Origin of the sequence: Sulfurospirillum deleyianum DSM 6946 (assembly GCF_000024885.1) — a bacterium.
GTDB lineage: Bacteria > Campylobacterota > Campylobacteria > Campylobacterales > Sulfurospirillaceae > Sulfurospirillum > Sulfurospirillum deleyianum.
Genome location: NC_013512.1, coordinates 1,440,710 through 1,556,052, shown reverse-complemented (window position 1 = coordinate 1,556,052; position 115,343 = coordinate 1,440,710). Strand labels below are relative to the sequence as shown.

Genomic DNA, 115,343 nt, shown 5'->3' with positions numbered 1-115,343 from the left:
GATTGCAGGGTTGATGGTTGCCATATCAACAATTTTTGGAGCACAGCCCATGAAAAATAATAGGCTTAGGAGCATCAAGATGTATTTCATAAAAATCCTTTGCTTTTGTATGCTCAAAGTCTAGTAGTCGATGTTTTAAATAAACCTTAGGTACAATAAAAGTAGATAAAAGAAGAAGGAAATACAATGGTATTTGAAAAATTAGGCTTAAGCGAGCCCATTAGGGATGCGGTGCGTGAGTTAGGATATACCAAACCTACACCCGTACAAAACAAGGTGATTCCTTTGGTACTTGAGGGTAAAGATGTCATGGCAACGGCGCAAACGGGAACGGGAAAAACGGCGGCGTATGCGCTTCCATTGCTTCATATCTTAAATAAAAAAACACAAAAATCAACGACTTCCAAAGTGGTACGAGCGCTGATTTTGGTTCCAACCAGAGAGTTGGCTTCGCAAGTGGGTGCGAGTGTGCAAGCGTATGGCAAAAATGTACCGCTTAGCAGTGCGGCGATTTATGGTGGTGTGAAGTTTACCCCACAAGCCAAAAAGTTGGATAAAGGTATTGATATTTTGATTGCAACGCCTGGAAGACTTTTGGAGCATGTGAAGCTTGGCAATGTGGATTTGTCTCGTGTTGAAATTGTTGTTTTTGATGAAGCTGATAGAATCTTAGATATGGGTTTTTGGGATGAAGTGCAAACGCTTTTGGGACTTTTCCCTAAAAAACGCCAAACGCTACTTTTTTCTGTGGGACTTTCAAAATCGGTCAAACGTCTCTCTGAAGTCAGCTTGAAAAAGCCTGTCACGGTGGCTATTAATAATCAAGGTGATTTTGCAAAAAAAGTAGAACAAACGCTTTATCTTGTTGATAAAGAACGCAAATGCGAATTGCTCTCTTTTATGATAGGCACCCATAATTGGCATCAAGTGTTAGTCTTTACCAAAACCAAACAGAGTGCGGATGAGGTTGGGGAGTATTTGAATGCGAGTGGTTTAAAAACGCTGGTTTTGCACGGCGATAAAGCGCACTCCAAACGTACGCAAGCTATTCATGCGTTTAAAGAAAATGCTATTCGAGTGCTTGTTGCAACGGATATTGCTTCTCGTGGGCTTGATATCGAAGATTTGCCTTATGTTATTAACTATGAATTACCAGGTGATGCAGAAGATTATACACACCGAGCAGGACGAACAGGGCGTGCGGGAAAAGAAGGAAGAGCTATTTCGCTTGTTGCGCAAGAAGAAAAAAATAAATTTAAAGAGATTGAAAAGATTTTAAAATATACGATTAAAACCGAGTTTTATCCTGGTTTTGAAACCAAAGAGTGGGTTGAAAAAGAGGCAAAAAAACATACGATTCAAGCTAAAATTGATCGTGAAAAAGCCAATAAACGTCCTAACGGGCTTCGTAAAAAACGAGAAGAGATTAAAGCGAATAAAGCTAAGAAAGCCGCTAAAACGTGTGGCATTGGCGCTAAAAATTGTAAAGTTAAATAGACTTCTTGCAAAACTCATTTTGCAAGAATAAAAAGCACCAAAGGTGCGTGGGCATTCCGTCTAGGAAAACCCAGTGTTAACGTAGCCTTTAGAGCTTTGCTTTAAAGGCGTGTCAAGAGTTCTGTAAGAACTCTAATATAATAAAAAAAGGATACGTATATGATGGTTGAAATGCAAAAACTGCACTATTTTAAAGATTTTATTGAGCAAGAAGAAAATCCTCTGGGAAAAAATCTTTATGTGATGATTTTAGCGGTGGAAGCGTATTATGAGTTTGTAGCAGAAGTTCTGATTCCAGGGACGTCTCGTAGTATGACACAGTTTAAATTGCTTGAAGAGTTGCGCTCACTTAAAACCATTAGTGAACAAGAGTTTGTTATTATGAATGAGACACGAAAGCTTAAAAATGATGTGACACACCGCCTTGATTATGAGATTAATGCGACCTATTTATTTGATTTTTGTAACAACTGTGGTGTTAAAGACAAAATCATTCCTGAAGATAAAAACGACCAACAAGAGCTAAATAGCGCACTTTTAGATGCTCTTTTGAAAAGCTATAAAGTGGTTGATTTGAAGCTCTACTCTAAAGTGCGCAAAGAGCTTGAAAAGGTTCATGGAGTAAAAGCGTGAAGTGGAAAGTGACAGCCAAACAGCATATCTCTAAAAACTGTTTGGTGTGTGGCATCGAAAATCCTTTTGGGTTGAAGACAAAATTTTACGAGTTGGAAAATAAAGAGGTTGTGGGCTATTTTACGGGGCATACCTATTTGCAAAGTTATCCCAATATCTTACACGGTGGCATCTCCGCAACGATTTTGGATGAGACGATTGGGAGAGCCATTATGGCGCATTATGGGCAAGAGAGTTTTGGTGTGACGATTGAGCTTAATTTAAAATACAAAAAGCCCGTTCCTTTGGATGTGGAGCTGAAAGTCGTTGGGCGCATCGTGAATGATAAAGGGCGCATTTTTGAAGGCACAGGTGAGCTGATACTTCCCAATGGCGAAGTTGCCGTCACTGCCTCAGGTCGCTATATGAAGCGCAATGTTTCGCAAATTGTTGAGAGTGATTTTATTGAAGATGAGTGGTTTGCCAGCGATGGTAAAGATAGAGACGAGATAGAACTCTAGGTGAATACAACATACAACATCCTTCAGCGTGTCTTTGGACACCATCATTTTAGAGCCAATCAAGAAGAAGCGGTCAATGCGATTTTAGCGCATAAAGATTTGATGATGATTTTACCCACGGGGGCTGGAAAGTCACTGTGTTATCAGCTTCCTTCCTTAGTGATGGAAGGTCTTAGCGTTGTCATTTCACCGCTTTTAGCCTTGATGCACGACCAAATCACCGCACTCTCTGCCTTTGGCATTAAAGCCTCTATGATTTCATCCATGCAATCACCCCAAGAAATCCAAGAGAGCATGCAAGCGTGCCGTAAGGGTGAGCTTAAACTCTTGTATGTTGCACCTGAACGCTTAAAGGGTGAGTCATTTTTACACTTTTTACAAACCCTTTGCATTAACTTTTTTGTCATTGATGAAGCGCATTGTGTGAGTGAGTGGGGGCATGAATTTAGAGAAGATTACCGACAACTCTTTCGCCTGAAACACTACTTTCCCAAAACACCCATTGCCGCATTTACAGCGACGGCGACAAAAATCGTGGAACATGACATCCTTCAGCAATTAAGTCTTATCAATCCTTTAATCATTCGTGCGAAAGTGGAGCGTGAGAATCTTACGATTAAAGCGGATTATCGCAATGGTAATGGACGTGAGCAACTTTTGAGCTTTTTGCGTGCGTTTCAAAACGAGAGTGGCATCATTTACACACTCACACGCAAAGAGACGGAGAGTTTAGCGCTCTTTTTACAAGGGTATAGCATGCGTGTACGTGCTTATCATGCAGGGCTTTGCACCGAAGAAAAAAACGAGACCTACCACGCTTTTTTAAACGATGAAATCGACGTGGTGGTTGCCACCGTGGCGTTTGGGATGGGCATTGATAAGAGCAATATTCGCTTTGTGGCACACATGTCATTGCCTAAAACCCTTGAAAATTATTACCAAGAAATCGGGCGTGCGGGACGTGATGGACTACCTTCTTCAACTTTACTGCTTTTTTCAGCGTCAGATATTGTGGAGCACAAACGTCGCATTGGTGAGCAACCCGCATCAGAGTACCAAAAAGTAGCCTATGAAAAGCTCGATGCCATCGCTAAATTTGCCACCTCTCAAGTCTGCCGCCATCAACAAATTGCAAGCTATTTTGACGATACGATTCTTACATGTAACACCCGTTGTGATAACTGCGTGGAGGGTGAAAAGCAGAGTGTGGACATCTCAAACGAGGCGTTAAAGCTTCTCTCTAGCGTGTACCGTACAGGACAGCGTTTTGGGTTACAATACGTCATTGATGTCTTAATGGGCGTAAGCAATGAAAAAATAGCACAAAACGGACATAAAAGCCTTTCGGTTTATGGCATTGGAAAAGAGCGAAGTAAGGCGCAGTGGCTGAGCATCGGCGATAGACTGATGGAGCTTGAAGCGCTAAAAGTGGGCGAATACCGTGTGGTGAGTCTCAGTGAATACGGCGCTCAGATAATCAAAGAGCGTTTAGCGGTAAGCATTCATGCGAAGCGTTTGGAAGAGCGCAAAAAAGTCTCTAAAAAATCAACGAAAGCACTAAGTGGTGCATTTGAACTCCCTATATTTGAGAAATTACGTGCTTTGCGTTTGGAAATTGCCAAAGAAAATGGCATACCGCCGTATGTGGTTTTTAGCGATAAAACCCTTAAAGAGATGGCAGAAAAACTCCCTGTGGATAAAGAAGCGATGCTCGATGTCAGTGGCGTAGGTGAGGTGAAGTTTGAACGATACGGTGAAGCCTTTTTAGCCTTGTGTCGCACACTCACTTAAGCTTTACATGTAAAAAAAAACGTGTATAATAGAGCATTACATGTAAAGGATAAACATGAGTGCTGGACAAAGTCGAAATAACATTCACAAAGGCGTTAAAGTTTTCATCGTTTTAAAAGAAGACCAAAAGAGCGGAAAGCTCACCGAGGGTGTGGTAAAAGATATTTTGACCAATTCCGCCAATCATCCGCATGGCATTAAAGTGCGACTTGAAAGCGGTGAAGTCGGGCGTGTGAAAGAGATTATTCTTTAGGAGGCGGGGTATGAGCGAACTTTTTGCAAGTGAGGCGTTTACCCTTTATGGCATACCACTTTTAATCTGTCTTGCACGCATTACCGATGTTAGTATTGGCACACTTCGCATTATTTTTGTCTCGAAAGGGCTTCGTCTCTGGGCGCCAATACTCGGCTTTTTTGAGGTGAGCATTTGGCTGATGGCGATTTCAAAAGTCATGGCAAATTTGACCAATCCTATTAACTACATCGCCTACGCTTTAGGCTTTTCTTTGGGCAATTACATTGGGATGTTCATTGAGAGTCGTTTGGCTTTGGGGATGGTGGTGATTCGAATTATTACCAAAAAAGATTCGCATCATTTGGTGAGCGCACTGCGTTCACTTCGTTACAGCGTGACGGTGACGGATGCAGAGGGAAACGCAGGTTCGGTCAATATTATTTTTACCGTCATCAAACGCTCCGACATCGAAAAAGTACGCTCTTTAATTGGCACGTACAACCCTCAAGCGGTTTACTCCATCGAAGATGTCCGCCATGCAAGTGACCCCACTTTTCCGATGGAAGAGAAAAAACACTCTTTATTTTCTACACTCTTTAGAGGAAATAGACGGTAAAAGAAGGTTACATGTAAGAAGATGCGAGATGTTTTTTAAAGATTTCAAGGCTTTCTTCAAATCCCTCTGCTTTAGCGCCAAAATATTCATTTTGAGCAAACTTCTCAATATCTGTGGATTCCCAAAGCTCTTCTTTCCAAAGTGCTCTATATTTTTTGGCATTTTCTAAAAGTTCAGTTTCTATGGAATGTGCCATGATGTGTTCAATAAACCCTTTTGACATTAGTTGGAGTGTTTCTACGTCTAACTTTTGTACATTTTCCCAAAGTTCAAACGTGTCGTAATGTCGATTTTCGACTAAATTTTCATAGTCATCACTAGGAATAATTTCAACAAAATCATCATCCTTGTACGTATTGCTGGCATAACCTTTGCATACGAGCACAAAAGGAAAATAAAACGTTGGATGGTCTAAAAGATATTTGATAATGAGCAGTGCATGTTCTCGAGAAATGGGCATAGATTATCCTATTAATTCGTAATTGCCACGGGCTGTAAATTTTAAAAAACCTTTGTCTCTTAAAACTTGCAGTTGCTGTGAAATTTTGAATTCGATGTTATTGTTTTTGGGGTATTTTGTTTGTAAATAAGGAATAAATGTCAATAGCTCTTGTCTTGTAAATTGCTTTTTATGGAGCTTTTCAATACACGCCATAATATCAAGAATCCACCCTTTTTGTTCACCATGAGATTCTTTTAAAAAGAGTGTTTTTGCCCATTTCTCTAAAATGGCATCTTTGCTTTGTATGGTTTGATTGTGTATGTAAAAAATTTTTCCACTCTCAGGTAAGGCACTCAGTAAAATATTGCATCCCACCCATCCTGCGCGTTTTGCATTGGGGGATAGGGGTTTACGCTTTTCAATGATTTCTGGGGTAAAAAAATGTTTTGGCATCACAACAAAATTATGAATTTGAAGGGTTTTTAGCTCATAGGTTAAAAAGAAAAAATTGGGGTTTTCTGAACTTTTAAGTCGTGCAATCATCGTATCGTAAGCGCCATCGGTTACTTTTTTACCTAAAGAGCCTTTTTTGCTTTTTAACTCAAATTGTTCTTTACATGTAAGACAATAAAAATCAGCCACAGGGCGATTATTTTCATAAGATTGGATGGGTGTGCCACAACTGGGGCAAAAAATATTTTTTTCTACCCAATTTTCAGTGAGAACACGGGCAATTTGGGAACTATTTTTATACTCTTGAATCAGTGAACGATTAAAGTGCAGATTCATATGTTATTTTTACCTTTGAAGGTCTTGCTAGAAAAGCAGATTTTACCGAAGTGCGTATGTTTTTCTACTTAAAATTTGTCTTCCACGCCCAAACTCTCTCCCATAAAAGCACGACACCCACAGCAACGATGCCATACTCAAACACACCAGCGACTTTTTGCGCCCAGAAGCTATGAAGCAGGGCTAAGGCTAAAGCGAGATAGACCGCTTTGTGGTACTTTGAAAACTTAGCAAAGAGCTTTTTAAAAGAAGTCAGTGCCATGAAAAGAAGGATGAAAAAAGCGATAACACCAACATAGATGAACGGCTTTTTAAGGCTTTTCTCAAAGAGGGTGACAAAGTCAAATTCACTGTCTAAAACGACAAAAACGCTTACATGTAAAAGGGCGTAAACAAAGCTTAAAAGCCCAATGGTTTTGCGGTAGCGGAGGAAGTTTTGCCCATAGACTCGTTTACATGTAGAAGGCACGAGTGAGAGCAAAAGCAGTACCATCGCCCCAACGCCTGTGGTGGTGTAGAGCATTTTAATCGGGTCGATGGCACTTTCAAGTTTGTAGTAAGCGTACCCCAAAGGAAGGAGGGCAATGAGCGTAAGAAACGTTTTCAAAAAAACTTCCTCAAGTCCATTCCCGCATACAGATGTCCCACCTCTTTCTCGTAGCCGTTAAAAGGCAAAGTGGCTTGTTTGGTGAGTTTTCCAAGTACTCGCTCTTTGGCTTGACTCCATCTGGGGTGATCAACGTTTGGATTGACATTGGCGTAGAAGCCGTACTCTTTTGAGTCCATCACTTGCCAGGTATTTTTAGGCTCTTCTTCCACGCACTCAATGAGGTCGATGGATTTGATGGATTTAAAGCCGTATTTCCACGGTACGACCAAACGAATCGGTGCGCCATTTTGTTTCGGAAGCGCTTTGCCGTACATTCCCACCGCAATGAAGGTGAGTGGATGACGTGCTTCATCCATGCGTAGCCCTTCCACGTAAGGATGTTGGATAGAGGCAAAAAGTCCTTTTTGTTGGTCGGGAAACATTGCAGGTTCATGACGAGTCGTAAACTTCACGTATTTGGCTTTGGCATTTGGCTCTAGGTAATCAAGCAATTTGTAGAGTGGAAATCCAATCCACGGAACGACCATCGACCAACCCTCGACACAGCGAAAACGATAAATGCGCTCTTCCAGTCCAAACTTAGCGATAAGATCATCCACTTCTAGCATCTGTTCGGTTTTAATTTCACCAAAAAAGCCCACATTCCACGGTTTGGTTTTCATGCTCTGAGCCATTTTGACAGGAGCGGTTTTATCGGTGGAAAATTCGTAAAAATTGACATAATTGCTCACCTGCTCAAAGGTATTAGGCGTGAGGTTTAAGGGGTTGGCATCTTTGGTAAAGGAGAGTTGAATTTCTTCTGGCATGGAGGCTAAAAGTTTGGAGAGTGCCGTGGTGCTTACCAGTGCTCCAGCTCCCAGTTTTAAAAAATGACGGCGTGCTTCAAAGAGAATTTCAGGGGTGATTTTCATGGCTTACTCCTTTGCAAAGTTGTTTTATTGTAACACAAAAGTCACAACAAAGCATGAACCTTTACATGTAAAACATTTAAAGGCTTGCGAGGCTTAAGAGAACGAGTAAAAGAATGGGTGGAGTGACGATAAGTCCAAATTTTGAGTACTCCCAAAAGCTAATTTTCACCCCCTTGTTTGCCATGACATGCAACCACAAAAGCGTGGCGAGTGAGCCAAAAGGGGTCATCTTCGGTCCTAAATTGCACCCGATAATATTGGCGTAGGCTAAGGCACTATTTTGGATGTCATGTAAGGCAATATCCATAATCATAACACTGGGGAGATTATTCATCACCGCACTTAAGAAAGCTGCGATAAATCCCGTCCCAACAATGGCGATAAGCTCTCCTTGTTGGTTAAGCGTTTGCAAAAGAGCGCTCAAATACTCCGTCAGTCCGGCGTTTTTTAACCCATACACCACAATGTAAAGCCCAATGCTAAACCACACCACTTGCCACGGAGCAGTTTTAATGGTCAGCCACGGTTTGGCGGCTTTAAAGTAGCTTGCGATGGCCAAAAAACTAAATGCCCCACCTAAGGCGATAAAGCTAATGGGCACGTGGTAAAATTCGCCCACAAAATAGCTTGCCATAAGCCCTGCGATAAAAATCCAACTCAGATAAAAAAGGGGTTTGCTTTTTAAGACATCATCGGGATTTTTAAGAAGCTCTGTGTTTACATGTAAAGGAATATCTTTGCGTAAAAAGAGCCATAAAATCGCAATGGAAACAATGGTGCTTGCGATATAAGGGGTCAACATAACGCTCACATAGGTCGCAAAACCAATGTTAAAGTAGTTTGCCGTCACAATGTTGGTAAGGTTTGAAAAGACAAAGGGGAGTGACGCACTATCGGAGATAAAGCCTCCTGCGAGTAAAAACGCCACAATCGTTTTGGCTTCTAACTTTAAAATGCGCATTTTAGCCAGTAAAATTGGGGTCAAAATAAGCACCGCTCCATCATTGGCAAAGAGTGCGGAGATGAGTGAGCCTAAAAGAAGCGCATAGACAAACATCAGATGTCCATTGCCATAGGAGAGCTTTGCCATTTTAATGGCGCACCACTCAAAAAAGCCTATTTCATCAAGGACTAAAGAGAGAATAATAATACCAATAAACGCCAACGTCGCATCCCAAACAATGTCTGTGACCACTAAAACATCCTCAAAACTGACCACGCCTAAAAGCAGAGCAAATCCTGCTCCTATCATAGCAGAAGTGCCGATTTTAAGTCCACGAGGTTGAATAATCACCAGCAAAAGGGTAGCGAGGAAAAGTGAAAAAGAGAGTATCATAGATTTTCGTTACACGCCAGTGGTTTGAGGGGCAAAGGGATGTCAAGATAACTCAGCTCTTCCAAACATTCCAAACGAAAGCGATCCAGTGGGGTACGAATGGCGTAGTATGCCCATTTTCCTCGTCTATTAACCCGTAAAAATCCCGCATCTTTGAGGATTTTAAGATGGCGGGAGATGCGTGATTGAATCATATTAAATGACGCTTCTATCTCACACACGCACACTTCGCCGTTGAGCTGAATAAAACGAAGAATCTGCAAACGAGTGGCATCGTTGAGCGCACCGATGGTTTGTAAAAAAATCTCCATGCGTTTTCCTTAAATTTTAGGAGAGTATAGCACAAAGTTTTATTCATATCAAGATATATTGATATGAAAAGCAAAAGGGCGGACGTGCTATAATTTTGGCAAAGGAGTGAAGATGGAGATTGTTAATTTTGAGCATATTTGTGTGGCATATGAAGATGAAAATGTGTTGCATGACATCAGCCTTAAGATAAAAGAGGGTGAACACACAGCGATTTTAGGGGCAAACGGCTCTGGAAAATCAACCCTGCTAAAACTCTTCTCCAACGACATTTACCCTCGTTACAGTGAGGTGATGAAAAAAGAGGTTTTTGGTAAAAGTGTTTGGGATATTTGGGAGCTGAAAAAAAATCTGGGGATTATTACCAATGATTTGCACTACCAATTTAGCGAAAGAGCGCCTGATTTGAATGGGTTTGAAGTAGCTCTCTCAGGTTTTTTTAGCAGTTTTCATCTCTACGAACACCAAGGTTTTTCGCCTTTACATGTAAAGAAAGCAGAAGAGGTTTTAGCCTCTTTGGAAATTTCGCATTTAAGGGATAAACGCATCTCAAGCATGAGCACAGGGGAGCTTAGGCGCTGCATCATCGCACGCTCTTTGGTGCATGAACCTAAAGCGATGATACTCGATGAGCCCACCGTGGGACTGGACATCAAAGCGCAAATAGAGTTTGTAAATTTACTGCAAAAAATCGCAAGAGAGCGTACGGTTATCTTGATTACGCATCATTTAGAAGAGGTCTTTGAAGCAATTTCTCATGTGGTACTTTTAAAAGAGGGACGCATTTACCAACAAGGGAAAAAAGAGGAGATGTTAAGCGATGAACATCTGAGTTTTACCTTTGGTGTGCCTTTACATGTAACGTGTGAAAATGGGCGTTATGTGATTGAAAGGGTCGATAAATGCTCCCAATAACTCACACAATGACCACTTCAAAAAAGCTGTTCGTTCTCAACAAACCTAAGGGTTATCTCGTTACACGTTCGGATGATCTTGGGCGGAAAACAGTGTATGATCTTTTGCCCGATTGGGCTTTTAATGAAGGATGGATGCCCATTGGACGGCTTGATTTAGACTCGAAGGGGCTTTTGTTATTTACCACCAACGGTCACATAAGCAACGCATTGACGACGCCTAAAAAGTGCACCAAAGTATATGAGATTTGGGTGCGAGGGCATGTGATGGATGAACATATCGCAGAGGCATTAAAAGGGGTTCAAACTTCACAAGGTTTATTGAAAGCACTGGAAGTGAAAAAGATAGGCATGGGCGGTGCCAAAACGAAACTAAGCGTTGTGATTGACGAGGGAAAAAATCGTCATATTCGTCGATTGTTTGGGGCACTCAAAGACCCAAAATTTGGCACACCTTTAAAAGTTTTAGAGCTAAACCGAATTAGCATTGGTGATTTTAAACTTGACATCGACATTGGCACATGGCGTTTTCTTTCAGAGGAAGAAGAGAAAATGCTTTTAGATAAACATTAAAAGAAAAGCCCTCTATTATGCAGAAAATCTAATAAATTTACATAATTTTATTTACAATTTGCTATAATTTACAAAAATAAAGGAGAAATTATGGCACAAGTAAACATCAATATTCGCATGGATGAAACGGTGAAAAAACAAGCTGAAGAGCTTTTTGGTGAGTTAGGGCTTAACATGACCACAGCGTTTAATATGTTTGTACGTCAAGCACTCAACCGTGGTGGCATTCCTTTTGAAGTGGTGCGTAAAGATGCGTTTTATAGCCCATACAATCAAGCAAAACTACGAGAGTCCATTGCCAGTACCGACAAAACGGTAAAAAGCCTTGATGCGTTAGAAAAGATGGCTCAATGAGTCAAAAAATCGTTTTTACGCAAATAGCATGGGACGAATATCTTTCATGGCAGAGTGAAGATAAAAAGACGCTAAAACGCATCAATCAACTCTTGTCAGACATCATGCGAAATGGCAACATGGGCATCGGCAAACCTGAGCGGCTAAGAGGCGATTTGTCAGAGTATTGGAGTCGTAGGATTGATGAAAAAAATCGCATTGTTTACCGCATTTTAGAAGAGACCATCGAGGTCGTACAATGTAAAACGCATTATGCGGATAAGTAGAAAGTTAAAAGTTGAGTCCTGCTATTCGTTATATTAAGTTTTAGTAGCTAAGAGTATTTCATTTCTCGTTTTGCAACTATTGCAACTAACATAGCTAACATATAGTATCCAGTAAATACTTCCATTGTAACAACAATATATGAGAACCAATGAGATGGTACAATTTCACCAAATCCTAGTGTTGTAAAGTTTGTTAAACTCATAAATAAGTATGTTGGAAAATCATCTTTTATTCCTTCTTTAAAAGTAAAAAAATTGCCAATGTGATTTAAAAAGTACATGGCAGTAGCATATCCGACAATAAAAATAACAGACCATAAAAAGACATAAAAAAACGATGTATAGTATTTGGTCATAACCAAATCAAAAAAAGAAGTTAATTTGCTTCTTTTTCGATTATTTATAACATAATAATTGTACCAATTGTAGTAATCATACAACTCTTTTGATTCTAATGTTGTACCTGGAAGTAATTCTAATTTTTGAAATAAAAATGCTTTTTTACCATACACTAGACTTTTAAGTAATGCAAATATATTAGGTTTTTTAAAAATGAGATTAATATTGTTCTGTTTATCTGTTGGAGAAATTAAGGAGCCTTGAAATAAACGTGAATTGTTTAAAATAATATTTTTAGCATATGTTGCATTTTGTAAATCAAGCCCTAGAATTAATGAGTTATGAATATGTAGAGTATGAAAAACAATATTTGAAAGGTCTGGACATATAAACATTGAAACTTGAATTGAGGCATTATCGAGAGATAAATTTTTAAGTTCTTCAAAATGATTTGCTGCCAATTTATGTAAAGGTATAAAGTCCAAATTTAGATAATCTTCTATAAGAGAATCTATTGTTATCAAATTTCCGTAAATAAATTTTTGATTAAGCATATAACTCAAAATTTCTTTGTGTAAGTAATGCCATTTTTTTAAATTATAACTGAGCTTTCGCACCTAATTCCAATAAAAGAATAGTCTAAAAAGGCTATTCTTTCGAGCGTTTAGAAGAGTGCCATCTCCATATTGACAAATGAAAAAAGTCTGTTAAAGCCCTATATTAGGCACTTTTAGCTATAATAAAAATAAAGAATATCATCCATGAATCTTCAAGAACAGATCCTATCGGCCATAAATACAACGCTTAAAAACCCCATATATCAAACACTGCAACTCTTAAACATCAAGAGTATTTTACACCGTGCTAACTTTGTAAAGAAAAGAGAAGGCGTAGCCCCCTATCTTGTTGTATTACACTTTGTCTATATGTTGGTGATGAATAAAAAGATATCTTCGTTTATGCACCAAAGCAATGAGAGTTTTAAAAAAGACACCTACTACAGACTTTTGCAAAATAGTAGCTACAACTGGAGAAAACTTCTCTCTTTAAGCACTTTAAAAATCATCAAGCTTTTGCATAAAGTCCAAGATGCTTCGTCAATAAAAGTCTTTATTATGGATGATACGGTTGAGGGTAAAACAGGTAAATATATAGAGGGGAGTCGTGATGGACTTTGGAGCAATAAAGAGAAGCGAACCATTAGAGGGATCAATGTTGTTTCTTTGAATTATAGTGATGGTTATTCAAATTTTATGATAGATTTTGCAATGAGCATGGGAAACTATGCCCGCGTTAAAGTTGAAGAGTTTAGTACAGAACTCGATATCCGTTGCAACGCTTACAAACGAAGAATGGAGATTATGGAGGGTAAGTCTAAGATAGCATTGGCTATGGTAAAAAGAGCTGTACACAGTGGTATATACGCTGATTACTTGCTGGTTGACAGTTGGTACTCTAAACCAGCCTTTATCCAAGAGATGAACGATTTGGGTCTAAAGGTCATTTCAAGAATTGCTAACAACACTAAGATTTGGAACTTTAATGACAAAGAAAAAACACTGAATGCCATGTATGAAAAACACAAAAAGCTTAAAAATGCCAAAGTGGGAACATATGGCAAGAAGATTCGCTTTAGCTATTTTTCAACCGTTGTTGAACATAAAAATGCAGGGAAACTCAAAATTGTTTTTATTAAAACCACCGACAATCTCATCCCTATTGTCTCCACCGATTTAGAACTCAATGATGAAGAGATTATTGAGATTTATAAACGACGATGGGATATAGAACAAGGCTATAAAGAGCTCAGAGAATACTTTGGGTTTGGACAAGAAGAAAATAGAATCTATGAAGCACTGATTGCTAGAATGACACTTTCATTCTTTGCTTACAATATTGTCAGCTACATCAATAGAATCAGCCATGAGCCAAAAACCATTGGTGGATTATTTAAAGATTTGGAGTGTGAACTCTACACGCTTTCTATTGCTATGCAAGCGTTTATTGAAATAATGGACAAAATAGCACAAATTGATGAGATTGTAAAGAACAATAAGGATTTTACCAGTATAATTGCTACACTACGAAGTGCAACTCAAGAATTGCTGGGATTTAGGTGCGAAAGATGAGTTATAAGTTAATCCATTAGATGACCAATTAAGCTGTTTACCATCAATATTTCGATGTTTTTTAATTTCTTCTATTAAAGCTAAGCCAACATCTGTTTCCCATCGTAAAACAATAGCTAATAGACCTTGTTCAGAGCTGTTATAAGAATAGTTGTCTTTATTTTGAAAATAAAATTCTGCTAATTTTTTTAAATCTATATCGCTATTATGAATAAAATAATGATAAATAAGGTCTTTAAATAAATCAAGCTGAGACTTATTATTGAAAGTGTCAAGAGTCGTTTGAATATGATATTTGTTCAATATTAATTTGAGTAATTTAAATCGACTTTCACCTTTATAATCAAAAATATCTCTTAGCATAATAAATTGCGCTCCTATAACATAACAAAAAAAATAAAAATAGAGACTAAACCAAATCTTGCAATGCGACTATTTTTTTCTCTAGCATTTCAAGCTCACTGCTACAAATATCAAATACAATTTCTGCATCAATCGCCACGTAGTGATGGGAAATAAAATCACGTGTTTTGATAATCTCACTCCAATAGGTCTCATCTGCTACTTCGAGCAAAAGCTCTTTTTCACGCTTTATCAGATTTTTAAGCGCTTCACCGATGGATTGAAGGCGCATAGCGATGGCATCAAGTTTTTCAAGCCCTGCATCGTTTTGTAAAAAATCATCACTAGAGTGAATAGTTTCAAAACGCTTTTTAACCAATGCCAAACTCTCCAAAATAAAGGCCAAAAGCTCTTTTGTGGTTGCTTTATCCATAGATAACTTCCTTTTGGATTTTTTCAAAAATGGCGCCTTGACTTTGTTTATGTTTGTGAAGTAGGTCAATTTTTCGTTGATACAATTTTTCAAGATAAACCCAAAGACCAGCGATATTTCGAAAGGTTTTGCGTTTAAATTCAACATAGATGTCAATGTCACTTTGTGTGGTTTGGGTATTGTTCGCAAAGCTTCCAAAAAGACCTATTTTCTCAACATCGTATGTTTTTTCTATAAATGCCTTATGCTCACGCAGTGTTGCTAAAATATCCTCTTTTTGAAGAATTGTTGAGCCAGAAGTTTGCATGATTTTTCTACCTTTATGTTATGCCTTAAAATCTAGCTTCATTTTACCAAAAAAGCCTATAATTTTCATTTTTCAGCTTTAGACTTTATGTTTACGAGAATGATGAAAATAAGCGCAAATTTCCCCATGTATTGGCAATTAAACTTTTTCACAACCCCATTTCGATAAAATCATCCCCATAAAATCTAAGAACGGCACGAAGGATAATCATGAGTACGATTAGTGGAAAAGTGTGGTGTTTTGGTGATAACATCGACACAGACTTAATCATTGCGGCACGTTATTTAAACACGTCTGACCCTAAAGAGTTGGCAAAACATGTCATGGAAGATGCTGACCCTGAGTTTGCGAAAAAAGTTGGGGAGGGTGATATCATTGTTGCGGGTGAAAATTTTGGCTGTGGTAGCAGTCGTGAACACGCTCCCATTGCGTTAAAAGCAGCAGGTGTGAGTGCTGTGGTGGCAAAAAGTTTTGCCCGTATCTTTTACCGCAATGCGTTTAACACGGGACTGCCTATTTTTGAGCTTCCTAATACTGAAGCGATTCAAGAGGGTGAGAGCATTGCTATTTCTATGGAGAGTGGCGAGATCACACATGGCTCAAAAACGTATAAATTTACGCCGATTCCTCCTTTTATGCAAGAGCTTTTAGATGCGGGTGGATTGATGAATTATGCACAAAAAGAGATGAAAAAATGAAAAAAATCTATAATATAGCGGTGATTCGTGGCGATGGCATTGGCCCTGAAATTGTCGATGAGGCGATTAAAGTATTGGACAGCGTGTGTGCAAAAGAGGATTTTGAACTGCGTTATGAAGACTACCTTATGGGTGGTGTGGCGTATGATTTTAAAGGCACACCACTTCCTGATGAGACCATTGAGGGGTGTTTGAAAAGCGATGCAGTGCTTTTTGGTGCGATTGGCGGTCAAAAATGGGATACTTTGCCTCGTGAGTTTCGCCCAGAAACGGGTCTTTTAAAACTTCGTAAAGCCTTAGGTTTATTTGCAAACCTCCGTCCAACGGCTGTGTTTGATGAGCTTTTAGATGCGAGTACACTTAAGCCTGAAGTGCTTAAAGGGGTTGATTTATTTGTCGTGCGAGAGCTAACGGGGGGCATTTACTTTGGTGAGCCTCGTGCCAATGATGGCTTCACGGGCTACAACACCATGATTTACACCAAACCTGAGATTGAGCGTATTGCCCGTGTGGCGTTTGACTCAGCCATGAAGCGTCGTCGTGAGGTCTGCTCTGTCGATAAAGCCAATGTTTTAGAAGTAAGCCAACTCTGGAGAGACACGGTCAATGAAATCGCCAAAGAGTACCCAGAAGTGACAGTAACTCACATGTATGTAGACAATGCAGCGATGCAGTTGGTACGAAACCCACGCCAATTTGACGTCATTTTAACGGGCAATATTTTTGGGGATATCTTAAGTGATGAGGCGAGTATGATTAGCGGTTCTATTGGATTGTTACCTTCAGCATCCATTGGTGGCAAAGTAGGCTTGTTTGAGCCGATTCATGGCTCAGCCCCTGATATCGCAGGACAAGGCATCGCCAATCCACTTGCTACCATTTTAAGTGCCTCTATGATGTTACGTTTTGCCCTAGGTGAGAGTAAAGCGGCGGATAGAATTGAGAGTGCCATTAAAAAGGTGCTTCAAGATGGCTATCGAACGAAAGATTTGGCGAACTATGGGGCGAAAGAGGTGTGTTCAACGACACAAATGGGTTCTATTATCGCTGATTATGTCAATAAACTATGAGAACACTGACTCTTGCTTCGATTTATGAACTTCAAGGTCTCAAAAATGAGGCTTTGGAGATTTATAAGGAGTTATTAATGGCAAATCCTGAGAATAAAGAGGCGAAAATTGCGATTAAGCGTCTCTCTGGGATTCGCAAAAAATACCTCGGTGTCGATGAAGAGATGAAAAAGTTTTTTTTAAATATGAATTCGGAAGTCGAATTTTTAGAATTTGAAAGGTGGTTGGTAAAGCTATGGAATTAAAAGAGATGATTTTATCGACTCTCAAAGAGCTTGAAGAGGTTGTGCCTAAGGAGGAATCCAAGGCACAAACCCTGCAACCGCCACGACAGGTGAATGCAGAAGCGTTTGAGCCTGAGATTATGCTAGAGGTTCACGAAGAGATTCATAAAGAGGCAGAGGTAAGGCTCTCTTTCGTGGATGAATCGAGCTGTGAAGAGCGGGAGAGACAGTTTTATCTCAATTTGCGTGAGCGTATTTTGGTTTTATTTGAGGGCTTCCAATCTCCAAACAATAAAAACATTGAAGCGAAAATTGATTTGACGCTCAACTTTTTAGAGTATCTTTTAGCCACGATTGATGAGCAGTTGGAGAAAGTGGACTCTTCTAAAAAATGAAACGCTATATCGACCTGCATGGGTCATTTCTCTCACAATTTGAAGAAGCAAAAACGTTTTTAGCGCCGTATACCAAACGTGCCTATTTGGTAGGGGGTAGCGTGAGAGATATTTGTGTGGATGAACCTTTACATGATTTGGATATTGAGGTGTATGACATTGCCCCTGAAACCTTTGATAACTTGATGCAACGCATTGGTGCGGTGGGGGTAGGTAAAAGTTTTTTTGTGTATAAATGGGGCAATATCGACTTCTCTTTGCCTCGTATTGAGCGCAAAAGTGGTGTGGGACACAATGCCTTTGAGGTTGAGGTATGTGAGGATGAAAAAGAGGCGTCTAAAAGGCGTGATTTTACGATCAATGCCATGATGCTCAATATCTTCACGTATGAACTGCTTGATTTTTGGGATGGGCAAAAGGCGATTTTGGATCGTTTGTTGGTCATTATTGATGAAGAAAAATTTAAAGAAGATAGCTTAAGAGTGCTTCGTGCGATGCAATTTAGTGCACGTTTAGGTTTTAAAATAGAGTCAAAAAGTTTGATGATTATGCGAGAGATTGCCTTGTCTGATTTAACAAAACCTCGTATTTTATGGGAGTTTGAAAAACTGTTTAATGCTTCTTATTTGCACTATGGATTATTTTACATGTACCAACTTGAGCTGTTTGAAAAATGTTTTACATGTAAAGTGGAAAATCATTTTTTTACGATTGCGCGCGAATTGCTACGATGTAAGCACAATTTTCAAGAGGAGTTTGCCTCTTACTATTTTGTTTACATCGTCGCCAATCGTTTACAACAAGACCCTATAAAATGGCTTAGTGCCCTTGATGCGCCCAATCATTACCGTCGTTTTTTTCGCAACCAGCCATTTGTGGAGGGCGAGATAAATGATAAAACCCTTTTACATGTAAGCCTTGATATACCTTTGTGCGAATGGTTAGGGCATTACAGGGAAGGTGTGAAAGAGCGTGCCATAGCGCTTGAGATTTGGGAGCAGCCTTTTGATGGGGGCATTAGCGTTCATGATGTGATGAATGAAGGATTTGAGGGACGCTCCATTGGAGATGAGTTACGAAAAAGACGTATAGCTAAAATTCAAGAATTATGTGAGGCAGAGTAAGTATGGATGTAAATAAAAATTATATTTTAAAAATTGATTGTTCTGATGAGAAAGGGTTGATTTATCGCATTGCGGATGTGGTGTTTAAATACCAGCTCAATATTATCAAAAACGATGAGTATGTGGATAGGGAAAATGGCAAGTTTTTTATGCGCGCGGAGTTAAACGGAGAGGCAGATTTGAATGCGTTTAAAGGCACCCTTCAGGCGATGCTTCCTGCCCGTTCTAACATTCATGTCGTTGAGGCACGCAAAAAAGATATTATTCTGATGGGTACCAAAGAGATACACTGTTTGGGTGATATTTTGCTCAAACACGATAGTGGCGATTTGAATGCGAACATCTTAGCGATTGTCTCAAACTACGAAGATTTAAAGGGGCTTAGCGATAAGTTCAATGTTCCTTTTCATTGTGTGAGTCATGAGGGATTAAACCGAGTTGAACATGAAGCAAAAGTTTTAGAGGTATTGGCTGGATACAGTGTGGATTATATTGTGCTTGCCAAATACATGCGTATTTTATCGAGCGAATTTGTAGGGCATTATGAAGAGAAGATGATTAATATTCACCACTCATTTTTGCCTGCGTTTATTGGTGCAAATCCTTATAAACAGGCGTATGAGAGAGGTGTGAAGATTATAGGGGCGACGGCGCACTTTGTCAATAACCATTTGGATGAAGGGCCTATTATTGCGCAAGATGTCATTCATGTCAATCATGAAATGAGCTGGAGAGATATGCAAAAAGCAGGGCGCAATGTGGAAAAAGTCGTTCTTTCCAATGCCCTTGATTTGGTGTTTGAAGAGCGCATTTTTGTGCACGATAATAAAACGATTATCTTTTGATTCTGACACGCTTTTTGGGCAAAGCCCAAAAAGCTACGTTGCACTAGGCGCTAAAGCTAGCCACTTTGTGGCAGAAAGAAGATCGTGATATGTTTTGTTCATTGGAGATGAGTTTATGTTTAACATTGTTTTAGTTCACCCTCAAATTCCTCAAAATACAGGAAGCATTGGTCGTATGTGTGTGAATGCGGATTGTAGTTTGCACATTGTCAAACCCACCATGTTTGAGATTAGCGATAAGACCGTTAAGCGAGCGGGGCTTGATTATTGGCATTTGCTGGATGTGCATGTGTATGAAAGTTTAGAGGATTTTTTAAAGATGCATGCCGATAAAGTAGAGCGTTTCTTTTTTGCCACAACCAAAACGAAAAAACCTTATTTTGAAGCCTCGTTTCAAGCAGGGGATTTTCTCTTTTTTGGAGGCGAATCCACAGGACTTCCGATGGAATTGATGCAGTTGAAATGGGAAAATGCCATTACCATACCCATGGGAAAAAATGGCAGAAGCCTCAATCAAGCTACCTCCGCTGGCATTATTCTCTACGATGCGATTCGTCAAAATTTTAGCGCATTTGCAATGGTATAAAGGAGCTTTAGGATGAAACGATTTTTTTCTTTTTTTATGATGGCTATTTTTCCTCTGTTTTTGAGTGCAGATATGGAGATTACTACGCAAGAGAGTGTCACACGTGTGCTGATTCCTGATTGTTTGCGTGGTGAATTATCGTTTGAAGAAGAGCATAAAAATAGTAACGTGATTAAAGAGCACCTCAATGCTTTGGTGGCGGAAGTCAAAGCGTTTGATAGTAACAACGAGCTGTGTCAAGGGGGTGGCTATCGCCTTTATCCTTCCTATACGTATCAAGATAACAAACAAATTTTTATGGGCTACAAGGGAAGTCTCTTCTTTTCGTGTGCGTTCAACTCCGTTGAGCAGTACAACACGCTGGTTGAAAGACTAGAAAAGGTAAAAGCGCCTAGCATCATCACTCATCAAGGGGCTTTGGCATGGGTTGTTAGTGGTGGGGTACAAGATGCTAACCGTTTGGCATTGCGCTCATCGTTATTAAAAGTAGCCAATGAACAAGCCCTCTCTTTTTCCAAAGAGACCCATCAAACCTGTGTGGTGAAAGAAGTGGCTTTTGAAAATACCACATCATCGCATCCTCTCTTAATGAGGGCAGCTCCAGCTGCTAAGTCTTTCTCATCTGTCCCGACACAAGCCCCTTTGGTGCATCATGAAACCTTGGTGCTGGGTGCAACCGTGCGTTATGCGTGTGCGCCACAAAAATAATCTTTTTAAAAAGTATATGGCTTGAAAATTCACGACATTTGTTTTATTGGAGCGGGGGCAAGTGCCTTAATGGCGGCTTCGCATCTGCAAGGAAGCGATGTTGCGCTTATTGATAGCAATACCAAAATGGGTGCAAAACTGCTTATCTCTGGTGGAGGTAAGTGTAACCTCACCAATCGTTATGCGAGTGAAGCGAATTATTTGGGAAATAGGGCGTTTATAAAGCCCATTTTAGAAGCGTTTGATGCCTCTGCAACGCTCAAGTTTGTTAAGGGAGAGCGTTTAAGTTTAGAAGAGCGTTCTCATGGGCAAATCTTTTGTGCCAACAGTGCCAAAGAGTTAGTCTCCATTTTTGGGCGATTAAGTGCTTTTTGCACCTTTTATCTCTCTACGACAGTTTTACATGTAAGAAAAGAAGAGCATTTTATCATTCACACCACAAAGGGTGAGATTCATGCCAAAAAGCTGGTGGTTGCTAGTGGCGGGCTTAGTTATGCAAGCATAGGGGCGAGTGATATTGGCTTTAAAATCGCAGAGCAGTTTGGGCACACAATCATCACTCCTGCGCCTGCACTGGTAGGCTTAACCCTTCAAAAAGAGCAGTTTTGGATGAAGGAACTCAGCGGTATTGCCTTGCCTGTTGCTTTACATGTAGAAGGTAAAACCTTTAGTGAAAACCTTCTTTTTGCGCACAAAGGCATTAGCGGTCCTTGTGTGCTGAGTGGCTCTTTGTATTGGAAAAAAGGGAACATTTGCATTGACTTTTTACCCCATATTTCTTCGATGGAAGCCTTATTTAAAACCCATGCCAAAAAGCAGATAACCACCGCACTAGGACTGCCAAAACGTTTTAGCAAAGCCTTTTTAGATGCGGTGCGTCTGGAAGATAAAGTGCTCTCAAAATTAAATGCCAATGAAAAAGAGCTTTTGACCTCACTCAAAGCCTACACCTTTTCACCTGCTGGAAATTTTGGCTATACCAAAGCTGAAGTCACAAGGGGTGGCATAAGTACGGATGAAATTGATGGTGCTTCGATGCAAAGTTTAAAATGCGAAGGGCTTTATTTTATTGGTGAAGTCTTAGATGTCACAGGCGAGCTTGGCGGTTTTAATTTTCAATGGGCGTTTGCCTCAGCAATGCGTTTTGCTAAGGCAGTATAAGGTTTAGTTAGCGTAAGCGCAACAATAGGTTGCTACGGTTTTTACATGTAAGGTAAAACTAGCGTTTGCAGGGACGTCAAAGGTGGCTTCTCCGTGAATCACCAAAGGCTCTGTTTGGTTAGGAAGCTCAACGCTGAGTTCTCCGCTTAAAAACTCCATGACTTCAGCTGCACCTGTGTTAAACGTATAATCACCTTCTTGCATCACACCTAGCGTTTTAGTCGTACCATCTTCACATTTTACGGTGTAGCTGACCACTTTGCCATCAAAATAGACATTGGCTTTTTTTGAAATGGTTGCGTTTTTAAATTCCATGATGTTCCTTTATGCTTTAAAAAATTGGAGCTATTATAATCACTTTGTGCTTGTAATTTCTTTGTTTGGACTCTTTTTGTATACTTTCGAAAATCTCAAAAGGATGAAGAATGAAAATTGCGGATTTAATCAGTGGCTATGAAAAATTTAAAGATACGAAGTTTAAAAAGTATGAAAATAAGTTTTTAGATTTGGTCAAAAACGGTCAAAATCCAAAAGTTTTATTTATTGCGTGTAGTGATTCAAGGGTGGATCCTTCTTTAATTACGCTTGCTGAACCTGGTGAACTGTTCGTTTTGCGAAACGTGGGAAATTTCGTTCCTCCTTTTGCCCCTGATGATGACTATCATGCTACGGCAGCAGGTATTGAGTATGCGGTTTCTGTACTTGAAGTGACCGATATCATCGTGTGTGGGCATTCGCATTGTGGGGCGATTGAGACGATGTACACAAAGATTACTGATATTAATCTCGTGCATGTTAAAAAGTGGCTAGAGTTAGGACTGGAAGCGAAAAACTATGTGACACAGAAGTTGATTTCGCAAAGCGTTTCGCATGAAGAACGCTTGGAATTAACCGAGAAAATTTCCCTGCTTTTTCAGTCTAAAAATCTTCTCACCTATCCAGATGTAGAGCGTCGTGTGAATGAGGGTGAGCTTTTTATTCGCTCATGGTATTATCGTTTGGATACGGGTGAATTGGAGTACTTTAACACCGAATCGGGTGAATTTGAGCCAATGTCTTCAATCAGTGAGTTTTAATGCGTTTTTTACTTCTTTTTGTTCCCTTTTTTCTCTTTGGATTGGAGTTTAAAGTCGCCACGTATAACATTGAAAATCTTTTTGATGCCACCAAAAATGGGAATGAATATAAAGAATACTCGCCCAACACCAAACACGGCTGGAATGAAGCGATGGTGGAGCGTAAAATCGCGCACATCGCACAGGTTATTGGCGATATAAATGCGGATGTGATTGCCCTTGCAGAGGTCGAAAATAAGGCGATTTTAGAGCGTTTAAACAACGCCTTAGGTGCTAAAAAGTACCCCTATCTCTTTTATCCCAAAAAGAAGGAGCGTGTCTCTATAGAATCCGCACTGCTTTCACGTTTTCCCATTGCTCAAACCGACTCTTTGTTTATGAAAGACCAGCCTAGAGGCATTCACCGCATTACGCTTAAGATAGAGCAAAATCTTTTAGATGTTTACATTAACCATTGGCCAGCGCATAAGGAAAAAGAGGATGAACGCCTTGTCTATGCGACAACTTTAAAAAATAGTTTGCTTAAAGAAAAGGACAAAGCCTTTATTTTGTTGGGGGATTTTAACTCACCGTATCAGGTGCAAAAAGAGGATTGGGGTTTAGGCTTTGTCACGGTTTTAGGCGTGGGCGATAAAAGTGCCCCTTTGTATAACACATGGTATGACCTGCCACAAAATGAGCGCTACTCGCACAGTTATGGCAAACAAAAAACCGCACTTGACCACATCGTCATTGCGCCAACGCTTTACGATGCCAAAGGCATAGAGTATAAAGCCAACTCTTTAAAACGGTTTGAAGCACCTTATATGCTGGATGTTAAGGGCAACCCCAAACGATGGCAAATCAGCGATAGAGGCAAAGGAAAGCATCTAGGAGAGGGGTATTCTGACCATTTTCCTGTGACTGCGATTTTCCATACGTTAAAAGATTAAGTCACAAAAATAACACTTTTTTAAGTCCTTTATTTTTATAGTTCTCCCTTATAACTAACATAAAAGGTGAGAATGATGGTGTGTGCTGAAAAATTGCAACGTTTGGTGATGGCTGGGGTACTTTTGGTGGCGATGTATCTTATGAGTATTGGCTCAATTTATGGAACGGTGTTACTTAGTTTTGTGATTGGCATGATTGTGCTATGGGCGATTACCGATTTTTGTCCTTCCATTTGGTTGTTTGCTAAACTCTTTGGAACGTGCAAATCAAGCCGTTAGAGGCTTTTTGCCTTTACATGTAAAAGGACGATTTAACCAACTTTGCGTTACAATCGACTCAAATTATTTACATGTAAAGGTTGATCATGGTCAAACCCCTTTTGATAGAAATTGGTGTTGAAGAACTCCCTGCAATTCCCTTTTTAAAAGAACTTCCTACCATCGAAAAACAATGGCTTGATATTTTAGAAAAAAATGCTTTGGCGTGTGCGTTTGAGTTTTATTATACACCTCGTCGTTTGGTGCTTTGGCACGAGTCTTTCCCGACTGAACAAGGAGAAAAAGAGGAGGAGTTTTTTGGAGCGCCACTCAGTGTTGCCCTTAAAGATGGCGCACCCACTCCTGCGGCTTTAGGATTTGCGAAAAAATGCGGTGTAGAATTTAGCGAAATTGCTACGGCGATGAAAGATGGCAAAGAGGTTTTGTACTACAAGCGAACCATTGCACCTCAAAGTTCTAAACCACTGCTTAAAGAGATGATCGAGCAGTTTATTAAGGGGCTGAATTTTGGAAAGTCCATGCGTTGGGGCTTTTTGGAAGAGAGTTTTATTCGCCCGATTCGCTGGTTTGGTTGTATGTTAGGAGATGAGCATGTGCCGTTTTCCTTGTTTGGTGTCGAGTCCACACCCTTTTCATACCCACACCGTACCATCTCGTATGAGCCTTTTGCGTATATGTTTGCGGGCGATTATTTTGAGCGTTTGGCTGAACGTGGCGTGGTGCTTTACCCTTCCAAACGTGAAGAGATCATTTTAAATGCATTTAAAGCGATTGAGGCAAAAGAGGGTGTGAGCATTGAGATTGATGCTGAGCTTTTGGCAGAAGTTGTGGCGATTACGGAGTATCCAACGGCGTTAATCGGAAGTTTTGAAGAGCGTTTTTTACGTCTGCCTCCTGAGGTGATTATTACCTCCATGAAAGAGAACCAACGCTATTTTCCTGTCTTTAAAGAGGGCAAACTGACCAATCGTTTTATTGTGGTCTCTAACGCCATTAGCGATGATTATGATTTGATTGTCAAAGGAAATGAAAAAGTGCTTCGTGCCCGTCTGTCTGACGCCATTTTCTTCTTAGATAACGACTTGAAAAAAGGGCTTTGCTATGAGGGGCTTAAAGATATTACCTATTTGGATGGGTTAGGCTCTTTGATGGATAAAACGAAGCGTGAAAAAGCCATAGCGCTCTATTTAAGTGCGCAATACCAAGAGAGACTCTTAGCAGAGCATAGCCGTTTAAATCCCCAGAGCCTAAACGCACTGATGGAAAAATCGGTCTTGTATGCTAAAAGCGATTTGCTCAGCGAAATGGTTTATGAATTTACCGAACTTCAAGGCTTAATGGGTTACTACTACGCTAAAGAAGCGGGTGAGGATGAACTTTTCGCCCTTGCACTTAAAGAGCAGTACCTTCCAAATTCTGAGGAAAGTGCGCTTCCTAGTACGCTTTTTAGCGCTATTGTCGCTTTGGCGTATAAGCTTGATTCACTTATTGCGCTTTTTAGCATTAACAAAATCCCCACAGGAAACAAAGACCCGTATGCGCTTCGCCGTGCGGTCAATGGCATTGTGAAAATTGTGTTAGAGCAAGGCATCGCTTTTGACATTTCTAAAGATTTAAAAGCACTTGCGCAAGGGTATAAGGCGTTTGATTTTGCGCTTTTAGAGAGCTTCTTTTTGGAGCGTATGTATCAATTTTTCGATGTCAATCCTTCGATTATCTCAGCGGTCATTAGCAGTGGAGAGCGAGACATTGTCCGCTTGTCGTTAAAGATTCAAGCACTTGCAACGATGGTGCAAGATGATGGCTTTAAAGAGATGTTTTCAACCTTTAAACGGGTGGCAAATATCATTAAAAACATGGATATGAACCAAACACTTAGTATTAACCAAGCGCTCTTTGAAAATGCGTACGAAACGGCACTCTTTGATGCGTTTAGTGCGGTTAATGCGAAAAATTATGAGAGTTTTGAAGCGCATTTGGATGCATTGTTTGCGCTCAAGCCACATATTGATGCTTTTTTTGATAACGTCATGGTTAATGTGGAAAATCCTGAACTAAGAGCCAATCGCCAAAACCTCATTGGCTCTATTTACACGGCGTTTAAGTCGATTGCAGATATTAAAGAGATTACACTCTAAACCTTTAGAAGGAGGCTTCGGCCTTCTTTTTCAAACACACCAAAGGGGCGTTAAAATGCGTTTAACAACCTGTCCGCTTGATTGTTTTGATGGATGTAGCATCGTTGTTGGGGAGAACTTAAAACTCAAAGGTAATAAAGCCCATCCCATCACCCAAGGCTATTTGTGTCACCACCTCAACCATTACCACCAGTTTGAACGCATTGAAGAGCCTCGCTATTTGGGGCAGAGCATCTCTATGGATGAGGCTTTAAAGATTTTAGTCGAAAAGCTTCAAGGGCATGCGCCCTCTAAAACACTCTATTTTAAAGGCAGTGGTAATTTAGGGGTGATGCAAAGTGCAAGCAAACGTTTTTTTGCGGAACACCACGCCATTTTAGCCTCAGGTTCGTTGTGTGATGAGGCGGGAGATGTGGGCATTTGCGAGGGAAGAGGGGCAAATTTAGCGCTTTCGCCTTTACATGTAAAAGAGGCGGAGGTGGTGATTCTTTGGGGGCGAAACCCCTCGGTGACCAATTCGCATATGTTGCCATCCTTAAAAGGCAAGACGCTCATTGTCATTGACCCTGTTAAAATCGAGCTTGCCAACCATGCGGCGTTGCACTTTTCTATCAAACCCAAAGGGGATCTTTTTCTAGCCTTAGCCCTAGCCAAGGCGCTTTTACATGTAAACAAAGAAGATAAGGCATTTTTGCAAGAGCGCACGCTTAATTTTGAAGCGTTTCGAGAGTTTCTTGAGGGCTTTTCTCAAGAGGAGTTACTTTTAAAAGCCGATGTTTCAACTTCGCAAATAGAGCAATTTTTAGAGCTAATTCATGGTAAAAAAGTGTGCATATTAGCGGGTGTGGGGGTTCAAAAGTACCGCTTTGGACACAGTGTGTTACGCTCCATTGACGCATTAGGGGCACTTTTAGGACTTTTTGGAAAAGAGGGGTGTGGTGTTGGCTATCTTAGCAATAGCGGTTTTGGATTTTATGCACCTTTTAAAGTGAAAGCCCAAACTGAGCCTTTGCCCATTGTTGATTTTTCTAAATTTGAGTTGGTGTTTATTCAAGGGGGCAATCCTCTAAGTCAAATGCCTTCAACGCTCAACGTCAGAGAGGGAATTGAAAAAGCTTCGTGTGTGGTCTACTTTGGTTTGCATGAAAATGAAACCTCGCAAAAAGCGCATTTGGTTATTCCTGCGTGTTCGTTTTTGGAAAAAGAGGATGTGAAGTTGAGCTACGGGCATCCGTTCATTGGGCGAATGCCAAAACTTGTGGAAAGTAAGATGGGTGTGAGTGAATACGCATTGACTCAAACCCTTTTAAAAGCCTTTGGCTACACGCCTTTGGAAGAGGAAAAGACGATTATTGAGGTGGTGATTGACTCCAATGGTGTGCAAAAAGAGGGCTTTTTAATCTCAAAAAGTTACGAGGATTTGCCGTATGCTAAAGGCTTTTATACGCCCAGCGGTCGGTTTGAATTTTTAGAATCTTTTGAAGAAGAGCCTTTGATGGATGAGGGATTTTACCTCATCAGCGCTAAGCAAAACAGGTCGCTTAATTCGCAATTTATCACCGATGATTATTTGTATGTGCCTAAAAGTTTGGGTTTAGAGCAAGAGGATAGGGTGCTTCTAAGCAGTGCGTATGGAAGCTGTGAATATGCCGTGATGCCCTGCGAGGAATTAAGAGATGATTGTCTGTTGCTGTACAGTGGCGCTAAAAATGGCAATGTTCTCACCCCGCATTTGATGAGCCAAAAGGGCGAGTGTGCGGTGTATCAAGAGGTTAAAGTGCGATTGGATAAGAAAAAATGACTTCACAAGATGTGTTACTCGATGATGCTTTGCTCTTAGTAGAGCAAAATTTTTACTTTTTACATATGGGTGAGTTTTTGGGCAAGCTCTCCAAAACAGAAGATTTACTCGATAGAAGCCTCTTTGTGGTGAAAAAATACGAAGAGGGCAAAGCGTACTACTTCAATGCTGAGATTATTCAAGAGCTTCTCATTAATGCGCGTCAGACAACCAGTGAAACCATCTCCTTGTTTGAGTATTTTGTCGAGTTTAATGCTTTTCGGGGCATTTGTATGGCGATGGTGGAGAGTTTGCGGTTTGAGAGTCCTTTTAAAACGTTTATGCAAGAGCTTTTTGGGGAACAGTATGAAAACTTCTTCGACATACTCTCCTTTGTACGCAATGTCCTCTCCCATAACATTCACTCAGAGATTTGCTTGAGCGAGAAAGACTATGATGGCACGCTCAAACGTATCCGTCGAATGAATCGCAATCCCAATATGACCTTTCGCTTTCAATACTCGCTAAACCTCCCAGAACTAGACGCTCCAAATGATGCCTATGTCTTTACATGTAACATTGATTTTGAAGCCTTAAGTGAGGGCATGCCCTTTTTAGAAATCCTCTCCATGTGGGACTTGCTGATGCTTAGTGAGCTTTGTTTTAATCTGGTCATGACCTATCGTTTGAAGGAAGAAAATAGAGTTTAGAGCAATTTTTTGTTTTTACATGTAAAGCAAAAAAGTTAAAAGTAGAGCCCTTTTGTCAAGCAAAGCGTTTGTATGTTAAAATATCTTTACATGTAAAACAAAGGTTTCTATTTTGGCACTCTTTCAAAAATCCGTATTAACCACATTTGTGCAAGATGAAAGCAAAGTCGCTCTTCGTTGGGCTGCGTATCAAAAATTTTTAGCAAAAATAGACTTTATAAAAACCGTCAAAGAAGAAAAGTATCAAGATGGTTTTTTAAAAGATATTTTTGAAGCATGTTTGGGCTACACGCTTGATAGCACAAACCCTAGTAACTTCAACCTAGAGCGTGAAAAGAAAAACGAAACCGATGGGAAAAAAGCCGATGGTGTCATCTATGTTAAGGGTGAGGTGGTTGGCGTAGTAGAGCTTAAAGACCAAAAAACAAAACAATTAGACGCTATTGAAGCACAAGCTTTTAATTATCACAATTCACATTCGAACTCAAAGTATATTATCATCTCGAACTTTGATGAGTTGCGATTTTACATTGATAAAAAAACCGCTTATGAGAAATTTAGCCTTTTTACTTTGAGTTATGACGAGTTTAAAAAGCTTCATTTATTGCTGAGTTTTGAAAGTATCAAAGAAAATATCCCTCAAAAACTCAAAGAAAAGTCTGCTAACTTTGAACAGAGTATCTCTAAAGAACTGTACAAAGACTTTAGCATTTTTAGAACACAGCTTTTTGAAAATATCATCGAAAACAATCCCAACATCGACAAGTCACTTTTACTTCGTCTCACCCAAAAACTGTGTGACCGTATCATCTTCATTCTCTTTGCGGAAGATAGAGCCTTGCTTCGCCACAACACCATCAAAGAGATACGTGAAGAGTTCGCCAACCAGCGTTTTACTGACTACAAACTCTATGACATTTTTAAGTTCTATTTTGATGGTATCAATACAGGCAATGCCAAACTAAACATCCCCAAATACAACGGTGGACTGTTTGCCACCGATGAATTCTTAGATAGCCTTAAAATTGATGATGTTTGTTTGGATGCCAACGCCCAAAAACTAAGCAACTACGACTTTGTCAGTGACATCTCGGTCAATATCTTAGGGCATATCTTCGAGCAAAGTTTGAGCGACCTTGAAGAACTCAACGCTTCTATCAATGACCTAGCATTTGATAAGAAAAACTCCAAACGCAAAAAAGACGGTGTCTTTTATACACCTGAGTACATTACACGTTACATCGTGGAAAACACACTAGGAAAACTTTGCGAAGAGCAAAAAGAAGCTTTACATGTAAAAAGCGTGGAAGCGCCTAAAAACAGTAAAAAACCTACCAAAGAAGAAGCCCTTACAAAAGAAAACCTAGAGCGTTACAAAGAGTGGCTTTTACATGTAAAGATTCTTGACCCAGCATGTGGAAGTGGGGCGTTTCTCAATCAAGCGTTAGAATACCTCATAAAAGAGCACAAAGAACTCCAAGAAAAACTCGCCATCATGGGCGACATCACCGCTTACTACGAGATAGAAGCCTCCATCTTAGAAAACAACCTTTACGGCGTGGACATCAACGAAGATGCGGTGGAGATAGCAAGGCTAAGTTTGTGGCTTAGAACGGCACAAAAGGGAAGAGCACTGGCAAATTTGAGTGATAAAATCAAATGTGCTAATTCGCTTTTGGAAATGCCATTTGAGGAAAATAGTTTTGATGTGGTTATTGGCAATCCTCCATATGTAAGACAAGAAGCGATTGATAATATCATCAAAGAACAGTATATGCAAAAATTTCAAAATGTTGCAACTTCGACAGCGGATTTGTATGTTTATTTCTATGAATTGTCTATTAATCTTTTAAAAGAAAATGGTATTTTAGGTTTTATAACACCTAATAAATGGATGGAGCGAAAATATGGTGTCAATTTACGAAAATACCTGAAACCTTATGCTATTCAAAAATTAGTCAATTTCGGTGAACTCAATATTTTTGAAGATGCTTCGACAGAACCTGCCATTATTATTTTAGAAAACAAAAAAAGTGACAATGAGCTTTTGTACATTATGGTAAAATCTCTTTCTGAAGCCCAGTCTATGGATTATCAATTTTGTGCTTATTCCAAAGATGAATTAGCCGACGAAATATGGAAGTTTACAAGCCCCACAGTGACAGCTATTCTTGCAAAGTTTAAAAATGTAGATACAACATTGAAAGAATACACCAATGGCGGAGTTTTTTATGGAATTAAAACAGGTTTGAATAAAGCCTTTATTATTCAAAAAGAAACGTATCAACAAATCATGATTCAAGATAAAAGTTCTTCTCAAATTCTTAAAAAAATGGTTGAAGGCGATGATTTTGGAAAATGGGAGATAAATCACTCTGGTCGTTATATGGTTGCTACTGGATATGATACAGATATCCAAAAAAATTATCCTGCTGTTTTTAACTATTTAGAGCAGTTTAGAGATGAACTTATCAAACGACAAGATAAAGGGCTTAATTACTGGAATCTTCGAGCATGTGATTATTATGATAAATTAGAAGAGCCAAAACTCATTTACTATCATACGGCGTTAAATCATAAGTTTTATTATGACACTGAGGGTTATTATATAAGTGCAAATTGTTATTTTATTGCCAATGCCAATAAATATTTACAGTGTATTTTGAATTCTAAACTCTTTGATTTTGTCAAAAAGTATCTTTTCCCCGCTTTTGGTGATGCTGAAAAGGGTGGTAGAGTTCGTTTAGATGCTAATAAAATGAACACATTACCCATTAAGGATATCTCAGAAGAGGCACAACAACCTTTTATCGTTCATGTAGATGAAATTTTAGAGTCAAAGCAAAAAATCAAAGACTATAAAATCTTACTCGATGAAGCGATTACATGTAATAACTTTGACCGTGAAATCAAACTCAAAAAAGAGATAGAAACCCTTGAAAAACGAGTCATTGAGTGTGAACAAGAGATAGATACAATGGTCTATAAACTTTACGGATTGAGCGAAGATGAGATAAAGATAGTGGAGGGAAATTGATGGCACTTTATACGCTTTCAAATATCCACAATGACTTAGCAAGTTACAATCAACTTATAAAACTTTATCAAGAGCATAAAAATGATTTATTTGAAACACTAGATATTCAAATAAGACAATGGTTCGATGCCAATCTTTGTGCTGTTTTAGGCGGAATCCTTGATAAAATTAAAAATGATGGGCTTAATGATATCAATTTTATTTATATTGGCGAGAGTATCAAAACCATTTTACAAAAAAATAGTTTTTTGTCATTTTATGGTTACGAAAAAGCATATGATACAAATCATACGACCATAGAATATACAAAACTAAAACCCGCTGACAATAGATATTTTAATCAATATTTAGAGGAAAAACTTATCAGTAGAACAGAATTTCCCAATATGAGTGATGCCGTCCATGAAAAAATCAGTGAATCCATTCAAGAGATGTTTATCAATGCTCAAATGCACAGTGAAACAGAGTTTATTTATACCTGCGGACAATTTTTTCCAAGAGATAATAAGTTAAATTTTACGATTGCAGATACGGGAATAGGTTTTGCAAAACGAATCGAGAAAGATTTTGGTATGGCAATAGACTCATGCAGTGCTATCAAATGGGCGATGATAGATGGAAACACTACTAAAAAAGGGGTTTCTGGTGGTTTGGGACTGGCTTTGCTTAAAGAGTTTATTTCACAAAACAATGGTAAAATCCAAATCATTAGTGGGGATGCTTTTTATGAATTTAGTCATCAAAAAGAAGTCATTCAAAAATTAGATTATTATTTTGATGGTGCTGTTATCAGTATGACGTTTAAAATAGATGATATGAGGACCTATACATTTGCAAATGAGTTAGAAAGAATTGATATAAATGAGTTATTTTAAGGAAAAACGATGGATGAGGTAAAAGTCAATATTTTTAGTATTGTTGGTCAGGAAGATTGTACATTGCCTGAAGATGGTGATAAAGTCTATAAAACGATACAAAAAATCTTGAATGAAAATAAAAAAGCTTCTCTTTCTTTTTTACATGTCAATAAACTGACAACGGCTTTTTTAAATAATGCCATCGGTAAGCTTTATGGCGAATTTGATGAAAATAAAATCAAAGAAAGTTTATCGGTTCAAGATTTGTCCGACAGTGGAAAAGTGCGTTTAAAAAGAGTAACGACCAATGCTAAAAATTATTTTAAAAATCCAGAGCAGATAAGGGCATCCATTCAGGAAATCTTAGGAGAAGATGATGGCGAATAGGTACAATCCATCATCTATTGCACCTATCAAAAATAAAACAATTTTTCTTGATACCAATGTTTTGATTTATCTTTTTGGCAATGGAACGCCAACAAATGCAAATTGGGAAGACCAATATGCAAGACTTTATACAAGCCTAAATAATCAGGATAATAGATTTGTTGTAGATTTTGTAGTGATAGCTGAATTTGTCAATCGTGCGATTAGGTTCGAATATGATAACTATTTGTTAGAAAAACATTTAACAAAAAATGAGTTGTCTTATAAAAAGTATAGAGATTTACCAGAGGGGCAAGAAGCTCTAAAAGATATTTATCTCATAGTTAAAAATGATGTTTTAGCTACCTTTGAAGTCGTTGAAAGAAGTTTTTCTAAGTCTGATTTATTGATGATGTGCCATGTTGATAGCTTAGATTTTTTGGATAAAGCCATTGTGAAAATCTGCGAAGAAAATGACTTAATCCTTTTAACCAATGATAAAGATTACAAGCATTCTCAAATAGATATTCTTTCATGCAATAGGGCAATTTGCTAATTACTGAATCAAAAAAGTTCAGGGCTTTAATTTAAACTTTTTACAATTTCAATTTGCATTTTAAATGGGTGTTCTTAAACTCAAAGATTTAACATCAATCCCAAAATTCTATCCTACCAGCCAACAATCTAAAATAATCTTTTGACCAAAAATCAAACACGTTAGAATCTTTGATAAATGGCTTGACTTCGGTGATGGCATTTTCTACATGTAAGGTATCAATTTTTTCATCAAGTAGTGTTTGAAAAAGCTCTTTTGTGTATTGGGGCTAAACTTTTAACTTTTTAAAAACAACTGAGCTTTTTTAGTCCGCATTATTCTTGACTCTATACATCAAATGATGTACAATATTTCAAAAACAAGGAGGATTCTATGACAGGAACAGCGATGACTGTACGTATTGACCCTGAAATTAAAAACAAAGCAGCAGAGTATCTTAAACAAATGGGCTTAACCACCAGTGAAGCCACACGACTCTTTTTACACAGCGTAGTCCTTCACAAAGGGCTTCCTTTTGAGCTCAAAATCCCTAACGAAGAGACAGCGACAGCTATCCAAGAGTCCAAAGAGGGTAAAAATGTCATTAAACACACCTCTTCAAAAGAACTGTTTGATGATTTAGGGTTGTAATGTACACCCCAGAGTATCACCGCTTCTTTAAAAAAGATATTGAACGTGATAAAAAGAGTGGGCAATTTTCAATCGAGGATTTTACGCTTTTAAAAGAGGTAATGTCTGTACTGCTTAGCGGTGAGGTGTTGCATGAAAAACACCAAAATCACCTTTTAAAAGGGGAGTGGGATGGAACGTATGAATGTCATATTAAAAACGATTGGCTTTTGATTTATCGACTTGATGTTTCAAATAGAGCCATCATTTTTGTAAGGCTAGGAACGCACTCCCAACTCTTTAAAAAATTTAAATAATCCCATAAATATCAAACAGTGCGGGGATATCCATCCCCACTTTACACGCTTAAACCGCTTCGTTATCGGTTTCACCCGTTCGGATACGAATGCTTTTCTCTACATCGGTGACGAAGATTTTTCCATCACCGATTTTGCCTGTGCGGGCATTTTTAATAATCACATCAATGACTTTATCGACCAGTTCATCCGCAACGACCACTTCGATTTTGACTTTGGGTAAAAAATCAACCACATACTCAGCGCCTCTGTAAAGCTCTGAGTGTCCTTGTTGTCTTCCGTAGCCTTTCACTTCGCTGACCGTCATACCCGTAATGTCAAGTTCTGCTAAAGCGTCTTTAACATCTTCAAGTTTAAAAGGTTTAATAATCGATTCAATTTTTTTCATGTTCTATCCTTTGCTTATCTTAGGTTAAAGGCTTTTTCGCCGTGTTCCATCTCATCTAAGCCTTGTGACTCAACCTCTGCAATGACACGAGCACCACCTGTTAAGACAGAAGCCACTTTAAAGATAATCGCTGTGGCAATCGCTGTGTAGATGGCAGTTACCACAACGCCTTCTATTTGGATGAGCACTTGAGCGGCGTTACCGTATAAAAGTCCAGTACCAAGTTCATTCACTTCAGGGTTTGCAAAGATACCTGTGGCAATCGCACCCCAAATACCCGCTAAACCATGAATTCCAAAGGCATCTAAAGAGTCATCGTATTTTAACGCTTTTTTAAGACCATTGACACCGTAAAAACCAACCAATCCCGCAACTAAGCCAATGACAAGTGCACCTTTAGTATCGACAAAGCCCGCTGCTGGCGTAATGGCGACTAAGCCTGCTACAATGCCCGAAGCAATGCCTAGAAGGGTAAACTTTTTATAGGTGACATACTCGATAATCATCCATGAGAGTGCCGCAATCGCCGCTGCTGTGTTCGTGACCAAAAAGGCGCTCGCTGCAATGCCATCCGCACCTAATTCGCTACCTGCGTTAAATCCAAACCATCCAAACCAGAGCATACTCGCACCCAAAACAGTGAGGGTCACAGAAGAAGGAAACATGGCTTTACCAAAATCGCTTCGTTTGCCAAGCATGATGGCGATAACTAAACCCGCAACACCCGCGTTAATGTGAACAACCGTACCGCCTGCAAAGTCAAGCACGCCATCTTTAGAGAGGAATCCACCACCCCAGACCCAGTGTGCCACAGGTGCGTACACCCCTATAATCCACAATGCCGCAAAAATTATCCATGTTGAAAATTTCAGTCTCTCAATGAGTGCACCGCTAATGAGCGCTACGGTGATGCCCGCAAAGGTCATTTGAAAGGCGACAAACAATAAAACGGGAATGTTACCTGTTGCCCAAATATCGCTCACCTTAATGCCACTTAAAAAGAGTGAATCAAACCCAATTACACCCCCAATGTCCGCACCAAACGCCAAAGAGTATCCACACACAATCCACACGATGGAAGCGATGATATACCCTATAACACTCATCGCAACGGTGTTGAGCAAGTTTTTAGAGCGTGACATGCCACCGTAAAACAGTGCCAAACCAGCAGGTGTCATAAGCATCACCAGTGCGGTTGCCATTAAAACCCATGCGGTATTGCCAACATCGAGTGTTGGAGTGGCCTTTGCGACCTCAGTAACACCCTCTTCAGCAGCCCAAGCGCTTGAGAGAGCAAGCAGTGTTGAAAGTACAAAGCGTTTTGTTCTCATATCCATCCTCCTAAAAGTTAAACTGGTGAAAGTTTAGCACTCAATGGGGTTGAATATATGCAAGAGAGTGATTAAAATTTAATCAGTAAAAAAAGAAGCTAAAATGGATGCATATCACATGCAAGAGGCTATAATTCGCTTTTAAATTCACGAAGGATAGTCTACACATATGAATACATTGCTATGGATTTCAGTACTTTTTTTCTTTTTCTTCCTTTTTACATGTAAAAACCGTACCCAAAACAGTAAAAGTGCTTTTTTAGGGGCTTTGGTTGTTTTTATCTATATGATTTTAAGTGCTTTTTATATTGTTTCTGATTATTTTACGGGCGAGGGAATTAACGATGCGGTTATTTTTCACCTTCTGTATGGATTAGACGGATCAGGCTTTGGTGATTATTATATCATCATTGCTTTTGGCGTGGGGCTTTTGATAGCTAGTTTGATTTTTTCGATTGTTTATTATCGTTTAATGAAAAATGTTTTGCTTGAAACGCCTAAAAAAGTGAGAGGTTTTTTCTCCTTAATGCTTCTTTTGAGTGCTTTTGCCTTACATCCGAGTGTTCATTTTTTTACGCAAAGCCTTTTAAAAATGATGGGGATTGAAAATGCGCTTAGTCTTGAGTACCCTTTTTTAGAGTATTACCAAGAGCCCAGTTTGACGTCCATCAGCGAGGAACACCCTAATTTAGTCTATATTTTTGCGGAGAGTTTGGAAGATACCTATTTTGATGAGAGCATTTTCCCTTCCCTAATGACACGCTTAAAATCCATTCGTGAAGCCAATATCTATTTTACAGAGATTGAACAAGCGCAAGGAACGAGTTGGACGATTGCTGGGATGACCTCTGTTTTATGTGGAATTCCTTTGGTAACACCCTCCACAGGAGAGCATTCACCTCAGGGCAATTCGATGTCTAAAATGAGCACCTTTTATTCAGGGGCGGTGTGTATGAGCGATATGTTGCATAAAGAGGGGTATAAACTTATCTATCGCAGTGGCTCTTCTTTGGAATTTGCAGGGGTGGATAAGCTTTATAAAACGCATAAGTTTTCAGATATTAAAGGGATTAATGAGTTAAAGTTACGATTGAGGGACAAAGGGTATCAAACACCGTGGGGTTTGTATGATGATAGCTTGTTTGAATTTTCCATGAATGATTTTAAGAGACTTTCCAAAAGTAAACAAAAATTTGCGATGTTTATCTCCACGATGGATACGCATCATCCCTATGGGCATGTCTCCAAAAGTTGTAAAGCCCAGCGTTATCAAAAAGGCGATAACTCAATGCTCAATGCGGCGATGTGTTCGGATGAGCTGATTGCTCGTTTTATTGAGCAGATTCAAAAATCACCGTATGGTAAAAATACGATTATCGTGGTAGGTTCCGACCATCTTGCCATGCACAATATGGCGATTGATGATTTGATGAAAGGCAAGCGTCGCAATCAATTTATGATTATTGACCCACGCCAAAAAGAGGAAAAAAAGGTTGAAAAAGTAGGCACAACGCTTGATATTGGTGCGACACTTTTACCGTTTTTAGGCTATGACGCAACGCTAGGGTTGGGGCGAAATTTACTCAAAGAAGCTCCTTCCTTAGCTGAATCATTTTCGAATTTTGATGCGCTTTTAAATGCGTGGTCAAAAGAGATTAGCCGTTTTTGGGCATTTCCAAAAATCGAGCATGATTTGGTGCTTGATGGAACGAAAAAACAGTTTAAAATCGGCTCGACGCTTTATAAATTTCCTATTTTGTTGCGGTTAAATGAAACGTTAGAAGTCAATCCTTTTTTTGAAGTGAAGATTAAATTTTTTGAAACGACCAAATTGTTTGGGTATTTGCACGATTTTAGCGATGATGATTCTTTTGTTTGGGTCGATCAATGCTCGCGTATCTCTGCCTTAGAACCTATACAACCAGCACCCACTCCATCCTCTTATTGTTATGCGTTTGGAAAATTAGGAGGAGAGGTTCGTACGGGTCTTCTTAAGCGTTCAAAATCATTGAGTCTTGATGAACTGCATCACATGGTCTCTTTTCCTTTTGATGCTGAAACGGCAAAAATAAGGCGTGAAAATATCATGAAACTAGATGCCAAATAATCTTTACATGTAAAGATTATTTGTGTGAAAAGGTGCCATACACGGTCTTTATTTTTATAAAAATAAGAGGAGTCTTTTTTCATCCCTTTTTTATCCGTATCTTTTGTTTATAATGACTAAAGGGCTGATTTATGCGGAATGCACTAAAATAAAAATATCGTCTTAATCATTACACGGCTTAAAGGAAAACAATGAGCGTTAATCTACTTTTAATTGGAGCAAATGAAGCAACGACGCAAGAACTTGTCTCGTTAGTTGATGCTACGCTGGCAACAGCTGCGACCTATCAGAGAGCGACGTTGGCAAATTATCAAAATTTTGATGTTTCTCGTTTTGATTTGGTGGTCTGTTTTGCAAACCGTTACGATGAAATGGTTAAAAAATATGGAAAAGAGAAAGTCATTTCGGTTGAGTTTGTGCCACCTACAGATTTCTTTGTTGCGGTTAGTCGTATTCCTGCTGGAGAAAATGTCATTATTTTTAACAACAGCCAATCAGGAGCCAATGGGTTACTTAAATTTTTGAAATTTTATAAATTAGACCATGTCAGTTATAAAGTGATTCCTTTTGATGAGTGTAGTGAGAGCGAAACCAAAGAGACGTTAAGTAATGCAAAATACATTATAGGCACAGATGGTTATGTCTCTTCAGGAAAGGCTTTGTATACAAAATACAGCTCTTTATTGCGCCCTGATGTGACGGTTATTCCTAGCCCTCCACGTACTGCAACTGCAGAGAGTGTCAGCTCTTTAGCGCAAGTGGTCACTGCCATTAACAGTAATAAGGCGCTTCAAGAAGCCAGAGATATTTCTAAAACCTTAGCCGAACAAACCAAAGAGATTTCACTGATTACGCAAGATGCTTCTAAATCAATCGAAGATACAGCCAACACGATTGTTGTGGTCAATGAAAAATTAGCCGCTGAGGTGAGAAATGTGCAAGTCACGAATGAAATGGCGCAAGAACTGACCAACGCTGTGGAGCAAATTGGGAATATTACAACAGCGATTAAGTATATTGCCAGTGAAACAAATCTTTTAGCATTGAATGCGACGATTGAAGCAGCACGTGCTGGGGAGCATGGACGTGGATTTGCGGTTGTGGCAAGTGAAGTTAGAAAACTCTCCGACCAAAGCAATAAATCAACCGATAGTATTCGTGTTTCCATTATGGAAGTACAAAAAGTGGTGGATCAAATCGTCCCCGCACTTCAAAAAACCGTCGATGAGATTATTCATACGCAAGCGGAAGTGGAGCGCATTAGTATTGCCGCAAAAAAAGAAAGCAGTGCGATGGAAGATATTATTAAGAAATTGCGTGTCATTGTGGATGTTTCAGAGGCGTTGAATATCGCTGAAAATAATCACGCTTAAATTGAAAGAGGCGTAAAAGCCTCTTTTGTAAAAAAATTTACATGTAATTTATACACTACTAAAATGATAAACTTACTTGACAATATAAAATTATTGTGATAGAGTTCTAAAAAAACAAGGAGGCATAATGCGTCATTTTCTAGCAGTAGCTACGATAGCTTCATGTGTTGTCAGTGCATCATTGGCAAAAGAGATTTCTTTAGGGGTTGTTTTACCGATGAGTGGTTCATTGGCGGCGTATGGACAAATCAGTTATGAGGGTGTGGAGTTTGCGCATTCGCTAAATCCTACGCTTAAAAATGGAGATACGATTAAACTAGTACTCGTAGATAGCAAAGGCGATAAAATAGAGTCTGCTACGGCGACAACACGCTTGATTACCTCTGAAAAAGTTGTAGGGATTATTGGGGAGATTACGAGTAGCAATACCGCTCAAGTCCTCTCTATCGCCGATAAAAAACAGATTCCTATCATCGCAACAGTGGCTACCAATGACAAACTCAACGACAACCGAAAGTATGGCAATCGGGTCTGCTATACCGATTCGTTTCAAGGGACTATCGTTGCTCATTATGCGGCTAAAGAGTTAAAGTACAAAACAGCTGTTTCGATTGTTGATCAAGCACAGGTTTACTCTATTGGTTTGGCAAAAGCGTTTCATGATGCCTTTGTGGCGCAGGGTGGAAACGTGATCAAAGAGCTTAAGGTAAGCTCAGGCGATAAAGATTTTAAAGCGGTGGTTTCACAAATTAAATCGTTAAATCCAGATTTTGTTTTTATGCCTCTTTATCATGGAGAGGGTTCGCTCATTACCCGACAAGCTAAACAAATTGGGCTTAATAAACCCTTTTTATCAGGTGAGAGCGTCGCTAATCCGACATTTATTGAACTCGGTGGTGAGAGCGTTGAAGGACATATGTATGTGGATTATTTTGATTCATCGGTTCCACCTACTGAGAACTCAAAAGCTTTTTTAGCGGCGTATGAGAAGAAAACAGGCAAAAAAGGGATTAACTCTTTCTCTACACTAGGGGCTGATGCATACAACCTTTTTGTGGATGCTATGAATCGATGTGCGAATCCAGAAGATAGCGTATGCATCAATCAGGAGATTAAAAAAACCGCTAAATTTGAAGGTGTTTCTGGTTTGATTTCTATGGATGCAAAAGGTAACGCAACTCGTTCAGCTGTGATTAAAGAGATTAGAGGTGGTAAGGCGATTTACAAATCTACGGTCAATCCCTAATCGTTACATGTAATACCAAAGGGGCAATTTTTGCCTCTTGGTCTATCTGCTTTTTGCGTGTTACAATTTTTCTATTTTTTCGTTTCTACGTCTCTTTTTTTACCCCTTTTTTTCTAAATATTGACACTCCTTAGTTTTAGTGATAGCATTTAGATGTTATAAGAATCTAAGATAATAGTTTTTAGTAAAAATTATAAGTTTAAATTCAAAAAACTCAATAAAAAGGAGTCAAGATGAAAAAGATACTTTTTTCAGGGTGTGTTTTGGTGAGTGTGCTGTTTGGGGATAGTTTTACCAATTCGATTGGGATGACATTTATAGAGATTCCTGAGGGTGATTTTTCCACAGGTAATCAAGCAGCAATGTGCCCTAAAGATAATCCCTACACAGAAGTCGATGAATACCAAGTTTGTATTGATAAAATTGCAAAAAGTGATAAGCGAAAAAATGTGGTTCACCTGCAAAAATTTTATATGCAAACCACCGAAGTAACGCAAGAGCAATGGTATGCGATTATGGGAAATAATCCTTCTAAGTTTAAAACAGGAAATCCTGCTATGCCTGTCGAACAGATTAGTTTTAATGAAGCACGAAAGTTTGTGAAACTTTTAAACGCAAAGGAGGGGACGAGTAAGTATGATCTTCCTACCGAAGCGCAATGGGAGTATGTCTCTTGTGCGGGGAAACCTATTGAATATAATTGTGAAGAAGATACGGATCGTTGTGTGAATATTTTAAATTTAAAAAATGTCAATCCTCCTTCTCCTGTTGCTAGTAGTGCACCTAATGATTGGGGTATTTACGATATGCGAGGTAATGTATGGGAATGGACTAAAGAGTGTTATCTTAGTTCTGAGGGGATGAAAAAAAAGGATGATACGCCTAGTGATGAGCCAAAATGTACTACCTGTTGTTGGGTTAATCTCTCGGATGAATGTAATGCAATTTTTCGTTTTAATTACTCTTCAAACTATCGTTATTTCCCTGTTGGCTTTAGAATTACTGCAACTAAAAATTAAACTTTACGGGAGTTTTTCCCGTAAAGTCTTCCTTTATTAGAGTTTTGATATGATATTTTTATGTTATAAAAGAGTAGGAATATCATTTGGCAACACTTCAAGAACTTATATCTGAAAAAATTTTAATTATCGACGGTGCGATGGGTACGCAGATTCAAGCTTTGCAGATTCCTTTAGAAAAATGGGAAGGCAAAGAGGGATGTAACGAGCTGTTAAACGTTACATGTAAAGATGAAATTTCAAAGATTCATCGTGGCTATTTATTAGCAGGTGCAGACATTATCAAGACCAACACCTTTGGGGCTTTGCCGTGGGTTTTGGATGATTATGGCATTGGGGATCGAACCTATGAACTCGCCCGTACAGGTGTGGAAATTGTCAAAGAGGCGTGTTTGGCGTTTTCGAGTGAAGATAAGCCTCGTTTTTGTGCCGCCGCTTTTGGACCTGGAACCAAACTTCCATCCTTAGGGCACATCGGTTACGATGAAATGTATGCGGGGTACAGGGTTGCTGCAACAGGTGCCATTGAGGGTGGATGCGACGTCTTTCTCATCGAAACGGCGCAAGACCCGCTTCAAATTAAAGCCGCCCTTCACGCCATTTTTGATGCTCAAACATCTTTACATGTAAAGCTTCCCGTGATGGTTTCCGTGACCATAGAACTCAGTGGCACAATGCTTATTGGAACCGATGCGACAACGATAGCGACTATCCTTGAACCGTTTGATATTATGAGTTTAGGCTTTAACTGTGGTACAGGGCCTGAGCAGGTTGAAAAGCATGTCAAAACGCTTAGTTCCGTTTGGTCAAAGCCCATCAGTGTCCATGCCAATGCAGGACTGCCTCAAAATAGGGGAGGCTATACCTTTTATCCGATGGGACCTCGTGAGTTTGCAGAGCTTCAAGAAAAATTTACGCAAATTGCAGGGGTTGCTATTTTGGGGGGATGTTGTGGAACAACGCCTCAGCATATTTTAGAACTCTCTAAACGGGTAGAGGGGAAAAAACTGCTTGCACCTCAGGGTGAAATGGCTAGAAGTATCGCTTCTCTTTTTGAAGTAAGAGCGCTCAAGCAAGACCCAGCTCCTTTTCTCATCGGCGAGCGAAGCAACGCCACAGGCTCAAAAGCGTTTCGTGAACTTTTATTGGCGGAAGATTACGATGGCACGCTCAGCGTGGCACAGCAACAAGTACGCAGTGGCGCACATGGGATTGATGTGAGTGTGGGCTTTGCAGGACGAGATGAGATCAAAGATACCACAGCAGTTGTGGGACGCTATGTTCAAAAAATTCTTTTACCACTTATGCCTGATACCACGCAAGTTCCAGCATTAGAATGTGCCTTAAAATTGATTGGCTCGAAGCCTATTATTAACTCTGTAAATCTTGAAGATGGCATTGAAAAGTTTGACAAAGTCTGCTCTTTGGCCAAGCGCTTTGGGTGTGCGTTGGTGTGCCTCACCATCGACGAGCAAGGCATGGCAAAAACCAAAGCGCAAAAAGTAGCGATTGCGGAGCGCATTTTTCAGCTTGCGACCACAAAGCATGGCATTAACGCAGGGGATTTGGTCTTTGACTTACTTACGTTTACGGTAGGCAGTGGAGACGCTGAGTACCACACGGCGGCGATTGAAACCATCGAAGCGATACGTGAATTTCACGCGATGCACCCTGAGGTGGGCTTTGTTTTGGGCATCTCGAATATCTCTTTTGGTTTAGCCAAACACGCTCGTGAATACCTAAACTCTGTCTTTTTGCACCACTGTGTGGAAGCGGGTTTAAGCATGGCGATTGTGAATGTTAAAAACACGCTTCCGATGCACAAAATTAGCGATATTGATAAAAAAGTGTGTGAAGACTTACTCTTTAATCGAAGGGAAGAGGGTGACCCACTTTTTAAATTTATTTCGCATTTTGAAGGTGTGGTGGAGAACAAAGACGAGAGTGACGCCGCATATCTTGCGATGAGCACGAAAGAAAAAATTGCCACCTTGCTCATTGATGGCGATAAAGAGCGCATGCTTGCTCTCTTGCCTACCGCAAAAGAGGAAATTGCCGCAGAAGTCATTGTCAATGAGATTTTAATTGATGCGATGAAGGTGGTGGGAGAGCTTTTTGGAAGTGGAAAGATGCAGCTGCCTTTTGTGCTTCAATCGGCTGAAGTGATGAAAGCTTCGGTGGATTATTTGCAACCGTATTTACCAAAAACAGAAAAAAGTACCACCACGACGTTGATTATTGGAACGGTGAAGGGTGATGTGCATGACGTGGGGAAAAACCTTGTGGATATCATTCTAAGTAACAACGGTTTTAAGGTCGTGAACATCGGTATTAAGGCGGATTTGGAGCAGTTTTTAGAAGCGCTGAAAGAGCATAAAGCCGATGCCATCGGTATGAGCGGGCTTTTGGTGAAATCGACCAATGTCATGAAAGAAAACCTAGAAGCGATGCAGAAGATGGGTCTTAATATTCCTGTTATTTTGGGCGGTGCGGCGCTGACCGATAACTTTGTGGAAGACTTTTGCCGTCCCATTTATGAAGGACCCATTTTTTACTGTAAAGATGCCTTTGAGGGCATAACGGCGATGAGTCGCATCGAGGCGAAAAATTACGATACCGATTTTGGGCGTAAAGTCTTAGAAAATGCGGTCGTAAGAGCCAACAAAGAAACCAAAGAAATACCACCGTTTTCTGAGATTAAAATGCCAAGCCGTGAGCTAAAAATCCCCACACCGCCATTTTGGGGTAGACGGGTGTTAAAAACGGACGTGAAAGAGTTGGCGTACTCGTGGATCAACCACAAAATCCTTTTTGCGCAACGTTGGGGCTACAGTGGCAAAGGGCAAAGCAAAGAAGAGAAGCAAAAGCAACTCGATGAGGTGCTTTATCCGACCTATGAGCGTGTCAAAGCGGATATTGAGCGCTTAGGGTTGTTTGAGCCAACCCTCATTTACGGGTATTACCCCGCACGCTCACATGAAAATAAACTCTATCTTTTTGATGAGAGTGAGGGGTACTTTAGTAAGGAACAGGTGTGTCGTGAGCGCGTCGACGTGGTTGCCAAACGGGCGCTTAAAACCTTTGATTTCCCTCGTCAAAATAGAAATCCCTACCGAAGTTTGAGCGACTTTATCGCTCCTGATCGTCACGATGTTTTAGCGCTGACGTGTGTGAGTGCTGGGGCGAAGTTTTCAGCGTATGAAAAAGAGTTGTACGATGCGGGCAATTTTAAGGAGTACTTTTTTGTGCATGGTTTAGGGGTGGAACTTGCCGAAGCACTCGCCGAAATCGTACACAAGCAAATACGCCTAGACTTAGGCGTAGCCCAGCATGAAGGGCATAGTTTGCGTGATGTGCAGATGAAACGCTACCACGGGTGTCGTTACTCTTTTGGCTATCCTGCGTGTCCAAATTTGGAAGACACCAGAGTGATTTTTGATTTGCTCAAGCCTGAAGAGTTTGGGATTGAGCTTAGTGAGACGTTTCAGATTCACCCCGAACAAAGTACCACAGCGATTGTGATGCACCACAAAGAGGCGCTTTACTTTAACGTCTAAGAGGAGTTTTTCATGGCAAAGGTGGTCATTTTCTCAGGAGCTGGCATCAGTGCGGAGAGTGGGCTTTCTACGTTTCGAGATGCGGATGGGTTGTGGGAGAAGTACCGCATCGAGGAGATTTGTCAGGCAGGGTGTTTGAGCTGGAATCGTGAAAACACCTTAGCATTTTACGATGCTAGACGTGAACAACTCACCTCTGTAAAACCTAATACCGCACACTACGCCCTTGCTAAACTTCAAGAATGTTACCCAAATGACATCGACATCATCACCCAAAATGTGGACGATTTGTTCGAGCGAGCAGGCTGCAAAGACGTGCTACATTTGCACGGCTTTTTACCACGCCTTCGTTGTGAACAGTGCGGCGCAACACAAATTATTGGCTACGCCAAGCAAGAAAGAACCTTTACATGTAAAAACTGCGGCGGCTCCTTTCGTCCCGACATCGTCTTCTTCGGCGAAGCCGCTCCCATGTACGAACACCTCTATGAAGCGATGGAGGATTGCCAGTTTCTTGTCATCATCGGCTCAAGCGGAAACGTCATAGCGATGGATCATTTTGCTTTACATGTAAAGCATTCCATTCTCAATAATTTAGAGAAAAGTGATGCTATTAATGAGCGGGTTTATACGAAAGTGTTGTATAAAAAGGCGACTGAGGCGGTGGATGAGATCGTTGGGGATGTGGAGAGGTTTTTAGGATAGTAATAGAAAAAATATAATTTTACATATAAAAGTTAATTTTGAACTCTTTCCAACATAGATGGAGATAGAGCGATAACTATCTTCTTGATATTATTTTTTTTTGTTATTATCTATCTTGTTATAATCTTTCTCAACTTTTTTGATATTTTTTTTCACATCACTTAAAGCAACTTGTCTTGCTAACATTTCAGGTCTAACACCGTCATTATCTATCATAATATTTCGCACTTTTTTACCAACTTCTTTAGCAGTATTCTCTAAGTTTTTTTGACCATATATATGATCGGACTTGATCTTTGCTTCTGTCTCTGATATTCTAAATAAATTTGCAGCTAATTCACGTTTACCCATAAAATCAAGAGGGCTTTTTGTTGTTCCTTCTATTCCTTTAACTTTTTTAAGGTCATTAAAACTCATATTATACATACCCATATATCCTGCATTATTAAATAACGCATAATTTTCAACTCCGGCCATATTTGCTGTAGCAGCTAGGGACTTATTCTTATTTGTTAATTCTTCTCTAATTTCAATTCGTTCAATTTGTTCAGCTTGCATTAATTCACTAATAGCATCAGCTAATGAAGCAAAATAAATCTGTGCTTTGGCGACCTTTTCTTTTTTTATATCAGCATTCATTGTAATTAAAAAGCATGCGAAGCGAGTTAATTTAAAGTCATTATTTGCAAGAGGAATAAAGTGTGAAATAATCTGCATATTTAAACTAGTGCAAACTGTCATAGCCTTATTGATACTTTTCAAAAAAGTTTTATACTCTGTATAACCTAGCATGTTTGCTAATTCAGATGCCAACCAATACCTAATTCCATTTTGATGGCAAGATAGTTCAAATTGATCATTATCAACATTTTCAATGTCAAACAAAGTGAGTTCTGCCATAATTTTCTCCATGATTAAGTGTTTAGTTGCATTTTACCATAATGACTTTTAATTAAATCTTCCATATTCTTTTGGAAATAAAAAGGGTCTAGGCTAAACTTTTAACTTTCTGAAATTTCATTTTTTTGCATTTAGAAAAATTAATCCAATAAAGGTGACAGGCTACTTTTTAAATCATTATCTAGCTAAAATTTTTATGGTTTTGCCTCAATAATCTTCATACACTGCTCTTTAAACTTCGGCAACATATGCCTGATAATCCACTCAATAATAGCAAGATTTACACCTTCGTAATCATGAGCGATGTAATTTCTAACATCGTAAATACCTTTAAGATCGTCAGCTTCAAAATACTCAAGAAAGGTGTTGTTGGAAGATTTACGGAGTTTGTCAAATTGTTCAGCAATGGAAGTTAAGTGCATTAAAATAGCGGGTCGATAGGTCATTAAGTCATGCAAAGCGTTGGTAATAGAGCCAGCATTTGAAACGATTTCTTCTATATATTCTATCTTCTCAAGAATTGAGATAGATTTTACTAATGCTTTCTTTAGACATAAATCGTTCTATCGATAATAAATTTTTGAGCGGTTTTACCCATACCTGTTTTATCGGCTAAATCAACAGAAATGCCAAAAACAGAACTCATCTCTTTTTTGATTTCTTCGATGCGCTCAATTGACCTGATGCCGTAGCGTTCGACAAAGGATGGTTTTGCTTCGATGAGAATGTCGATGTCACTTGTTTCATCTGCTTCATCACGTGCATAAGAGCCAAATAAGCCCTCGATGACAAAGCCCTCAGGTAGATAATGATTTTTCATGCTTTTAAGCTGTTGAAGAATGGTTTCTTTTTTCATAAAAAAATTATAGCGAAGATTGAGTGTTTTGTGAATTACATGTAAAGACATAAAAACTTAATTCCTCAAAGTTTATTTTCCGTATAATCATATAAAGCAACCTAAGATACCAAAAAGGCAAAAATGATGGATAAATTTTTAGAAGCAGCCATAGAAGAGGCGCAAAAGGGGTTGGATGAGGGTGGCATACCCATTGGTTCAGTACTTGTCATAGACGGTAAAATAGTCGGGCGTGGGCATAACCAAAGGGTGCAAAAAGGAAGTGCTATCTTGCATGCGGAGATGGACTGTTTGGAAAATGCGGGACGGCTTAGTGCAGCTGATTATCGTAACGCCACGCTTTATTCGACCTTATCGCCGTGCGATATGTGCAGTGGGGCTATTTTGCTTTATGGCATTCCAAAGTTGGTCATTGGTGAAAATCAAACCTTTCGTGGCCCAGAAGCGTACGTGAAGTCCAGAGGGGTTGATGTTGAAGTGCTTAACGATTCAAAATGCCGTGAACTGATGGAAGCTTTTATAGAAAAAAATCCAGAACTATGGAATGAAGATATTGGCGTATAAGGGATAATGTTTTACATGTAAAAAGTCAAGCTTAGGAAAAATTTTCCTAAGCTTTTAGACGTTTATTCAAACGCAGGGAAAGGTCCCATCACACCAATCCACGACTCGATGTCTTGAGGTGAACTTTTTTTCTCTTTATCACTCTCACCGTAAGGGTGTTGAATGACCGTTGTGAGGTAGCCATTACCACCGATGTTTGGATACCAAAACGGGGAAGTGGTCTCAGAACCATAGGGTGCGGTTAAGATGCGTGTGAGGCTTTTGGTTTCAACATCATACGCCCAAATATAATCGATCTGATGCAAGCCTGTATCTTCACCGATGATGAGCACATTGGAACTCTTGATAAAGGTCAAATTATCAGGCTCTGCAATGGCATCAATCGCACATTTATTGCCATCAAATTCGCTTCCTTTTGGATAGGTTTTCATCACGCCCATCACTTCGCCCACAAAGTTGCTCGCTATCATATTGCTAGCAATAGTAACGCCACTCGTGTCTTTTTGTCCACCTGTAATAGCAAGTTTATACACACCACCACAATCATTGCGTGGTAATTTGATATGGTTACCGCCACCTAAGTCATACGCATTGCTCTCTTTTCCACTCTTTTTAAAATCTTCCATACCGTATAAGATACGGCTGATAGCAATGTAGAGCTGATTGCGTTTAGGATCGAAGGTGATACCCTCTTTTTTATTAAACTCTGTTGTCGCACCCATATAACCCGCATAGCGTCTTGATTCTAAACGTGAAGCAACCAGACCCATGCCTGTTTTAAGTTTTAAACACTCGGTTCCCCATGCGGTATTGACAGAACGAAAATCGGCTGGACATTGACCGTGATTATCTTTGGCAACATCAAACATATCTTCAAAGGAGAGTTTTTTATCGACAAATTTACGCATTTGCGCATCATTGGCACGTCCTAAATTAATCCACTTAATATCAAAAGAGCCACCATTGAGGTCACTTTTTTGCTCTAATTTAGCCGAATACAAGGTACCTGAACTCAAATCTTTTTCTTTGTCGGCAATAAACATAAACAGCGCACCATTGACACCATCATCGGTTAAATAAACGGTTTTTTCATCGGGCATAACATAGCCTAACTCATGTGCAAAACGACCCATTGAGTAGTGTTTGACATACTTTGTGTCACCTTTATCGTTTGTGATGGTTACCTCTGGCATCCATCCCCAATAGTAAGGATTGAGTGCTTTTTCACCCTCTTTAAAGTAGAGTGTGTAATTAGAGTAATATTCATCTTTGGCTACGGCTCTGGCATTTGCTTCATACTCTTCACTTCCCAAATGGCTTCCCCACGGTGTTTTCATACCTGCACAGTGTACCCAACCCCCGTGATACCCTGCTTGAGAGATATGGCTGGTCGCAACCGCTTTAAGTCCACCCTCAGCCGTTTTTTCAAGTCTTGAGATGTACATTGCAGCAGGTCCGCACTCAAACTGGGTGATGGCAAAAAGATTGCCATTTAACTCATGAAGCGTGGTGTGATCAGGGCCTGAGCCATCTTTGCTGGTTTTACAGACAAAAGGGCTTCCATCTTTATGGCTAATGGGTTTGCCCATTTCATCTTTGACTTGACCAAAAATCTCTGTGGTTTTGCCATCTAAACTGGGCAAGACTTGACCTGTTCGTGCAATGGTATGCCATGCAATTTTATGGGTTTGTCCATTGATGACGATTTCTTCAGAAGTGCTAATTTTTTTCTTCTCCGCATCGCTGATTGGTGCTTTAACGGGTTTAAAATAGACCTCATTGTGCGCTTTGCCTGCAGGTAAAGACGCAGTGGTGGCAGTACAGCCAGTAAAAGCCAATCCAGCAGCACAGAGTGCAACGGTACTTTTAAGTCCGATATATGACATTGTTTTCCTTTTTGTGGGGTATTGAAGCCCCCATTTTAAAAATAATTGATTACAGAGCCATTACAAAAGTGTGACATTTGTTAATAAAAGGTGTGTAATAAAATTGAAACCTTTTAAGATTAGAATTTTTCGAAATAACGTTTAAGAAAGTGATTTTCAATGCAGATATATAGCTATGGTTTGATAGTTTCTTTGTTTACATGTAACGTGCTTTTCGCAGAAGAGATTGATTTGAAAAACACCCATTTGTACAATGAAACTGCCTATATTACCAGTCAGTGTTACACGAAAACGGAAGATGATAACAACCCAAACATTCTTCACAATCCCTGTTTTAGTTGCCATGTGAAAAACAAAGTTCCTAACTTCACCTTGTACGATGATGAGTTGCAACGAGCGTATGATTTTCCAGCCCCTGCTTTGAAAAATCCTTGGAGTAATCTCTTTTTAGACCGTACAAAAGCGGTGAATGCCATCAGTGATAAGGCAATTTTAAACTATGTCAGAGAAGACAATTACCAAAAAAATGGCAAAATTATTTTGACAGAAAAGCTTCAACACCTCAAACCTGAGTGGGACTTTAATGCCAATGGTGTGTGGGATGGGTATACGCCTGATTGTTACTTTCATTTTGATGAAGAAGGGTTCGATACAGCGCCTAGTGGCGAGTATACGGGCTGGAGAGCCTTTGCGTATTATCCTTTTTTAGGTACATTTTGGCCCACAAATGGTAGTACCGATGATGTGCTCATTCGCCTTGCAAAGCCTTTTCAAGAAGATGAAAACGGGCGTTTCGATAAAGAAGTCTATACGCTCAATCTTCTTATCGTAGAATCGCTGATTAAACAAAAAAGCCTTGCTATTTCGCCTGTCGATGAAAAACGTTACGGTGTGGATTTAAACCAAAATGGCGTCTTAGACGTGGCAGATGAAATCGTTTTTAACTGGAAACAGCCTAGTTATGATGCGCAAAGCCTTAAACTCTCCAACTTTAGTATGAGTTACGTAGGACATGCGAAAAAACTTCTTGAATCTAACGACTACCTCATTGCCCCAGGGCTTTACCCCAAAGATACGGAGTTTTTACACTCTGTTCGTTACATCAACATTGATGCCAAAGGTGACATCGCTCTTGCTCCTCGTATGAAAGAGCTACGGTATGGTAAAAAACTCTTCTGGTATCCTTACTTTCAACTCTCCAATGCGGGCATGGAAGACTTAAAAGAGAAAGAGAGTTCTCCTGATAGTGTGGATACCTATGTAGGTGACATCGAAAGAGGGCTGAATAATAAAATCGGTTGGTATTATCAAGGATTCATTGAAGATAGCAAAGGAGAACTGCGTCCGCAAAGTTATGAAGAGACACTCTTTTGTATGGGATGTCACAATAATATCGGAGCGATTGCGGATAGTACCTTTGTCTATCAGCGTAAATTTGAAAAAGGTACACACAAAGATGGATGGTACCACTGGAGTGAAAAAGGGTTTAAAAATATCAAAGATATGCTCCTGCCAAGTGGTGAGAGCGAATATGTCCGCTACCTCAAAAACAACAACGCTGGTGATGAATTTAGGGATAACACCGAGGTGATGGAGAAGTTTTTTGTCAAAGGGTGGGAAAAAGATGAAAAAAATATCGAAAAAGAGCTGCTTGCTAAACTTGAAAACCCTGACATTGTTTTAGATTCGTATTGGAAGGTCAAAAAAGAGGCGATAGAAAAGCTCAAAAATGACATCTCTTATCTGCTCTTACCCTCGAAAGAGCGTGCGCTTACTTTAAATAAAGCCTACAAAGTTATCGTGGATGAGCAAAGTTTTATCTACGGGCGTGATGCGCATGTGAAGCCTGTCACAAATGTGCATAAAGAGGTGAAAAGCAAACAAATGACGCATTTGGAAAAGATTGAGCAATGAGTGAGCTTTACCATACCTTTTTAAGCTACATTATCGGTTGGCAAAAAGAGATTAACAGCGCTATTAGCGATGCGTTTGATACCTTAGAGACAACACAAGGGAGTGCTATGTATGGATACATTATCCTCGTAGCCTTTGTGTATGGTTTGGTGCATGCCCTAGGACCTGGGCATGGTAAAATGGTCATTGCGAGTTATTTTTTAGCCCATGGCGCTAAGCTAAAAGATGCCTTTAAAGTTGCTTTTTTAACCTCTTTAGTTCACACGCTCTCTGCCCTAGGGGTTACGACGATACTCTACTTCTTTTTTCAAGAGAGCATTATGAAGCATTTTGGGCTTATTAGTGAAAATATGTATAAAATCTCTGCGGTCTTTATTCTTGGGATTGCCTCTTTTTTACTCTATGAGGTACGCAAAGAGCATCAAGGTTGCATGAAGAAAGAAGAAGAAGCTATGGGAAAAACAACCATGCTGAAGATTGCGCTCTCTATTGGCGTTGTGCCATGCCCTGGGGTGATGAGTATTGTTCTGTTTGCAATGATTTTAGGCTATTACACCCTAGGTGTTGCCAGTGCTTTGAGTATGAGTATTGGAATGGGGATCACCATGTCCATTGCCGCCATTGCAACGACTCGCATGAAAAACGCTTCGTTTGTAAGTTCTTATGCAAAACGTTTAGTTCTGCTTCGCTATGCGGGTATTTTCTTGCTTTTTATCTTTGGAGTTCTGCTACTCGTATGAGATTTTTTTGGATTGTCATGGGGTTACATGTAACGCTTTTTGCGCACCCGCACTTTTTTATTGAGACGAGCCTTGTGATTGAAAAAGAACGTCTGGTGCATACATGGCGTTTTGATAGGCTCAATTCGAAGCTTTTAATCTTTGAATGTGATACAGACAAAAATGGCATCTTAGACGCCAAAGAGCAGGCGCATTTTTTAGCAACGTATATTGAGCCTTTAAGGGCTAATCAGTTCAATCTTTTTTTTCAAGAAGCAGAGATTGAGCAAAGTCTTATTCCTACCTCTTTGCATGTTAATATTGAAAATAAACGCCTCGTGCTCTCTTTTTTTACTCCTCATGATTTTAAGAAACCTGCCATATTTTGCACGATTGATGCGACTTTATATATGGCGTATCAGTTAGAGAGTGTTCAAAGTGTTTATGCTTATGAGGTACAAAAAAGTGAGTATGATTTTTGTTTAGGAGTTAATCCATGAGAGTTTTTTTACTGTTTTATCTGTTTTTTTCTTCTTTGTACGCACATCCTGTGAGTTATAGTATTGATTTACATGTAAGCTATAACGAACGAGAAAAAAGTGTGAGTGTTGCGTGTGAAAGCGATAGCCGTAATAAATGTGGTTTGCATGATTTTCATCTGCTGAATGCACAAGGGGAGATTTTGAAAACGGCATCTTTCCCTTTTATGAAAGCTTCTACGAGCACAACATGCCCCCAAAAACCAGCCAAGATGATTTTTTATCTGCGTCAAATTCCTGAACACACCTATATTGTGCTTTTTGAATAGCCTTACATGTAAAAAGATAATGCGTTACAGTGTGGGAATTTTTATGGTATAGCCTATGCCTCTTATATTCGCGATAAAATCCTCTTTCAAATGTGTTTTTAAGCGATTGACTTCGGTTCGAATGGTCGCATCATCAACAAAGCCATCGCAATCATCCCAAACACTTTCTCTAAACATATCGTAGCTACAAACAAAGCCTCGATTGTGGGTGAGAAACTCTATGACTTTGAGTTGTCGTTTGGAGAGGATTTGTGGTTCATCGTGAAAATAGAGTGTCATTGTTTCACAATTAAAACTGTAAGAGCTTGAGAGGCGCTTATGGCACATGATTTTTGTCGCTGTTTTTGCGATTCTATCAATGCGAATGGAGAGCTCTTTGAGATGAAAGGGTTTTTTGAGATAGTCATAACACCCCAAATCAAACGCACGGGAAATATCCTCAATATCAATAAGGGTTGAGGTAAAAATAACAGGGGTTACCTTTTTTTGTTTATGAAGTATCTCTAAAATACTTAAACCGTCAATATTGGGGACATTAATATCAAAGACAAGCAGATCAAATTTTTCTTTTTCTAAAATGCTTAAACATTCATTGCCATCTCGTACAGATGTGATGGCATGTCCCATCGTGCTTAAGTACTTTGTAATGGACTCATTTAAGAGGATGTCATCTTCTAAGAGTAAAATTTTCATACGTTTTTAACCTTAAATTCATAACAAAAAGAGGTTAGATTTTCATCTGAATGGAGTTTGATTTTCACGTTTTCTTCCTTACAAATTCTTTTAACAAGATTGAGCCCCAGCCCAAATCCATCTTTGGCTTGTTCTTCTCGGTAATACTCTTCAAAAACTTTCTCTGGTTTTTGAATTTTTCGTGAATGTGACGTAATGCAAAAAAGGTAACTCTCTTCTTTTTGTTTGAGGGAAACCACAATATGCTCATTTTCAAAGGTATATTTAATCGCATTGGTGAGGTTGTTGTCAATAATACGTTGTAATTTGGTTTCATTAAAGGTGATGTACGCTGTTTCACAGTCTGTTTGAAAGATAAAAAGCGATTTCGCTTTGGAAGCAACTTGCGCAAAAAAGTCGATACGACTACGGATATAATCGACCAAATCAATTTCATGTTTGAGGTACTGAATACGGTCTTTTCGGACAAGATAGCTGAGATCATCGTACATAGAGAAGATACTTTTAACCGCCACTTCGATATTTTCTAAATAAACACTTTTACCAAACTCCATCTCGTGGAGTTCTATATTGCTCATAATGACGCTCAGTGGGGTATTCATCTCATGCACGGTGTAGCGTAAAAACTGTTTGTGCGATGCCAAAAGATTTTCAGAGTAATTCATCTGCGCTTCTAGCCGTTTGGACTGTTCGTCATAATCCCTCGCACTTTGCTCTATGAGGTGGGTTAAGGATTGGATGGCTTTAGAATAGGAGGTATTTTTTTTAGGTTCTTCTTTTGGGAAAATTTCTAAGGCACGCAAAGGTTTTGTGGATTCACTGAGTGCAACAACGGTTAAGGTTTGATTGAGCAGTTTATTGCTCCCTTTATGGTGGTAAAATTCTGAATAGGTGAAAAATCCAGCAGCAGGGGCGATTTTTGAGAAAGAGCCAATGCCAAGTTTGATAAGAAAAGGCATAAATCTTCTGCGAGCCATACACGAAAAGATATAAAAAGATTCGATATTGATGGTGTGTAAATTTTCTAAGACCTCGATGGGGTCTCTCATTAAAGATTCAGCGTCTCCAAAACCAATTCTTACCTCATCGCCTTCGTCCAAATTGCCACTGTAACTTAGGCTTCCATCTTCATGTTTGGCGATGACCGCACGTGCCATAGTGACACCATTTTTTTCTAAGATAAGGGGAAATTCAATTTGAGAGAAATCACTTCCTAAGTATTTATCATAAAAATAAGAGGCTTTCATATCGTCGATGAGGTAAACTCTATTGTCCTTGACTTTGGTAATAGTGTGCTTGAGTCCAATAGGTTTCCAATCAAATTTATAATCTGTGGCGACATGTAAAACATCAGAGTTCAATGAAACCCCTACAACGCCTTCACTTAAAAGGGTGTTTTGTGAAGAGATATAGGTTTGAATAAATTTGCCATTATCCCCTGCCATACCTCCACAAATGGGAATCGTGGCATTGAAGGATTCAACACCTTTCAAAAACTTTTCAGCATTCATACGGGTGCCATCTGAGAAAAGAATTAACAGTTGGGTATTGGGCGTGATAAGTTTGGAGGCGATTTGTATTCCGCATTGAAAGGAGTCTGTATCATTGGCAAAAGCAGTTTTAATACAGGTATTTTGAAAAACGCTGATGGAGACAACGGTTCGTGAGGTGGTGATGGATTCGCCATAGATTTCGCCATCGGTTGTCGTTCCGATACAAATGGCATCAGGGAGGCGTTTTAGAATGGTTTGCGTAAGCATATTAAAGATTTCTTTGCTTTGTCCACAAAAGACTTGTACTAAAACATGCTTTTCATGCGCAAAGCAAGAAAAATCTATCAGCTCATCTATGGAACCTTTTTCATAACAAAAATTTGTTGTTTGCATAAAACGTTCTCCTTCTGTATAAAGAAGATAGCAAATATGAACTTGTAACTCATCACATCGATGAAGAGGAAGAAGAGAGAAACGGTTTTTTTGTAACAAAATCACACATAAAAAGCTCTTTCAAACGAAAGGATTTCACAGAAACCTTTTTGCTATATTCATGCTATATTTTTGCTATATGATTGGGTAAGCAAAGAGAGATAAGAACCAATTTAAAGGAGGAAAAAATCTTTTAATGTATGGAGGCATTGGCTAGGTGCGAGTGTTTTTGAGGGGTTTAAAAAAGGGTGGTTTTTTGATAACTCATGAGAGGTAATATGCTAAAAAAGCATATAGCGTAGAGGTAACATGGAATTTCAAAAAGCCTATGGAGATAGATATGTTATTTTTGCATATTCTTACATGTAAAACGTTACGAATAGACTCTTAAAAAAGGAAAACGATGTTAAAAAGAACAGTGATGATCAATGGGGCGAAAACAACATTTGTTGCGGATGCTGAGGCGAAGTTGTCGGATGTGCTTCGAAAACAATTAGGTTTGACAGGCACAAAAGTAGGCTGTGGTAGCGGGGAATGTGGTACGTGTACGGTTATTTTAAATGGTAAATTGGTACGTTCTTGTATTACAAAAATCAAAAAAATTGAAGACAATGATGAAATTATTACCGTTGAAGGTGTTGGAACCAAAGACAACCTTCATCCTGTACAAATTGCATGGATGGTACATGGTGGCGCACAATGTGGTTTTTGTACCCCTGGTTTCATCGTTTCCTCAAAAGCGCTTCTAGAGCAAAATAATAATCCAAGCCGTGAAGAGGTGCGTGATTGGTTCCAAAAAAATAAAAACCTCTGTCGTTGTACAGGCTACAAACCACTGGTTGATGCGGTTATGGATGCGGCAAAAATCGTTCGAGGTGAGTTGAGTGTCAAAGATTTTTGGAAGACTATTCCTGAGGGTGCTTCTTTGATTGGCTCAAAGCTTGTCCGTCCATCTGCGATGGCAAAAGTCATGGGAACATGGGATTTTGGTGCGGATTTGGGATTGAAGCTTCCTGAAAATACCCTGCATGCCAAAATCGTTCAAGCCAAAGTCTCTCATGCCAATATCCTCTCTATCGACACCGAAGAAGCGAAAAAAGTGCCTGGTGTTGTAGCTGTATTGACCTATAAAGATGTTAAAGGAACCAATCGCATTAATGGTTTGGCTTTCCCTTCAAACAAAGGTGATGGTTTGGATAGACCGATTTTAAATGACAAAAAAATCTTCCAATTTGGTGATGCGATTGCTATCGTTCTAGCCGATAATGAAAAAGCAGCTCATGCAGGTGTCGATAAAGTGAAAGTTGAAATCGAAGAGTTACCAGCGTACATGAACGCACCAGATGCAATGGCAGAAGATGCGATTGAAATTCACCCAGGGACTCCTAACGTTTATTTTACCAACTACATCGCTAAAGGGAGTGAAACAGCACCGATTATGGCAAGTGCTCCGTATGTGGTAGAGGATAGTTTTTATACACAACGCCAACCACACTTACCTCTTGAGCCAGATGTTGGTTTTGCCTATGTCAATGATGAGGGTAAACTCATTATTCACTCAAAAAGTATTGCGCTTCACTTCCATGCCTTGATGATTGCAGAGGGTGTGGGTATGAAAGCAGAGGATGTTTTCATCGTTCAAAATAACATTGGTGCAACTTTTGGTTATAAGTTTAGCCCGACCATTGAAGCGCTTTTAGGTGTGGCAACCTTAGCGACGGGAAGACCAGTATATCTTGAGTTTAATATGTTCCAACAAATTACGTATACAGGTAAACGCTCACCATTTTGGACAACGATGAAAATGGCGGCGGATAAAGAGGGAAAAATCTTAGCGCTTGAGTCTGATTGGAGTGTTGACCATGGTCCATACTCTGAATTTGGTGACTTACTCACACAACGTGGTTTCCAATTTGGAGGTGCAGGATACAACATCCCTAGTATTCGTGGTAATGGACGAACCGTGTGTACCAATCATGGTTGGGGTTCTGCCTTCCGTGGATATGGCGCTCCTGAGATTATGTTCCCATCAGAGGTTTTGGTGGATGAATTGGCTGAAAAAGTGGGTATGGATCCATTTGAATTCAGATATAAAAATATCTACAGAGAAGGCTCAACGACCCCAACAGGATGTGCGCCTGATGCGTACTGTTTAGAGGGCTTATTTGATAAAAGTCGTCCTGTGTATGAACTCGCTAAAAAAACAGCTGCAAGCAAAAACGCTGCGAGTGATGGAGTTAAAAAATATGGCGTGGGTGTTTCTGTCAATATTTACGGTTGTGGTTTGGATGGTCCAGATACCTCTGAAGCGTGGGCGGAAGTAACTCCTAAAGGCGTTGCGATTGGTACATCTTGGGAAGACCATGGACAAGGTGCAGATATTGGTACCTTAACCTATGCGCATGAGACACTCAGACCGCTTAAATTGAGAATTGATCAGATTGACCTTGTGATGAACGATATGACTAAAACACCGAACAGTGGACCATCAGGCGGTAGCCGTCAAAACTTAGTGACAGGAAATGCGATTACGGTTGCGTGCAAAAACTTACTGGAAGCGATGAAAAAAGAAGATGGTAGCTACCGAACGTATGAAGAGATGATTGCAGAGGGCAGAGAAGTGAAATACATGGGTAAATGGACAGCGCCATGTACCGACACCCCTCCAACAGGTGGTCAAGGCAATCCTTTTGCGGGTTACATGTATGGTGTGTGTGTCGCCGAGGTTGAAGTCGATACCCAAACAGGTAAAACGCAAGTGGAAAAAATGACACTCGCTTCAGACATCGGTACGATTATCAACAGATTAGCCGCTGATGGACAGATGTATGGTGGTTTGGTACAAGGTATTGGATTGGCATTAACAGAAGACTTTGATGATCTTAAAAAACATACTACTCTTACAGGATGTGGTATCCCTAAAATCAAAGATGTACCTGATAATCTCAACCTCATCTATACTGAAACACCACGAGCAAATAACTTCTACGGTGCTTCTGGTGCAGGCGAGATGCCTTTGGCGGCTCCTCATGCGGCGATTATTAACGCTATTTACAATGCGTGCGGTGCTAGAGTTACGCACTTACCAGCACGTCCAGAGAAAGTCTTAGCGGCGTTAGCGAAGTAAAAGTGTTTTACAGAGTGAATGGGATAGAACTATCCCATTCCTCTTGATTTTAGATGCAATGAAAGAGGATGAGCAAATGGATTTAGATAAATTACTGGAAATTGGCAATCAATGTATCCATTTGGAACCACCTGTTTGCGTGGCATCGTGCCCTGTGCATATGGACATCATTGCTTTTGTGGGAGAAGTCGAAAAAGGTGATTTTGCTAAAGCGTATAAAATCATGGAAACAAAGATGCCCTTTAGCAGGCTCATTGGAAAAATTTGCGACCACCCCTGTGAAAATAGCTGTGTTCGAGAAAAAGCAGGTGGAAGTATTCACATCAGTGAATTAGAAAAAACCGTGATTGATTTAGGTTATACACCGCTTAAGAAACCTTTTCCCCTACCTAAAACCAAAGGGAAGGTTGCCATTATTGGTGGAGGATTGAGTGGGTGCGTTGCCGCTTTGGAACTCGATAAAAAAGGCTATAGCGTCAGCATTTATGAAAAAACAAATCGCTTAGGCGGAAGCCTTTGGGAATATGAGGGCAAAGGTTTAGAAACCCACGCTATCGAAGAAGAGCTCTCTATGATTGAGAAAAAAGGGATTACGGTTTACTATAACACCGAAATATCGGAGCAAAACCTACAAACTTACAAAGACCAATACGACGCTTTATATTTAGGTACAGGAATTTGGGAGAAAGCTTATGCTATCAACCCTCACACATTCCAAGTCGATGAGAGCGCTTTGTTTGTCGGTGGAAAGCTTCAAACCAAAAGTGACTCCATTATTTTTTCCGCCAGTTCCGGCAAACGAGCGTCTGTTTCGATAGACAGATACATTAACAAAACCTCGATGTTGGCGTCTAGAGAGCGTGAGGGCATTTTTGAAACACGTTTACATGTAAAGATGGATAAAGTCCCTTTTGTGCCAACGGTTGTTCAAGGTAGTTCTTCTTACACACAAGCAGAAGCGATGGAAGAAGCAAGTAGGTGTCTTAAATGCCAATGCAACGAGTGCATCAACGCTTGTGTGCATCTGCAACGCTTCAACATAACACCCGATAGCTATATCCGAAGTATCAACCACAATGAACGCATTATCTTAGGAACGCACCATGCTAATGCGATGATTAACGCTTGTACCCAGTGTGGTTTATGCAAAGTAGTGTGTCCTGTGGATATTGGCATGAAAGAGATTATCCATATGACACGAGAAAGTATGGTTGAGCGTGGGAAAATGCCTGTTTCAGCGCATGATTTTGCCCTGAAAGATATGAGCTTTAGCCACAGTGATGCGTTTTCTTTGGTGCGTAAACAACCGAGCAAAGAGGCGTCAAAAGAGCTTTTTTACTACCCTGTGATTGCTTTTTCGGCATACGCCAGAGGGCTTTATAAGGGTTCTGGCAAAACAGGCTACCTTTTCTATCCAGGGTGCCAACTCAGTTCCACACACACAGAGCATATCGGTGAGATTTACAAACATTTGGTGGGTTCCATTAAAGATAAAGATGCCAACAATGATGTGGGACTTTATTTGGGTTGTTGTGGCGCACCTGCGGATTGGGCGGGGAGGCTTGATTTGATGCCTGAAAGTATCGAAAAAATTCGCCAAACGTGGGAAGAGATGGAAGAGCCAACCTTTATTCTCGCCTGTTCGAGCTGTTCGGCGACGTTTGAGAAGTACCTGCCGATGATCAAAACCATCTCGTTATGGGAAGTTTTTGAGAAATACGGTTTACCAGAAGTGGACATTAAAAAAGGGAAACGAGAACTGTGCATTCACGATGCGTGTGCGACCAGACACGATAGCAAGGTGCATGAGAGCATTCGTGGCATTGTTAAAACCTTGGGCTACAAAGTTGAAGAGCTTGAATTTTCTAAAGAAAAAGCCAAATGTTGTGGGTATGGTGGGCTAGTAGCCTACGCCAATCCTGAACAAGCCTGTGATTTTGTGAGTGACCGAAAACAAGAGAGCGAACACGATGTTTTGGTCTATTGTGCAATGTGTAAAGATATGTTGGTCAAGGGCAATCAAAAAACGTACCATATCTTGGATTTGATTTATGGAAGTGACCAAACCCCTCAAAAAATGCCAACCCTCTCCGAGCGACAAAACAACCGAAAACATCTTAAACAGAGCCTTTTAAAAGAGATATGGAAAGAGGAGACAATGCGAACAGATACAACGTATGATTTTACCCTGCACCTAAGTGATGACGTGGTGGCACTCATGGAAAAGCGTTTTATTTTGGTGAGTGAGCTTGAACACGTGATTGACCATGCGCAAAAAACCAAAGAGCGTTTTTTCAACCCTCAAACCTCAGAGTACCTTGCTCATCTTAGGATTCAAAATGTGACCTACTGGGTGAAGTATGAAGAGAAAGGCGGCGATATTTTTATCAAAGATGCGTACAGTCATCGCATGGAAGTGGTGGAGAACTAGTCATGGAAAATCACGTAAAACAGACACTCTGGATGTGCGATAAGTGCCAAAAAGCCTTAGTAGCGGAAAAAGTAAAGGTGCGCTATTTGGAAGGTAATTTTGAAGTCGAACTTTTAAAATGCCCTACATGTAAGATGGTGTTCATCAGCGACGAGTTGGCGATGGGCAAGATGCTGGAAGTCGAAAAAGGGCTAGAGGATAAATAGGCGATGAATGCTTATGAGAGTTGCTGTATGCAAGAAGCCACGGGTGAAACCTTACGCCCTGGAGGATTTACCCTTACCCAAAAAGCCCTTAGTTTTTGTGCGCTTCACGAACAAAGTCGTGTGTTGGATTTGGGCTGTGGCATGGGTGCGACGGCTTCGTATTTGTATGAAAATTACGGCATTAAAGTCGTGGGGATTGACCCTTCTTCCAAGCTTTTAGGGATGGCAAAGGCTAAAAATCCTTCTGCGACCTTTGTTTTGGGATTTGGTGAATCTTTGCCTTTTGAGAAAGAAAGCTTTGAATGTGTCATCGCTGAGTGTACTTTGTCCTTGATGAATGCTTTACATGTAAGTTTACAAGAGGTCTTTAGAGTGCTAGAAAAAGGCGGTTGGTTTGTCATCACTGATGTCTATGCCAAAAACCCTGAGGCGCTCAAACCAATGGAAAATTTCTCGCTCAATTCGTGCATGAGAGGCTTGCATCATTTGCCACTTTTACAACACGAGCTTGAAATGATGGACTTTGAGGTGATGCTTTTGGAAGAGTGTAGCCAATTGCTTAAAGAGCTGATGGTGAAAATCATTTTTTCACACGGTTCGATGAATGCGTTTTGGAGCAAAACCCTTGATGATGAAACGCCTCAAGCGTGCTGTGCGTTTGAGCAAAATCTCAAATTGTGCAAACCAGGGTATTTTATGATGATTTTAAAAAAAGGAGAACGCCATGGATGATTTATCGTTACGTTTATTTAAACTCTCAAATGATGGCTTTTGCTGTGCGCAAATCATGTACAAACTTGCCCTTGAAGATGAGGGAAGTGACAATCCTGACTTGATTCGCTCTGCTCAAGGACTCTGTCGAGGCATTGCCGATACGCAAAAAACCTGTGGGGTGCTCACAGGGGCTATTGGTGTGTTAGGACTTTATGGAGCAAAAGGGCATGAAAGTGATGTGGCAAAAGAGAATTTTACACCGATAATCAAAGCGTTTCACGCATGGTTTAAAGCTGAATTTGGGACAACCAAATGTGTAACACTTATTGGAGAGAGAGATTTTGCAAGTGGGGATCAAAGTTTTAAGCCCATTTGCGCTGAAATCATCAAAAAAGCGTATGTCAAAGTCTATGAGCTTTTACAAGAACACGGCTACGAGTACGGAAACAGAGCGTAATGATGACACGCCAGCCTTTTATGCACACCGATAGCCTATGCCCTATTTGTTTGCGCAAACTAGAAGCTACCATCTTTGAAGAGGGCACATCGTCGTACCTGTACAAAGCGTGTCCCGAGCATGGTGAGTTTAAGAGCGTGGTATGGCGAGGGCAAATGCCTATGCGTGAGTGGATTCGCACGAAAGAGCGAGCCACCATTAAAAATTCTATCACCTCTGTGGAAAAAGGGTGTCCGTTTGATTGTGGATTGTGTTCTGCGCACCGACAACATACGTGTACCGCACTCATTGAAGTGACTTCTCGTTGTAACCTAAGCTGTCGTTTCTGTTTTGCCGATGCGATGGAAAGCCCCATCAAAGACCCCAGTTTAGCACAACTACGTTTTCAGTTTGAGAGCATTTTAAAGGTTTCGGGTAAGTGCAATATCCAACTCTCAGGCGGTGAGCCAACGGTAAGGGATGATTTAGCCGACATTATTCGTATAGGCGTAGAGTTAGGCTTTCCTTTCATTCAAGTCAATACCAATGGCATTCGCATGGGTAAAGAGGAAGCCTATGTCAAAGCCTTAAAGGAGGCAGGACTGAGTTCTCTTTTTTTACAATTTGATGGCATTGATGATAGGATTTATAAAACTCTGCGAGGTCGTGCGCTCTTTGATGTGAAATGCCAAGCGATTGAAAATTGCCGAAAGTACGGCATTGGCGTGGTGTTGGTTCCGACCATTGTTCCAAGCGTCAATGTCAAAAGCATTGGTGAGATTATCCGTTTTGGTATGCGTCACGCTCCTACCGTTCGAGGGGTGCATTTTCAGCCTGTGAGTTACTTTGGACGCATTCCAGAGACTCCTAAAGATGAAGATAGAATCACCTTGCCTGAAGTGATGGAGCACATTTGTGAACAGATGGAGGGGATGGTTGAGATGCAAAGTATGCAACCCCCAGGGTGTGAAAATGCGCTGTGTTCGTTCAATGGCAATTACCTCATTGAAGAGGGTGTGCTAAAGCCCATCACCAAACGTTCCTGTTGTTCAACCACCACGGAAAAAGCCGAAGAGGGAGCGAACAAAGCCAAAGCTTTTGTGGCACGTAATTGGTCGTACCAAGCACAGGTGAAAGAGGAAAAACTCTCCGATTGGGACAAAATCTTAAACGCCATTGCCAACAACACCTTTAGCCTCTCTGGTATGGCGTTTCAAGATGCGTGGAATGTCAATTTGGAGCGTATTCGGGATTGTTGCATTCATGTCTCCACCGTGGAGGGAAAGTTGATTCCTTTTTGTATGTACAACATCACCAATAAAGATGGGATGTCACTTTACCGAGATGCAAAGAGGGCATGATGCACGTCACACCGCTGGAAAACTGGATACTTGAACGCACGCACCTTGCGCCTAAAAGCCAAGAGGCATTAGAGGCGTATCAGCTTGAGAAGATACGCAAAACGCTTCACTATGCCAAAGAGAAAAGCCGATTTTACAACGAGACATTAAAAGAGACTGACCTAAACTCTATCACCTCACTGAGCGATTTTGAGCAGATTCCTTTTACAACACCTTCCGATATTAAACACAACGCCCATGACTTTTTGTGTGTTTCTGCCCATGAGATAGAACGCATCGTAACCCTTAACACTTCAGGCACCACAGGCGATGAAAAACGTCTCTTTTTTACGCATGAAGACCTAGAAGAGACCATCGACTTTTTTCAATACGGCATGAATTGTTTGGTGGAAAAAGGCGACAAGGTGATGGTGTTACTTCCAGGGTCTGCGTTTGGTAGCATCGGTGATTTGCTCAAAAAAGCCCTTTGGCGATCTAACATCGAATGCGTGGTGCATGGTGTGTTGCAAGATGTTGAAAAAACGGCGGCGTGCATTGAGGAACATCACATCACGTGCATTGTCGGCATTCCTATGCAAGTGCGCTACCTCAGCCTAATGAAACCCGAACTTTTTAACACACACATCCAAAAAGTGCTGTTAAGTACGGACTATGTCCCAGATAGCCTTGTCAAAACCCTCAGTCGCAACGGTACATGTAAGGCTTTTAACCACTACGGTATGACCGAGATGGGTTATGGCGGAGGTGTGGAGTGTGGATGTCTTAACGGCTATCACCTAAGAGAAAACCATCTCTACTTTGAAATTATCGACCCCGTAATGGGCAAACGTGTAAGAGATGGTGAGTATGGCGAGGTGGTTTTTACCACGCTGAATCGCCAAGCGATGCCTCTCATTCGCTACAAAACGGGCGATATAGCACGCTTTGTAACGAAGCCTTGTGGGTGTGGTACGTTTTTGCGCACGATGGAAAAGGTGCGTGGGCGCATGGAAGACAACGTCATCATTAACGGACATGAAGTGAGCTTAAGAGCGCTTGATGAAATCATCTTAAGGGAAGAACGTGTCCTTAACTATCACGCCTTATGTGATGGAAACGCTACGTTACATGTAACGCTCATTGTTGCCAATATCGCCCAAGAAAAGGCGCTTAAAGAGAGACTATACCAAGCGATACATGCACAGTTTCACAACGCTTTTAGCTTTAGCATTAAGTGCCAAGAAGATGATGGCTCACCCCTCATCATTCATAGCATGATCAAACGAAAAATACACCACTGTGGAGAGAAGGAATGAGAACGCTGATTGATACTATTGTTGATGGTCTAAACAACCAAGATGAACTTGTAACCGCTACCATCGTAGAAAAAAGCGGTTCGGCTCCTAGAGAAGCGGGTACAAAAATGCTTATTCGCAAAGATGGGACGATAGATGGGACGATAGGAGGTGGTTTGCTTGAAGCGATGATTATGCGATTGGCGCCTGAGGTTTTACATACCAAAGAGTGTCGTTTTCAAGATTTTGAACTCTCTAACACCGATGCGGCGGCGGAGGGGATGGTGTGTGGCGGTGAAGTGAGAATTTTGTTGGAGTACTTAGACGCTTTGGATATCCATCAACTCGACATCCACCATAAAGCTAAAGAGCTAACAAGTGAAGGGGTGGATTTTGTGATGATTACCAAAATTTCACTTAAAAGCACACGTACTTTGGGAAAAAATAAGTGGATTTGTACCGAGACAGCGTTGTATGGTGTAGAAGATAAAGAAGTGGAAGCCCTAGCTCAAAAGCTTAGAGAAAATTTTAATCGTACCAAATTTCACCTGCTGTGCGGTAAAAATGACTATATGATAGAGCCATGCTACGCCACGCAAAAGCTTTACATCGTAGGGGCTGGGCATGTGTCTCAACAAATTGCGATGCTCAGTAAAAGCGTTGGTTTTTACACGGTTGTCATTGATGATAGAGAAGAGTTTGCGAGTAAGGAGCGTTTTCCCAGTGCTGAAGAAGTGCATGTCATCTCCTCGTACGGTGTTTTACGTCAAGAGGTAAACATCCCAAAAAACAGTTACATTGTCATTGTCAGCCGAAGCCATGCGTTTGATCAAATCGTTTTACAACAAGCCCTTCACACCCACGCCAAATACATCGGTATGATCGGGAGCAAAACGAAAAAAGCGCACATTTACGGGGAACTTTTAGCAGAAGGCTTTGCACAAAAGGACTTAGAAGAGGTGCATTGCCCCATCGGTGTTTCCATTAATGCTCAAACGCCTGAAGAAATAGCGATTAGCATCGTAGCTGAGCTGATTAAAGCCAAAAGAAGTTAAGCACATGGCAAAACAAAACATCGCTGTTCTCATCATCGCTGCTGGGTATTCCTCCCGCATGGGCGATTTTAAACCGCTTTTGCCTTTGGGAAAAACGAGTGCGTTAGAGCGGTTGATTCAGACCTATCAAGCGCATGGTATCGGGCATATCTATGTGGTGGTAGGGCATCGAAAAGATGAGCTTATCGACGTTTTAAAAGATTACAAGGTTCATATCGTTTACAACGAAGATTACGATAAGGGCATGTTTAGCTCCATTCAAAAGGGCTTGCGTGCGATGAATGAGCACATCGAAGCGTTTTACATGAATCCTGTGGATATTCCACTCATCAAAGCGCAAAGCCTTGAGTGTTTGTACGAGGCGTATGAGCGTGAGAAAAAAGGGGTGATTTACCCCACTTTTTTAGGGCGCAAGGGGCATCCGCCACTCATTGATATGAAGTATAAGGAGCAGATTTTAGTGAGCGATGGGGAAGGTGGGCTTAAAAAAGTCCTTGAAGCCTTTAAGGGCGATGCTTTACATGTAAAGGTTTATGACCAAGCTGTTTTGATGGATATGGACACGAAAGAGGACTATGAAGCATTAAAAGCCTATGGTGAACTTCACGCACCCACCGAAAAAGAGTGTTGTGCCATGATGGCGTTTTATGGGGTGGAAGAGCATATTATCAGGCATTGCGAGGCGGTTGAAAAAATGGTGCGCATTTGCTTGCATGAAGTCTCAAAGAGTGCGTTTTCTTGTGACATACCCACACTTTTAGCCGCAGCACTCTTGCACGACATCGCACGCAAAGAGAAAAACCATGCAGAAGTTGGCGCGCAAATGTTAGAAAAGATGGGCTATAAAGAGGTTGCTAAACTGATCGAAACGCACATGGACATTGAAGTGGACGCCAGTACGCCTTTAAATGCCAACGAGATTCTTTTTTTAGCCGATAAATTGGTGTGTGAAGATGAAGTCTGTGGCTTTGAAAAACGCTTTGCCAAAGCACTTCAAAAATGTGAGGGAAACGCTGAGGCACAACGCAATATTCAAAAGCGACTTAATGCTCTAAAAGCGATTATCGCCAAGATGCAAATCCTTACATGTAAAGAGTTTTCCTATGGTTGAAAACGTCTATTTGGTGCGTCATGGGCACATTGATACAGGGAGTGAAAAGCGCTACATCGGGCAAACCAACCTGCCTCTGGATGCTTTGGGGATTGAACAAGCGCATACGTTGTCGGAGTATTTTCAGACCATTCCTTTGGACGCTGTTTTTACCAGTCCTTTGATGCGTTGTGTGCAAACCACGCAAATCATTACCCCTCTTTATCATACAGTGGACGCCTTGCGTGAGATAAACATGGGAAAATGGGAAAATATGCCACTAAAAGAAATCAAAGCGCATGACCCACAAGGCTTTGAAGAGCGAGGTCGAAACATCGAGCACTTTGCACCTCCCAAAGCAGAGAGTTTTGGTACGCTCTCCAAACGGGTCTTAGAGACGTTTCATACCCTCACGCAAACCTACCATGGCACGGTGCTTATCGTCGCACACGCAGGGGTCAATCGGGTCATCTTGCGCCACATCTTAGGCATTCCTTTTGAGAACATCTTTGAAATTGAGCAACCTTATGCTGGAGTTAATGTGTTAGTGAGAAATTTAGAAAAAAAAGAGTGGGAAGAGGCTTTACATGTAAAGCCTCTGTGTATTTAGTTTATTTTTGCTTTTTCGAGTTTTTTACGTTCCACTTTCATACGGTCTTGGAATTTTTTACTTCTGTCTTTTGCAAAGAGTTGCATATCTTCTACTTCGTCCATTTCATCGACAATCTCAACACCTAAAAGTGTTTCAATAGCATCTTCAAGCGTGACCACACCTGCGGTTTGTCCATAGCTATCAAAGACAACAAAGAGGTGAGTTTTACGTTTGATAAATTGGTCAATAAGGTTTGGCACAGGAAGATTTTCTGAGACCATATGCACTTCATGTGAAATTTGCTCTAACGTTGTAGCATCATGATCTTCAACACTCTCTTCAAGAATACGTTGATTAAAGACAATCCCCACAACATCATCAAGCGTTTCCCCAAAAATAGGAATACGTGAGTGAATGTACATTCTATCGTCTTCAATAGCATCTTCAATGGTGGTAGAAGAGGGAAGTGCGAAGACAACGCTACGAGGTGTCATGATATCTTTGGCTTTAATATTTTTGAGTTTTAAGAGATTTTCAATGAGGTCACTCTCTTTACTTAAAATAGAACCCTCACGCTCACCCATTGCAACGACTGCCATAATCTCATCACGAGAATAGTTTGGATGGTGTTTTTTATTTTTGGAAATCCATTTAGATAAAAGTGAGGAAATCCATGTGAATGGTGTTGTAACGGTGACAAGAAACGAAATAATATGCGCTGATGGAGTCAGTAACTTTTTCCAGTACAAGGCACCAATCGTTTTAGGCAAAATCTCTGAAGCGTATAATATAAGTAATGTTACGACAAAAGCAACAGCGGTTTGCCACTCTTCACCAAATAAAACTTGTGCTTGAGCACCCACACCTGCCGCACCCATGGTATGCGCAAAGGTATTGACCGTTAAAATAGACGAGATAGGCTTATCAATGTCTGATTTAAGATGTTTGATTTTTGTGAGAGCTTCCTCATTTCCCTCTTTAGGTAGGCTTTCAATGTACGAATTGGTACTTGAAAGTAATACAGCTTCAAGAATGGAGCAAAGAAACGAAATGGCAATGGCAATAAGAAGATAGACAAGCAGTAGTGTCATAGGATCACTCCTAGAACAGAAGAGATTAAGCTACACGAGTCCGGTTCGCTTTGGGTCATACGAAATTCCTTTAAAATAATTTGAGTCGTATTATAGCATAAACAAAAAATTAATTTTTTTCAGCAATAAACATAAGGGAGAGTGAATTGACACAATGGCGTGTATTTTTAGGGGTGAACCCTTCGCCCTCAAATACATGTCCTAAGTGCGCTCCACACGCTTGACAGAGAACTTCAATGCGCCTACCATCTTTGTCTATTTCACGTTGAACGGCACTTTCTATTTCATCATCAAAGCTAGGCCATCCACAGCCTGATTTAAATTTGTCTTTGGAATGATACAGCGGTGTCAAACAGCGCTTACAGAGATACGTACCTGCTTCATAAAAGTCGTTATACTCTCCTGAATAGGGCATTTCCGTTCCTTTCTGAACGATGATATGCTCTTCTTCTGGTGTCAGTGCTTGTAGTTTCATAAGCATTCCTTCTTCGATGGCTAAAAATGAAGTAAAAGTATGTTTTGAAGGCTTCGAAAACCTCTTTACATGTAAACTATTTATAACGTTTTCACACTAAAAGAGGCTTTACATGTAAAAATTAACTCTCCGCTTTTGTGAGATTTTTTAGCTTATCAATGAATGTTTTTTTACCAATAAACGCAAGCATGTCGTTTTCACGAATTTTATAGGTTTTTTCAACATCAAATATCCAGTTATCACGTGTTTTACAGGCTATAAGATGAATCTCGTTTTCAAACATCAGCTCAATCTCTTTGACCATTTTTCCGATTAATGTTTTTGTGACAGAAAATTTGGCGATTTTAATGGTACTGCTAAAATCAACTTGATCAATGACCACATTACCGACAAGATTTTCAACCAGTTTTTTTGCCGATTCTCTCTCAGGGTAGATGACTTTAAACGCACCTAAACGGGCTAAAATCTCTCCGTGGGTTAAGGTAATGGCTTTGGCGATAATCGTTTTATTGTCCAGTTCTTTAAGTGCCATCAAGGTTAAAATACTCGCCTCAATGTTCTCTCCAATGCTAATAATAACCGTATCTAGCCCTACAACACCTGCTTCTTGAAGCGCTTTTATATCGGTACTGTCTAAAATAATCGCATCTTCAATGTATTCGCTAATGACTTGAATTTTGTGTGGATCGTTGTCAATGGCAATGATATCCATGCCTTGTTCTGCCAAGCCTTTGGCGATGTGAAAGCCAAATTTTCCAAGTCCAATGACAGCATATGTTTTCATAATAAAATCCTTCCTTCTGGGTATTGAATATGTTTAATTTTTTCTTTGCCAATAATGAGAAATCCAAAAGCGAAAATGCCCATACGCCCAATGAGCATCAAGGCGATAACTAAAGATTTTCCAAAGGAACTAAATGTTGCGGAAAGGCTTAAAACATCACCATTTCCGACTGAAACACCCACCGTACAAAAAGCAGAAACCACTTCAAAAAGAGTTCTCATAAAGTGTGTGTGTTGGGTTTCTACGAGAATGACGGTTGCGGTGATGGAGATAAACGAAGCGACGAGAATAATGGCAGAAGAGCGGTTGATAATCTCTTGTGTAATCGTTCGTTTAAACGCATGAGGCGATTGGTTGCTAATTTTAATGGTATGAATGGTTGCGATGATAAGCACAGCAACGGTAGTGATTTTGATACCTCCAGCCGTACTTCCCGCTCCTCCGCCCGTCATCATGTAGATGGTTGAGCAAAAGAGTGATGCGTCGCTTAGATTGGCAAGATCAAGGCTATTGAAGCCAGAGGTTCTAAAATTCACTGAGAGAAAAAAACTGTTGAGAAGGCTATGGTACAACGACATTGATTTAAAAATGCCTTTATTATCCCATTCAATGACTAAGAAAAGAAGCATTCCTGAGATAATAAGGATGAGCGTTCCTACCAGAGTGATTTTAGTATGTGCTGAAATCATAAAGCGTTTGTGCGTTGCTTTTGCGTGAAGTTCAACTAAAACTAAATATCCCAATCCACCAAAAATAATCAATAACCCAATCGTTACCAATACGGTAGCATCCGTCTGATAGCCTACGAGATTGTCTCTAAAGAGGGAAAATCCCGCATTATTGAAGGCGGCAACGGAGTGAAAGATCCCTTGCCAGAACGCTTGATTGAGTGGCATATGGGTGGCAAAACGCAGGGTTAAGATGAATGCGCCAAGGGATTCGATGATAATCGTAAAGATAAAAACTTTTTGAAGAAAGTTCTGAATGTCTAGGTTTGATGAGTAATTGAGCGAATCTTTTGCCATATTTTTTTCATGGATGTTAAGATTTTTCTTCATAAATAAGAAGAAGAGGGTGACAATACTCATGTATCCAACGCCACCTACTTGCATCAAGAGTAAAATGACAAATTGCCCAAAAAAGGTAAAGTCTTGAGCGGTGATTTTTACAACTAGCCCTGTTACGCATGTCGCTGAAGTCGAAGTAAACAGCGCATCAATAAAGGTTAGTTTTCCTATATGGGCGATAGGCAACATCAATAAAATAGCACCGACAAAAACGACCGTAAGGTAACTAAAAAAGATAATCCGTAAGGTTTTTTGATTCATTGATTTCCTCTTTCATCATGGCAATGACATGCAAAACGATAGCCTATGCTTGATTCTGTCGTGATGTATTCTGGTCGTGTTGAACTGTCTTCAATTTTTTTACGGAGTGAATTGATGTAGGTTCTAAGATACTGCATCTCGTTTTGATACCCAACACCCCACACCTCTTTAAGAATCTGCTGGTGTGGAAGAACTTTGTTCGCATTTTGCATGAGATAACGTAGCAAAGTATACTCTGTTGGCGTGAGCTTTAAAAGTGCTCCTTTAAGCTGTACCTCTTTTTTAGTAAAGTCAATGGTGAGATCTTTACATGTAAGCATATCACGTGCTGTTGTTGCCTGAACACGACGCAGGGTTGAGCGCACTCTTGCTAAGAGCTCACTGGTAGAAAAAGGCTTTGTGACATAGTCATCTGCTCCTAAATCAAGTGCTGCAATAATCTCTTTTTCATCGTTTCTAGCGGAGAGCACAATGATGGGTGTTTTACTCTGTTTACGCACCTTAGTGATGAGGCTCTTGCCATCACCATCAGGTAGTCCCAAATCTAAAATAATCAGTAAAGGGTTATGACTCAAAATATCGCGTTTGGCGGTGGCAAGGTCATACGCATGTTTGGTTTTAAAGCCATACTCGTGTAAAGAGATGGTTAAAAGTTTTGCGATGGCATCATCGTCTTCAACGATTAAAATCAGTTCCATTCGCTCTCCTTTTGGAGTTGGGTTGGATGTTTAAAAATGGGCAATGTAATTTCAAAACAGACACCGTTGTCTTTGTTATACGCTTTGATTTTCCCTTGATGGGCTTGAACGATGCTTTGACAGATGAAGAGTCCAATGCCACTGCCTGAAATCTCTTTTGTATCTTCTGCTCTGTAAAATTTATCGAAAATGGTTGCGAGACTTTGCTCATTTAAAGGATTACTTTCATTGAAAAAAAGAAGATGAATTGTGTTGTTTTCCTGCTTGATTTTGATGTAAATTTGCCTACTTTGGTTGGAGTATTTAAACGCATTGTCGAGTAGATTGGCAAAAAGTCGTCCTAACAGGTTGTAATCGCCCCAGTAAAGAGGAAGCGTTGGGTCAATAAAAATGTGCAAAGAGCGTTTAAGATGCGCATCATCAAAATCTTTCAGTGCCACACCCAGTAGATCTTCCAAATCGCACCACTCCATTTTGAGATCAAGCTTTTTATCTTTAAGCCTTGCGTTGTCTAAAAGATTATTGATGAGGCGATGCATTCTATCGGAGCTATTTTTTATGTCGTTTAGAAGTGTTTTTTGTGTCTCTTGGCTCAGCTTTTGGTCTTCTAAGAGCAGTGTAATCGAGCCTAAAATAGACGAGAGCGGTGTTTTGAGGTCATGCGAAAGGGTGTTGAGCAAAATTTCCTTAATCTCATTTTGCTTAATTTTCTTAGCTTGCCATGTAATGACAGAGCCAAAAAAGAGAAAAATACCAAACGTCCAAATGTGAATCATATCAGAAACACTGAATGTAAAAATAGGAGGAACATAGAGATAATTAAAGAGTAAAACGCTCAGTGACGCCACAAAAGTTGTTTTGGCATAATTCCCTTCAAGGGCAATGACAATAATAGGAATAAAGTGGATTAATGCAATATTGATTAATTCCAATGAGTCATAAAAGAGCAAACTAAAACCTGTTACACAAGCAAGTGTTATCAGTGTTGTAAGTGTATAGCGAGAGTAATAAAACACAGCACATCCTACGATAAATTAGCCTTCATTATAGAATAGAATGTATCAAAAAATTATCAAAATGGTTACTTTTTGGATAGAATAGTTCTCCCAAATTTTAAGGAGAATTTATGAAAAAACTCAAAGGATTTCGAGGGAAGTATTTTAGCTTGGCGGCTATTCTTGCTTTAAATACGACCATTGCGATTGCCAGTGAAGGGCAAAGTGTTTTGGATACGGAAAAGCAACTCTATGCACCCAAAGCAGAATCTTCATCGGAAACATCAGAGGTGCTTGAAGAGACACGTACGCCTGCTGTGGTTATCTCGAAAAAAATTAAAGCGCAAAAGTCTGAAGTTTACACCGCTTCTAAATCTCTGGTCAGTGCGACCAATGTGACTGATAATGTGAGCATTATCACCTCCGAAGAACTCTCTCAAAAAGGCATTTCAACCGTTACTGAGGCTTTAAATACCATTTCTGGTATTAGTACTACTTCTCAAGGTGGAAAAGGTACACTCTCAAGCATTTTTGTGCAAGGTATGGCAAATAAATATACACTTTTATTGGTAGATGGCATTCGTTATAATGACCCTAGCAATAGCTCAGGTGCTGATTTTAGTAACCTTTTGGTGGGTGATATTGAGCGTATAGAAGTGATTAAAGGAGCACAAAGTGGTGTGTGGGGAGCGGACGCTGCGGCAGGTGTGATTAACATTATTACTAAAAGTGCTTCAAAAGGAACACATGGAAGTGCGGGCGTTGAGATAGGAAGTTATGGGCATAAAAGTTTTAATACCTCTCTTTCACATAAAACCGATACATTTGACGCCATATTCTCTGTTCAACGTGTGGTTGAAGATGGATTTAGTGCACAAGCACCTTGGCGAAAAGATATTGATAACTACGAAGATGATAGCTATCGAAATACAACAATAAACCTAAAAACAGGGTATTGGCTAAACGATTCAAATCGTATTGAAGCAGGGTATCATGATATTAATGCTTTAAGCAGTTATGATGGTTATCTAGCCCCCAATAGCACACAGCATAGTGACTTAAAACAGCGTTCAGGCTATTTAACCTATAAATATTTTATTGCGAATCACGCCATAGAGACAACGCTCTCTAAAAGTACCTTTGAAAGAAAAGAATTAGAAGCTTCAAACTCTTATGATGTTAAAAATTATGAAGCAGAAGTCCCGTCCATAGAAATGAAAGATACATGGAAATATTATGACAACGCAACGCTTGTTTTTGGGGGAACCTATGAAAAACGTAACCTTGATATTGAGTACGTGGCACAATCAAAAGAGGAATTAAATGAAAATTCCAAAGCACTTTATATGAACAATACGAACAAATTTGGTAATGTTATTTTAACAGAGGCTCTTCGCTACGATAAATACAGTGATTTTGATGATAAAACGACTGGTAAAGTTGGTGTAAAATATCTGTTTAGCAATGATTTTAATATTTATACAAACTATGGAACAGCTTATAAAATACCCAATATTTGGGAACTTATGTATAGCAATGGAGACTTAAAACCTGAAAATATTCAAAGTTTTAACGTAGGATTACAGTATGCTGGATTAACAATTAATGTTTTTAGAAATGAAATTGAAGATATGATTAGCTGGGATAGTGCAACATGGAACAATAAAAATATTGACGGTACATCTGTGCTTAAAGGCATTGAAATTTCCTATGAACAACAGTTGTTTCACTCTCTCTTAGCAGGGGCTAATTATACCTATGTTGATGCCAAAGATGAAGATGGCGATAGATTGGTCAATCGACCACGTTATCAAACAACCGTGTATGCGACCTATTTACCCATTAAGCAGATTGCATGGAATATAAATGGAACACACATTGGTTCACGAGAAGATTCTTCAAGCAATGAGACGGGAAACTATTTTGTTGCAAATACAAAACTTACCTATCATGTTAACAAAGATGTGGATGTTTATGTGAAAGTGAATAATCTTTTTGACCGTTATTATCAGAGCGTTTATGGTTATGCCTCTCCAGAACGCAGTTATTATGCGGGTGTTCAGGCGAAATTCTAATGAAACTGCACCTACGTTTTTACCTGTGGTATAAGCTTTTAAACTCTCTTTTTTTTGGTTTAGCGGTGGGGAGTGTTTTTGTGCTTTATACACCCCTTGAGCCTTCGGTGTTTTCATTGGGGGGTATTGGGCTTGCCATCGGGTTATTGTTGGTTGCTAAAGCGTACGAGAAGATGATGAATCTTCTCGTTTTTTATGGGGTTAGTTTAGGCGTTGAACTTCTCTCTTTGTTTATTGTGATAAGTTTTCTTCTCTTTGATTATGCGTACGCCAATGTTTTGTTCATTTACATTGCTTATCAGCTGACCTTTATCTTTGGAAACTATTTAATGCGCATGGAAACGCTAGTGCTAAAACGTACTCGTTTACTCTCTTTTGCGGATGTGGTGAAGCAAAAAGGGTATTTGGCGGGAATGATTCTCTCTTATATTTTTTACAAAGGACTAGAATACTGTGAAATTATGGAGAAGCAAACGCAAGTTTATTATCTGCATTGGCTACTTTTGGGAATACAAATTTTGATGATAGTCTTAGTTGTTAAGGCGTTTCGCTCACGTTAATCCTCTCTTTTAGATACAATAAGAAAGATTTTTATTGAAGGAATTAGGTGTGCGCTCTGATGAAACGACACTTTTTCATATGCTGCTTAGAACGTATGAAGAAAATAAAGAGAAAAAAGCTTTTATCTATAAAATTGCCGAGAAAGAGTTTGAGGTTACCTACGAAAAACTTTTTGAAGATGTTTTAGTTCTCACTAGGGCTTTAAAGGCAAAAAAAATTACACAACACTCCAAAGTCATGTTTGTTTGCGATAATCGTTATGAGTGGATGGTTACGGATTTAGCGTTGGTCTCTTTGGGGGCGATTGGTATTCCTAGAGGATGTGATACCCCAGCACAAGAGTTAGAGTTTATCCTTAACCATTCAGAAGCATCGTTTTTGATTGTGGAAAATGAGGAGATGTATCATCGTTATGAGGCGATTTTACCCACTTCTTTAGAAGCTATCTTTGTTGTTGAAGCTCCTAATATACACTCTTTTTTGAACAATCTTTACTCTTATCAAGATATTTTAAAAGACAGAACCATTCACACAGATGAGCTTGAAGCGTTTAAAAGACGTAAAGAAGCCTTGCATACAGAAGATATCGTTACGATTATCTATACCTCAGGCACGACAGGAACACCTAAAGGTGTGCCATTGAGTCATCAAAATATCATGTACAATGTCCGTGAAATCCCTCCGCTCATTGCGCTTGAAAGTGCTGATGTGTGGGTTTCTATTTTACCTTCGTGGCATATTTTTGAGAGGGCTGCGGAGTATGTAGCGCTTTCTGGCGGGTGCTGTACGGTTTATTCAACCATTAAAACATTTGCGGCGGATTTGGAACACTATAAGCCAACCATTGTCGCCACTGTTCCTAGACTGTGGGAATCTATGTACACTAAAATCAATACAACCCTCGAAAAAACAGACCCTAAAAAAGCAAAAATTTTTAAAAAACTGATTGCAATTTCGGTTGCTTATAAGCGTGCAGAACGTATTTTAAAAGATGAACTTCCCTGTTTTCAAAAGCGTTCTGCTTTTCTTACATGTAAAGATAAGAGCATTGCGTTTGTAAGCCGTTTTGCGCTTTATCCCTTTCATGCTTTCGCACAAAAAAAACTCTCTCTTGTGCAAGAAAAATTTGGTGGAAGACTTCGTTTAGCCGTGAGTGGGGGTGGGGCATTGCCTGATTTTTTAGATGCATGGATTGATGCGATAGGGATTCGCATTGTTAATGCGTATGGGATGAGTGAATGCGCTCCTGTAATTGCGGGACGTGCGCTTCAATGCAACACCTTTTCAACCCTTGGGCTACCCGTGCAAGGGACAATGCTTAAAATTGTCTCCAAAGAGGGTGTAGCGTTGGAAGCGGGAGAGATAGGCGAGATTTGGGTCAAAGGTGAGCAAGTGATGCAAGGGTATTATAAAAATCCTCAGGAGAACACCAAAAGTTTTAGTGAAGAGGGTTTTTTTAAAACAGGGGATTTGGGAAAAGTGACACTCAACGGAGAACTGGTTATTACAGGGCGTTCCAAAGAGATTATCGTTTTGGCAAATGGCGAAAATGTCGATCCTTCCCGCATCGAATCAACGCTTTCTATGTTACCTTTTATTCAGGATGCGATTTTAGTCGGGCACAGTAAAAAAGGATTGGGAGCGTTGATTGTTCCTGATTTTGAAAAACTTAAAGAGTATGTAGCGGTTCATTTTGGCAAAGCGGTCAATACGATTGAACAGGTGATGGAAGATAAACACATTGTGACAAAAATTAAAAGTGAAATGAATGATTTATTGCACTATAATCAAGGCTTTAAACCCTTTGAAAAGCTTCAAAATATTCATTTTTTAGAAAAAGAGTTTACTGTGGGTGAAGAGCTAACCAATACGCTTAAAAAGAAACGGCATGTGATTGAGAAAAAGTATAAAGAAGTTATTGATAAGTTTATACATTAAAGGATAAACAATGGCAAACGTAACATCGTACGGTGGCGCATCTATGGTAACAGGTTCGTGTCACTTAGTCGAAATTCACTCTATTAAAATTTTGATTGATTGTGGAATGATTCAAGGGGAGTTGTGGCAAGAAAACTATAACCCTTTTGGGTTTAATCCGAGAGAGATTGATTATTTGATTTTAACCCATGCTCATACAGACCACATAGGACGTGTTCCAAAGCTCGTTAAAGAGGGGTTTAGGGGGCAGATTATTGCCACGGAAGCGACCTTAGATATAGCGTATATTATGCTGCTTGATAGTGCGGTTTTATTGATGGAAGAGTATGAAACGCAACTAAGAAAAGCACTGCGTAGGGGAGAAGAGGCTTCGGTGCAAGAGCCTTTGTACACCAAAGAGCATGTGGAAAATGTCTTTGCGCAAAAGATACGCTACGCACAGTATGAAGAAACCATAAAAATCGCTCCTTTTTTAACGATGAGTTTTCATGATGCAGGGCATATTATAGGGAGTGCATTTATTCAAATGCATTTTAGAGAAGATGAGGTTGAAAAAAGTGTTATATTTTCAGGAGATTTAGGGAGTAAAAATCGTCTTTTACTCAATGAATTAACCCCTGTTTTAGAGGCTCAAACGCTTTTTATTGAATCTACCTATGGGGATAGGGAACATCGCGCACTTCAAGAGAGCATTGATGAGTTTAAAACGGTAATTACCCAAACGTTAAAAGAGGGTGGCAATATCGTCATTCCTTCTTTTGCTTTAGAGCGAACACAAGAGATTTTATGGTTATTGCGACAGATGCATGATGAGGGATTGTTAGGAAATTGTCATGTGTTTTTAGACAGTCCTTTGGCTATTGAAGCAACCAAGATTTATCAAAAATATCCTATGCATATGAATCAAACCGTGGGGTTACATGTCAGCTTAGGCGATGACCCTTTTTCCTTTCCACAATTACGTCATACACAACGTAAAAAAGATTCAATGGAAATTAATGACGTAGAAAAAAAAGCGATTATTATTGCTGGAAGCGGTATGTGTACGGGAGGAAGAGTGTTACATCATTTGAAGCAGCGCATCTGGAATCCTAAAAATGCGGTTGTTTTTGTAGGGTTTCAGGTGAAAGGAACACTCGGACGTGAAATTGTAGATGGTGAGTCGTTTATTCGCATTTATGGTGAGGACATTAAAGTACGCGCCAAAATTTATACCATCAATGGTTTTTCAGCCCATGCAGATCGAGACGATATGTTGCAATGGATAAAACCAATGGAAGGCTTAAATCATATCTATTTGATTCATGGCGAACCTGATAAACTAGAGCTTTTTAAAACTTATTTAAAAGAGAATACAGGCTTGAAGGTGCATATTGTCAAAAGAAATGAGACGATTTATGTTTAATGTTTATTTTTTAGATATTTTTCAAAGCAGTGGGAGTATAGTTTTCCTGAACAAACTGCTTGCAAAATGCATTTTGTAAGCAGGAAAAGTACAAGGGTGCGTGGGCATTCCGCCGAGAAAACCCAGTGTTAACGTAGCCTTTTCACAGAAACTACGTTTTGAGCTTTGCTTTAAAGGTATGCCAAGAGTTTTGAAAGAACTCTAATAAAAAAGGAGGTTCTCATGCAGATTAATGCAAATGCGATGATGGCAATGTCAAGCTGGATGGGAAACAGCGCTCATAATGTTGCTAATGTAAATACGGAAGAGTTTAAAGCAACACAAACAACCATTACAAACCAAAATGATGCAGTGGTGGCGCAGAGCGCTCAAACTCAAAATAGTACCGATTTAGAGACCGAGTTTACAGACCAAATCTCACTCGAGAGAGCCTTTGAAGCGAATACAAAACCCATTCAAGCTCAAGATGAAATGCTCGGTACTTTGCTGGATATGAAAGCATAAAACGCTAAATAATCAGCATTGCATCGCCGTAGGAGAAGAAGCGATACTTCTCTTTTACGGCTTCTTCATACAATTCTAGCGTTTTTTCAATCCCAATAAATGAAGCGACTAACATAATGAGTGTGGATTTAGGAAGATGAAAATTGGTTAAAAGATGATTGACACGTAAGGGTGGATTGTTAGGATGCAAGAAAAGGTCACATTTGCCTACGGGTATGTTTGTCCTTGCATAATATTCAACCGTTCGTGTGACGGTTGTACCCACCGCAAGAAGAGGTTTTTTGGACTCTATGAGTTTACATGTAAGCTCTGGAATGGTATAGATTTCTGAGTGCATTACATGTTCTAAAATGTGTTCTGCTTCAACAGGCTTAAAGGTACCTGCGCCTACATGTAAGGTTAAAAAGTGCGTTTCATAACGTTTTTTCAGTGCCTCAAACATACTATCTGTAAAATGAAGAGAAGCGGTGGGCGCTGCTACGGCACCTTGCTCTTTAGCAAACACCGTTTGATAATCTACGCTATCTTCTTCTTGATCTTCACGTTTAATATACGGAGGAAGTGGAATATGCCCAATTATTTCTAAAATATCAAACAAAGCTTTGGTATGAAGTGCTTCATTTTTTCTAAAAAAAGCAACCAGACGTGTGCCATCTTCTTTGAGTTCGATGAGCTCTGCTTCTAAGTCTGCATCAAAAAAGAGCCTCATTCCTTTTTTAACACGTCCTTTAATATAAACAGAGTAGAGATTCTCTTGCAACGGGGCATTTAAAAGCAGTTCTATCTCTCCGCCACTCTCTTTTTTTCCAAAAATACGTGCTTTAACAACTCTTGTATCGTTAAGAAGAACGCCAATATCTTCTGGAAGAAAATCAAAAAGATGCTTAAAAAAGGTGTGTGTTATCTGCCCACTGCTTCGATTAAAGACCAAAAGTCTCGCCTCATCCCGTGGTTCAACAGGATGTGTGGCGATACGTTCGGTAGGAAGATAATAATCATACGTGGATTTTAAAAACGGATCGATAGCTTAGTCCTCTTTGTTTTCATCATCGTCATTTTTCTCTTCACTGGTATCGGGTGCTTGATAAGGATTGACCGCTTTGGCAACTAAAATGGAGATACCATATAAAATAAGCAAAGGTCCAGCCATTAAAAATTGCGATAAAACATCAGGTGGTGTTAAAATCCCCGCAACGGTAAAGATAATGACAATTGCGTAGCGGAAAAACTCTTTTAAACCTTGATCATCTACGAGTCCTAGTTTGGCGAAAAAGAAGATGACGACGGGCATTTCAAAAGAGAGTCCAAATCCTACAATGAATTTTGTAAAAAAGCCGACATACTCTCCAATGCTTGGTAATGCTGTAAAAAGGGCGCTACCAAAAGCGACCAAAAAGGCAAAAGCAAGGGGAACAACTACATAATAACAAAAAGAAGCACCTATTAAAAACATAAGAGTGGCAGCTAAGACAAAAGGAACAACAAGTTTTTTTTCATTGTCATAAAGTCCTGGTGCAACAAAAAGCCAAAATTGCCAAAAAATAACAGGAAGTGAAAGAATAAATCCTGCAAAAAAAGCGACTTTCATGGCAGTAAAAAATGGTTCTTGTACGCCTGTAAAAATGACATTACTCCCTTCTGGAAGTACTGCTTTTAAAGGAGCAATCATAAAAGAAAGTAGGGGTTGCCAAAATGCAAAACAACATAAGAACATAACAAGAACGACAATTAAGGAGATACCAAGACGTTTACGAAGTTCGGCAAGATGTGGTTTTAACTCATCAAACATTAGGCAGTTACCTCTTTTTTGGTTTCAGGTATTTGGGATGCAGTTGAAGAAGGGAGTGCTTCTGCTGTCGTTATTTTAGTCTCTTCCGAAGAGATAGGTGTTGGATGTGAAACACTTTCTTTCACACTGTTTTCTAACTCTTTGAGAGAATCGTTAACACCTTGGGTTGTCTTTTTAATCTCTTCAAGTTCATCAAAGCTAATCACTTTGCGTGCGCTGGTTGCTGCTTCATCCAATTTCTTCTTATAAGTAAGTGCTTCTTCTTTAAGCTCTTGAATTTTCATCTCTTGTTCAAAGGAACTTTTGACATCGTTGATGCTGTTTTTAAATGTTTTAAAAAATTTTGCACCTTTAACCATTGCTTCTGGTAATTTTTCTGGTCCTAAAAAGATAATTGCTATGATGGCAATTATTAGGAGTTCTGATATACCTAATCCAAACATAAAAGGTACCGCCTCTACGAAGTAAATTTAAAAGTTGAATCTTAGCTGAACTTTCATCAAAATAATATAAATATCTGTATAATAAATGCGAAATAAATCTCTAAAAGGAGACGAGGCGTATGCGAATTATGATGAACCCTTTGCGCATTGTTTTAGTGTATGCTTTTTTTTCTATTTTGTGGATTTTGTTTTCGGATAGCGTTGTGGGTTTTTTTATTCACGATAACTCTCTTATAAGCTCTTTGCAAACTATTAAGGGACTCTTTTTTATTTTGATTACTTCTTTGATGCTCTATTTTCTGATTAAGGCAAAAATTGATGAGATAGAGTCTATTCGCAAAAATCTCAATGAACATCGCCAACGACTTGAATATGTGATAGAAGGGGCAAATTTAGGGTATTGGGATTGGGATTATGTCAACCATCAACAGTGGGTTAATGATCGATGGCTTGGTTTCTTAGGCTTAATGCGTGGGGATATTCAAGATGATTTTAAAGATTGGGCTGAGAGAATTCATCCTAGCGATAAAATTGTTGCAGACAAAGCGATTGAAAGTACCATTCGTAATAACAAACCTTATGTGATTGAGTTTCGGATGCAACATAAAGATGGGCATTGGGTTTGGATAGAAGGTTCTGGGGCGGTGGTAAAGCGGGATGAAAAGACCGGTGCTCCTTTAAGGCTTGCGGGAACCCATCGTGACATCAGTGATCGCAAACGCACGCAAGAAGATATGCTTTTTTTAGCGCTGAATGATCCGTTAACGAGACTTCCTAATCGTGCCTATTTAAGACAAGAGTTTGAAAAACGACGCTTAGATGATAATTCGTTGATGGCGTTTTTATTTTTAGATTTGGATTATTTTAAAAATATCAATGACATGTATGGACATTCTATTGGTGATAGAGTGATTCAAATTGTGGCAAAACGTTTTGCAAGTTGTCTGTGCGAGAGTGATTTTTTAGCCCGTGTGGGCGGTGATGAGTTTGTAATTTTAACCAATGGGCATTTACATGTAGGAAGTTTGTGTGAGGATTTGGTGCGTAGTTTGGTTGAACCCATTGTTTTAGAAGAAGATAGTTTTTTATTGGGGGTTAGCATTGGCGTGGCGTGTTCTCCTCAAGATGGCACGAGCTTTGAAATGTTATTTAAAAATGCAGATACAGCGATGTATGAAGCAAAAAGCAATGGTAAAAATCGTTATGTGTTTTACACGCAAGATATGACCGATACGATTGTCAAATCGACGAAACTTGATAATGAAATCAAACGAGCTCTTGATAATGATGAGTTTGTGCTCTATTATCAGCCTCAAATAGACCTTAAAACGAAAAAAGTGATTGGTATTGAGGCGCTGATACGATGGAATGAACCTTCAAAAGGCATTTTAGGACCGAATGTTTTTATCCCAAGGGCAGAAGAAAATCGTTTGATTATTCCTATGGGTGAAATGGTTTTTAAAAAGGCGTTGCAACAGGTCAAGCAGTGGAGTGAAGAGAAGCTTTTGACTGGGAGAATGGCGATTAATATTTCAGGTATCCAAATAGAAGAAGAGAATTTTGTGGATAGATTGGAGGCAATTCGCAAGGAAATTGGCGTTGATGCTTCTTTGATTGAACTTGAGGTGACAGAGAGTTACATTATGACCAAAGCAGAATCGTCTATTTTGATGCTTCAAGAACTTCAAGATTTGGGCTTTAGCATTGCTGTGGATGATTTTGGAACAGGGTATTCTTCTTTAAGTTATCTCAAACAACTCCCTTTACAAAAACTCAAAATTGACCGTTCTTTCATCAAAGATTTACCTTATGATTATGAAGATAGGGCTATTTTAAGAGCCATTGTTTCTTTAGCGCAAGGCTTAAGACTTGAAGTCTTAGCAGAAGGCGTTGAAGAAGAGGAGCAAGAAGAGTTTTTACTTAAAAACGGATGTCATCTGGCGCAAGGCTTTTTATTTGCAAAACCCATGAGTGCAGAAGCGTGTGAGGAGTATTTGCGTCAAAACTAACTTTTAGCTCCTTTTTTGTACAATAAGCCCATTTTAATTACATCACATAGGGCGATAATCCATGGAAAATTTAGACGCAGTGTTAAAAAAACATAAGTTGACAAAAGACGAATATGAAAATATTTTGAACATTTTAGGACGTGAGCCTAATATGCTAGAGATTGGTATCTTCTCATCCATGTGGAGCGAACACTGCTCTTACAAATCCAGTAAAAAATATCTGAATGGCTTTCCTACCAAAGCACCATGGGTGATTCAAGGTCCAGGTGAAAATGCGGGTGTTATTGACGTAGGAGACGGTATGGCGGCTGTCTTTAAAATGGAATCTCACAATCACCCTAGTTTTATCGAGCCTTATCAAGGTGCGGCAACCGGTGTGGGCGGAATCTTAAGAGACGTCTTTACCATGGGTGCACGTCCAGTAGCCAACATGAACTCACTTCGCTTTGGTAATGTCACCAATAACGATGACATTTCTCATCATCAACGCTATTTAGTCCGTGGTGTGGTTGCGGGTATCGGTGGATACGGTAACTGTATGGGTGTTCCTACTATTGGTGGCGAAACATTTTTTGATGAGAGTTACAATGGAAACATTCTTGTCAATGCTTTTACACTCGGTCTTGCAAAAAGCGATGAAATTTTTTACGGCAGAGCTGAGGGGATTGGTAATCCTGTGGTGTATGTAGGTTCTAAAACAGGTCGTGATGGTTTGGGTGGTGCTGTTATGGCGAGCGATAGCTTTACCGAAGCGAATAAAAGCCTTCGTCCAACCGTTCAAGTGGGTGATCCTTTTGCTGAAAAACTTTTACTTGAAGCGTGTTTAGAACTCTTTAAAACCGACTACATTGTAGGTATCCAAGATATGGGTGCGGCGGGTTTAACGTCGAGTTCTTTTGAGATGGCAGGACGCAGTGGTAGCGGTATGATTATGCACTTAGATAAAGTTCCAGCACGTGAAGAAGGGATGCAACCCTTTGAATTTATGCTCTCAGAATCACAAGAGCGTATGCTCATTTGTGCGAAAAAAGGGTATGAAGATAAAGTGGTTGATATCTTTAGAAAATGGGACCTTAATGCTGAAATCATCGGTGAAGTTACTGCTACTGGAAATATGGAGCTTTTCTGGCATGGCGAAAAAGTGGCTGATATGCCAGTCCAGCCTGTGAGTGAACAAGCACCGATTTATGATAGACCAACCAAAGAGCCTGCTTATTTGGCGAGCATTCAAAAGACAACCATCAATGATTTTGACAAAGTTGAGAATCAAAAAGCGTTTGATACCCTTTTAAACTCTGTTGAAATTTCTGATAAATCATGGATTTTTGACCAATACGACTCAACCGTACAAACCAATACGATTAAAGCACCAGGCAGCCTTGATGCAAGTGTGATTCGTATTAAAGAGAATGGAAAAGCCATTGCGATGAGTAGCGATTGTAACCCACGTTATAACTACATCGACCCTAAAATGGGTGCAGCAGCTGCGGTGGCTGAGAGTGGAAGAAATGTTGCGATGAGTGGCGCAACACCTCTTGCCATCACCGATTGTCTCAACTACGGAAATCCTGAAAACCCCGAAGTGATGTGGCAATTTGCTGAGGGTTGTTATGGCATCAAAGAGGCATGTGCGGCTCTTAACACGCCTGTTGTAAGTGGTAACGTCTCGTTGTACAACGAAACCAATGGTGTGGGTGTTTTCCCAACGCCTGCCATTGTGATGGTTGGACTCAATCAAGATGCCAACAAAACATTACCATCAAGTTTCCAAAATGAGGGCGCATCTCTTTATCTTATCGGTGAAACCAAAAGCGATTTTGGTGGCAGTTTGTATATGAAAGAGCTGTTTGGTAAAGTGGAAGGAACATTGGCTCCTTTGGATTATGCAAAAGAGTTGAAGCTTTGGAATTTGGTGATTGAAGCCAATAAAAAAGGCTACCTCAGTGCGGCTAAAGATGTGAACGTAGGTGGTATTGCCATTGCGCTTGCTAAGATGGCTGCAAAGAGTGGAAAAGGCGTTACATGTAACGTTGCATTGAATGATGTACGAGATATTTTTTCAGAGAGTTTTTCTCGTGCGATTGTTGAAGTCAGTAATGTTTCAGGCTTTGAAGTGATGGTAAAAGAGAGCGGTTTAAGCGCTGTGAAAATTGGAACCGTGGGTGGAAATAATTTTACATGTAATGATATTTCAAAATCTGTTGAGGCTATCAAAGATCGTTATTTTAACCGTTTCCAAGAAGTTATCGAACAAGATATCTAGTACTCTTTAAGAGGTGTGAAAGCACCTCTTTGCTTCCTATTTAGACTTTACATGTAACTCATTCTAAAATGTCCCATACGCCACGAAAAAGGCGATATTCATACATTGTGGTTGTGCCGCACCTTTTTTTGAGGGGCAACGCTTCATGTAGGTATTGATTTTTTTGCCATCTTTGTGTGTGAGCATGGGGTAGTTAAAATTCATATAATCTAAAATATTTTTACCATTGGAGTGGTGAATAAACTCTACCGTACCATCAGCTTCCACTTTGGTGACAATGCCCACATGAGTGATGTTCTCAGCCACATTTGGCACAGATGGCTTTTTTTGAACAATCTCTTTTTTAGCATTTTTTGTTTTGCTTTTAACTGTTTTTTTGGTTTTAGGGGTGGCTCTTCGCTCGGTATTTTCAAAAAAGACAAGGTCTCCAAGATTTGGAAGTCGTGCCTCGTAAGCATTACCTTTTTTAGACATAAGATTAAACATGGCACGGGATTTTCGTGCGTTATCAAAACTAGCGTTTAACTCTTTTTCATCGTAAAAAGGACGACCTGTTTTAAGATTGATAAGATTGACAAATCCTGAACAATCCCCACCGTCTCGTTTTCCCAAATACATCATAGCATTTTCCACAATCGTTTCACGTGATGAGCGTTGTGGCGCATGACGCAAAACATAACTTTCTTTCTCTTTTTCAAGTAAGAGTTCATTGGTGGGTTCATTGTCGATGTACATTTTAGGTTCCACTTTGGCTTCAGCGACATTGTTTGTAGGTGAAACTTCAACCTGCGTCATGGCACATCCACACAGCAATAGGGCACTAAGGCTTAACATAATCTGTTTCATTTGATACTCCCATAAGCACTAAAATAAGCAGGGGCTAAGCAGAGATAGCCTTCATTTTTAGGGCATTTTTCCATGTAGGAATTGATCTTTTTTTCTTCGTAGTTGACGTCTGTTGGATAGTTTAAATTCATTTGGCTAATGAGATTTTTTCCTTTGGTATGGTGAATAAAATGTACGGTTTCATCGTTATCAATTTTCGTAATGATACCAATATGAGTAATGTTGTCGACACTTTTTTTTGCTTTAGCGTATTCTTTAACGGTATTGGCAAAGAAGACAAGATCGCCCACTTTAGGTTTTTCATGGTAAAGACGGTTTTGGGTCTCTAAAAGATTATAGATGGCGAGTGAACGCCTTGAATCTTCAAAGTACTCATTGAGCTCTTCGGTTGTAAAGTAAGGGGCAAAGCTCTCTTTATTGACCAACGTGACAAATCCTGAACAATCCCCACCATCTTTTTTACCATGGTGTTTGAGTGCATTTTGAAGGATTCCCATGCGTTTAGGTGTATCATCAGGCTGGATAACAGGTGGGGGCGTTTGCACTAAAGTTTTTTGACTACACCCTGTCACTAAAAAGAGAAAAGCAAGTATTATAAGATAGAAAAGTTTCATCGTGTCCCTTAAAAAAATTATATGATTTTAGCGATTTTGCCTTAAATTTTTAAACTATCCATTGCTTTTTGCATGCGTTTTAGAATCTCCTCTAAAAGATTTTTTTGTGTTCCAAAGTTTAAGCGTACAAAATTTTTGTCGCCAAAAGGCTCCCCATCACTCAGTCCCACGCCAAATTCCAGAAAAAATTCGTGCGGGCTTTCTACATGTAAAGCCGAAGCGTCTATCCATGCTAAAAACGTGGCTTCGTGTTCTAGGAGTTTAAGTTTTGGATTTTTGGCGACAAAGGCTTGAACGAGTTTGAGGTTTTCTGCCAAATAAAGACGAAGCTCCGCTAACCACGCATCGCCTTTTTCGTAGGCGGTTCTCATGGCAGTAATGCCTAAAAGATTAATGCCTCCAACCATGCTTCCCATACTCTCTTTAAAGCGTTTACGAAGTGTGGCGTTGGGAATGATGGCAAAAGAGGCTTGAAGCCCTGCGATATTAAAGGTTTTACTAGGCGCCATGAGGGTAATGGTGCGCTCTTGAAGTGCGGGGCTGAGTGAGGCAATAGGAATGTGTTTTGCCTCTGGTTTTAACAGCAAATCAGCATGAATTTCATCTGAACAGAGGGTGAGGTCATGCTTCACACAAAAGGCTCCTAATTGCTCTAACTCTTTACATGTAAAAACCGTACCTGCTGGGTTGTAAGGATTGCAGAGCATAAAAAGTTTACATGTAGGAGTTATGTGTGCTTCCATCGCTTCAAAATCAAGCGTCCAACGGTTGTTTTCTTCTTTCATCTTAATAGCAATAACCTCATGTCCTGCGTGTTTAGGTGCTTTGATAAAATGGGGATAAATAGGCGTTGTGGTCATGACACTTCCCGTCTCAATCACCATACACGCAATGTTCATACTGCTCACCACACCCTGCGTAAAGACCAACCACTCTTTGCGAATTTCCCAGCCATAGTGGCGTTTGATAAAACCAATAATCGCAGCATAGGTTTCATCATCAACAGAGGTATAGCCAAAAACACCCTCACTCACACGCTTTTGCAAAGCTTCAATCACACACGGAGGCGATTTAAAATCCATATCAGCAACCCATGCGGGAATGACATCTATGCCTTTGTATTTGTTCCATTTTTCAGAAGGTGTTTGGGTTCTATCGACGACTTCATTAAAAAAACTCATATAAGGTATCCTTATTTTTAATGAAATGATTGTAGCATAATTGCTCTCATTTCATTTTACATGTAAAGTTTTAATAAGGATACCAAATATGAAAAATGAGGCATAAAAAGAAAGCTTTTTACTTCTCCTTTTGGATGCCATAGTGTTGATATTTTTCTTGTATTTCACTCTTTTTCTCTTTCATGTGCTCCTTCATTATCTCAAATTCTGGGGTGTAATAATTTAAGATATTTCGCATATTTTGATGTCCTGCATCAATATGACACGAAGCACAATGAATTTCTTTATCTGTTCCTTTGAGGCTTTGATAATGTGTGTGCATTTTCTGTGCTTGTTTGGAAGCTGTTTGAGTTGAGAGGAGATTGCCATGACATTCTAAACAGCCATCATCAAAGACAAAACTTTCTCTGTGTGCTCTTTTCTCAATCCAATTAATTTTAGAAGGATCGCCAAAGAGATGAATACTTCCTTCTACAACACCGTTTCTTGCTTTGGTATAGATGTATTTGAGGATATTATCATGGGGTAAATGACAATCAACACACTTCGCACTTGCTCCTAATTTTCCCGCACCTCCGTGTACATCTTCTCTGTAAGCCACCACCATAGGATCCATTTCATGGCAGATGACACAAAACTTTTGATCGCTTGTTTTGTGAAGTCCATAGTAAGTGACAAGACTCAACACCAATCCAACACCAATACCGATGGATAGAAAGATAAATAGTTTAAGTTTCATGGCGTTTTCCTCATCCACATATTCGTAGCAATCTCTTTTTCATGACATTCCGCACACATGTTGGTAGACTCTTTGTGCTCATTATGACACTCATCACAGGATAAGCGTGTTCCATCATGAATGGAGTTGTGTGGGTTTGGTTTGCCTATAAAATCTAAACGTTGTGCAATTTTTTCTTTAGAGCCATGGCATTCAAGACAGGTTTTTTCTCTAACCGCTTTAAATGCTTCAGGATTATTTCCCTCTCCTTCATGACAAAAGAGACAGTCTAAAGATAATTTTGCGTGGACACGTTTGAGAGGATATTTTTCTTTGAACTCTTGTGTCATCGTTACGGTTTCTCTTCCTTTTAAATCAGGAGAAGAGGACTCTTCTCCTGCAAAAAGCGTTAAAGGTAAAAGAGTAAAACATAAAAAAAGACAAAGAGCTACAAATGTATTGTGTGCTCTTGGTTTCATTTAGATATTTTCTCCCGCAACGATACCAAAGACAAGACAGTCTGGAATAGAGCAACTACCCAAACGACTTGCACCATGGATACCACCATTGACACCACCTGCGGCAAAAAGACCAGGAATAGGTTTTTTTGTTTTTGTGCAGATGACTTGCGCTTTGTCATTGATTTTTAAACCACCCATAGTGTAGTGGAGTTTTGGAACGCCTCTGGTACCATAAAATGGAGGTTTACTGACTTGTACACCCTCTACACCTTGAACGGGTTTTCCAAATTCTGTATCTTTCTTAGCTGTGACATATCCATTATAGGCTTCAACGGTTTTTTTCAATTCAGCAACGGGGATTTTGTAGGCTGCTGCTAATTCATCGAGGGTATTGAATTTTTTAACAACACCTGAAGCGAGTGCTTTTGCAGTTAAATCAGGAATGATTTTATCAACAGCGGCTTGATCACAAATGTTGATAGGATAGTTTTGATCCTTTCCTATGACATCAAACATCGCAAGCGAACGAACACGACGGTCAGCTAATTCATTCATAAAACGTTTACCTGTTTTTGTATCGACCGTAATACCGTATCTAAAGGTTGCATTGATGTTAAAATTAGAAGCCGTACCAAATCCTTTTTCATCTGGACTTGCCCAAGGACCCCATTGAATCCATGACATTTGAACGGGTACGGCACCTAATTCTAACGCTTTCATAATCACTTCACCCGTTGCACCTGGCTGATTTGTCGTGTCGCATTCAAGAGGAATACTAGGGTCTTGCATACTACGTAAGAAAGTGTCTCTACAAAAACCACCGCTAGCAAGAATCACACCTTTACGTGCTTTAATGTATTTGATATCTCCTGTTTTATTTTCTGCATTGTCATCTAAGGCTTTCATATCAAATTTGTAGTCTTCTCTTATAACAACGCCTACAATACGTCCAGAATCGTCTGCAATAAAATCATCAAATTTTGTTCGGTTTTTCAGTATGACATTGGAGAGTTTTTCTGCATAGCTTAACATAGGTTGAACAATCCCAGCACCACTTGCGGTGGATGTTAAATAGGTTCTAGGAATAGAGTGCCCACCAAGGTGAGAAAGTTTTTCATAATATTTTGCACCGCACTTTTCAGTCAATTTAAGCGCGTCAGCACTTCTTGCGGCAATGACTTTAAGATTATCTGTGTGGTTCATATTTAACCCTGCTTTGAGCATATCTTTGAGATAAAGCTCAATAGAATCTTGAACACCTTCTGCTTTTTGTTTTGGACTATTGACCACGGCAAATAAGCCACCGTTAATAATTGAATTACCTCCAAAACGTCCCATTTTCTCAATGACACATACTTTAAGACCTTTCTCTGCTGCGGTAATCGTTGCGGCAAGTCCTGCAAATCCAGAACCAATAACCACAACATCATATTCTTGATCGTATTTGACACCTTTTTGCTCAAGCGCACTTGCACTGAGGGTATTTTCGCCTAATGCGACCATTCCTGCACTTAGTGCTCCAAGTTTAACAAAATTACGTCGGGTAATATCAGCCATAATGACCTCCTTAAAATGTTATTACCCTTGAATTTAACTATAAAAAAATAATTAAAAAATAAATTTTATATAAGAAGTTTATGTGAAGGAGTGTCGTGGATGATAGCATTAAGAAGAAATAACACGGTAGCCATATCCTGAAACATTTTCGATAATCTCAGGATAAGTCTTATTGCGAATTTTTTTGATGCACATACGTAAGGATTGAATACTCATGCTTTTTTCTTTCCATACATAATTTTCAATCGTTAAATAATCAATGGTTTGATTGATATTGAGTACTAAAAGATGCAATAACTCTCTTTCAGATTTTGTCAAAGTAATCGTTTTTCCAACATTTTTCAACAGTTTATGTTCTATATCGTATGTGTAGTTGTTGTGTAAAGAAACGCAATGGATACAAATGTCTTTGGTCGCCATGAGAAGGGTAGTTTGTAAGTCATTAATTTGGATGGGCTTTCGCAGATAGCTATAAGCTCGTTGGTGGATACTCTCAGCGATATTTTCTGAATTATCATACGAGGTCATGATAATCACAGGTAAATGGGGTGCAATGCTATGCATAGCGGCAACCATTTCTAAGCCATTCATTTCAGGAAGATTAATATCTGCAATGACAACATCATGGCGATTTTTTTCAAACATTTCAAATCCTAGCATGCCATTATTGGCGACATCAACATGATGACAATGCAAAATTAAAGATTGTTTTAATGCATAAGATGTCATTTCATCATCTTCGACAATCAGTACATTAAGATTAGATAGTTTTTTGAGTATGCTAAGGTCAAGCATTAAATGGCTCCTTGGTATTTTGGAAATGAAAGTAGAAATGTTGTTGGATTTTGATAAGAGAGCAAAGAGAGGGTTCCTGCTAATTTTTGTGTGGCGATTAATTGGGATAAGTATAGACCATTCCCTGTTCCTTTAGAACCTTTGGTGGATTTGAAAGGTTTGAATAACAAGGTTCGCATACTCGTATGAATTCCAGGTCCATTATCTTCTACTTTGATGCGATACTCTGTTTCTGTCTCTTCAAGAATTATCTTTATGGTGAACTCTTTTTTGGTTGTGCTCTCAAGTAAAGCTTCTTTGGCATTAAATAAGAGATTTGCGATGATTTGTTGTAATTCATTTTTATAGGTTTGACACGGGTAGGTTTCTTTTTTTGTGATGACATCAATGAAAATAGAACTGTTTTTGAAATGAGGTTCTATAATGAAAAGCGTCTCGTCGAGGGCAATTTTTAAATCAAAAGTTTGTATTTTTTGTTCAGGCAAATAGAAATTCTTAAAGGTATCAATGGTGGTTGAGAGATAGTGTGTATTGGATATAGCTCGTTGAAGATTCTCCTCAAAAATAGCATCGCTTAAACACTTCATGCTCTTAAACTGCAATAAATTTCCCAGCAAAATAGAAATAGCATTTAGAGGCTGTCTCCACTGGTGCGATATAGCACCTATCATTTGTCCAAGGTCGGCCATTTTTGCTTGTTGAAAAAGAATATCTTCTTGCTCTTTTTTTTGCTGTTTTTCTTTCGTCTTTTCGGTAACATCATCTAAAATAACGATAATTCCTTTGTAGGTTCCTTCCCCATCTTTAAGGGGAGACATGATGCAGAAAAAATGGAGGAGTTCGTTATTGTAAGAGAATGAAAAAGCATTTTTCCATGTTTTTTGTTTTTGGATGGTTGCTTGTATCATTTTTTCCATACACGATTGAACCCATGGAGGTAAGTTCTGATAAAGCGGATGTTGGGTTGATAAATAATTCGTTTTTGATTCGAAGTTTGAGACTCTAAGCAGTTCTAAAAATCGTTGATTGTAGTAGGTGATGTTTTGGTTTGCATCGGCAATTAAAATCCCTTTTTCATTATGATCAATAAAATTTTGAATCAATGCTTTTGCAGAAGATAATTGTTCAACATTTTTATAGACTAAGGTATTGTATAAAAGATTTAAGAGTATAAATAAGAGTAGGCTTACGGTGTAAATGAAGATATTGATGAAAAGTTGCATATCCACTTTTTCATACACTTTTTTTTTGTCCAGTTGGGTTATGAGATAGCCATCTAAGAGTTTGATAGGAGCGTAGGAAAAGATATATTTTTCTAAACATTTGCTTGTTTCTACAAGGTGGCAAGAGTTTTTATCTAATTCACAAGGAAAGAGTTTGAAAAAATTGTTTGTATCACTGTGGACTAAAATACGCTTATTTTGGTTAATTAAAAAAGCCTTACCATCATAAGGGAGCGAAATACTTTCCATTTCTGCTTGAATGTATTCTAAAGGAAGTGTCCCACACAACATTCGTGTGGGAGTGTTACGCATGTAAAGGGGCGTACACATAACAAGACTCATTGCTTTATGACAGGAATTAAAATGTAGGGTTAGTGTATTGTCAAGCAGGGTTTTTTCATGATAAAAAAAAGTGTTTGGAGCGTGGCAGAGAGAACCTTGTTCGAGGGGAAGAAGGGTAGGCGAATAAGCATCTTGCATAAAGAGAGTCGCAAAACCAGCAAGTTTAGAACTATTGGTTAAAATTTCGTGAATACGCTTTTCGTTCTCATCTGGATGAAGCTTACTCACAAAATCTCTTGCAAGATAAAGCGAGCTCATTTTGGTCTCTAACCATTCATTTAAATGATTTGAAACATCTTTCATGGATTGAATTTGCAAATCATAAATGGTACTTTTTAAGATAGAGAGATTCATCCAATAATTAGCAATAATAAGGATAAAGAAACCTATGCTAAAGAGTAGAATCATTTTGATGTTTTTGAATAAATAGTGTTTCATGTTCATTTTTTAATATTTTTTCGCCTAATGATTCTATCGCATATTGTTTGAAATGTTATGAAAAAAAAGAGAATTTTTATGAAAAGTCTTAGAATTGAGAGAAAGAGTACGTTTTCAATATGCTACAATGAAGGAAATTGTTTGATATTTTTTACATGTAAAGGAAGAAAATGCTTTCCACTCCGTTTGAAAAACACACGCTAACGATGTCAGTTTTAATGACACCCGATAAAGCCAATTTAGCAGGTAATGTACACGGGGGTGATATTTTAAAATTGCTGGATCAAGTAGCCTATGCGTGTGCTTCACGCTATTGTGGGCATTATGTTGTGACGATGTCCGTTGATCAGGTGATTTTTAAACATCCTGTTTCGGTAGGCTCACTGCTTACATTTTTAGCCAGTGTGAATTATACGGGCAAAACGTCGATGGAAGTGGGGATTAAAGTGATTTCTGAGGATATTCAAAAAGGAACAACGATGCATACTAACAGTTGTTTTTTTACGATGGTGGCGATTGGCAAAGATGGTAAACCGACACCCGTACCTGAGTTGGTTCCTGAAACACCTGCGCAAATTAAGCGGTTTAAGGCCGCAAAAAAACGCAAAGAGATTCGTCTTCACGGTTGCGAGTGCCACGAGGAAAAACCCTGTTAGAGGGTTTTTCTATAATTCAGACTCAATAAGCGTTTGTAACTCTTTATATCCAAATTTTACCAGAGGTTTGCCATTGACAAAAAATTCAGGCGTTGCTTTGATGCCTAAGGTTTTTACATCTGCCATATCTTGAGCAATGATGGCTTCAATTTCTGGTTTTTTCATATCCTCTTTAAGTCTTTCGATATCGACTCCCGCTTCGGGTAAGAAACTCCAGATACGTGCAATGTTAGGTGTGTGTTGGCTGACCCATTGGTCTTGATACCGATAGATGACTTCTAGGGTTTCAAGGTATCTGTTTTGCAGACGAGAGGCTTCTATCATGGCGACAACAATGGAGGAGTCTTGATGAAAAGGCGCATAACGTAACATCAGTTTTAGCTCTTTGGGATGTTTTTTGAGAAACTCTTTGACAAAGGGATAAAAGTTTTTACATGTAACGCATGCTGGGTCAAAAAACTCAACAATGGTAATAGGTGCGTCTTCTTTTCCAACCACGAAGGCATGACTACGATAGAGTGAAGATTGTTGCTCGTTGGGGATGGTATGATTTGCTGAAGTATAAAGATAACTTCCTGCAATATAAAGCCCAATAAACAGAGCGAGTGTACTTAAGAGAATCCACTGTTTTTTCATTATTTTTCCTTTCGTTTTAAAACAAGTAGCAGTATAAAAAGCATAACAAACGCACTCAAAGAGAGAAATTGGATGCTGATAAAACCAAACCAGTTAATGTATTCGCTTGTGCATGAAACACCTTGTGTGCAAGGAGCCGCACTCTGTGGAATAATGCCCCATGAGAGGAAGTTATGGTAAAGGGCAAAAAAGAGTCCCGCAACGACTAAAGGCATCGCATAGAGAAAGACTTTGTTATCATTGAAGAGCAAAGCGATGAAGAGCATAAGCGCTAAAGGATACATACAAATGCGTTGATACCAACACATGACACACGGTGGAAAAAGCATCACTTCGCTAAAGAAGAGACTGCCTAGGGTTGCTATCATAGCGACAAGCCATGTGGCAAAAAGCGTTATCCATATGGATTTTGAGGGTGAAGAAGGGGGCATATTTGGCTCCAAACAAAGGTGTGGGACGTTTTTTAATCCGTCCTAAAAGGAAGATATTGTAAAATAAAAACATCAATGAATTATTAATAAAAGTAATATAAAAAGGAATCATGTGAGAGCGTTAATCAGTGTCAGTGACAAGACAGGTATTGTCGAATTTGCAAGAGATTTGGTGGAGCTTGGGTTTGAGGTTATCTCTACGGGAGGGACGTATAAACTCTTAAAAGAAGAGGGCATTAGCGCACTTGAGATTTCAGAAGTGACAAAATTTCCAGAGATGTTTGATGGTAGGGTTAAAACCCTTAATCCTATGATTCACGGGGGGATTTTACACCGTAGAGATCTACCTTTACATGTAAAAACAGCGCAAGAGCATGGAATTCTTGGTATTGATGTGGTGTGTGTCAATCTTTATCCTTTTAAAGAGACGATTGCAAAGACGGATGATTTTGATGAAATTATCGAAAATATTGACATCGGCGGTCCTGCGATGGTGCGAAGTGCGGCAAAAAACTTTAGCGATGTGCTGATTGTCACCGATGTTTTGGATTATGATGGCGTGATTGATGTGTTAAAATCTGGAAGTAATACCCTTGAATTTAGACGTTCTTTAATGATTAAAGCCTTCGAGCATACTGCAGCGTACGATAGCATGATTGCTAATTATATGAATCAGCGTTTTAACGGTGGATTTGGTGAAAAACAGTTTATCGTAGGAACTAAAGCGTTCGATACCCGTTATGGTGAAAATCCACACCAAAAAGGGGCGTTATACGAGTTTGATTATTTCTTTACGAATAACTTTAAAACCCTCAAAGGCGAGGCAAGTTTTAACAATATGACAGACATTAACGGAGCGGTGAAGATTGCGGCTTCGTTTGGGGGAGCCCCAGCGGTGTGTATTATCAAGCATGCTAATCCATGTGGTTTTGCGATTGGTGAAAACTTGCTTGATAGTTACGTGAAAGCCTTAAAATGTGACCCTGTTTCGGCATATGGTGGGGTGGTTGCGATTAATGGAACGTTAGATAAAGCCTTAGCAGAGAAAATCAATGAAATTTTTGTGGAAGTGATCATTGCGGCGAACGTGGATGAAGAAGCGTTGGCGGTTTTTGAAAGCAAAAAACGCATTAAAATCTTTACGCAAGAGAGTAAGTATTTGGTGTTGAGTGAAGATGCGTACGACTTTAAGCATGTGGATGGTGGTTTTGTATTTCAGCAGAGTGATGTCGTCCAAGATGAAGAGGTCACACAAGCGAAGTGCCTCACGACTCGTCAAGCTTCCAAGCAAGAGATGAGTGACCTTGAAATTGCCTATAAAGTGGCAAGTTTGACCAAATCAAACTGTGTGGTCTATGTCAAAGATAGCGCCATGGTTGCGATTGGTATGGGCATGACCAGTCGTGTGGATGCGGCGAAAGCAGCGCTAAGAAAAGCAGAAGATATGGGCATTGATGTCAGTGGTGCTGCACTTGCGAGTGAAGCGTTTTTCCCTTTCCGTGATAGCATTGATGCCGCGGCCGTTGCGGGTGTGAAAGCGATTATTGAACCAGGTGGAAGCATTAGGGATGATGAGGTGATTGCCGCTGCAAATGAGCATGGCATGGCGCTTTATTTTACAGGTGTGAGACACTTTTTACACTAAAAACTTCTTTAGAAGCCCCTTTCGTGGGCTTCTTCTTCAATTCGGACATTTTTTCTCTTTTTCTTGATGTAGATTAAGGAAATCCCTCCCATCTTGCACTATAGTTTCATCAAAATAACGCAAAGGATGAAACAATGACACCTATTTCTTTACATGTAAACGATGCAACGGTTCCTTTTGTCACCTATACGCATGATGGCATTGAGTATATTGAGTTTGATACTTCTATGTGTATTCCCCCTGAACCGATGGTGAATGCGATGTTGGCATTAGAGCTTTTAGACGCACCGAGCAAAAAAGTCGTAATGATTAACCATCGCTCTCCCGCGGGACTTTTAGCCAAAGTGAGTGATTTTTACACGATTGATGTCACCGAATTGGAAGGGGGCAAACAAAAATTGGTTTTCTCCTATAAAGAGGGTGTAAGTGACAAGGCTGATTTAAGTCAAAAGCATTGTGCGGGGTGAGCCAATGAAAGTTTCACTTGCCACAGAAATGGCACCGCCTTTTGTTTTAGTAGCGCATTTTTTTATCGCTGGGATTGTTTTTCTTATCTTAAGCGGACTTTTGCTTTTGGGTATGGGGTCTGATATTTTAGGCTACATGGTCTCCTCATCGTTAGCGGCATTTTCACATCTCTATTTGTTAGGGTTTGTGATGATGATTATTTTTGGGGCGATGTATCAGCTTTTACCTGTGGTGCTTGAAGCACCTATTTTTTCGAAAGATTTTGCGTATGTGCAGTTTTACATGTACGTGTTGGGTCTTTCATTAATGGTGAGTGGATTTTACGTTGATGCTCTGCATCTGCTCATTCCTTATGGTGCGGTAATTACCTATCTTACGATGCTGATTTTTTGTGTCAATGTGTTTATCACCTTTTATCGGTTGGAAGTGATGAGCGTAGTCGGGTGGTTTTTACTGATTGCTACGTTGTTTCTCTTTATCTCGGTAAGCTTAGGACTTTTAATTGGCTTGACGCTTGGGCATGGAATTTTAGCGATTGATATTGATGCGTGGATTAAAGCCCATGTACTTGGAACCTTAGGCGGCTTTGTCATGATGATTGTTATGGGGGTTTCGATGGTTTTAATTCCTATGTTTTCACTCTCTCATAGTTTTAAAGATAGTTGGATTAAAGCAGCCCTTTGTATCTATCCTTTAGGCATTGTACTGGGCATGATAACGTTTGTTTTTGGCTTAGGGGAGAGTTTTAAGTTTTTAGCGACCTTGCTGATACTGGTGGGGCTTGGTTTGTATGTGATTCAAATGGGCATTATCTTAAATCAGAGGGTGCGTAAGCAGAATGATTATTGGGTGAAAAATATCGTGTTTGCATGGATGGCACTCAGTCTTAGTGTGCTAAGTTTGGTGCTTTACATGGTTCAAGGAGATGAGTTTTTAGCCATTTTCTCAGGAGTGCTTTTCTTTTTTGGTTTTTTACTTTCGTTTATTGTCGGGCATATTTATAAAATTTTGCCATTTTTGATTTGGTATGAGAAATTTTCACCATTGGTGGGAAAGCAAAAAGTGCCATTACTCCATCAAATGGTGCATACAAAAATAGCGGATACGCAGACGTATCTTTTATTTTTAGCGGTGATGATTCAATCAGTGGGGGTTGTGATGCAAATGCCAACACTCTTTTTCGTGGGAAGTGTTACGTTGATTGTATCGTTGATATTGGTTGCTTTTAATGCGTTTTATGCGTTTAATTTTAAAATGAAGGAGAATTTAAAATGATTACAGAAGAGCACGTGTATGGAGCGATTTCAACCGTCATTGACCCAGAAGTTGGGTTTGATATTGTCTCTTTGGGACTGATTTATGGGGTAAAAGTGGATGCGGAAAATAATGTTCATGTCACAATGACCCTCTCCACTAAAGGATGTCCTTTGCATGAACTGATTCAGCAGTGGACACGAGAATCGGTCTTAAAACTTGAAGGGGTTAACTCTTGCGAAATAGAATTGGTGTGGGAACCTGCATGGAATATAAGCATGGCAAGTGAAGAGGTAAAAAAGGAACTGTGTGGCTAAAAGGTGTCTTTTTAAAAAAAAATTTAACTTTTGCCTCAGCTATTACTACTATAATAAATCAAATTTAGAAAAAGAGTAGTGCATAGAGGAGTGATTATGTTGATGAAAATAGCTTTACATGTAAAAAGATACGTATGATGTTACGAGGTATCGGTTTCAAAATAGGCTTAACGCTTATCCCTTTGTTGTTGATTAGTTTTGGTGTGTTACAATTTTTCATTGTTGGGGAGTTCAAAAAATCTTCCCAACTTCAAAGTGAAAATAACCTCGATTTGCTCAGTCAATCTGTTTTTCAAACGGTGCGAGCTACGATGAATCTAGGCGATAGAGCATTGATTGAGAAGTCTTTGCACGAGGCTGGGCAGATGAAAGGCATTAAAGAGCTGAAAATTCATCAGTCTTTAGCGGTCATTGAGACGTTTGGCATAGAAGCAAAACCTTCCAATGATGAAGCTGTTGTTTCTATCTTCAAAAATCCCCACCCTCGCAATATCGAACTTGATGATGCACAGGGGCATCGTTTACGGCTTTTAAAACCACTTATTGCAGAAAAAGATTGTCTCTCTTGTCATCCAACCTCAAAAGAGGGCGATGTTTTAGGTGTGATGGATATGACCTTTTCATTTGATGCGATTGATGATTATATTTCGCAAATTAGTTGGAAATTGCTCACTATTTTCGTGCTGTCACTTTTAATAACATCGGTTTTAATCATGCTTGTTCTTAGACGTGTTGTGGGAAATCCATTGATACTTTTACGAGAGAGGGTGAGGGATTTAAGCGGTGGAAATGGTGATTTAAGAGCAAGGCTTAATATTCAAAGCAAAGATGAAATGGGAGATATCGCTCGTTTTATCAATCTTTTTATTGAAAAAATTCACTCCATTATTCTCACCTCTCAGGGTATTTCGCATCATGTCGAACATACGGGTGAAACGCTCAATCAAAATGCTGAAAGTTTTTCAAAGAGTGTAGGAGAACAAGCTCTCCAAATCGAACGCTCCTTTGGCTTGATGCAGAAAATTGAAGGACACTTGGAAGAATCAAAACGCTTAGCCCTTCATGCGGTAGAAGATAACAGTGCCTCTTTTAATGTGTTAGAAACCATGAGCCTTTCACTCAATGAGGTCGTTCAAAAAATCAATCTTGCCAGTGAGCATGAACAGACGATGGCACAACAGGTTCAAAGTGTGGTGACTCAAACCAATCAAATTAAGTCTGTTCTTGCGATGATTAAAGAGATCGCCGATCAGACCAACCTATTAGCGTTAAATGCCGCTATTGAAGCCGCACGGGCTGGGGAACATGGACGAGGCTTTTCGGTGGTAGCTGATGAAGTACGAAAGTTAGCTGAGCGTACACAAAAATCATTAGCGGAAATTGACGTTACGATTAGTGTGATCGTACAAGGCGTGACACAGTTGAGTTCACATATGGAAAATAACGCTGAAAATATTCATTTGATTTCAAGTCATGCTATCAAAGTCGAAGCTGAAACGCTTGAGACGAAAAAGCGTACGTTAGAATCTATGGATGACGCAAAAGAAGCCTCGGCAAAAGTTGTTGAGAGTGTTCAAATGACAACACAAATGATGGAACAGATGCAAAAAACACTTGCTTTATCACACAGCAATAAAGCGATTGCTTCAGAGTTCTCTGAAATTTCTCAAAAAATGTTGCAAACTTCTCTTCAACTCGAAGAGACGCTCTCAAGCTTTAAAGTGTAATGCAAAGGGCAGTTAAGCCTTTTGCATCATTTCTACTTTTTCTTCAATCAGCAGTAATTCTTCAATCAGAGGCTCTAAAGAAGCCTCTTTTTCTTCGAGTGTTTTTGAGAGCTGTGTGAGTCCAATATTTTGGTAACACGCTGGATTGGAAAGGCAGGCTTTAATCTCTTTGATTTCATCTTCTAAGGTTTGAATCTGCAAGGGGAGTGTTTCAAGCAGACGTTGCTCTTTGTAGCTCAGTTTAGTGGGTGGTGTCTCTTTGGTTTTTTGTGTTTTTGGCTCTTCTTTTGGTGTGTATTCAGATGTTTCCATCATCTCCAGCTCTTTAATCTCTTTTTCAATTTCCAAATATTCGCTGTAGCCTTGATAACTCTCTTCGACAACCCCTTCACCTTTAAAAACATAGAGCTTTTGGGCTATTTTATCGACAAAATAGCGGTCGTGACTGACAAAAATGACCGCTCCATTAAAACTTTGAATGTACTCTTCTAAAATGTTAATCGTTGGAATATCCAAATCATTGGTCGGCTCATCCAAAATAAGACAATCCACTTCTTGCGCAAAAAGGAGGGCTAAAGCGACACGATTTTTCTCACCACCGCTTAGTACACCCACTTTTTTATTTAAATCTTCTTTTGGAAAAAGGAAATTTTTGAGGTAACCAAAAACGTGCATATTTTTGCCCTTAACATCAACTCTATCACCGCCATTAGGACAAAAAGTTTCAATGAGGTCTTTGTTTTCATCCAGCATAGAGCGTTGTTGGTCAAAATAGCCAATTTTGAAATCACCTTTATTGAAAACACCGCTATCCACACTTAAATCCCCAAGGAGAATTTTTAAGAGTGTTGATTTTCCCGCTCCATTTTTCCCCACAATCGCAATACGGTCTTTTTGTAAAATACGGGTTGTAAAATCACGAATGAGAAGTTTATCGCCAAGTTTCTTCTGGATATTGTACATTTCAAAGAGCATTTTTTGTTTGTTTAGGATTTTCTCACCGTTAAAATTATGCTTTTCTCTCTCCAGTTCTAGTTTAAGTTTTTTCACCAAAGAGGGATTTTTTTTCGCATTTTCACGCAGTTCAAATACACGCTGTTTTCGACCTTCATTACGTTTAAGCCGTGCTTTGACGCCACGACGCAACCACTCTTCTTCGCCTTTGAGGTATTTGAGAAGATTTTCATGCTGTTTTTGAAGGGAGAGAATTAAAAGCTCTTTACATGTAAGATAATTTTCATAGCCTCCCTCAAAGCTACGCAAACTTCCCTCATCAATTTCAATCGTTCGAGTCGCCAAATGGTCGATAAAATAACGATCATGCGAGATAAAGAGCAGGGTAAATTTTCCCTTTAAAATCATCTCTTCTAAAAACTCAACCATGTAAACATCCAAATGGTTGGTTGGCTCATCCAACAATAAAATATCGGGCTTTTGCAAGATAAGCCCAGCTAGGGTCACACGGCGTTGTTCTCCTCCGCTGAGTAGATTGACATCGCTGTTTTCAAACTGTTTGAGATCAAACTCTTGTAAGACTTTTTCAATTTTTTCATCCAAACTCCATGCGTCGTGCATATCTAAAAACGTGGCAAGGTGGCTTTGTTCGTGTAAAAGGGCGTCATTATGAAAGTTTGATTCAAGCAGTGTTAAAATTTCATCGTAGCGAAGTTTGGCGTTTTTAAGCTCTTTTAATTCCTCTTCTATCGCCTCTTTGACATTCATACCCTCTTTAAAACGGGGTGTTTGGTCTAACATACCGACTTTAATATTTTTTTGCAAAATCCTTCGTCCCTCATCGGCTTCTAAAATGCCATAAACGATTTTCATGAGGGTCGATTTTCCGCCACCATTTTTTCCAATAATCGCTACACGCTCTCCTTCGTGGAGTGAAAAATCAACATTGGTTAAAATTTTCTGGGTTTCGTATGCTTTGTGTATTCCAATTAAATCTAACAGTGCCAAAGCGGTGCCTCATTTCATTTTTTGGGCGTATTATACCATGATGTCTTAGTGCACGAAAAGAGGAGGGAATGTCTATCACATTCCCTAAAAGCAAAGGATTTAAGAGCGGAATTGGTTGAGTTTGAGGTTGAGATTTTCAGCCAATTTAGAGAGGTGGTCTGCTGCGGAAGCTATCTCTTCAACACTTCTAGCGTTTTCACTGGTAATTGCATTGATATTAGTGACCATATTTACGATTTTGTCAGTATCTTGAGCTATTTTTTGTGAGTTGGTGGCACTGGTGGTGACACTTTGAACACTGGCTTGCATGACTTCAGTTGTCCCTACGATGGTCTTTTCAACCCCACTTGAAACGGTGGAGAGTCTTTGGATATTTTTAGCATTTTTGTTCATCTGCTCTGAAGAGTCAATGATGGATTGGACGATGATATTAATCGTTGCGTTAATCTCGGTTAAAGAGGATTGGGTACGTTCTGCTAACTTTCGCACTTCATCCGCAACAACGGCAAAGCCACGTCCATGTTCACCCGCACGTGCGGCTTCAATGGCGGCATTGAGTGCTAAAAGGTTCGTTTGGTCTGCGATATCGGAGATGACGGTGAGGATTTGTTTGACCTGTTCAGCATCGTGGCTCATTTGCTCTAGCTTTTGTGCTAAGGCGCTTTGTTCATCACTCGCAGATTCGACTTCGTTGCGAAGGGCAATGACTTCATGCTTAGCGTCTTCTAAACGTATTTGTGCTGTTGAAATTTCTATTTTCATCTCTTCAGAGAGTTTGCTGGTCTCTTGTACAAAGGTTTTAATGGTTGCAATCTCTGAAATGGTATTGGAAACGATGGTAGAGCTTTGCTCTGCATTACGTCCAATTTGCATACTTGTGGTACTGAGTTCATGGGAAACCGAAGCATTTTCATTGGAAGAGTGTTTGGCATCGACGATGGTATGCTCTAGGGCTTCAACCAAATGGTTAAAACTCTCAACAATTTCTTTAATTTCATTGGTTCTGTTATAAACAATGCGGAATTTCAACTCTTTTTTCTCAACAAAATGGGTGATGCTATCTCGAATAAGATGAACGCCCTCTAGGATATTTTTACGAATCATATACCCCACCACCATACAGGCAATAAAAACTGCAAGGGAGAGGAGAATCATCATCGTATTGGCATTATCTTTTGCAGAAGCTGCCTCTTTTGCTTTTTGCTGGGCAAGTTCTTGGTTAAAGATCATATGCTTATCCAAAGTTTGGGTAAAGGCTAATAAAGAGGGGCGGTTGGCATTAAGCATTTTTGTAGCTTCTTGTTTTTTATTGTCTAAGGAGAGTTTCATTACGTTTTCTAAGATAGTATAAGCTTTTGCAAGAGTTTCTCTATCTTTTGCAAGGAGTGTTTTATCTTCATCGTTAGAGAGCATAGTTTCGTAGCTACTGAGCCCTTTGTCGATCTCTTGTTTGACTTTTTGAATCGCCTCTTCTTCTTTTTTCATACTTTGCATATCTTCAGCAGAGATGTGTTCCCATATATCGAAGCGTAAACTAGCACCGTTTTGCATCACTTCATTGAGTAGGTCAATACTAGGTAAAGAGTTAATATTGGCATAGTTTGTCTCCTCATAAACCGTATTCATTTTACTAAAGCCTATAAAAAAGACACCAAAGATACCCAACGTCATAATGAAGAGCATCATATACAGCTGTTTAGAAAGATTCATAAAAACCCCTTTTTTGATTGAAGATAGCATTTTAATCTCATAATCCTAATAAAAGACTAAACCCTTTTACATGTAAACTATTTTTCTAGGCGCATTGTAACGTTTGAGTGTTGTATATGTGTTACATGATTTATCAAATATTGAAAAAAAGTTGCTATGATTTCACCTTATTGAGATAAAGAAGGATTGTAAACGATGGTATGGATAGTGATTGCGCTGTATATGTGTTACAGTGGCATTAGACTTTATGTTGCTTTGTTGGAAATAGGGCATGTGAAAAAGGCTAAAGCATTGCCACCTGTTATTCTCTCTGCACAAAATTATGAAAAAGCAGCAGAGTATAAGATAGCAACACAAAAATTTGCACTTGCAAGTATTGTGTATGAAACCTTGCTTTTTATGGGCTGGGTTGGCTTTGGTATTGCTTTTGTGAATGAGCTTGTGGTTTTAGAGAATGCTTTGTTGCATTCAGTTGTGGTTGTCATGCTTTTTATAGCGATGAATTATCTCTTGATGCTCCCTTTTGAGATATACCAAACGTTTGGGTTAGATAAAGCGTTTGGTTTTTCAACGATTGATGGTCGTACCTTTTTGTTTGACCAAATCAAAGCTGCTGGAATGTTTTTGGTTTTTGGCGGGGCATTCTTTTGGGCGATGAGTGCGATTATGGCGTACTTTACCTACTGGTGGGTGTATGGCTTTTTGTTCTCTTTGGGGGTTATTTTATGTATCAATATGATTTATCCTATTTTTATTGTCCCGATGTTTAATAAACTCACCCCTTTGGAAGATGAGAGTTTAAAAAGTTCTATTGAAGCGCTACTGAAACGTGCGGGGCTTAAGAGCAGTGGGGTATTTAGTTTGGATGCAAGTAAGCGTGACAATCGGCTTAATGCCTATTTTGGAGGTTTAGGAAGTTCCAAACGGGTGGTGTTGTTCGATACATTGATAGCTAAACTTGAAAAACAAGAACTTCTAGCAGTCTTAGGACATGAGTTAGGACATTTTAAGCACAAAGATATTCTTAAAAATATCGCCTCAAGTGCGGTGATGTTGCTTGTGATGTTTGCACTCTTTGGCAATCTTCCTCAAACTCTTTTTGATGCTTTACATGTAAAAAAAGAAGCGGGAAGTGTCATGATACTTTTTTTATTACTCTCCCCATTGGTTTCGTTTATCTTTATGCCACTTTTTGGACTCGTGAGTCGCTACAATGAGTATAGGGCGGATGCGTATGGAAGTGAGTGTGAGAGTAAGGAGGCATTGTGTTCCGCACTGGTCAAACTTGCCGATGAAAACCGAAGTTTTCCTTATGCGCATCCTTTGAGTATTGTGCTTTATTTTACGCATCCTCCATTGTTACAGCGTCTTGAAAAATTGGGAATGCCTCTATTAAAGGGAGATGCGTGAAAATTAAAGAGATTTTGCAGATGGGGGCTGAATGTTTAAAAGAAGTAACTCCTATCCCTCAAAAAGAGGCCATGTTACTCTTAGGCGAAATGCTTCAAAAAGAGATGAGTTGGCTGGTTGCGCACAGTGATGATGAGATGATGCCAAATGAGTGGTGGCACAGTGCGCTTAAAAGACGTGCACGGTATGAGCCTTTAGAGTATATTTTAGGAAGAGCCTCTTTTTATGACAGAGAATTTGAGGTCGATGCACGTGTGCTCATTCCTAGACCTGAGACGGAAATTTTGGTGGATAAAGCAGTTGAACTTGCCAAAACTCTGCCCAAAGAGGCACATATTGTTGAGATTGGATGTGGCAGTGGGATTATTAGTATTATGTTGGCTTTGATGCTTCCTGATGTTAAAATCACAGCGGTTGATATTTCAAACGAGGCGTTACATGTAAGTCAGAAAAATGCTGTGAAACATGGCGTTTCAAAGAGAATCGCATTTGTGCAGGGGAGTTATTTGGATGGTGTATCTGAGCCTATTGATATGATAGTCTCTAATCCTCCTTATATTGCAAATCATGAAGCTTTAGAGGAAAATCTTTCCTATGAGCCATCCCTAGCACTTTTTGGAGGAGTAAGGGGTGATGAGATGTTGTGTCATATTATGGATCTTTTTTGTGAGCGGAAGGTTAAAGTGCTTGCCTGTGAAATGGGGTACGATCAGCGTTATGCCATCATGGATTATGCCAAGCAAAAAGATTTGGTGGTAGATTTTTATCAAGATTTAGCAGGGCTAGATCGTGGATTTTGGATAAAGGAGAAGAGATGAAAGGTTTGACGTTGCTCTATTTGGGGTTATTGGGAATTGCAATTGGTGTAGAAATTGCGGCGGGTGCTTTGGTTGCTCCTGTTATTTTCTTTCCCCAAGACTATTTAGGGGAAGGTGTTTTAAGCCATTTTCAAAGTGGAATTTTAATGACGCAGGTTTTTTTAAAGATGAATATTTTAATAGGTTTTGTCGCACTGTATAGCATGATTTATGAAGTACAAGTGATGATGATGCGCAAGAATTTTGATCTTTTTTCTCTCTTGAGCTCTTTAGTGGTAACGATTGCTACGGGACTTTTTCTTTTTTATTACACTCCGTTTATTGTTCATGCACAACATATGGGTGCTGAGCAGACAGCCACAGAAATTTTTTATAAGATGCATAAACAAAGTGAGTTGGTGATTAAAATCTTAATGATTGCACAGTTAGGACTTTTTGTAAGGCGAGGATGGTTATTAGCAAAGCGCTAAAAAAGGGGAGATAAGAAGCGCAAAGCTTCTTATTTTTTTTTAAGAGGGTTGGGTAAAAGTTAGTCCATTTGATGGCGGATAAAGGTTGGAATGTCAAGATAATCATCTTGTCCTTCATAGCCACCACTTACTTTTTTCATACGTAAAATACGCTCTTTTTTAATTGCTTCTTGATTGCTATTGAGCATTTTAAGCTCTTTAACTTCTGCTTTATTTTCAAAACCTGTTGCTACAATCGTAACTTTGACACTGTTCTCTGCCATATGATCATCGGTTGTTGTACCAAAAATAACATCCGCATCTTCATCCGCACAATCCATAATAAGCCCCATCGCATTACTAATTTCAGTAATAGGGTAGGTTGGAGGGATGTGGAAATGAACGAGTACGCCTAAGGCTCCATTGATAGACATATTATCAAGCAATGGTGACTCAATAGCACTTTTAATCGCTTCCATCGCCGCATCTTCACCAGTACTCTCACCAATACCCATGAGTGCCATACCACGATGACTCATAACCGTTTGAACGTCTGCAAAGTCAACGTTAATGTCACTTTGTCCAGAGGAAAGCACGACTAAACTCATACCGCCAACCGCACGGCTTAAGACGTCATCAACGATTTTAAAGCTATCTTTAATACCAAATTTTGCATCCACAATCGAGAGCAATTTATCATTGGGGATGATTACAATAGAATCACTCTCTTTGCGAAGCTCATTGATACCAATGTCTGCAAGTTTAGCTCTTTTTTTACCTTCAAATAAAAATGGACGTGTAACAACCGCAACCGTTAATGCCCCCACTTCTTTCGCTGCTTGTGCAACGACAGGTGCTGCACCTGTGCCTGTACCACCACCAAAACCTGAAGCGATAAAGACGATATCTGCTTTTTCGAGGGAACTTTTAATCTCTTCATAACTCTCTAATGCGGATTCACGACCCACATCTGGGCGCATACCCGCACCCAATCCTTTGCGACCTAATTGGATTTTTGTTTTTGCTAAACAGTGCTCAAGGGCTTGTGCGTCCGTGTTTGCAGCAATGAGTTCAATGCCATTAACACCTTCTCGTACCATGTGGTTAATCATATTACCACCGCCACCACCAACACCGATAACTTTAATTTTAGCCCCATAAACACATTTTGTTTCTTCTATGCTAAATCCATTCATCCCTCTTACCCCTCTTAAAATAATTGTGTTAATCTATTCCATAGTTTAGAGCCAAACCCTTCACTATGTTCTTCTTGGATATTCGCAAGATCTTTGAGTTTTTCCTTTGCGTTCTCCACAGGAAGTGCTGTTGGTGTTTCATTTTCTTCTGGTAGATCATCATCAAACAAGGTTTCTTGATGATGATGACGATTTGGTTCTATTGTCTCATTTTTATAGCGTAACTTTTTATTAGAATCAATCTCATAGGGCGTAAAATACCCCCCACCGTATAAAATGAGACCAATCGCTGTTGCATAACTTGGATCTCTGAGTGTCTCAAAGAGTCCATCAACATCTTTAGGTTTGGCAATACGAATAGGCATATTATCAAAAATAGCAGAAGCCAATTCTCGAATCCCTTCTAATTTTGTCATACCACCTGTTAAAACAACACCCGCACCAATTTGTTCTTTAAAACCACTGTCTTCAAGTGCTTTTGCTAAAATCATAAGGGTCTCTTCAACACGTACATAAATGACATTAGAAACAATGTTGAGCGAGACTTCATGGGTTGAACCATCATCACCAATAACAGGAAGTTCGATAAGTTCATTAGAATTTCCCTTTAGGGAGCCATAATTGATTTTTATCTCTTCTGCTGCGCTAAGGGGTGTGTGTAAGGCTGTTGAAAGGTCATTGGTAATATTGAGTGAGCCTACACCTAAATAGTCATTAAAACGCATCGAGTTACCCGCATGAATCATAATATCACACGTTGCACCACCCATATCAATAACGGCAACACCGAGTTCTCTTTCATCATGATTTAATACGGAAATAGCTGAGGCATAACAGCCTAAAACAATGTTATCAATTTCAACACCTGCTGATTTGACTGCTTTTTTAAGATTGCTCAGCGATGATTTTTGTACAGTGATAATATGTACTTGAACTTCAAGACGTGCTCCATTCATTCCTAATGGGTCTTCGATAAACTCTTGGTCATCGACTTTAAAGTTGTATGGAAGTACATGGAGTTTTTCATATTCATTAGGAATATTGGCATTGTGGTCTGCCATTTGCATCGCGCGATTAATTTCTTTAATGCCAATATCACGATTAGGAATATTGACAATACCGCTACTATCAACACTTTTCGTGTAAGCACCCGAAATAGAAACAATCACTTTTTCGTATTGTGTTCCAGCAACTCTTTTGGCATCATTAAGCGCACTGCGAATCGATTTTGAAGCGAGGTCAATATTAGTGATAATACCTTTTTTAAGACCTTGAGACTTCGAAATACCTGCCCCTAAGATTTTAATGTCACCATCATCGTTTTTTTGAGCAATAATAGCGCAAATCTTGGTTGAACCAATGTCAATACCTAAAATTGTAGTGCTCAACTATTTTCCTTTGTAATATTGCTCGACTTTATAAGTCGCAGCGAGTTTCTTAATAAGATTTTGGTTTAACTCTTTTTGTTTCATTTGTGAAACATTATCACTAATCAAACTAACATGTTGTTTGATTTTATCAGAGTTAAGCAACTTTTGTTCCAAAATCTCGTAAACAATGGCTTTGTCATCAATAATTTTATAACCTTTTTTGGCTGTGTTATCAAAAACGTGACTTAAAAACTCTGCGCTTTTCGCTTCATTGAGTCCAGCGATTGATTTGACAGAATCTCTGCTAACAAAACCAATATCGTTACCTTTAAATTGTTCTACTTTTGCGTGTGCTTTTTTCTCTAAAGCTTCTTCTTTAAGTGTTTTTAAGAGGTCATTTGAAGCCTCTTTTTTTGCCATTTCGTAAGACATCGGTTCAGGAAATTTGATCTCTTTAACACGGATAACAACATATTGGTTATTGATAATGACAGGTTTTAAGACTTCATCTTTGGCTGCAATTTGGATTTTATCCATTGGGAAGAGGCTGTCTGTATCATACACAACTTTTGTTTCAGTGGCATTTATTTCGCCTTTTTTAAAGGCTAAAAAACTCTCCAATGCACTTTTTTTATCGTTTTTAAGACGTAAATCAATGGCAAGTTTCTCTTTCGCCTCTTCAAAAAGCATCAATTTTCCATCGGCATGTTGGTAATTGTGTTTTTCTTCAGCATAAAAGGCTTCCAATGTCTTGTCATCAAAAGGGGTTTTTGAAGGAGGCAAGTTAAGCAGTTCAAGGGTATAACTTTTTTGCGTTAAGTAGTTTGCTTTATTTTTTTCCCAATAGGCTTTGATTGCCTCTTCGTCTGCGCTGACTTCATTGGCATTTAGGCTAATAGTCTCAATCGCAAGACGATCTTCCATAAAAAAGGCTGAAGCAAACATCTCAATCTCTTTATCAGAAGCGGGAAGTTTGAAAATATTTTCTAGTTTGGTATGTAAGATTTCTTTGGCAAGTTCATGCTCATAATCATTGGGTTTAATGCGGTTTGATTTCAAAATAGTATAGTAGAGTTCTTTGTTGAAAACACCATTTTCTTGGAAGTTTGGATTGTTTTTAAGACGTTCCATTGTCTCTTCTTTACTCACCAATAACCCTAATTCATCTGCGTAGTTTAGCAGAAGTGTTTGATTGATTAAGCTACTCATCACAATTTTATCTAAACCCATTTGTTCTGCTTGTTCTTGGGTGAGTTGTCCTTGAAGAAGGTTGTTGTAAAAATTGTAGTGACTTGCGTAAGCGGATTGAAATTCTTGAACGGAGATTGTTCTATTTCCTACTTTTGCAACGGATGCTGCTCTGTCTTGATTTAAATCATAAGCCCCCCATCCAACAAAACCAGCACCGACAAACGCTATTGTACTAATCCAGATGGTGACCACTAGGTATTTTTTGTGACGTTGCATCCACGTAATCATTCTTACCCTTTGTTAACTTTGTATTTTGTTATAATTCTAGCCGTATAGTTATTAAATAACGATAAATTCGCTCTCATTTCCTAACAAAAAAGGTTTATTCACGTATGAAAAAAGATTGTTTAATTGAAGAAGATTTGAAATATATTTGGCATCCATGCACCCAAATGAAAGACCACGAGACGCTTCCTCTTGTTCCCATCAAAAAAGGAGAAGGCGTTTATCTGTATGATTTTGAAGATAACGCTTATATTGATGGTGTTAGTTCATGGTGGGTTAATCTTTTTGGGCATTGTCATCCCTATATCAATCAAAAAGTAAAAGAGCAGATTGATACGCTTGAACATGTGATATTTGCAGGTTTTACGCATGAACCTATCATTCAACTTTCACAACGTTTGTGTGCGCTTGCTCCAAAAGGATTGCAAAAGTGTTTTTATGCGGATAATGGCTCTAGTGCGATTGAAGTGGCACTTAAAATGAGCTTTCAATACCATAAAAATAGAGGCGAAAAACGTCCTTTTTTTGTCTCCCTCTCTAATAGCTATCATGGCGAGACCATAGGCGCTTTAGCCATAGGCGATGTCAAACTCTATAAAGAGATTTTTGAAGATATTTTACTCCAAACCCTACAAGCCCCCGTTCCAAAAGATCAAAGTGAAGAGGCCGCTCGTGAGGCAGCGCTGGGGCTTGAAAAAGTGTTTCAGGCGTATGAAGGAAAAGTTGCTGCGTTTATTATTGAACCCTTGGTGCAGTGTGCGGGGGGAATGCATATGTATCATCCACTCTACATCACACTTGCTCGCAAACTGTGTGATAGCTATGACATTCACCTCATTGCCGATGAAATCGCTGTTGGCTTTGGGAGAACAGGGAAAATGTTTGCGTGTGAGTATGCAGGTGTTAGTCCTGATTTTATGACACTCTCTAAAGGGCTAACGGGAGGTTATCTTCCTCTCTCAGTAGTCTTAACCACGCAAAAGGTTTATGAGGCTTTTTATGGTGATTATGTAGAATTTAAGGCTTTTTTGCACTCCCATAGCTATACAGGAAATCCTTTAGCGTGCAGTGCGGCCAATGCAACGTTAGATATTTTTGAGCAAGAGTCTATTTTAGAAAAAAATGAGGAAAAAATAGCGTTTATTGCTGAGCAATTAGAGCGTTTTAAAGCACTTCCTAACGTACAAACTATTCGTCAAACAGGCATGATAGCAGCGGTTGAACTTAAAGAATACCCCATTGATTTTCGGGTCAATCTCAAAATCTTTGAGTATGCCATGAAAAAGGGAGTCATCCTTAGACCTTTGGGAAATATTGTCTATTTTATGCCCCCTTATGTTATTACATGTAAAGAGATTGAGCGGATGATGGATGTGGCGTATGAGGCGATTGTAAGTGTTAATGATTTATAATAAACTTCTTGCAAAACTCATTTTGTAAGAAGAAAAAGCACCAAAGGTGCGTGGGCATTCCGTCTAGGAAAACCCAGTGTTAACGTAGCCTTTAGAGCTTTGCTTTAAAGGTGTGTCAAGAGTTCTGTAAGAACTCTAATAAAATAGACATTTTAACGAAGGATTTTGCGTGAACATTCCCCATATTCCCGTACTTTTAGAAGAGGTTAAAGCGGCTTTTTCTAATATCTCTGATGGCGTTATTATTGATTGTACGCTTGGATATGGCGGGCATAGTGAAGCACTTTTAGAACAAAATCCACATATACGGCTAATTGGGTGCGATCAAGATGAAGAGGCATTAGCGTTTAGCAAAAAGCGTTTGGAGCGTTTTGGTGAGCGTGTTATGTTTCATCATGGAAATTTTGCCTCTGTTATTGCTCAGTACGCACATTTACCGATTCGTGGTATCTTAGCGGATATTGGGGTTTCTTCTTTGCAACTCGATAAAAAAGAGCGTGGATTTGCTTTTGATTCAGAGGTGCTTGATATGCGGATGAATCCCCATCAATCACTGAGCGCTTATGAAGTGGTTAATCACTACACAAAAGAACAACTTGAGTTTATTTTTAGGGAATATGGCGAAATTCATGCGTATCAAAAGATGGCGCAACTGATGTGTGAGGCACGCCTCAAAGCGCCTATACAAAGTGCTAAAGAGCTCTCTTTTCTTGCTCAAAAAATACCAGGTAAAAAGAGTATTCACCCCGCAACACTTCTTTTTCAAGCGATTCGTATCGAGGTCAATAACGAATTGGGTGTG

General features: G+C 39.5%; 115 protein-coding genes (2 of these 115 running past the window's edge). 71 read left to right on the top strand and 44 right to left on the bottom strand.

Annotated features, from left to right (window positions below):
* A protein-coding gene (locus SDEL_RS07765) for a hypothetical protein (protein WP_012857305.1) crosses the window boundary here: on the bottom strand, window positions 1-90 show its 5' end (the start). The gene continues 378 nt to the left of window position 1, outside the view; only the first 90 of its 468 coding nucleotides appear in the window; it begins with the start codon at window positions 88-90; the stop codon falls past the left edge of the window.
* Window positions 91-186: 96 nt separating this feature from the next.
* Here SDEL_RS07765 and SDEL_RS07760 point away from each other — a divergent pair, with 96 nt between their 5' ends.
* The 6 genes from SDEL_RS07760 to SDEL_RS07735 all read left to right on the top strand — a co-directional run bounded on the left by SDEL_RS07760 (window position 187) and on the right by SDEL_RS07735 (window position 5,272).
* Window positions 187-1,497, top strand: a complete 1,311-nt coding sequence (locus SDEL_RS07760) for a DEAD/DEAH box helicase (protein ID WP_012857304.1) — start codon at window positions 187-189, stop codon at window positions 1,495-1,497.
* Between the two features lie 159 nt (window positions 1,498-1,656).
* Window positions 1,657-2,130 (top strand): hypothetical protein, encoded by a 474-nt coding sequence (locus tag SDEL_RS07755; RefSeq protein ID WP_012857303.1) that lies wholly within the window; start codon window positions 1,657-1,659, stop codon window positions 2,128-2,130.
* Window positions 2,127-2,630 (top strand): PaaI family thioesterase, encoded by a 504-nt coding sequence (locus tag SDEL_RS07750; protein WP_012857302.1) that lies wholly within the window; start codon window positions 2,127-2,129, stop codon window positions 2,628-2,630. The genes SDEL_RS07755 and SDEL_RS07750 overlap by 4 nt, the downstream gene beginning before the upstream one ends.
* The gene (recQ, locus tag SDEL_RS07745; RefSeq protein ID WP_012857301.1) at window positions 2,631-4,421 is read left to right on the top strand and encodes a DNA helicase RecQ; all 1,791 of its coding nucleotides are present in this window, start codon (window positions 2,631-2,633) and stop codon (window positions 4,419-4,421) included. It begins immediately after the preceding gene.
* A 55-nt stretch (window positions 4,422-4,476) separates the two neighbouring features.
* Entirely contained in the window at window positions 4,477-4,674 is a 198-nt protein-coding gene (locus SDEL_RS07740; RefSeq protein ID WP_012857300.1) for a YwbE family protein, read from the top strand.
* 10 nt (window positions 4,675-4,684) lie between these two features.
* Window positions 4,685-5,272 carry a DUF2179 domain-containing protein gene (locus SDEL_RS07735; RefSeq protein ID WP_012857299.1) on the top strand — a complete coding sequence of 196 codons (588 nt, stop codon included), beginning with the start codon at window positions 4,685-4,687 and terminating at the stop codon, window positions 5,270-5,272.
* A gap of 7 nt (window positions 5,273-5,279) precedes the next feature.
* Here the strand turns inward: SDEL_RS07735 and SDEL_RS07730 are convergent, their stop codons facing one another.
* The 6 genes from SDEL_RS07730 to SDEL_RS07705 all read right to left on the bottom strand — a co-directional run bounded on the left by SDEL_RS07730 (window position 5,280) and on the right by SDEL_RS07705 (window position 9,671).
* Window positions 5,280-5,732 (bottom strand): hypothetical protein, encoded by a 453-nt coding sequence (locus SDEL_RS07730; RefSeq protein ID WP_012857298.1) that lies wholly within the window; start codon window positions 5,730-5,732, stop codon window positions 5,280-5,282.
* A 3-nt stretch (window positions 5,733-5,735) separates the two neighbouring features.
* A complete protein-coding gene (locus SDEL_RS07725; RefSeq protein ID WP_012857297.1) occupies window positions 5,736-6,503 on the bottom strand; it encodes a DpnI domain-containing protein in 768 nt (255 codons plus the stop codon).
* A 64-nt stretch (window positions 6,504-6,567) separates the two neighbouring features.
* Window positions 6,568-7,110: a ferric reductase-like transmembrane domain-containing protein gene (locus SDEL_RS07720; RefSeq protein WP_012857296.1), complete on the bottom strand. Its 543-nt coding sequence runs from the start codon at window positions 7,108-7,110 to the stop codon at window positions 6,568-6,570.
* Window positions 7,107-8,024, bottom strand: coding sequence for a protein-methionine-sulfoxide reductase catalytic subunit MsrP (msrP, locus tag SDEL_RS07715; protein ID WP_012857295.1), 918 nt, complete (start codon window positions 8,022-8,024; stop codon window positions 7,107-7,109). The genes SDEL_RS07720 and msrP overlap by 4 nt, the downstream gene beginning before the upstream one ends.
* Window positions 8,025-8,100: 76 nt before the next feature.
* Window positions 8,101-9,360 (bottom strand): arsenic transporter, encoded by a 1,260-nt coding sequence (locus SDEL_RS07710; RefSeq protein WP_012857294.1) that lies wholly within the window; start codon window positions 9,358-9,360, stop codon window positions 8,101-8,103.
* A complete protein-coding gene (locus tag SDEL_RS07705; RefSeq protein ID WP_012857293.1) occupies window positions 9,357-9,671 on the bottom strand; it encodes an ArsR/SmtB family transcription factor in 315 nt (104 codons plus the stop codon). Before SDEL_RS07705 ends, SDEL_RS07710 begins: the two co-directional genes overlap by 4 nt.
* Window positions 9,672-9,783: 112 nt before the next feature.
* Between SDEL_RS07705 and SDEL_RS07700 the strand changes: the two genes are divergently transcribed.
* The 4 genes from SDEL_RS07700 to SDEL_RS07685 all read left to right on the top strand — a co-directional run bounded on the left by SDEL_RS07700 (window position 9,784) and on the right by SDEL_RS07685 (window position 11,776).
* Window positions 9,784-10,584: an ABC transporter ATP-binding protein gene (locus SDEL_RS07700; protein ID WP_012857292.1), complete on the top strand. Its 801-nt coding sequence runs from the start codon at window positions 9,784-9,786 to the stop codon at window positions 10,582-10,584.
* Window positions 10,572-11,156, top strand: coding sequence for a pseudouridine synthase (locus tag SDEL_RS07695; RefSeq protein WP_012857291.1), 585 nt, complete (start codon window positions 10,572-10,574; stop codon window positions 11,154-11,156). The genes SDEL_RS07700 and SDEL_RS07695 overlap by 13 nt, the downstream gene beginning before the upstream one ends.
* A gap of 90 nt (window positions 11,157-11,246) precedes the next feature.
* A complete protein-coding gene (locus SDEL_RS07690) occupies window positions 11,247-11,510 on the top strand; it encodes a type II toxin-antitoxin system RelB/DinJ family antitoxin (RefSeq protein ID WP_012857290.1) in 264 nt (87 codons plus the stop codon).
* Window positions 11,507-11,776, top strand: coding sequence for a Txe/YoeB family addiction module toxin (locus SDEL_RS07685; RefSeq protein ID WP_012857289.1), 270 nt, complete (start codon window positions 11,507-11,509; stop codon window positions 11,774-11,776). Before SDEL_RS07690 ends, SDEL_RS07685 begins: the two co-directional genes overlap by 4 nt.
* A 47-nt stretch (window positions 11,777-11,823) precedes the next feature.
* On the opposite strand, the gene SDEL_RS07680 is transcribed toward SDEL_RS07685, so the two are convergent.
* A complete protein-coding gene (locus tag SDEL_RS07680; RefSeq protein ID WP_012857288.1) occupies window positions 11,824-12,732 on the bottom strand; it encodes a potassium channel family protein in 909 nt (302 codons plus the stop codon).
* 144 nt (window positions 12,733-12,876) lie between these two features.
* Between SDEL_RS07680 and SDEL_RS07675 the strand changes: the two genes are divergently transcribed.
* Window positions 12,877-14,244, top strand: a complete 1,368-nt coding sequence (locus tag SDEL_RS07675) for an IS4 family transposase (protein WP_012856485.1) — start codon at window positions 12,877-12,879, stop codon at window positions 14,242-14,244.
* Here SDEL_RS07675 and SDEL_RS11855 read toward each other — a convergent pair.
* From SDEL_RS11855 to SDEL_RS07665, 3 genes are read right to left on the bottom strand one after another with little or no spacing between them, the layout of a single operon-like run.
* Entirely contained in the window at window positions 14,197-14,607 is a 411-nt protein-coding gene (locus SDEL_RS11855; protein ID WP_012857287.1) for a hypothetical protein, read from the bottom strand. The genes SDEL_RS07675 and SDEL_RS11855 overlap by 48 nt on opposite strands.
* Before the next feature lie 46 nt (window positions 14,608-14,653).
* Window positions 14,654-15,019: a HepT-like ribonuclease domain-containing protein gene (locus SDEL_RS07670; RefSeq protein WP_012857286.1), complete on the bottom strand. Its 366-nt coding sequence runs from the start codon at window positions 15,017-15,019 to the stop codon at window positions 14,654-14,656.
* A complete protein-coding gene (locus SDEL_RS07665) occupies window positions 15,012-15,326 on the bottom strand; it encodes a nucleotidyltransferase family protein (protein ID WP_012857285.1) in 315 nt (104 codons plus the stop codon). The genes SDEL_RS07670 and SDEL_RS07665 overlap by 8 nt, the downstream gene beginning before the upstream one ends.
* A 209-nt stretch (window positions 15,327-15,535) precedes the next feature.
* On the opposite strand from SDEL_RS07665, the gene SDEL_RS07660 reads away from it, so the two are divergent.
* From SDEL_RS07660 to SDEL_RS07620, 9 genes are all read left to right on the top strand, one after another.
* A complete protein-coding gene (locus tag SDEL_RS07660) occupies window positions 15,536-16,024 on the top strand; it encodes a 3-isopropylmalate dehydratase small subunit (RefSeq protein ID WP_012857284.1) in 489 nt (162 codons plus the stop codon).
* The gene (gene leuB / locus SDEL_RS07655) at window positions 16,021-17,094 is read left to right on the top strand and encodes a 3-isopropylmalate dehydrogenase (protein WP_012857283.1); all 1,074 of its coding nucleotides are present in this window, start codon (window positions 16,021-16,023) and stop codon (window positions 17,092-17,094) included. The genes SDEL_RS07660 and leuB overlap by 4 nt, the downstream gene beginning before the upstream one ends.
* On the top strand, window positions 17,091-17,339 hold the full coding sequence (locus SDEL_RS07650) for a hypothetical protein (RefSeq protein WP_012857282.1): 249 nt from the start codon (window positions 17,091-17,093) through the stop codon (window positions 17,337-17,339). The genes leuB and SDEL_RS07650 overlap by 4 nt, the downstream gene beginning before the upstream one ends.
* Entirely contained in the window at window positions 17,330-17,713 is a 384-nt protein-coding gene (locus SDEL_RS07645) for a CiaD-like domain-containing protein (RefSeq protein ID WP_012857281.1), read from the top strand. The genes SDEL_RS07650 and SDEL_RS07645 overlap by 10 nt, the downstream gene beginning before the upstream one ends.
* The gene (locus SDEL_RS07640) at window positions 17,710-18,837 is read left to right on the top strand and encodes a tRNA nucleotidyltransferase/poly(A) polymerase family protein (protein WP_012857280.1); all 1,128 of its coding nucleotides are present in this window, start codon (window positions 17,710-17,712) and stop codon (window positions 18,835-18,837) included. The genes SDEL_RS07645 and SDEL_RS07640 overlap by 4 nt, the downstream gene beginning before the upstream one ends.
* A gap of 2 nt (window positions 18,838-18,839) precedes the next feature.
* Window positions 18,840-19,682 carry a formyltetrahydrofolate deformylase gene (purU, locus tag SDEL_RS07635; protein WP_012857279.1) on the top strand — a complete coding sequence of 281 codons (843 nt, stop codon included), beginning with the start codon at window positions 18,840-18,842 and terminating at the stop codon, window positions 19,680-19,682.
* Window positions 19,683-19,797: 115 nt separating this feature from the next.
* Window positions 19,798-20,268 carry a tRNA (cytidine(34)-2'-O)-methyltransferase gene (locus SDEL_RS07630; protein WP_012857278.1) on the top strand — a complete coding sequence of 157 codons (471 nt, stop codon included), beginning with the start codon at window positions 19,798-19,800 and terminating at the stop codon, window positions 20,266-20,268.
* Window positions 20,269-20,280: 12 nt separating this feature from the next.
* Window positions 20,281-20,976: an SIMPL domain-containing protein gene (locus tag SDEL_RS07625; protein WP_012857277.1), complete on the top strand. Its 696-nt coding sequence runs from the start codon at window positions 20,281-20,283 to the stop codon at window positions 20,974-20,976.
* A 21-nt stretch (window positions 20,977-20,997) separates the two neighbouring features.
* Window positions 20,998-22,137 carry a BaiN/RdsA family NAD(P)/FAD-dependent oxidoreductase gene (locus tag SDEL_RS07620; RefSeq protein WP_012857276.1) on the top strand — a complete coding sequence of 380 codons (1,140 nt, stop codon included), beginning with the start codon at window positions 20,998-21,000 and terminating at the stop codon, window positions 22,135-22,137.
* Window positions 22,138-22,140: 3 nt separating this feature from the next.
* On the opposite strand, the gene ppnP is transcribed toward SDEL_RS07620, so the two are convergent.
* The gene (gene ppnP, locus SDEL_RS07615) at window positions 22,141-22,452 is read right to left on the bottom strand and encodes a pyrimidine/purine nucleoside phosphorylase (RefSeq protein ID WP_012857275.1); all 312 of its coding nucleotides are present in this window, start codon (window positions 22,450-22,452) and stop codon (window positions 22,141-22,143) included.
* Window positions 22,453-22,562: 110 nt separating this feature from the next.
* Here ppnP and SDEL_RS07610 point away from each other — a divergent pair, with 110 nt between their 5' ends.
* The 12 genes from SDEL_RS07610 to SDEL_RS07555 all read left to right on the top strand — a co-directional run bounded on the left by SDEL_RS07610 (window position 22,563) and on the right by SDEL_RS07555 (window position 34,794).
* A complete protein-coding gene (locus SDEL_RS07610; RefSeq protein ID WP_012857274.1) occupies window positions 22,563-23,213 on the top strand; it encodes a carbonic anhydrase in 651 nt (216 codons plus the stop codon).
* Entirely contained in the window at window positions 23,213-24,145 is a 933-nt protein-coding gene (locus SDEL_RS07605) for an endonuclease/exonuclease/phosphatase family protein (protein ID WP_012857273.1), read from the top strand. Before SDEL_RS07610 ends, SDEL_RS07605 begins: the two co-directional genes overlap by 1 nt.
* A 75-nt stretch (window positions 24,146-24,220) precedes the next feature.
* Entirely contained in the window at window positions 24,221-24,424 is a 204-nt protein-coding gene (locus SDEL_RS07600; protein ID WP_148209255.1) for a phosphoribosylaminoimidazole synthetase, read from the top strand.
* 86 nt (window positions 24,425-24,510) lie between these two features.
* Window positions 24,511-26,562: a glycine--tRNA ligase subunit beta gene (gene glyS / locus SDEL_RS07595; RefSeq protein WP_012857271.1), complete on the top strand. Its 2,052-nt coding sequence runs from the start codon at window positions 24,511-24,513 to the stop codon at window positions 26,560-26,562.
* A 55-nt stretch (window positions 26,563-26,617) separates the two neighbouring features.
* Window positions 26,618-28,363: a molybdopterin-dependent oxidoreductase gene (locus SDEL_RS07590; RefSeq protein ID WP_012857270.1), complete on the top strand. Its 1,746-nt coding sequence runs from the start codon at window positions 26,618-26,620 to the stop codon at window positions 28,361-28,363.
* Entirely contained in the window at window positions 28,360-29,052 is a 693-nt protein-coding gene (locus SDEL_RS07585) for a hypothetical protein (RefSeq protein ID WP_012857269.1), read from the top strand. Before SDEL_RS07590 ends, SDEL_RS07585 begins: the two co-directional genes overlap by 4 nt.
* A 112-nt stretch (window positions 29,053-29,164) precedes the next feature.
* On the top strand, window positions 29,165-32,089 hold the full coding sequence (locus SDEL_RS11715; RefSeq protein ID WP_012857268.1) for an Eco57I restriction-modification methylase domain-containing protein: 2,925 nt from the start codon (window positions 29,165-29,167) through the stop codon (window positions 32,087-32,089).
* A complete protein-coding gene (locus SDEL_RS07575; RefSeq protein ID WP_012857267.1) occupies window positions 32,089-32,964 on the top strand; it encodes an ATP-binding protein in 876 nt (291 codons plus the stop codon). The genes SDEL_RS11715 and SDEL_RS07575 overlap by 1 nt, the downstream gene beginning before the upstream one ends.
* A gap of 9 nt (window positions 32,965-32,973) precedes the next feature.
* Window positions 32,974-33,333, top strand: a complete 360-nt coding sequence (locus SDEL_RS07570) for an STAS-like domain-containing protein (protein ID WP_012857266.1) — start codon at window positions 32,974-32,976, stop codon at window positions 33,331-33,333.
* Window positions 33,323-33,868, top strand: coding sequence for a PIN domain-containing protein (locus SDEL_RS07565; RefSeq protein ID WP_012857265.1), 546 nt, complete (start codon window positions 33,323-33,325; stop codon window positions 33,866-33,868). The genes SDEL_RS07570 and SDEL_RS07565 overlap by 11 nt, the downstream gene beginning before the upstream one ends.
* A gap of 372 nt (window positions 33,869-34,240) precedes the next feature.
* Window positions 34,241-34,498, top strand: coding sequence for a type II toxin-antitoxin system RelB/DinJ family antitoxin (locus SDEL_RS07560; protein WP_012857264.1), 258 nt, complete (start codon window positions 34,241-34,243; stop codon window positions 34,496-34,498).
* Window positions 34,498-34,794, top strand: coding sequence for a type II toxin-antitoxin system YafQ family toxin (locus SDEL_RS07555; RefSeq protein ID WP_012857263.1), 297 nt, complete (start codon window positions 34,498-34,500; stop codon window positions 34,792-34,794). The genes SDEL_RS07560 and SDEL_RS07555 overlap by 1 nt, the downstream gene beginning before the upstream one ends.
* Before the next feature lie 49 nt (window positions 34,795-34,843).
* Here SDEL_RS07555 and SDEL_RS07550 read toward each other — a convergent pair whose 3' ends face one another.
* Both SDEL_RS07550 and SDEL_RS07545 read right to left on the bottom strand, forming a co-directional pair.
* The gene (locus tag SDEL_RS07550) at window positions 34,844-35,182 is read right to left on the bottom strand and encodes a P-II family nitrogen regulator (protein ID WP_012857262.1); all 339 of its coding nucleotides are present in this window, start codon (window positions 35,180-35,182) and stop codon (window positions 34,844-34,846) included.
* 14 nt (window positions 35,183-35,196) lie between these two features.
* Complete coding sequence (locus SDEL_RS07545; protein WP_012857261.1) at window positions 35,197-36,513, bottom strand: ammonium transporter; 1,317 nt, start codon at window positions 36,511-36,513, stop codon at window positions 35,197-35,199.
* A gap of 169 nt (window positions 36,514-36,682) precedes the next feature.
* On the opposite strand from SDEL_RS07545, the gene SDEL_RS07540 reads away from it, so the two are divergent.
* From SDEL_RS07540 to SDEL_RS07515, 6 genes are all read left to right on the top strand, one after another.
* Window positions 36,683-38,620: a sulfatase-like hydrolase/transferase gene (locus SDEL_RS07540; RefSeq protein WP_012857260.1), complete on the top strand. Its 1,938-nt coding sequence runs from the start codon at window positions 36,683-36,685 to the stop codon at window positions 38,618-38,620.
* Between the two features lie 191 nt (window positions 38,621-38,811).
* Complete coding sequence (locus tag SDEL_RS07535; RefSeq protein WP_012857259.1) at window positions 38,812-39,993, top strand: methyl-accepting chemotaxis protein; 1,182 nt, start codon at window positions 38,812-38,814, stop codon at window positions 39,991-39,993.
* A 127-nt stretch (window positions 39,994-40,120) separates the two neighbouring features.
* Complete coding sequence (locus SDEL_RS07530) at window positions 40,121-41,239, top strand: ABC transporter substrate-binding protein (RefSeq protein WP_012857258.1); 1,119 nt, start codon at window positions 40,121-40,123, stop codon at window positions 41,237-41,239.
* A 233-nt stretch (window positions 41,240-41,472) separates the two neighbouring features.
* Window positions 41,473-42,258 (top strand): formylglycine-generating enzyme family protein, encoded by a 786-nt coding sequence (locus tag SDEL_RS11710; protein WP_012857257.1) that lies wholly within the window; start codon window positions 41,473-41,475, stop codon window positions 42,256-42,258.
* Window positions 42,259-42,344: 86 nt separating this feature from the next.
* Window positions 42,345-45,815, top strand: a complete 3,471-nt coding sequence (gene metH / locus SDEL_RS07520) for a methionine synthase (RefSeq protein ID WP_012857256.1) — start codon at window positions 42,345-42,347, stop codon at window positions 45,813-45,815.
* A 12-nt stretch (window positions 45,816-45,827) separates the two neighbouring features.
* Complete coding sequence (locus SDEL_RS07515) at window positions 45,828-46,520, top strand: SIR2 family NAD-dependent protein deacylase (RefSeq protein WP_012857255.1); 693 nt, start codon at window positions 45,828-45,830, stop codon at window positions 46,518-46,520.
* A 90-nt stretch (window positions 46,521-46,610) separates the two neighbouring features.
* Here SDEL_RS07515 and SDEL_RS07510 read toward each other — a convergent pair whose 3' ends face one another.
* The 3 genes from SDEL_RS07510 to SDEL_RS07500 form a co-directional block, all read right to left on the bottom strand.
* Window positions 46,611-47,420 carry a BRO family protein gene (locus tag SDEL_RS07510; protein WP_012857254.1) on the bottom strand — a complete coding sequence of 270 codons (810 nt, stop codon included), beginning with the start codon at window positions 47,418-47,420 and terminating at the stop codon, window positions 46,611-46,613.
* A gap of 194 nt (window positions 47,421-47,614) precedes the next feature.
* On the bottom strand, window positions 47,615-47,890 hold the full coding sequence (locus SDEL_RS07505) for a HepT-like ribonuclease domain-containing protein (RefSeq protein WP_342503271.1): 276 nt from the start codon (window positions 47,888-47,890) through the stop codon (window positions 47,615-47,617).
* A 77-nt stretch (window positions 47,891-47,967) separates the two neighbouring features.
* Entirely contained in the window at window positions 47,968-48,327 is a 360-nt protein-coding gene (locus SDEL_RS07500) for a nucleotidyltransferase family protein (RefSeq protein ID WP_012857253.1), read from the bottom strand.
* A gap of 75 nt (window positions 48,328-48,402) precedes the next feature.
* Here SDEL_RS07500 and SDEL_RS07495 point away from each other — a divergent pair, with 75 nt between their 5' ends.
* Entirely contained in the window at window positions 48,403-48,840 is a 438-nt protein-coding gene (locus tag SDEL_RS07495; protein WP_041666348.1) for a nucleoside deaminase, read from the top strand.
* Between the two features lie 62 nt (window positions 48,841-48,902).
* Here SDEL_RS07495 and SDEL_RS07490 read toward each other — a convergent pair whose 3' ends face one another.
* Window positions 48,903-50,726 (bottom strand): PhoX family protein, encoded by a 1,824-nt coding sequence (locus tag SDEL_RS07490; protein WP_012857251.1) that lies wholly within the window; start codon window positions 50,724-50,726, stop codon window positions 48,903-48,905.
* A gap of 159 nt (window positions 50,727-50,885) precedes the next feature.
* On the opposite strand from SDEL_RS07490, the gene SDEL_RS07485 reads away from it, so the two are divergent.
* The 4 genes from SDEL_RS07485 to SDEL_RS07470 are packed head-to-tail and all read left to right on the top strand — an operon-like array spanning window position 50,886 to window position 54,167.
* Entirely contained in the window at window positions 50,886-52,640 is a 1,755-nt protein-coding gene (locus SDEL_RS07485) for a hypothetical protein (protein WP_012857250.1), read from the top strand.
* Window positions 52,637-53,380, top strand: coding sequence for a nickel/cobalt transporter (locus SDEL_RS07480; RefSeq protein ID WP_012857249.1), 744 nt, complete (start codon window positions 52,637-52,639; stop codon window positions 53,378-53,380). Before SDEL_RS07485 ends, SDEL_RS07480 begins: the two co-directional genes overlap by 4 nt.
* Entirely contained in the window at window positions 53,377-53,859 is a 483-nt protein-coding gene (locus SDEL_RS07475) for a DUF1007 family protein (RefSeq protein WP_041666346.1), read from the top strand. The genes SDEL_RS07480 and SDEL_RS07475 overlap by 4 nt, the downstream gene beginning before the upstream one ends.
* The gene (locus tag SDEL_RS07470) at window positions 53,856-54,167 is read left to right on the top strand and encodes a hypothetical protein (protein ID WP_012857247.1); all 312 of its coding nucleotides are present in this window, start codon (window positions 53,856-53,858) and stop codon (window positions 54,165-54,167) included. The genes SDEL_RS07475 and SDEL_RS07470 overlap by 4 nt, the downstream gene beginning before the upstream one ends.
* A gap of 24 nt (window positions 54,168-54,191) precedes the next feature.
* Here the strand turns inward: SDEL_RS07470 and SDEL_RS07465 are convergent, their stop codons facing one another.
* Together SDEL_RS07465 and SDEL_RS07460 are read right to left on the bottom strand one after the other, a co-directional pair.
* Window positions 54,192-54,860, bottom strand: a complete 669-nt coding sequence (locus tag SDEL_RS07465; protein ID WP_012857246.1) for a response regulator transcription factor — start codon at window positions 54,858-54,860, stop codon at window positions 54,192-54,194.
* Window positions 54,857-56,746, bottom strand: coding sequence for an FIST N-terminal domain-containing protein (locus SDEL_RS07460; protein ID WP_012857245.1), 1,890 nt, complete (start codon window positions 56,744-56,746; stop codon window positions 54,857-54,859). Before SDEL_RS07460 ends, SDEL_RS07465 begins: the two co-directional genes overlap by 4 nt.
* A 442-nt stretch (window positions 56,747-57,188) precedes the next feature.
* Here SDEL_RS07460 and SDEL_RS07455 point away from each other — a divergent pair, with 442 nt between their 5' ends.
* The 10 genes from SDEL_RS07455 to SDEL_RS07410 all read left to right on the top strand — a co-directional run bounded on the left by SDEL_RS07455 (window position 57,189) and on the right by SDEL_RS07410 (window position 69,089).
* Window positions 57,189-59,912: a molybdopterin-dependent aldehyde oxidoreductase gene (locus SDEL_RS07455; protein WP_012857244.1), complete on the top strand. Its 2,724-nt coding sequence runs from the start codon at window positions 57,189-57,191 to the stop codon at window positions 59,910-59,912.
* Between the two features lie 76 nt (window positions 59,913-59,988).
* A complete protein-coding gene (locus tag SDEL_RS07450; RefSeq protein ID WP_012857243.1) occupies window positions 59,989-62,343 on the top strand; it encodes a pyridine nucleotide-disulfide oxidoreductase/dicluster-binding protein in 2,355 nt (784 codons plus the stop codon).
* 2 nt (window positions 62,344-62,345) lie between these two features.
* A complete protein-coding gene (locus tag SDEL_RS07445) occupies window positions 62,346-62,549 on the top strand; it encodes a DVU_1557 family redox protein (RefSeq protein WP_012857242.1) in 204 nt (67 codons plus the stop codon).
* A 3-nt stretch (window positions 62,550-62,552) separates the two neighbouring features.
* On the top strand, window positions 62,553-63,281 hold the full coding sequence (trsM, locus tag SDEL_RS07440) for a DVU_1556 family methyltransferase (protein WP_012857241.1): 729 nt from the start codon (window positions 62,553-62,555) through the stop codon (window positions 63,279-63,281).
* Window positions 63,274-63,720: a DVU_1555 family C-GCAxxG-C-C protein gene (locus SDEL_RS07435; RefSeq protein WP_012857240.1), complete on the top strand. Its 447-nt coding sequence runs from the start codon at window positions 63,274-63,276 to the stop codon at window positions 63,718-63,720. The genes trsM and SDEL_RS07435 overlap by 8 nt, the downstream gene beginning before the upstream one ends.
* A gap of 2 nt (window positions 63,721-63,722) precedes the next feature.
* Window positions 63,723-65,060 carry a radical SAM (seleno)protein TrsS gene (gene trsS, locus SDEL_RS07430; protein ID WP_012857239.1) on the top strand — a complete coding sequence of 446 codons (1,338 nt, stop codon included), beginning with the start codon at window positions 63,723-63,725 and terminating at the stop codon, window positions 65,058-65,060.
* Window positions 65,060-66,355: a DVU_1553 family AMP-dependent CoA ligase gene (locus tag SDEL_RS07425; RefSeq protein WP_012857238.1), complete on the top strand. Its 1,296-nt coding sequence runs from the start codon at window positions 65,060-65,062 to the stop codon at window positions 66,353-66,355. Before trsS ends, SDEL_RS07425 begins: the two co-directional genes overlap by 1 nt.
* Entirely contained in the window at window positions 66,352-67,389 is a 1,038-nt protein-coding gene (locus tag SDEL_RS07420) for an XdhC family aldehyde oxidoreductase maturation factor (protein ID WP_012857237.1), read from the top strand. Before SDEL_RS07425 ends, SDEL_RS07420 begins: the two co-directional genes overlap by 4 nt.
* Before the next feature lie 4 nt (window positions 67,390-67,393).
* Complete coding sequence (locus SDEL_RS07415; protein WP_012857236.1) at window positions 67,394-68,500, top strand: DVU_1551 family NTP transferase; 1,107 nt, start codon at window positions 67,394-67,396, stop codon at window positions 68,498-68,500.
* Window positions 68,493-69,089, top strand: a complete 597-nt coding sequence (locus tag SDEL_RS07410; RefSeq protein ID WP_012857235.1) for a histidine phosphatase family protein — start codon at window positions 68,493-68,495, stop codon at window positions 69,087-69,089. The genes SDEL_RS07415 and SDEL_RS07410 overlap by 8 nt, the downstream gene beginning before the upstream one ends.
* On the opposite strand, the gene SDEL_RS07405 is transcribed toward SDEL_RS07410, so the two are convergent.
* From SDEL_RS07405 to SDEL_RS07380, 6 genes are all read right to left on the bottom strand, one after another.
* On the bottom strand, window positions 69,086-70,162 hold the full coding sequence (locus SDEL_RS07405; protein WP_012857234.1) for a CNNM domain-containing protein: 1,077 nt from the start codon (window positions 70,160-70,162) through the stop codon (window positions 69,086-69,088). The genes SDEL_RS07410 and SDEL_RS07405 overlap by 4 nt on opposite strands.
* Before the next feature lie 109 nt (window positions 70,163-70,271).
* Window positions 70,272-70,637, bottom strand: coding sequence for a methionine-R-sulfoxide reductase (locus SDEL_RS07400; RefSeq protein ID WP_012857233.1), 366 nt, complete (start codon window positions 70,635-70,637; stop codon window positions 70,272-70,274).
* A gap of 121 nt (window positions 70,638-70,758) precedes the next feature.
* Window positions 70,759-71,421, bottom strand: coding sequence for a potassium channel family protein (locus SDEL_RS07395; protein WP_012857232.1), 663 nt, complete (start codon window positions 71,419-71,421; stop codon window positions 70,759-70,761).
* Complete coding sequence (locus SDEL_RS07390; RefSeq protein ID WP_012857231.1) at window positions 71,418-72,749, bottom strand: TrkH family potassium uptake protein; 1,332 nt, start codon at window positions 72,747-72,749, stop codon at window positions 71,418-71,420. Before SDEL_RS07390 ends, SDEL_RS07395 begins: the two co-directional genes overlap by 4 nt.
* On the bottom strand, window positions 72,746-73,447 hold the full coding sequence (locus tag SDEL_RS07385; protein ID WP_012857230.1) for a response regulator transcription factor: 702 nt from the start codon (window positions 73,445-73,447) through the stop codon (window positions 72,746-72,748). The genes SDEL_RS07390 and SDEL_RS07385 overlap by 4 nt, the downstream gene beginning before the upstream one ends.
* The gene (locus SDEL_RS07380) at window positions 73,438-74,463 is read right to left on the bottom strand and encodes a sensor histidine kinase (RefSeq protein WP_012857229.1); all 1,026 of its coding nucleotides are present in this window, start codon (window positions 74,461-74,463) and stop codon (window positions 73,438-73,440) included. Before SDEL_RS07380 ends, SDEL_RS07385 begins: the two co-directional genes overlap by 10 nt.
* 110 nt (window positions 74,464-74,573) lie before the next feature.
* On the opposite strand from SDEL_RS07380, the gene SDEL_RS07375 reads away from it, so the two are divergent.
* The 5 genes from SDEL_RS07375 to SDEL_RS07355 all read left to right on the top strand — a co-directional run bounded on the left by SDEL_RS07375 (window position 74,574) and on the right by SDEL_RS07355 (window position 80,925).
* Window positions 74,574-76,517, top strand: coding sequence for a TonB-dependent receptor plug domain-containing protein (locus SDEL_RS07375; RefSeq protein WP_012857228.1), 1,944 nt, complete (start codon window positions 74,574-74,576; stop codon window positions 76,515-76,517).
* On the top strand, window positions 76,517-77,077 hold the full coding sequence (locus tag SDEL_RS07370; protein WP_012857227.1) for a hypothetical protein: 561 nt from the start codon (window positions 76,517-76,519) through the stop codon (window positions 77,075-77,077). Before SDEL_RS07375 ends, SDEL_RS07370 begins: the two co-directional genes overlap by 1 nt.
* 34 nt (window positions 77,078-77,111) lie before the next feature.
* A complete protein-coding gene (locus SDEL_RS07365) occupies window positions 77,112-79,016 on the top strand; it encodes an AMP-dependent synthetase/ligase (protein ID WP_223295812.1) in 1,905 nt (634 codons plus the stop codon).
* 10 nt (window positions 79,017-79,026) lie between these two features.
* Window positions 79,027-80,421, top strand: a complete 1,395-nt coding sequence (locus SDEL_RS07360; protein WP_012857225.1) for an MBL fold metallo-hydrolase RNA specificity domain-containing protein — start codon at window positions 79,027-79,029, stop codon at window positions 80,419-80,421.
* A 222-nt stretch (window positions 80,422-80,643) separates the two neighbouring features.
* Complete coding sequence (locus SDEL_RS07355; protein WP_012857224.1) at window positions 80,644-80,925, top strand: flagellar basal body rod C-terminal domain-containing protein; 282 nt, start codon at window positions 80,644-80,646, stop codon at window positions 80,923-80,925.
* Between the two features lie 4 nt (window positions 80,926-80,929).
* Here the strand turns inward: SDEL_RS07355 and queA are convergent, their stop codons facing one another.
* From queA to tatB, 3 genes are read right to left on the bottom strand one after another with little or no spacing between them, the layout of a single operon-like run.
* A complete protein-coding gene (gene queA / locus SDEL_RS07350) occupies window positions 80,930-81,949 on the bottom strand; it encodes a tRNA preQ1(34) S-adenosylmethionine ribosyltransferase-isomerase QueA (RefSeq protein ID WP_041666343.1) in 1,020 nt (339 codons plus the stop codon).
* 3 nt (window positions 81,950-81,952) lie between these two features.
* The gene (tatC, locus tag SDEL_RS07345) at window positions 81,953-82,714 is read right to left on the bottom strand and encodes a twin-arginine translocase subunit TatC (protein WP_012857222.1); all 762 of its coding nucleotides are present in this window, start codon (window positions 82,712-82,714) and stop codon (window positions 81,953-81,955) included.
* On the bottom strand, window positions 82,714-83,157 hold the full coding sequence (gene tatB / locus SDEL_RS07340; protein WP_012857221.1) for a Sec-independent protein translocase protein TatB: 444 nt from the start codon (window positions 83,155-83,157) through the stop codon (window positions 82,714-82,716). Before tatB ends, tatC begins: the two co-directional genes overlap by 1 nt.
* Before the next feature lie 119 nt (window positions 83,158-83,276).
* Between tatB and SDEL_RS07335 the strand changes: the two genes are divergently transcribed.
* Window positions 83,277-85,166 (top strand): putative bifunctional diguanylate cyclase/phosphodiesterase, encoded by a 1,890-nt coding sequence (locus tag SDEL_RS07335; protein WP_012857220.1) that lies wholly within the window; start codon window positions 83,277-83,279, stop codon window positions 85,164-85,166.
* A gap of 61 nt (window positions 85,167-85,227) precedes the next feature.
* A complete protein-coding gene (gene purL / locus SDEL_RS07330) occupies window positions 85,228-87,429 on the top strand; it encodes a phosphoribosylformylglycinamidine synthase subunit PurL (RefSeq protein ID WP_012857219.1) in 2,202 nt (733 codons plus the stop codon).
* Window positions 87,430-87,492: 63 nt separating this feature from the next.
* Here purL and SDEL_RS07325 read toward each other — a convergent pair whose 3' ends face one another.
* The 8 genes from SDEL_RS07325 to SDEL_RS11705 all read right to left on the bottom strand — a co-directional run bounded on the left by SDEL_RS07325 (window position 87,493) and on the right by SDEL_RS11705 (window position 95,604).
* Window positions 87,493-88,275 (bottom strand): NlpC/P60 family protein, encoded by a 783-nt coding sequence (locus SDEL_RS07325; protein WP_012857218.1) that lies wholly within the window; start codon window positions 88,273-88,275, stop codon window positions 87,493-87,495.
* A complete protein-coding gene (locus SDEL_RS07320) occupies window positions 88,272-88,889 on the bottom strand; it encodes an NlpC/P60 family protein (protein WP_012857217.1) in 618 nt (205 codons plus the stop codon). Before SDEL_RS07320 ends, SDEL_RS07325 begins: the two co-directional genes overlap by 4 nt.
* 41 nt (window positions 88,890-88,930) lie before the next feature.
* Window positions 88,931-90,070, bottom strand: a complete 1,140-nt coding sequence (locus tag SDEL_RS07315; RefSeq protein ID WP_012857216.1) for a MalY/PatB family protein — start codon at window positions 90,068-90,070, stop codon at window positions 88,931-88,933.
* A 118-nt stretch (window positions 90,071-90,188) separates the two neighbouring features.
* Complete coding sequence (locus SDEL_RS07310) at window positions 90,189-90,809, bottom strand: cytochrome c3 family protein (RefSeq protein ID WP_012857215.1); 621 nt, start codon at window positions 90,807-90,809, stop codon at window positions 90,189-90,191.
* Window positions 90,806-91,267 carry a cytochrome c3 family protein gene (locus tag SDEL_RS07305; protein WP_012857214.1) on the bottom strand — a complete coding sequence of 154 codons (462 nt, stop codon included), beginning with the start codon at window positions 91,265-91,267 and terminating at the stop codon, window positions 90,806-90,808. Before SDEL_RS07305 ends, SDEL_RS07310 begins: the two co-directional genes overlap by 4 nt.
* Window positions 91,268-92,806 (bottom strand): flavocytochrome c, encoded by a 1,539-nt coding sequence (locus tag SDEL_RS07300; protein ID WP_012857213.1) that lies wholly within the window; start codon window positions 92,804-92,806, stop codon window positions 91,268-91,270.
* Window positions 92,807-92,914: 108 nt separating this feature from the next.
* On the bottom strand, window positions 92,915-93,601 hold the full coding sequence (locus tag SDEL_RS07295; RefSeq protein WP_012857212.1) for a response regulator transcription factor: 687 nt from the start codon (window positions 93,599-93,601) through the stop codon (window positions 92,915-92,917).
* Entirely contained in the window at window positions 93,601-95,604 is a 2,004-nt protein-coding gene (locus SDEL_RS11705) for an ATP-binding protein (protein ID WP_049767071.1), read from the bottom strand. Before SDEL_RS11705 ends, SDEL_RS07295 begins: the two co-directional genes overlap by 1 nt.
* 170 nt (window positions 95,605-95,774) lie before the next feature.
* On the opposite strand from SDEL_RS11705, the gene SDEL_RS07285 reads away from it, so the two are divergent.
* Complete coding sequence (locus SDEL_RS07285; protein ID WP_012857210.1) at window positions 95,775-96,260, top strand: acyl-CoA thioesterase; 486 nt, start codon at window positions 95,775-95,777, stop codon at window positions 96,258-96,260.
* Window positions 96,261-96,269: 9 nt separating this feature from the next.
* Here the strand turns inward: SDEL_RS07285 and SDEL_RS07280 are convergent, their stop codons facing one another.
* Window positions 96,270-96,896, bottom strand: a complete 627-nt coding sequence (locus SDEL_RS07280; protein WP_012857209.1) for a DsbA family protein — start codon at window positions 96,894-96,896, stop codon at window positions 96,270-96,272.
* Entirely contained in the window at window positions 96,896-97,327 is a 432-nt protein-coding gene (locus SDEL_RS07275; RefSeq protein WP_012857208.1) for a disulfide oxidoreductase, read from the bottom strand. The genes SDEL_RS07280 and SDEL_RS07275 overlap by 1 nt, the downstream gene beginning before the upstream one ends.
* A 112-nt stretch (window positions 97,328-97,439) precedes the next feature.
* Here SDEL_RS07275 and purH point away from each other — a divergent pair, with 112 nt between their 5' ends.
* From purH to SDEL_RS07250, 5 genes are all read left to right on the top strand, one after another.
* Window positions 97,440-98,972 (top strand): bifunctional phosphoribosylaminoimidazolecarboxamide formyltransferase/IMP cyclohydrolase, encoded by a 1,533-nt coding sequence (gene purH, locus SDEL_RS07270; protein WP_012857207.1) that lies wholly within the window; start codon window positions 97,440-97,442, stop codon window positions 98,970-98,972.
* 134 nt (window positions 98,973-99,106) lie between these two features.
* The gene (locus SDEL_RS07265) at window positions 99,107-99,439 is read left to right on the top strand and encodes a hypothetical protein (RefSeq protein WP_012857206.1); all 333 of its coding nucleotides are present in this window, start codon (window positions 99,107-99,109) and stop codon (window positions 99,437-99,439) included.
* Window positions 99,440-99,443: 4 nt separating this feature from the next.
* Window positions 99,444-100,715, top strand: a complete 1,272-nt coding sequence (locus tag SDEL_RS07260) for a hypothetical protein (protein ID WP_012857205.1) — start codon at window positions 99,444-99,446, stop codon at window positions 100,713-100,715.
* On the top strand, window positions 100,712-101,011 hold the full coding sequence (locus SDEL_RS07255; protein ID WP_012857204.1) for a metal-sulfur cluster assembly factor: 300 nt from the start codon (window positions 100,712-100,714) through the stop codon (window positions 101,009-101,011). The genes SDEL_RS07260 and SDEL_RS07255 overlap by 4 nt, the downstream gene beginning before the upstream one ends.
* Before the next feature lie 134 nt (window positions 101,012-101,145).
* Window positions 101,146-102,738 carry a methyl-accepting chemotaxis protein gene (locus SDEL_RS07250; RefSeq protein WP_012857203.1) on the top strand — a complete coding sequence of 531 codons (1,593 nt, stop codon included), beginning with the start codon at window positions 101,146-101,148 and terminating at the stop codon, window positions 102,736-102,738.
* Between the two features lie 12 nt (window positions 102,739-102,750).
* On the opposite strand, the gene SDEL_RS07245 is transcribed toward SDEL_RS07250, so the two are convergent.
* On the bottom strand, window positions 102,751-104,700 hold the full coding sequence (locus SDEL_RS07245; RefSeq protein ID WP_012857202.1) for an ABC-F family ATP-binding cassette domain-containing protein: 1,950 nt from the start codon (window positions 104,698-104,700) through the stop codon (window positions 102,751-102,753).
* A 99-nt stretch (window positions 104,701-104,799) separates the two neighbouring features.
* Complete coding sequence (locus SDEL_RS07240) at window positions 104,800-106,410, bottom strand: methyl-accepting chemotaxis protein (RefSeq protein WP_041666341.1); 1,611 nt, start codon at window positions 106,408-106,410, stop codon at window positions 104,800-104,802.
* A 195-nt stretch (window positions 106,411-106,605) separates the two neighbouring features.
* Here SDEL_RS07240 and SDEL_RS07235 point away from each other — a divergent pair, with 195 nt between their 5' ends.
* Genes SDEL_RS07235 through SDEL_RS07225 form a run of 3 tightly spaced genes read left to right on the top strand, consistent with a single transcriptional unit; the run spans window position 106,606 to window position 109,108 of the window.
* The gene (locus SDEL_RS07235; RefSeq protein WP_012857200.1) at window positions 106,606-107,820 is read left to right on the top strand and encodes a M48 family metallopeptidase; all 1,215 of its coding nucleotides are present in this window, start codon (window positions 106,606-106,608) and stop codon (window positions 107,818-107,820) included.
* Window positions 107,817-108,638: a peptide chain release factor N(5)-glutamine methyltransferase gene (prmC, locus tag SDEL_RS07230; protein ID WP_012857199.1), complete on the top strand. Its 822-nt coding sequence runs from the start codon at window positions 107,817-107,819 to the stop codon at window positions 108,636-108,638. The genes SDEL_RS07235 and prmC overlap by 4 nt, the downstream gene beginning before the upstream one ends.
* Window positions 108,635-109,108, top strand: a complete 474-nt coding sequence (locus SDEL_RS07225; protein ID WP_012857198.1) for a DUF4149 domain-containing protein — start codon at window positions 108,635-108,637, stop codon at window positions 109,106-109,108. Before prmC ends, SDEL_RS07225 begins: the two co-directional genes overlap by 4 nt.
* Before the next feature lie 59 nt (window positions 109,109-109,167).
* On the opposite strand, the gene ftsZ is transcribed toward SDEL_RS07225, so the two are convergent.
* From ftsZ to SDEL_RS07210, 3 genes are read right to left on the bottom strand one after another with little or no spacing between them, the layout of a single operon-like run.
* On the bottom strand, window positions 109,168-110,283 hold the full coding sequence (ftsZ, locus tag SDEL_RS07220) for a cell division protein FtsZ (RefSeq protein WP_012857197.1): 1,116 nt from the start codon (window positions 110,281-110,283) through the stop codon (window positions 109,168-109,170).
* 14 nt (window positions 110,284-110,297) lie between these two features.
* A complete protein-coding gene (gene ftsA / locus SDEL_RS07215) occupies window positions 110,298-111,671 on the bottom strand; it encodes a cell division protein FtsA (RefSeq protein WP_012857196.1) in 1,374 nt (457 codons plus the stop codon).
* Window positions 111,672-113,132: a peptidylprolyl isomerase gene (locus tag SDEL_RS07210; protein WP_012857195.1), complete on the bottom strand. Its 1,461-nt coding sequence runs from the start codon at window positions 113,130-113,132 to the stop codon at window positions 111,672-111,674. It abuts the gene before it with no gap.
* A 104-nt stretch (window positions 113,133-113,236) separates the two neighbouring features.
* Here SDEL_RS07210 and SDEL_RS07205 point away from each other — a divergent pair, with 104 nt between their 5' ends.
* Window positions 113,237-114,541, top strand: coding sequence for an adenosylmethionine--8-amino-7-oxononanoate transaminase (locus SDEL_RS07205; protein ID WP_012857194.1), 1,305 nt, complete (start codon window positions 113,237-113,239; stop codon window positions 114,539-114,541).
* A 169-nt stretch (window positions 114,542-114,710) separates the two neighbouring features.
* Window positions 114,711-115,343, top strand: the 5' portion of a protein-coding gene (rsmH, locus tag SDEL_RS07200; RefSeq protein ID WP_012857193.1) for a 16S rRNA (cytosine(1402)-N(4))-methyltransferase RsmH. The gene runs 282 nt beyond the window's last position; 633 of the gene's 915 nt are visible here — the first part of the coding sequence; the start codon lies at window positions 114,711-114,713; its stop codon lies off the right edge, out of view.

Bases quoted from the DNA above. Each gene is read 5' to 3' on its own strand.
- SDEL_RS07760 (WP_012857304.1), top strand. From the start codon at position 187: ATGGTATTTGAAAAATTAGGCTTAAGCGAGCCCATTAGGGATGCGGTG.
- SDEL_RS07755 (WP_012857303.1), top strand. From the start codon at position 1,657: ATGATGGTTGAAATGCAAAAACTGCACTATTTTAAAGATTTTATTGAG.
- SDEL_RS07740 (WP_012857300.1), top strand. From the start codon at position 4,477: ATGAGTGCTGGACAAAGTCGAAATAACATTCACAAAGGCGTTAAAGTT.
- SDEL_RS07735 (WP_012857299.1), top strand. From the start codon at position 4,685: ATGAGCGAACTTTTTGCAAGTGAGGCGTTTACCCTTTATGGCATACCA.
- SDEL_RS07730 (WP_012857298.1), bottom strand. From the start codon at position 5,732: ATGCCCATTTCTCGAGAACATGCACTGCTCATTATCAAATATCTTTTA.
- SDEL_RS07725 (WP_012857297.1), bottom strand. From the start codon at position 6,503: ATGAATCTGCACTTTAATCGTTCACTGATTCAAGAGTATAAAAATAGT.
- msrP (WP_012857295.1), bottom strand. From the start codon at position 8,024: ATGAAAATCACCCCTGAAATTCTCTTTGAAGCACGCCGTCATTTTTTA.
- SDEL_RS07710 (WP_012857294.1), bottom strand. From the start codon at position 9,360: ATGATACTCTCTTTTTCACTTTTCCTCGCTACCCTTTTGCTGGTGATT.
- SDEL_RS07705 (WP_012857293.1), bottom strand. From the start codon at position 9,671: ATGGAGATTTTTTTACAAACCATCGGTGCGCTCAACGATGCCACTCGT.
- SDEL_RS07700 (WP_012857292.1), top strand. From the start codon at position 9,784: ATGGAGATTGTTAATTTTGAGCATATTTGTGTGGCATATGAAGATGAA.
- SDEL_RS07695 (WP_012857291.1), top strand. From the start codon at position 10,572: ATGCTCCCAATAACTCACACAATGACCACTTCAAAAAAGCTGTTCGTT.
- SDEL_RS07690 (WP_012857290.1), top strand. From the start codon at position 11,247: ATGGCACAAGTAAACATCAATATTCGCATGGATGAAACGGTGAAAAAA.
- SDEL_RS07685 (WP_012857289.1), top strand. From the start codon at position 11,507: ATGAGTCAAAAAATCGTTTTTACGCAAATAGCATGGGACGAATATCTT.
- SDEL_RS07675 (WP_012856485.1), top strand. From the start codon at position 12,877: ATGAATCTTCAAGAACAGATCCTATCGGCCATAAATACAACGCTTAAA.
- SDEL_RS11855 (WP_012857287.1), bottom strand. From the start codon at position 14,607: ATGCTAAGAGATATTTTTGATTATAAAGGTGAAAGTCGATTTAAATTA.
- SDEL_RS07670 (WP_012857286.1), bottom strand. From the start codon at position 15,019: ATGGATAAAGCAACCACAAAAGAGCTTTTGGCCTTTATTTTGGAGAGT.
- SDEL_RS07665 (WP_012857285.1), bottom strand. From the start codon at position 15,326: ATGCAAACTTCTGGCTCAACAATTCTTCAAAAAGAGGATATTTTAGCA.
- SDEL_RS07660 (WP_012857284.1), top strand. From the start codon at position 15,536: ATGAGTACGATTAGTGGAAAAGTGTGGTGTTTTGGTGATAACATCGAC.
- leuB (WP_012857283.1), top strand. From the start codon at position 16,021: ATGAAAAAAATCTATAATATAGCGGTGATTCGTGGCGATGGCATTGGC.
- SDEL_RS07650 (WP_012857282.1), top strand. From the start codon at position 17,091: ATGAGAACACTGACTCTTGCTTCGATTTATGAACTTCAAGGTCTCAAA.
- SDEL_RS07645 (WP_012857281.1), top strand. From the start codon at position 17,330: ATGGAATTAAAAGAGATGATTTTATCGACTCTCAAAGAGCTTGAAGAG.
- SDEL_RS07640 (WP_012857280.1), top strand. From the start codon at position 17,710: ATGAAACGCTATATCGACCTGCATGGGTCATTTCTCTCACAATTTGAA.
- purU (WP_012857279.1), top strand. From the start codon at position 18,840: ATGGATGTAAATAAAAATTATATTTTAAAAATTGATTGTTCTGATGAG.
- SDEL_RS07630 (WP_012857278.1), top strand. From the start codon at position 19,798: ATGTTTAACATTGTTTTAGTTCACCCTCAAATTCCTCAAAATACAGGA.
- SDEL_RS07625 (WP_012857277.1), top strand. From the start codon at position 20,281: ATGAAACGATTTTTTTCTTTTTTTATGATGGCTATTTTTCCTCTGTTT.
- ppnP (WP_012857275.1), bottom strand. From the start codon at position 22,452: ATGGAATTTAAAAACGCAACCATTTCAAAAAAAGCCAATGTCTATTTT.
- SDEL_RS07610 (WP_012857274.1), top strand. From the start codon at position 22,563: ATGAAAATTGCGGATTTAATCAGTGGCTATGAAAAATTTAAAGATACG.
- SDEL_RS07605 (WP_012857273.1), top strand. From the start codon at position 23,213: ATGCGTTTTTTACTTCTTTTTGTTCCCTTTTTTCTCTTTGGATTGGAG.
- SDEL_RS07600 (WP_148209255.1), top strand. From the start codon at position 24,221: ATGGTGTGTGCTGAAAAATTGCAACGTTTGGTGATGGCTGGGGTACTT.
- glyS (WP_012857271.1), top strand. From the start codon at position 24,511: ATGGTCAAACCCCTTTTGATAGAAATTGGTGTTGAAGAACTCCCTGCA.
- SDEL_RS07590 (WP_012857270.1), top strand. From the start codon at position 26,618: ATGCGTTTAACAACCTGTCCGCTTGATTGTTTTGATGGATGTAGCATC.
- SDEL_RS07585 (WP_012857269.1), top strand. From the start codon at position 28,360: ATGACTTCACAAGATGTGTTACTCGATGATGCTTTGCTCTTAGTAGAG.
- SDEL_RS07575 (WP_012857267.1), top strand. From the start codon at position 32,089: ATGGCACTTTATACGCTTTCAAATATCCACAATGACTTAGCAAGTTAC.
- SDEL_RS07570 (WP_012857266.1), top strand. From the start codon at position 32,974: ATGGATGAGGTAAAAGTCAATATTTTTAGTATTGTTGGTCAGGAAGAT.
- SDEL_RS07565 (WP_012857265.1), top strand. From the start codon at position 33,323: ATGGCGAATAGGTACAATCCATCATCTATTGCACCTATCAAAAATAAA.
- SDEL_RS07560 (WP_012857264.1), top strand. From the start codon at position 34,241: ATGACAGGAACAGCGATGACTGTACGTATTGACCCTGAAATTAAAAAC.
- SDEL_RS07555 (WP_012857263.1), top strand. From the start codon at position 34,498: ATGTACACCCCAGAGTATCACCGCTTCTTTAAAAAAGATATTGAACGT.
- SDEL_RS07550 (WP_012857262.1), bottom strand. From the start codon at position 35,182: ATGAAAAAAATTGAATCGATTATTAAACCTTTTAAACTTGAAGATGTT.
- SDEL_RS07545 (WP_012857261.1), bottom strand. From the start codon at position 36,513: ATGAGAACAAAACGCTTTGTACTTTCAACACTGCTTGCTCTCTCAAGC.
- SDEL_RS07540 (WP_012857260.1), top strand. From the start codon at position 36,683: ATGAATACATTGCTATGGATTTCAGTACTTTTTTTCTTTTTCTTCCTT.
- SDEL_RS07535 (WP_012857259.1), top strand. From the start codon at position 38,812: ATGAGCGTTAATCTACTTTTAATTGGAGCAAATGAAGCAACGACGCAA.
- SDEL_RS07530 (WP_012857258.1), top strand. From the start codon at position 40,121: ATGCGTCATTTTCTAGCAGTAGCTACGATAGCTTCATGTGTTGTCAGT.
- SDEL_RS11710 (WP_012857257.1), top strand. From the start codon at position 41,473: ATGAAAAAGATACTTTTTTCAGGGTGTGTTTTGGTGAGTGTGCTGTTT.
- SDEL_RS07515 (WP_012857255.1), top strand. From the start codon at position 45,828: ATGGCAAAGGTGGTCATTTTCTCAGGAGCTGGCATCAGTGCGGAGAGT.
- SDEL_RS07510 (WP_012857254.1), bottom strand. From the start codon at position 47,420: ATGGCAGAACTCACTTTGTTTGACATTGAAAATGTTGATAATGATCAA.
- SDEL_RS07500 (WP_012857253.1), bottom strand. From the start codon at position 48,327: ATGTCTTTACATGTAATTCACAAAACACTCAATCTTCGCTATAATTTT.
- SDEL_RS07495 (WP_041666348.1), top strand. From the start codon at position 48,403: ATGGATAAATTTTTAGAAGCAGCCATAGAAGAGGCGCAAAAGGGGTTG.
- SDEL_RS07490 (WP_012857251.1), bottom strand. From the start codon at position 50,726: ATGTCATATATCGGACTTAAAAGTACCGTTGCACTCTGTGCTGCTGGA.
- SDEL_RS07485 (WP_012857250.1), top strand. From the start codon at position 50,886: ATGCAGATATATAGCTATGGTTTGATAGTTTCTTTGTTTACATGTAAC.
- SDEL_RS07480 (WP_012857249.1), top strand. From the start codon at position 52,637: ATGAGTGAGCTTTACCATACCTTTTTAAGCTACATTATCGGTTGGCAA.
- SDEL_RS07475 (WP_041666346.1), top strand. From the start codon at position 53,377: ATGAGATTTTTTTGGATTGTCATGGGGTTACATGTAACGCTTTTTGCG.
- SDEL_RS07470 (WP_012857247.1), top strand. From the start codon at position 53,856: ATGAGAGTTTTTTTACTGTTTTATCTGTTTTTTTCTTCTTTGTACGCA.
- SDEL_RS07465 (WP_012857246.1), bottom strand. From the start codon at position 54,860: ATGAAAATTTTACTCTTAGAAGATGACATCCTCTTAAATGAGTCCATT.
- SDEL_RS07460 (WP_012857245.1), bottom strand. From the start codon at position 56,746: ATGCAAACAACAAATTTTTGTTATGAAAAAGGTTCCATAGATGAGCTG.
- SDEL_RS07455 (WP_012857244.1), top strand. From the start codon at position 57,189: ATGTTAAAAAGAACAGTGATGATCAATGGGGCGAAAACAACATTTGTT.
- SDEL_RS07450 (WP_012857243.1), top strand. From the start codon at position 59,989: ATGGATTTAGATAAATTACTGGAAATTGGCAATCAATGTATCCATTTG.
- SDEL_RS07445 (WP_012857242.1), top strand. From the start codon at position 62,346: ATGGAAAATCACGTAAAACAGACACTCTGGATGTGCGATAAGTGCCAA.
- trsM (WP_012857241.1), top strand. From the start codon at position 62,553: ATGAATGCTTATGAGAGTTGCTGTATGCAAGAAGCCACGGGTGAAACC.
- SDEL_RS07435 (WP_012857240.1), top strand. From the start codon at position 63,274: ATGGATGATTTATCGTTACGTTTATTTAAACTCTCAAATGATGGCTTT.
- trsS (WP_012857239.1), top strand. From the start codon at position 63,723: ATGACACGCCAGCCTTTTATGCACACCGATAGCCTATGCCCTATTTGT.
- SDEL_RS07425 (WP_012857238.1), top strand. From the start codon at position 65,060: ATGCACGTCACACCGCTGGAAAACTGGATACTTGAACGCACGCACCTT.
- SDEL_RS07420 (WP_012857237.1), top strand. From the start codon at position 66,352: ATGAGAACGCTGATTGATACTATTGTTGATGGTCTAAACAACCAAGAT.
- SDEL_RS07415 (WP_012857236.1), top strand. From the start codon at position 67,394: ATGGCAAAACAAAACATCGCTGTTCTCATCATCGCTGCTGGGTATTCC.
- SDEL_RS07410 (WP_012857235.1), top strand. From the start codon at position 68,493: ATGGTTGAAAACGTCTATTTGGTGCGTCATGGGCACATTGATACAGGG.
- SDEL_RS07405 (WP_012857234.1), bottom strand. From the start codon at position 70,162: ATGACACTACTGCTTGTCTATCTTCTTATTGCCATTGCCATTTCGTTT.
- SDEL_RS07400 (WP_012857233.1), bottom strand. From the start codon at position 70,637: ATGAAACTACAAGCACTGACACCAGAAGAAGAGCATATCATCGTTCAG.
- SDEL_RS07395 (WP_012857232.1), bottom strand. From the start codon at position 71,421: ATGAAAACATATGCTGTCATTGGACTTGGAAAATTTGGCTTTCACATC.
- SDEL_RS07390 (WP_012857231.1), bottom strand. From the start codon at position 72,749: ATGAATCAAAAAACCTTACGGATTATCTTTTTTAGTTACCTTACGGTC.
- SDEL_RS07385 (WP_012857230.1), bottom strand. From the start codon at position 73,447: ATGGAACTGATTTTAATCGTTGAAGACGATGATGCCATCGCAAAACTT.
- SDEL_RS07375 (WP_012857228.1), top strand. From the start codon at position 74,574: ATGAAAAAACTCAAAGGATTTCGAGGGAAGTATTTTAGCTTGGCGGCT.
- SDEL_RS07370 (WP_012857227.1), top strand. From the start codon at position 76,517: ATGAAACTGCACCTACGTTTTTACCTGTGGTATAAGCTTTTAAACTCT.
- SDEL_RS07360 (WP_012857225.1), top strand. From the start codon at position 79,027: ATGGCAAACGTAACATCGTACGGTGGCGCATCTATGGTAACAGGTTCG.
- SDEL_RS07355 (WP_012857224.1), top strand. From the start codon at position 80,644: ATGCAGATTAATGCAAATGCGATGATGGCAATGTCAAGCTGGATGGGA.
- tatC (WP_012857222.1), bottom strand. From the start codon at position 82,714: ATGTTTGATGAGTTAAAACCACATCTTGCCGAACTTCGTAAACGTCTT.
- tatB (WP_012857221.1), bottom strand. From the start codon at position 83,157: ATGTTTGGATTAGGTATATCAGAACTCCTAATAATTGCCATCATAGCA.
- SDEL_RS07335 (WP_012857220.1), top strand. From the start codon at position 83,277: ATGCGAATTATGATGAACCCTTTGCGCATTGTTTTAGTGTATGCTTTT.
- purL (WP_012857219.1), top strand. From the start codon at position 85,228: ATGGAAAATTTAGACGCAGTGTTAAAAAAACATAAGTTGACAAAAGAC.
- SDEL_RS07325 (WP_012857218.1), bottom strand. From the start codon at position 88,275: ATGAAACAGATTATGTTAAGCCTTAGTGCCCTATTGCTGTGTGGATGT.
- SDEL_RS07320 (WP_012857217.1), bottom strand. From the start codon at position 88,889: ATGAAACTTTTCTATCTTATAATACTTGCTTTTCTCTTTTTAGTGACA.
- SDEL_RS07315 (WP_012857216.1), bottom strand. From the start codon at position 90,070: ATGAGTTTTTTTAATGAAGTCGTCGATAGAACCCAAACACCTTCTGAA.
- SDEL_RS07310 (WP_012857215.1), bottom strand. From the start codon at position 90,809: ATGAAACTTAAACTATTTATCTTTCTATCCATCGGTATTGGTGTTGGA.
- SDEL_RS07305 (WP_012857214.1), bottom strand. From the start codon at position 91,267: ATGAAACCAAGAGCACACAATACATTTGTAGCTCTTTGTCTTTTTTTA.
- SDEL_RS07300 (WP_012857213.1), bottom strand. From the start codon at position 92,806: ATGGCTGATATTACCCGACGTAATTTTGTTAAACTTGGAGCACTAAGT.
- SDEL_RS07295 (WP_012857212.1), bottom strand. From the start codon at position 93,601: ATGCTTGACCTTAGCATACTCAAAAAACTATCTAATCTTAATGTACTG.
- SDEL_RS11705 (WP_049767071.1), bottom strand. From the start codon at position 95,604: ATGAAACACTATTTATTCAAAAACATCAAAATGATTCTACTCTTTAGC.
- SDEL_RS07285 (WP_012857210.1), top strand. From the start codon at position 95,775: ATGCTTTCCACTCCGTTTGAAAAACACACGCTAACGATGTCAGTTTTA.
- SDEL_RS07280 (WP_012857209.1), bottom strand. From the start codon at position 96,896: ATGAAAAAACAGTGGATTCTCTTAAGTACACTCGCTCTGTTTATTGGG.
- SDEL_RS07275 (WP_012857208.1), bottom strand. From the start codon at position 97,327: ATGCCCCCTTCTTCACCCTCAAAATCCATATGGATAACGCTTTTTGCC.
- SDEL_RS07265 (WP_012857206.1), top strand. From the start codon at position 99,107: ATGACACCTATTTCTTTACATGTAAACGATGCAACGGTTCCTTTTGTC.
- SDEL_RS07260 (WP_012857205.1), top strand. From the start codon at position 99,444: ATGAAAGTTTCACTTGCCACAGAAATGGCACCGCCTTTTGTTTTAGTA.
- SDEL_RS07255 (WP_012857204.1), top strand. From the start codon at position 100,712: ATGATTACAGAAGAGCACGTGTATGGAGCGATTTCAACCGTCATTGAC.
- SDEL_RS07250 (WP_012857203.1), top strand. From the start codon at position 101,146: ATGATGTTACGAGGTATCGGTTTCAAAATAGGCTTAACGCTTATCCCT.
- SDEL_RS07240 (WP_041666341.1), bottom strand. From the start codon at position 106,410: ATGAATCTTTCTAAACAGCTGTATATGATGCTCTTCATTATGACGTTG.
- SDEL_RS07235 (WP_012857200.1), top strand. From the start codon at position 106,606: ATGGTATGGATAGTGATTGCGCTGTATATGTGTTACAGTGGCATTAGA.
- SDEL_RS07225 (WP_012857198.1), top strand. From the start codon at position 108,635: ATGAAAGGTTTGACGTTGCTCTATTTGGGGTTATTGGGAATTGCAATT.
- ftsZ (WP_012857197.1), bottom strand. From the start codon at position 110,283: ATGAATGGATTTAGCATAGAAGAAACAAAATGTGTTTATGGGGCTAAA.
- SDEL_RS07210 (WP_012857195.1), bottom strand. From the start codon at position 113,132: ATGATTACGTGGATGCAACGTCACAAAAAATACCTAGTGGTCACCATC.
- SDEL_RS07205 (WP_012857194.1), top strand. From the start codon at position 113,237: ATGAAAAAAGATTGTTTAATTGAAGAAGATTTGAAATATATTTGGCAT.